The organism is Streptomyces mangrovisoli (assembly GCF_000974985.2).
GTDB classification, from domain to species: Bacteria; Actinomycetota; Actinomycetes; order Streptomycetales; family Streptomycetaceae; genus Streptomyces; species Streptomyces mangrovisoli.
In genome coordinates this window covers 1-115343 of record NZ_LAVA02000020.1, presented here as the reverse complement: position 1 = coordinate 115343, position 115343 = coordinate 1, and the positions used below count along the sequence as shown (strand labels likewise).

The window sequence follows — 115343 nt, the reverse complement described above, 5'->3', positions numbered from 1 at the left end:
TGGAGCCGGGAGGGGCGGCTCGGCGCGGCCGGTTCGGCTGCGCCGGGCCAGGGGCCCCAGCGGTCCGCGACGCCCTGAACCAGCCAGACGCCGGCGCAGGCCACGGCGCCGATCAGGGCCGACCAGGCCCAGTTCAGCAGCCGGTCGCCGGCCTCCGGCGGCAGCGCGGGGCCGGGGACCACGAGCAGCGCGACGAGCGGCAGCGTCAACAGGGTGCCCGCCTTCGTGGCGACGGGGCCGTAGCGGCGGATCCAGATGGCGAACGCGAGGACCGCGGTGAAGACCGCCGCTCCGGCCGCGTAGTGCGTCGCGATCAGCCGGCCGAGCAGTTGCGCGAGGCCCGCGGCGACGGGCAGCAGGGCCAGCGCGGTCAGCCTGCGGCGGGTGTCGGCGGTGCGCTGGGTGGAGGAGAGGGTGAGGGTCAGGGCGACCGCGAGGACCAGTGAGTCCGTGTGCAGTCCCGCGGTGGTCTCCAGGATGAGGGCGATGCCCCAGGAGAGCAGTACGGCGGTCATGGTCAACGCCGCTTCGTACGCGTTGCGTATTAGTTTGGCGGTCACGGGGCAAGGATAAAGGGATTCTCAGCCTCACCACCCCGCACAATAGTAAGCCGATGCGTATGATTCCGTCATGGATCAGCTCCCCGTCGCGCCCGCCGCCCATGAGTCGGAGGCCGAGGCCTCGCGTCTCGCCGAGGCGGCCCGGATCCGCCGGGGGCTGATCCGGCTCGGCCGGCGGCTGCGGCAGGAGCGCGGCGAGGGCAGCCTCAGCGCGAACCAGCTCGGCGTGCTGGGCCATCTGCACCGCGACGGCCCGGCGACGCCCGGCGAGATCGCGGCGGCGGAGCGGCAGCGCCCGCAGTCGCTCACCCGGGTCTTCGCCGAACTGGAGGCGGAGGGGCTGATCGCGCGCGAGCAGGCCACGGGCGACCGACGCCGGTCGCTGCTGCGGCTCACCGAGGCGGGCCGGCGGGAGCTGGAACGGGACATGGCCGAACGGGACGCCTGGCTGGCGGCTGCGCTGCGGTCGCTGGGCGAGACCGAACGGGGGGTGCTGGCGCTGGCCTCGACCATCATGGAACGCCTGGCGGAAGCGCCTCCGGCGCGGGGTTGACCACGACAGTCGACGCATCGGCCCGTCGTGGCCACCCGTCGAGCTTGGTGCCCCCGTGCGGGCGCGTCGTGGCCGGTCGCGCAGTTCCCCGCGCCCCTCAAGGGGCACAGCCCCAACCCCCCAGGGGCGCGAGGAACTGCGCGACCAAGCCCCACCGGGCCGCGACCGCACAACCCACCCAGTGGCCCCCCGCGGGCCCGTCGTGGCCGAGCGCGCAGTTCCCCGCGCCCCCAAACGGGCACAGCCCCACCCCCCCAGGGGCGCGGGGAACTGCGCGAACGAGCCCCACCGGCCCGCGGCCGCACGACCAACCCAGTCGCCCCCCGCGGGCCCGTCGTGGCCGAGCGCGCAGTTCCCCGCGCCCTAAACGGGCACAGCCCCACCCCCCCCAGGGGCGCGAGGAACTGCGCGAACAAGACCCACCGGGCCGCGGCCGCGCGGGGCGCTCAGAAGCCGCCGCCGAAGTCTCCGCCGCCGCCTCCTCCCCCGAAGTCCCCGCCGTCGCCGAAGCCGCCGCTGAAGTCGCCTGGGTCGAAGTCCGCTCCGGAGAGGTCGCCGCCCTGGTGGGGGCCGCCGAAGTCGGCGGGGCCGTCGCCCGCCGCGTAGGCCGGCGTGGCCAGCATGCCGCCGAGGACCGTGCCGACCAGCAGACCCGGCAGCAGGCCGTCGCCGAAGTAGCCCCCCGCCCACGGGCCGTAGGCCGGACCCGCGTCCCAGTAGGGGCGACGGCCCCGCGCGGTGTCGACCTCGCGGACCGCCGGGTCCTGGCCGTCCGCGAGCCGCGCCGCGTCGGCCGCGCAGACCGGCACCTGACGCGTCGCCCCGCCCGGCGGCGTCCACCCCGCGTCGGTGACCGACGGCCCGTGCCGCGGGTCGAAGAAGCACGGCGGACGCCGCTCCGGCAGCGGCCGCCCCTCGCGCCGGGCCGCGAGTTGCGCCAGGCAGAACCGGCCGTCCTCCAGCGCCTGGGTGACCGCGCGCACGTCCTCCGGGCCGCGCGCCTCGGCCATCAGCTGCTTCGCGCGCTCGTAGGCGTCGAGGGCGCGCTCGTAGTCCGCGCGCATGGCGTCGTCCGCGCCCTGTTCGGCCGGATGGAAGTCGAGGCGGTCGAGTTCCTCGCCGAAGGCGGTGATGTCCTCGTCGACGACCGTCCGCAGCCGTTCCAGCGCGGCCGTCCGCTCCTCCTCCCGGCGGCGCCGGCCGCGCCGCACGGCGATCACGGCGCCCGCGCCGCCCACGACCACGACGGCGCCCAGGGCGATCAGCGCGGCGGACGACGTGCCGCTGCCACCACTGCCGCCGCGGCCGCCCCACCCGGCCGGGGCCGTGCCGCCCATGTTGGTGAGGGCACGGTCGGTGAAGTCGGTGAGCTGGGTCGAGGCCGGCTCGCCCTGGACGCTGGAGGTCAGGTTGGTGACGGCGGTGCGCGACAGCACGGAGGAGTCGGCGCGGGCGTCGAAGCGGGCGCCCAGGCGGACGGCGTACAGGCCGGTGATCCCGGTGGCGGTGCGCAGCTTGGAGAAGAGGTTCTCGGTCGGGTATCCGGCCGGCAGGACGACGACGAAGAGGGGCTTGCCGGCGTCCTCGATCCGCTGGGCCAGCGCCGCGGCCTCGGGGGCCGACAGCTGTCCGGAGGCCTGCGGGTCGACGTAGACCGGACCCTGGCGCAGGGCGCGGGCGATCGTGGAGATGTCGGTGGCCTGGTCGAGCGCACCCGCCGCGCGGACCGGCGCGGCGCCGCGCCCCGCGGCGCTCGCCGCCCCCGCCGGTGCGACGGCGAGGGCGGCGAGGGCGACGAGCAGCAGCGTCAGGAGCAGCCCGGACAGGCTTCGGATGCGTACGACGGCCTTCATGGTTCGAAGCTACCCGAAGCCCCACAGATGCGTTCAGACCTGTGGATAACGGCTGTACGGCGTCATGCGGCCCGGTATGCCTGCGTCAGCGCGCGCACCGCCTCCCCGTAACGTCCGGTCAGCAGCAGGTGGTCGGCGTCGGCGAACGGCTTGGAGACCGCCTCGGTGAGATGGCCGCCTGTCTTCTGCTGGACGATCAGCCGGGCCTTGTCGACGAGGGCACGGCCGGTCGCGTCCGCGCCCCGGCGCTCCGCCGCGGAGGCGGCGGCCCCGAGGGCGGCGAGGGTGGCGGTGCCGCCCGAGGGCACGTCGGTGAGCGTGGTCAGGCCCCAGCCGTACGGGAACTGCGGGTCGTACGACGCGTCGCCGACGTTGATCGGCAGCTGGGACTCGGACCTGGGCCAGGTGACGGGGAGCTGTCCGGTGAAGGCCCGCTTGCCGTAGAGCACGTCGGCCACGCCGTCGCCCTCGGTGCCGGGCAGCCAGGACGCGACGAGCGAGTCGATCTCGCCGAGCCGGTCGCCGATCAGCTGGGGGCGTCCGGAGACGATCAGCACGGCGCACTTCATGGCCGCGCAGACCTTGTCGACGGCCGCCTGGTCGGCTGCGGTGAGTTCGAGGTCGTTGCCGTTGCCGACGTCGCCGACGCCCTCGGCGTAGGGGGTCTCGCCGACGACGACCACGCCCACGTCGTAGCCGCTGGTCGAGGCGGAGGCGTCCTTGGAGTAGGTGACGTTCCCGCCGGCGTCGCGCATCCCCTGGAGGATGGTGGTGCCGGTGGTGTGGGTGCCGGACTCGCCCTGCCAGGTGATGGTCCAGCCGCCGGTCTGGTTGCCCAGGTCGTCGGCGTTGGAGCCGGCGACGTAGACCTTCTGGCCCTTCTTCAGGGGCAGTACGCCGCCGTCGTTCTTCAGCAGCACCTGGGACTCGGCGGCCGCCTTGCGGGCCACGGCCCGGTGCGCGGTGGAGCCGATCTGCGAGGCGTTCGCGGTGTCCGTGTAGGGGTTCTCGAACAGGCCCAGCTGGAACTTCTGGGTCAGGATGCGGGAGACGGCGTCGTCGATCCGCTTCTCGCTGACGTGGCCCGCCTTCACCTCGGCCGTCAGGGTGGAGGTGAAGCTCTGGTAGCTGTACGGCACCATCATCATGTCCAGGCCCGCGTTGACGGCGGTGTCCACCTCGGTGGCGTAGTCGCCGGGGAGCTGGTCGATGGCGTTCCAGTCGCTGATCACGAAGCCCTTGAAGCCGAGCTGGTTCTTGAGCACGCCGGTGATCATGTCGGCGCGTGCGTGCATCTTCACCGCGCCCTTGCCGTCGCCGACGATCTCCAGCGACGAGTACGACGGCATGACCGAGCCGATGCCCCGGTCGACGGCGGTGCGGTACGGGTCGAGGTGGATGGCGTCGAGCTGCTGCCGGGTGACCGTGGTGACGCCCTGGTCGGTGGTGTAGGTGCCGGTGGTGGAGGAGCCGTAGGCGGTGCCGCCGTCGCCGACGAAGTGCTTGGCGGTGGCCAGGACCTTGTCGTCGCGGTGCAGGTCGGAGCCGTCGGCGCGGCCCTGGAGGCCCTGGATCACGGTCTCCATGGTCTTCACGAGCGCCGGGTCCTCGCCGAAGGACTCGTAGGAGCGGCCCCAGCGCTCGTCGCGGGTGACGCACAGGCAGGGCGCGAAGTCCCAGGTGACGCCGGTGGAGCGGGTCTCGGCCGCGGTCACCTCGGCGGTCTGCTGGGCCAGTTGGGGGTCACGGCTCGCGCCGATGCCGATGTTGTGCGGCATCACGGTGGCGCCCTGGAGGTTGTTGTCGCCGTGCACCGCGTCGACGCCGTAGATCAGCGGGATCTGGTAGCGGGTGGCCTGCGCCTGGATCTGGAAGGAGTCGATCATCTGCGCCCAGGCGGCGGGGGTGTTGGGCGTGGGCGTGGAGCCGCCGCCGGAGAGCAGCGAGCCGAGGCCGTAGGCGGCGACGTCGCCGCCGGTGCCGACGGCGCCGCGCTCGGCCTGGGTCATCTGGCCGGTCTTCTCCTCCAGGGACATCCGGCCGAGCAGGTCGGCGACGCGCTTCTTCACCGGCAGCCGGCTGTCGAGGTAGGGCAGGTCGTGGGCGTTGACGACCACCTGGGGGTTCGTGGCGGGCGCCTTGGCGCCGGTGACGGTGAGCTTGACGGGCACGGTCTCGGCGGGCTCGCCCGATCCGCTCTTCCCGCTCTTCCCGCTCTTCAGGGTGCGCACCTTGATGACCTGGGCGGCGCCGGAGACGGTGCCGGCGGGGAAGGTGAGGGTGCCGGAGACGGGGGTGTAGTCGCTGCCCGCGGTGGCGGTGCCGCCGGAGGTCTCGTAGGCGACGGTGACCGGCTCGTCGAGGGGCGCGGAGCCGGTGGTGGCGACGGTGACCTTCACCGACGCGGTGCCGCCCTCGTCGACCGGGTAGACGCTCTGGTCGGTGGTCACCGAGGCGCGCAGCGACTGGTCGGCCTTGCCGTACAGCTCGACGTCGTCCATGGCGAACTGCGCCTTGACCCCGACGGGCAGGGTGACGGCGTAGCCCCACATCGAGGTCAGGTTGAGGATGTGGTCGATGCCGCCGACGGGCTGGTAGTCGGTGCGGTAGACGAAGTCGGTGAAGGGGATCTCGATCTGTTTCCAGCCGCTGAAGTCGTCGGTGAACGAGGTCGTCCACAGCTCGGAGGCCTCGCCGTTCGCGCCGCCGTCCTTGATCTCGAAGTTGGTCTTCTTGCCGTTGTCCTGGCCGTCCCACCAGAACCGGATGCCCTTGTGGGCGGACCAGTCGTGGCCGGGTTCGCCGGCGGCGAAGTCGTGGCTGAAGCCGCCGTACCCGCTGATGTCGTAGGTGCCGGAGAGCACCTTGGCGCCCTCGGGGGCGTCGGAGCGGTCGGCGAACTGGAGGGTGGGCGGATCGTCGGAGTCGCTGCCCCAGGTGAAGATGCCGTCGGCGGGCTGGGACGCGAAGGGCACCTCGCCCTCGAAGCGGTCGACGGGTACGGGGGCGGGGTCGTCGGCCGCGTGGGAGACGGCGGCCGGTGACACGAGCGCGGCGAGCAGGGCAGTGGTGGTGCAGACGAGCAGGGCGGTTCTTGGCATGGACCTTCCCTCGGCTCTCTGGTTCACTCTGGCTCGAGCAGTTCACTCATGACTTAGATCACAACGTGAGTTAACTGTCGGCCCGCACACCCGTCAAGACGTCCCGTCAGGAAGGGCGAGGCACACCATGAGGAGAACCCCCCACACCGTCCGGCTGTTACTGGCCGGGCTGCTCTCCGCGGCAGGCCTGACGATCGCCGTGCCGCCCGCGCACGCGGCCGGCGAACAGGTCACCGCCTATCTGACCACCACCGACGACGCCGCCGGACGGCATGTCGTCCGCGGTCTCCAGGCGCAGACGCCGTTCGCCTTCCAGTCCGGGGCGGGCGGTGGCGGCGAGAACATCACCGTCGACGAGAACACCCGGTACCAGACCTTCACGGGCGGTGGCGCGTCCTTCACGGACACGGCGGCCTATCTGCTGAACAGCAGCGGCGCGCTGTCCTCGGCCACCCGGGACGCGACCATGCGCAAGCTGTTCTCGCCCACGGACGGCATCGGCCTGTCGTTCCTGCGCAACCCGATGGGCGCCTCGGACCTCGCGCGCTACGGCTACACGTACGACGACGTGCCGTCCGGACAGACCGACCCGAACCTCACGAGCTTCTCCATCGCCCACGACCTCACGGACGTCCTGCCGCTGACCAAGCAGGCGGTCACCCTCAACCCCTCCTTGACTGTCATGGCCTCGCCATGGACGGCGCCCGCGTGGATGAAGGACAGCGGCTCGCTCAACGGCGGCTGGCTGAAGGCGGAGGACTACGGGGCCTACGCCTCCTACTTCGTGAAGTACCTCCAGGCGTACAAGAACCAGGGCGTGAACGTCTCCTACGTCACCCCGCAGAACGAGCCGACCTGCTGCTCCGGCTATCCGTCGATGAGCTGGAACGCCTCGGGCCTGCAGTACTTCGTGGGCAGCGAGCTGCTGCCGAAGCTCCAGGCGGCGGGCCTGTCCACCAAGGTCCTGGTGCACGACTGGAACTGGGACGTCTACGACTCCTACGCGGCCGCGCTCGTGAACGACGCGACGATCCGCAACTCCCCCAACTTCGGCGGCATCGCCTGGCACGGCTACGGCGGCGACGTCACGAAGCAGACCACCGTCCACAACCAGTACCCGGCTGTGGACGCGTTCGGCACCGAGCACTCGGGCGGCACCTGGATCGCCGACCAGCAGCGCGAGGACATGTCCAACATCATCGACTACACCCGCAACTGGGCGAAGTCGGTGACCAAGTGGTCCCTCGCGGTGGACCAGAACATGGGCCCGCACAACGGCGGCTGCGGTACCTGCACGGGTCTGATCACCGTGCACAACGGCGACGGCCAGAGCGGGACCGTGGACTACACCGTCGAGTACTACGACATGGGCCAGCTCACCAAGTTCGTCCGGCCCGGCGCGCAGCGGATCGCCTCGACCGCGTCGACCGCCGTGCCGAACGTCGCCTGGCGCAACCCCGACGGCTCCAAGGCGCTGATCGCCTACAACGACTCCACCAGCGCGAAGACCGTGACGATCAACTGGGGCTCGGAACACGCCACCTACTCCCTGCCCGGCTCCACCTCCGCCACCTTCACCTGGTCCGGCACCCAGTCCGGCACCACGACCCGCACGGGGTCGTTCGTCGGACTCGCGGGCAAGTGCCTCGACGTGGCGGGCGGTTCGAGCACCAACGGCACCGCGGTGCAGCTCTACGACTGCAACGGCAGCACCGCCCAGCAGTGGACCGTGGCGGCCGACGGTTCCGTCCAGGCGCTCGGCAAGTGCCTCGACGTGACATCGGGTTCGACCGCGGACGGGGCCAAGGTGCAGTTGTACGACTGCAACGGAACCGGTGCGCAGCAGTGGTCGTACAACTCCTCCACCGGTGATGTCGTGAACACGGCGGCGAACAAGTGCCTCGACGTCACGGACAACTCGTCGGCGAACGGGGCACGGGCGCAGATCTGGTCGTGCACGGGCGCGGCCAACCAGAAATGGACGTTGCAGTAGGGCGGGCCATGCCCCGTCCGTGAGGGGGTGGGGCATGAGACGCGCGAGCGCCGCGGCGGCGGGGGTCGTCGCCGCGGCGATGCTGCTCACCGGGTGCGCGGCGGTCGACCTGCCGCTCGCGGGGGTGTGGATGGGCGCGGACCGGGTGCCCCGCGCGCTGATCCGGCCCTGCGGGGACGACTCGTACCGCAGGCCGTCGCTCGACGGACGGGCCGCGGGGGCTCAGGAGGGCCCGGTCACCACGGGGTGGGACGTACGGCTGGAGAAGCTGAGCGGGGACGCCTGGTTCCCGCTCTTCTCCCCGCCGGCCGACTGGCGGGCCCGGCACCGGGGCGCACAGCGGCTCCTCCCGGACCACCGCTACACGCTGTCCTTCGGGCACTACGTCACCGGTGACTCGTACAACGGCGTCGTCGAGTTCACCACCGAGGAGATCGGCAGGCTGAAGTCCGGCCAGGTCTGGGCCGACGGCCGGGTGATGAGCCTCGGCGAGTTCGAGAAGCTCGCCGAGGACTCGTGCTGAGGGCCGGCTACGCGGCCGGGGTCACTCCTGCGCGGAGGAGGCCGTAGGTGTAGGCGTCCTCCAGGGCCTGCCAGGAGGCGGCGATGACGTTCTCGGCGACGCCGACCGTGGACCACTCGCCCGTGCCGTCCGAGGTGGAGATCAGCACCCGGGTCGTGGACTGCGTGCCGTGGACGCCTTCGAGGATGCGGACCTTGTAGTCGACCAGTTCGAGGTTGGCCAACTGGGGATAGATCTTCTCCAGCGCCACGCGGAGGGCGCGGTCCAGCGCGTTGACCGGGCCGTTGCCCTCCGCCGTGGCGACGATGCGCTCGCTCTTGGCCCACAGCTTGACGGTGGCCTCGTTGGCGTGGGTGCCGTCGGGGCGGTCCTCGACGATCGCGCGCCAGGACTCGACCTCGAAGTACTTCAGCGGGCGGCCCTCGACCTCGGCGCGCAGCAGCAGTTCGAAGCTCGCGTCGGCGGCCTCGTACGTGTAGCCCTTGAGTTCGCGCTCCTTGACCCGCTCCACCACGCGGCCGACCACCTCGCGGTCGCCGCCGAGGTCGATGCCGAGCTCCTTGCCCTTGAGCTCGACGGAGGCGCGGCCGGCCATGTCGGAGACCAGCATCCGCATGGTGTTGCCGACCTGTTCGGGGTCGATGTGCTGGTAGAGGTCCGGGTCGACCTTGATCGCGGAGGCGTGCAGGCCCGCCTTGTGCGCGAACGCGGAGACGCCGACGTACGGCTGGTGGGTGGAGGGCGTGAGGTTCACGACCTCGGCGATGGCGTGCGAGATGCGGGTCATCTCGCGCAGCGCGCCCTCGGGCAGGACGCTCTTGCCGTACTTCAGCTCCAGGGCCGCGACCACCGGGAAGAGGTTCGCGTTGCCGACCCGCTCGCCGTAGCCGTTGGCCGTGCACTGGACGTGGGTGGCGCCCGCGTCGACGGCGGCGAGGGTGTTGGCGACCGCGCAGCCGGTGTCGTCCTGGGCGTGGATGCCGAGCCGGGCGCCGGTGTCGGCGAGGACGGTCGACACGACGGCCTGGACCTGCGCCGGGAGCATTCCGCCGTTGGTGTCGCAGAGGATCACGACGGAGGCGCCGGCCTCGGCCGCGGCCCGTACGACGGACTTGGCGTACTCGGGGTTGGCGCGGTAGCCGTCGAAGAAGTGCTCGCAGTCGACGAAGACGCGGCGGCCCTGCTCCCGCAGGAAGGAGACGGTGTCCCGGACCATCTCCAGGTTCTCCTCCAGTGTGGTGCGCAGCGCCAGCTCCACATGCCGGTCGTGCGACTTGGCGACCAGCGTGATCACCGGGGCACCGGAGTCGAGCAGCGCGCGGACCTGCGGGTCGGACGCAGCGGAGGCCCCCGCACGGCGGGTGGCGCCGAACGCCACCAGCTGGGCGTGCTTGAAGTCGATCTCCTTTTGGGCGCGGGCGAAGAACTCGGTGTCCCGCGGGTTGGCGCCCGGCCAGCCGCCCTCGATGAAGCCCACGCCGAAGTCGTCCAGGTGCCGTGCGATGGCGAGCTTGTCGGCGACGGTGAGGTTGATGCCCTCCCGCTGGGCGCCGTCGCGCAGGGTGGTGTCGAAGACGTGGAACGAGTCGTCGAGCTCGCTGGTTGCCGTCTCGGTCATGGTCTCAAGGCTCCTGTTGTGGATCTCGGTCTTACCGGAAAACCCGGCTCCACCGTCCCCTCCTGGTCCCTCGCGCCCCCTTCCCGGCTGCGGGTGGGCCGGGAAAAAAGAAAACCTCTCGCGGGTGCGAGAGGTCTGCGCGCGGGTCGAGGACGACGGTGGCCGCCCGTACCTGGTCGTACAAGGGCGGTCACTGCGGACCGGCGCGCCTGCTGCCAATAATCATGGCGAACGAGAGCACGGGGGCAGTCTGGCACAGGGGCGCTCCGCTCTCACGCCCCGTCTCAGAATGCGGGCGTTCGTCACCGTTGCGCGAGATTGGCCTGCGGCCCGCACCACGTATCCGGAGGCAGGTGTCCGTCTGCGGGCGGTGGTGGGTCGCTCGCGCAGTTCCCCGCGCCCCTTGGTGGGCAGGCCCGAGCCCCGTAAGGGGCGCGGGGAACTGCGCGACCAGCCGACGACGGCCGTCAGCCGAAGACCGACCGCCCCGTCACCGCCCTCACAGCGGCAGCGTCAACGTCGAATCGAGAAACTCGCGGACATGGTCCAGGACCTGTCCGCGGTCCGTGCCGCGCAGGCCGATCGCCACGTGGATCGAGAAGCCGTCGAGCAGCGCCCGCAGCCGCGCCGCGTACCGGTCCGGGTCGACGGGCCGGAACTCCCCGCGGGAGACGCCCTCGGCGAGCAGCGCGACGAGGTCGCGGTGCCAGACGCCCTCGATGGCGGCCTGCCGCTCCCGCGCGTCGTCGCCGGCGTTCTGCGACCGGTTCCAGACCTCCAGCCACAGCGACCAGTGCGGGTCGCGGTGGCCGTCGGGGACATAGAGGTCGACGTAGCCGTCCAGGCGCGCGCGGGCGTGCGCGTCACGGGCCAGCAGCCGCCCGCGTTCGGCGCCGAGGCCGCGCTCGCTCCACTCCAGGGTCTGGAGCAGCAGCTCGTCCTTGGAGTGGAAGTAGTAGAGCAGGTGGCCGCTGCTCATGCCGACCTCACGCCCGAGCGCGGCCATGGTCAGCTGCTCCAGGCCGCGCTCGGCGATCATCTCCATGGCGGCGGCGAGGACGTCCTCGCGAGGCGGGGCCTGTCTGCGCGCGCCGGCCATGTGGTGGTCTCCTAGATCCTCGGCTGCTGCTGGGTGATGCAGTGGATGCCTCCGCCGCCCGCGAAGATCGTACGGGCGTCCACCAGGGTCACCGTCCGCTCCGGGAAGAGCTTCCGGAAGATGCCGGCGGCGGTCTCGTCGCGCGGGTCGTCGAAGCCGCACAGCACGACGCCGTCGTTGCAGAGGTAGTGGTTGATGTAGGAGTAGTCGGCCCAGTGGCCGTCGGCCTCCAGGACGGTCGGGGCGGGCACCTCGACGACCTCCAGGGCGCGGCCGAGGGCGTCGGTCTGCGAGCGCAGGATGCCGATGACCTCCTCGGTGACCGCGTGGTCGGGGTGGGCCGGGTCGGGCTGGGAGTGGGCGACGACGACGCCGGGGCGGGCGAAGGCCGCGACGATGTCGACGTGGCCGAGGGTGCCGTAGCCGAACGGGGGGTAGTCGCCGGTCAGGCCGCGCGGCAGCCAGATCGCCTTGCGGGTGCCGAGCTGGGCGTGGATCTCCGCCTCGACCTCCTCGCGGCTCCAGCCGGGGTTGCGCTCCGGGCCGAGCTGGACGGTCTCGGTGAGCAGGACGGTGCCCTCGCCGTCGACGTGGATCGCGCCGCCCTCGTTGACCAGCCGCGAGGCGTACGTCTTCGCGCCCGCCAGGCCGGCGACGAAGGACGCTATCTTCGCGTCGTGCTCCCAGCGGGCCCAGTCCTGCGCGCCCCAGCCGTTGAACGTCCAGTCGACGGCGGCCAGTTCGCGGCCGTTGGTGAGGAAGGTGGGGCCGATGTCGCGCATCCAGGCGTCGTCGAGGTCGCGCTCGACGGTGTCGACGTCCGGGCCGAGCAGGGCGCGGGCCTCGGCGGACTGACCGGGGCCGCAGACCACGGTGACCGGCTCGAAGCGGCGCACGGCGCGGGCGACGGAGGCCCAGGCGGCCCGGGAGGCCGCGAGGTCCTCGGGGTCGTCGAAGGTCGGGTTGGGGCCCGGCCACGCCATCCAGGTGCGCTCGTGCGGCATCCATTCGGCGGGCATGCGGAAACCGTCTGCGGCGGCCTTGGTCATCTGGGGGGTCCTCACAGGAAGTACAGGCGGTTGAGGGAGACGGACTCGGCCGGCTCGGAGCGGATCGGCTCACCGTCGAGGGTGACCAGGCCGGTGCGCTGGTCCACGTCGACGGCCCCGGTACGGGAGTTCAGGCGCAGGTCGGCGGGGCCGATGCCGCGGGTGCCGCGGACCGCGACCCGGCGGCGGCGGGTCGGCATCAGGTCGTGGCCCTGGTCGAGGGCGGCCTGCGCGACGAACGCGACGGAGATCTCCGCCGGGGTGGCGCCGTGCGCCCCGAACTGCGGCCCCAGTACCAGGGGTTCGCAGGTGTCGGTGGCCGCGTTCGGGTCGCCGACGACGCCGTACGCGGGGAACCCGGCCTTGAGCACGAGCTGCGGCTTGGCGCCGAAGTACTCCGGCCGCCACAGCACGATGTCGGCGAGCTTGCCGACCTCGATGGAGCCGACCTCGTGCGAGAGGCCGTGCGCGATGGCGGGGTTGATGGTCAGCTTCGCCATGTAGCGCAGGACGCGCTCGTTGTCGTGGTCGTCGTCGGGGGCGCCGAACTCGGCCTTCATCTTCCCGGCCATGGCGAAGGTGCGGCGCACGGTCTCGCCGGCCCGGCCCATGCCCTGCGCGTCCGAGGAGGTGATCCCGATGGCGCCGAGGTCGTGCAGCACGTCCTCGGCGCCCATGGTCCCGGCGCGGATGCGGTCGCGGGCCATGGCGGCGTCGCCGGGCAGGTCCGTCTTGAGGTCGTGGACGGAGACGATCATGCCGTAGTGCTCGGCGACGGCGTCCCGGCCGAACGGCAGCGTGGGGTTGGTGGAGGAGCCGATGACGTTGGCGACGCCCGCCATCTTGAGCACGTTGGGCACGTGTCCGCCGCCGCAGCCCTCGATGTGGAAGGCGTGGATGGTCCGGCCCTCCAGCACCCTGAGGGTGTCCTCGACGGAGAGGCACTCGTTCAACCCGTCGCTGTGCAGGGCCACTTGGACGTCGTGTTCCTCGGCGACCCGCAGCGCGGTGTCGAGGGCGCGGGTGTGGGCGCCCATGTCCTCGTGCACCTTGAAGCCGGACGCGCCGCCCTCGGCGAGCGCCTCGATCAGCGGGGCGTCGTGCGAGGACGAACCGCGGCCCAGGAAGCCGATGTTGACCGGCCAGGCGTCGAAGGCGCCGAACGCGTGTCCCAGTGCCCAGGGGGAGTTGACGCCGACGCCCCACACCGGCCCGAACTCCTGGCCGATGATCGTGGTCACGCCGGAGGCGAGCGAGGCCTCCATGATGCGCGGCGACAGCAGGTGGACATGGGTGTCGACGGCGCCGGCGGTGGCGATCAGGCCCTCGCCGGAGACGATGGAGGTGCCGGTGCCGACGACGACGTCCACGCCGTCGAGGGTGTCGGGGTTGCCGGCCCGCCCGATCGCGCAGATGCGCCCCTCACGGATGCCGATGGACACCTTGCGGATGCCCTGGACCGCGTCGATCACCACGACGTTGCTGATCACGACGTCGCAGGTGTCGCGGACGGCCGCGGCCTTCAGGTGCAGCCCGTCGCGGGCGGTCTTGCCGAACCCGGCGAGGAACTCGTCGCCGTAGGCCTGCGCGTCGGACTCGACCTTGATCGTCAGCCCGGAGTCGCCGAGGCGGACGCGGTCGCCGGCGCGGGGGCCGTGGGTGGCGGCGTACTCAAGCGGGGTGAGGCGTCGGGCCTCGGCGGGGTGGCCTCCGGGGCGGCTCATCGCTCGGCCTCCTGGTCGGGGTTCTCGGACACGCCGTCCGGGTTCTCGCGTAGGGCTTCGGGGCTCTCCGGTACGCCGAGATAGCCGCAGGCGGCCGCGCGGCGCAGCGCCTCTTCGCGGGCGCCGGGGGCGTCCAGCGGTCCGTCGACCAGACCGGCGAAGCCGATGGCGACGCGGGCGCCGCCGATCGGCAGCAGGCCGATCTCCAGCGACTCGCCGGGCCCGAACCTGACCGAGGAGCCGGCGGGCACGGCCAGCCGCATCCCGTAGGCGGCGGGGCGGTCGAAGTCGAGCCGCGGGTTGGTCTCGAAGAAGTGGAAGTGGGAGGTGACGGAGACCGGGACCGGGGCGGTGTTGGTGACGGTCAGCCGGAGGACGGCCTCGGGGTCGGCATGCTCGGGGCCGGGCAGCAGCGCGCCGGGGGCCTCCTCGCCGAGTCCGCCGCCGATCGGGTCGCTGACGACCGCGAGCCGCGAGCCGTCGTCGAAGACGGCCTCGACGTGCACCTCGGTGACGACGTCCGCGACGCCGGGCAGCACGTCGTCGGGGCCGAGCACGGAGCGGGCCCGTTCGATGGCCTCGGCGAGCCGGGCGCCGTCCCGGGCGGCCTCGCACACGGTGTCCGCGATCAGCGCGGTGGCCTCCGGCACGTTCAGCCTCAGGCCGCGGGCGCGGCGGGCACGGGCCAGCTCGGCGGCCCCGAACAGCAGCAGCCGGTCGCGTTCCGTGGGGGTCAGTCGCACGGCACGGCACCTCCTGTCATCCATCCGTTTAGAGCAACACTCTAAACACAGAAGAAGAGAAAGAGAAGGATTGACGAACGGCCTGGGTGGGCGTCACATTGAGCGTCGCTCAAAAAACCGGGCGGAGACACCAGGCGGCCGTCGAAGGAGACCAGCCATGCCGATCGAACAGCGCGGGGTAGACACCATCCCGGACGTGGAACGCACCAGCGGTCCGCGGGATCTCGTCTCGATCCTGCTGGGCTCCAATCTCTGCCTCGGTGTGATCATCTTCGGCTGGCTGCCGCCGTCCTTCGGTCTCGGCTGGTGGGCCTCGGTCAGCTCCATCGTGGCGGGCACCCTCGTCGGCACGGTGCTCACCGCGCCGCTCGCGCTGATCTCGCTGCGCACGGCGACCAACCTGTCGACCTCGTCCGGCGCCCAGTTCGGCGTCCGCGGCCGGCTGGTCGGCTCGGTCGTCGGCCTGCTGCTGGCGCTCGGCTACACCGCGCTGACCGTGTGGATCGGCGGCGACGTGATGGTCGGCGTGCTCGGCCGGCTGTTCGGCCTGGAGGCCGACGGGGTGTCGTACGCCCTGGTCTACGGGCTGCTCGCGGCGGCGACCGTCGCGGGCGCCGTGTACGGCTACAAGGTGCTGCTCACCATGTCCCGGGTCCTCGCGATCGGCATGACGGCGCTGCTGGTGCTCGGCGTGGTCGCCTACGCGCCGCACTTCACCACCTCCGCGCTGCCGGAGGCCGGCGGCTACCTGCTCGGCGGCTTCTGGCCGACCTGGTGTCTCGCCGCGGTGGCCGCGGGCCTGTCCGGTCCGATCGCCTTCATCACCCTGCTCGGCGACTACACCCGCTACATCTCCCCCGCCCGGCACACCAACCGCCGTGTCCTGCACGCCACCTGGCTCGGCCTGATGCTCGGCCTGCTGGTCCCGCAGCTGTTCGGCACCTTCACGGCCTACGGCGCCCACGCGGCGCTCGACTACGCGGGCCCGCTGGTCGACGCCTCCCCCACCTGGTACCTGGTCCCGCTGCTGCTGTCCGCCTCGGCCGGCTCGGTCGGCAACGCGGGCCTGATGCTGTACTCCATGGGCCTGGACCTGGACGCGATCCTGCCGCGCGCCTCCCGTGCCCGGGCCACCTACACGGTCGCCGTCGTCGCCACGGTCTGCGTCTTCGTCGGCCACTACGCCTGGAACGCGCAGTCCGCGATGACCTCCTTCGTGCTGCTGCTGACCGCGATCGGCACGCCGTGGGCGGTCATCACCCTCATCGGCTTCGCCCGCTCCCGCGGCCGCTACGACGCCGACGCCCTCCAGGTCTTCAACCGCCGCTCGCGGGGCGGGATCTACTGGTACAAGGCCGGCTGGAACGTGCCCGCCACGGTGTCCTGGGCGATCGGCGCGGGCGTCGGCCTGCTCGCCGTCTCGCTGCCGTCGTACGAGGGCCCGCTGCTGCACCTGACCGGTGGGGTGGACTGCTCCTTCCTGCTCTCCGGCCTGGTGGGCGGCGTCGCGTACCTGCTGCTGGCGCCGCGGGGGGCCGTCGTACCGGAGGAGACCGCGGCGGAGCCGGTCCCCGCGGAGAGCGGCGCCTGAACCGGGGCTCCGGGGCCGGTCCCGGAGCGCACCGGAAAGCCTGCCCCTGCGGTGCCTGAAGCCGCAGGGACACATGACGGAAGGGCCCGCCGCGCGTCGTGCGCGGCGGGCCCTTCCGTCATGCGTCCGCCGGGGGTCAGCCCACGCGGTGCATCCAGCCGTGGGCGTCCTCGGTGGCGCCGCGCTGGATGCCGAGCAGGGCCTCGCGCAGGCGCATCGTGACCGGGCCCGGCGTGCCGTCGCCGTGGGTCCACTCGCCGGACTTGGTGCGCGCGGCGCCGATCGGGGTGACGACGGCGGCCGTGCCGCAGGCGAAGACCTCGGTCAGCGCGCCGGAGGCGGCGTCGGCGCGCCACTGCTCCAGCGTGATCACGCCCTCCTCGGCGGCGTAGCCGAGGTCGCGGGCGACCTGGAGGAGGGAGTCGCGGGTGATGCCCTCCAGGATGGAGCCGGTGAGCTCCGGGGTGACGATGCGGTCGCCGTAGACGAAGGCGACGTTCATGCTGCCGCTCTCCTCGACCTTGGTGCGGGTGACCGCGTCGAGGTAGACGACCTGCTGGCAGCCGTGCGCCGCCGCCTCGGCCTGCGGGAGCAGGGAGGCCGCGTAGTTGCCGCCGGTCTTGGCGTCGCCCGTGCCGCCGGGGACCGCGCGGACGTGGTCCTCGGCGATCCAGATGGTGACCGGGGCGACGCCGCCCGGGAAGTAGGCCCCGGACGGGGAGGCGATCAGCATGAAGAGGTACTCGTTGGCCGGGTGGACGCCGAGCGCGGCCTCCGTGGCGAACATGAACGGGCGCAGGTAGAGGGACTCCTCGCCGCCGTGCGGCGGGACCCAGTCGGCGTCCTGGCCGAGCAGCGCGTCGAGGGCCGCGATGAACAGCTCCTCGGGCAGCTCCGCCATGGCCATGCGGCGGGCGGAGTTGCGGAAGCGGCGGGCGTTCGCCTCGGGTCGGAAGACGGCGACGGAGCCGTCGGGCTGCCGGTAGGCCTTCAGCCCCTCGAAGATCTCCTGGCCGTAGTGCAGGACATGGGTGGAGGGGTCGAGGGAGATCGGCCCGTACGGAACGAGCTGCGCGTCGTGCCAGCCGCGCCCCTCGGTCCACTTGATCGTCACCATGTGGTCGGTGAAGTGGCGGCCGAACCCGGGGCTGGACAGGATCGCCTCGCGCTCGGCGGCGGCGAGCGGAGTGGCGGAGGGCTTGAGCTCGATCGTGGGCGTCGTCATGAGTGGTTGTCCTTCACCGGTTGTAGTGACGGGCCGCGCTCACGTCCCCACCGGCCGGTGGCCGGTGCTAGGACGTCCGAGCTTTCCCTCATTCCGCGGCTCCGCGTCCGATTATCGCGCGCGGGGCCCTCGGTGGAGGAAACGGGGTGAAGGCGGCCCAGGGAAGATGGTGGCACCCGGTGGCGGACAGAGGAAAGCCGCCGGGTGCGGATGCGACCCGGCGGCTTCGAGGGTGTCGAGTGACCGGGGCGTCAGCCGGCTACTCGTGCGGCCAGCGCGTCGCCGATCTGCGACGTCGAGCGGGCGGGCTTGCCGGTGCGCTCCGCGAGGTCGGCGGAGACGGCGTCCTCGATGCGGGCGGCCTCGGCGTCGTGACCGAGGTGACGCAGCAGCAGGGCGACGGACAGGACCGTGGCGCTGGGGTCGGCCTTGCCCTGGCCGGCGATGTCCGGGGCCGAGCCGTGGACCGGCTCGAACATGGACGGGAACGCGCCGGTGGGGTTGATGTTGCCGGACGCGGCCACGCCGATGCCGCCGGAGACGGCCGCGGCGAGGTCGGTGATGATGTCGCCGAAGAGGTTGTCGGTGACGATCACGTCGAAGCGCTCGGGCTGGGTGACCAGGTAGATCGTGGCCGCGTCGACGTGGATGTAGTCGGTGGTGACCTCGGGGTACTCCGCCGCCACCTTGTTGAAGACGTTCGTCCACAGGTGACCCGCGAAGGTCAGCACGTTGTTCTTGTGGACCAGCGTGAGCTTCTTGCGCGGGCGGGCCTGGGCGCGGGCGAAGGCGTCGCGCACGACACGCTCGACACCGAAGGCCGTGTTGACCGAGACCTCGGTGGCGACCTCGTGCTCGGTGCCCTTGCGGATGGTGCCGCCGTTGCCGGTGTACGGGCCCTCGGTGCCCTCGCGGACGACCACGAAGTCGATCTGCGGCTCGCCGGCCAGCGGGGTCGCGACACCCGGAAGCAGCTTCGACGGACGCAGGTTGACGTGGTGGTCGAAGGCGAAGCGGAGCTTCAGCAGGAAGCCGCGCTCCAGGACGCCGGAGGGCACGCTCGGGTCGCCGATCGCGCCGAGCAGGATGGCGTCGTGCTGCTTGAGCGCGTCCAGGTCGGCGTCGGTGAGGGTCTCACCCGTCGCGTGGTAGCGCTTGGCGCCGAAGTCGTACTCCTTGGTCTCCAGCTTCACATCCTGCGGAAGGACGGCGGAGAGGACCTTGAGGCCTTCGGCCACGACCTCCTGGCCGATGCCGTCACCCGGGATCACTGCGAGATTGAGGCTGCGAGACATGTCGGCACCCTACTCCTCGTCCCATCTCATGACACGGGGTGTCCGCCATACGGACATCAGCGCCACCCGAAGGGCGGTCCGGCGTCATCCTGTCGGCCGCCGTTCACCCGTATGTGGGCCTGGTGTCGGGGTGCGCTGGGAACTTCTCGGACATGGAGACCCCCGACTTCGGCATTCCGGTGCATCTCGCCGAACGCATGACCATGGCCGAGCAGTACGAGTACCTGCGCACGAGGATGACCCGGCGCCGCACGCTGGTGACGGCCGGCGCGGTGGCGGGCGGACTGCTGACCGGCTGCGCGGGCCAGGGCGGTCACGGCGGCGCGGCCGGGGCCCCGATCCCGTCGCCGGCCACCTCGAAGGTGAGCGGTTCCGCCGTCACCCCCTTCGGCCGCCATCTCGCCTTCGGGGCCGACCCGAAGACACAGATGCGGATCTCCTGGCAGGTGCCGTTCGCCGTGCGCAGGCCCTATGTCCGGATCGGGCTGCGACCCGACGCCCTGGACCGGAGGATCAGCGCCGACCTGCGCCACCTGCACACCCCTGGGGTCAGCGGGGTCCGGCTCGCGGTCGAGCAGTACTACGTCCACGCGGCCGTGGACGGGCTGCGCCCCGGCACCACGTACTACTACGGCGTCGGCCACGACGGCTTCGACCCCACGTCCTCGGCGCACCGCGCGGGCATCACGTCCTTCCGCACCGCACCCGCCCACGCGGAGACGTTCGCTTTCTCGGCCTTCGGGGACCAGGGCGTCAGCACCGGCGCGGCGGGCAACGACAAGCTGCTGCTGAAGGTGAAGCCCGCCTTCCATCTGCACGCGGGCGACATCTGCTACGCGGACGTGAACGGCCAGGGCAAGAAGTCCGACGGCTACGACCCCACGTTCTGGGACCAGTTCCTGAAGCAGACGGAGCCGGTGGCGCGGTCGGTGCCGTGGATGGTGACGACCGGAAACCACGACATGGAGGCCTGGTACTCCCCCGACGGCTACGGCGGCCAGCTCGCCCGCTGGTCGCTGCCGGACAGCGGCTTCGACGCCCGCACGGCGCCGGGCGTGTACTCGTTCGTCTACGGCAACGTCGGCTTCGTCGCCCTCGACGCGAACGACGTGTCGTACGAGATCAAGGCCAACTTCGGCGTCAGCGACGGCCGGCAGACGAAGTGGCTGGACAAGCGGCTCGGCGAGCTGCGCGCCACCCAGGGCGTGGACTTCGTCGTGGTCTTCTTCCACCACTGCGCCTACTCCACCTCGGCGCACGCCTCGGACGGCGGGGTGCGCGAGGCATGGCTGCCGCTGTTCACCAGGCACCAGGTGGACCTGGTGATCAACGGGCACAACCATGTCTACGAGCGCACCGACGCGATCCGCGACGGCAAGGTGGGCCGCACGGTGCCGGTCGGCGGCTCCACCGACCCGACGCGGGACGGCATCGTGTACGTCACCGCGGGCGGCGGCGGCCGGGACCTGTACTCCTTCCCCACGGAGGCGAAGGAGAGCTACGAGGGCCATGTGCACAAGGTGGAGTCCGTGTCCACGTTCCACTGGACCAAGTCGGGCAACGCCCACCAGGAGACGGTGGAGTGGTCCCGGGTCCGCTACCGCGGTTTCTCGCTGCTGTCGGTGGAGGCCGTCGCGGGGTCGAGCCCGCGGCTGAAGGTGTCCGCGCTCGCCGAGAACGGCACGCGGATCGACCACTTCGAGGTGCGGCGCGGGAGCTGAGGCGGGCGGGGCACGGCACGGAAGCCGGGCGGCCGGCCGGGGCACGGCACGGAAGCCGGACGGCCGGCCAGGGCACGGCACGGAAGCCGGACGGCCGGTGGAGGTACGGCGCGGCGTCGGGCGCGAAGGCCCGGCCGCGCCGCACCTCCTCGGGTGCGGCTCCCGGTCAGTGGGTTCTACCCCGCGGGGCGGGGCAGTCCACGTCGGATCAGTGGCCGGTCTCGCCGCCGTTGTCACGGCGGTCCAGGGCCCGCTGGAGGGCGGCGGCGGCGTTCTTGCGGTCGGACTCGCTCGTGCGGGGCACGTGACGGACTCGGCGGCGGACGGTCGTCTCGGGCATGAGGGATCGACTCCTTCGTACATCCGGGAGTTCGGAAAGGGGGATGCGAGACGCCGGAGGGGCGGGGAGCGGTGCCACAGGGGTTGCCTGCACGGGGCCCGGCTCACGACCGCCATTCGCTGGATCGAGCGAGACGTTCGGCTCCTACAAAACTAAGGGAGGACCGCGCTTCTGTCTCTACAATTACTCGGACTTCCTACTATCTGAGACGGCGTCGTCGCCCACCTGGGGTTTCGCCATCGCTCGACCGGCGCGCCGCGGCCACCGGGTCGTCAGAGCACGTCGCCGTCGCGCCAGTCGAAGAGCAGTCCGTGGGCCGGGTCGAGCGGGCCCGCGAGGGCCGGCCGCAGGTAGGTGCCACCGTCCTCGTCGGGCAGCGGCACGATCCCGCGGGGGCCGAGCGCGCTCATCCGGCCGGGCCAGCGCTGCCAGCCGCGGGCCGTGTAGAGGCGGGCGCCGTCATCGGTGGCGGAGAGCATCCCGGCGTCGTAGGCGCGGTCCACGATCCGTTCCAGGGCGCCCATCACGCGGCCGCCATGGCCCCGGCGGCGGGCGTCGGGCCGGACGCCCACGGCCTCGACGTAGCCGACGCGCAGCCAGCGGTCCCGGTGACACACGCGCCGCATGACCACCGAGCCGTGCGCGAGAAGTCCGGAGCCGTCCTCGACGAGGGCGTGCATCCCGCCGAGCCCGTGCTCGAAGTCCTGGTCGTCGAGGTCGCCGTCGAACGCGGCGTCGAGCAGGGACCGGACCGCGCGGAGTTCGGCGGGGGCGAGGTCGGCGGTGTGGGCGGTGCGCAGAGAGGCGGCGGTCACCTGCCCAGTATCCGGCCGGGCGGGGAGCCGGGCATGGAAGCGGGCATGGAAACGGGCCTGGAAGCCGGTACAGGGGGGGTCAGGCTTCCAGGCCCGTGCTCGGGGTGGGGCGCGGTGGCGCCCCGGGGGGCGTCAGCCCATGTGCGGGTAGGTGTAGTCGGTCGGCGCGACCAGCGTCTCCTTGATGGCGCGGGTCAGCGTCCAGCGCATCAGGTTCTGCGGGGCGCCGGCCTTGTCGTTGGTGCCGGAGGAACGGCCGCCGCCGAAGGGCTGCTGGCCGACGACGGCGCCGGTCGACTTGTCGTTGATGTAGAAGTTGCCCGCGGCGTAGCGGAGCTTCTCCATCGTGTACGCGGCCGCCGCGCGGTCGTTGGAGACGACCGAGCCGGTGAGCGCGTAGTCGGACACCGACTCCATCTGGGTCAGCATCTCGTCGTACGTGTCGTCCTCGTAGACGTGCACGGCGAGGAACGGGCCGAAGTACTCGGTGCGGAAGACCTCGTTCTCCGGGTCCGAGCACTCGACGACGGTCGGGCGCACGAAGTAGCCCACCGAGTCGTCGTAGGAGCCGCCCGCGACGATCGTGCAGGTGGGGTCCTCCTTGGCACGGTCGATCGCGGCCTTGTTCTTGGCGAAGGCACGGTCGTCGATCACGGCGCCGAGGAAGTTCGACAGGTCGGTGACGTCACCCATGGTCAGGTAGTCGACCTCGGCCGCGAACTCCTCCTTGAAACCGGAGTTCCAGATGGAGGCCGGGATGTACGCGCGGGAGGTGGCCGAGCACTTCTGGCCCTGGTACTCGAAGGCACCGCGGGTCAGGGCGGTCTTCAGCACGGCCCGGTCGGCGCTCGGGTGGGCGACCAGGAAGTCCTTGCCGCCGGTCTCGCCGACCAGGCGCGGGTAGGCGCGGTACTTCTCGATGTTGTTGCCGACCGTCTTCCACAGGTGCTGGAAGGTCTTGGTCGAGCCGGTGAAGTGGATGCCCGCGAGGTCCCGGTGCTCCAGGACGACCGCGGAGACGTCGATGCCGTCGCCGGTGACGAGGTTGATGACGCCCTTGGGCAGACCGGCCTCCTCCAGGAGCTGCATCAGCAGCACGGCGGCGTGGGTCTGCGTCGGGGACGGCTTCCACACGACCACGTTGCCCATGAGGGCGGGGGCGGTCGGCAGGTTGGCCGCGATGGCGCTGAAGTTGAAGGGCGTGATCGCGTAGACGAAGCCCTCCAGCGGGCGGTGGTCCATGCGGTTCCACACGCCCGGGGAGTTCGCCGGCGGCTGCTCGGCGAGGATCTGGCGGGCGTAGTGGACGTTGAAGCGCCAGAAGTCGACGAGCTCGCAGGGGCTGTCGATCTCGGCCTGCTGGGCGGTCTTCGACTGGCCGAGCATGGTCGAGGCGGCGATGGTCTCGCGCCACGGGCCCGACAGCAGCTCGGCGGCGCGCAGGATGATCGCCGCGCGGTCGTCGAAGGACATCGCGCGCCAGGCCGGGGCGGCGGCCAGGGCGGCGTCGACGGCGTCCTGGGCGTCCTGACGGGTGGCGCCGCGCAGGGTGCCGATGACGGCCTTGTGGTTGTGCGGCTGGACGACCTGGAACGGCTCGCCGCCGCCCATCCGCTTCTCGCCGCCGATGGTCATCGGCAGGTCGATCGGGTTCTCGGCCAGCTCCTTGAGCTTGGCCTCCAGGCGGACCCGCTCGGGCGAACCGGGGGCGTAGCCGTGCACCGGCTCGTTGACGGGGGTGGGGACCTGGGTCACAGCGTCCATGAGATCCGTAACTCCTTGACGTGAGCGGGTGGTTCGGGCTCAGCCCTTGGTGATCATGCTGCGCACGAAGAAGCGCAGGTTCGCCGGCTTCTCCGCGAGGCGGCGCATGAAGTAGCCGTACCAGTCGGTGCCGTAGGCCGTGTAGACGCGCATGCGGTGGCCCTCGGCGGCGAGGCGCAGGTGCTCGTCGCCGCGGATGCCGTAGAGCATCTGGAACTCGTACTCGTCCAGCTTGCGCCCCGCCTGGTGGGCGAGCTCCTGCGCGATGGAGATCAGGCGCGGGTCGTGGCTGCCCACCATCGGGTAGCCCTCGCCCTCCATGAGGGTGCGCAGGACGCGGACGTACGCCTTGTCGATCTCGTGCTTCTGCTGGTAGGCGACCTCGGCGGGCTCCTTGTAGGCGCCCTTCACCAGGCGCACCCGGCTGCCGTTCTCGGCGAGGCGGCGGGCGTCGGCCTCGGTGCGGAAGAGGTAGGCCTGGATGACGCAGCCGGTCTGCGGGAAGTCCTTCCGCAGCTCGTCGTGGATCGCGAACATCGAGTCGAGGGTGGTGTGGTCCTCGGCGTCCAGGGTGACCGTGGTGCCGATCGCGGCGGCGGCCTCGACGACCGGGCGCACGTTGGCGAGCGCGAGCTCGTGGCCGCCGGGGAGGGCCTGGCCGAACATGGAGAGCTTGACCGACATCTCGACGCGGGTGCCGAGACCCAGGTCCTTGATGCGCTCGACGAGCAGGAGGTAGGCGTCCCGGGCGGCCGTCGCCTGCTCCGGGGTCGTGATGTCCTCGCCGACGACGTCCATCGTGAGTTCGAGGCCCTTGGCCGTCAGGTCCTCGATGATCGGGACGATCTCGTCCACGGTCTCGCCGGGGATGAAGCGGTCGACGACCTGCTTGGTCACCGGCGCGGCCGACACCAGACGGCGCATCCGGTCGCTGCGCGACGCGGCGAGAATCACGGGACCCAGCACGGGGCACCTCCACTACACATGCTTGAACGGCCGCTACCCGAACGCTTCGGGTCCGGCACGGAGAACCACCGTGAAACCTAGAGATCTCTTCGATCGTGAGCCATCGACAGCTGTCACGCATCCCTGCCGACGTTCTCAGACATATGTATGAAGGGGCCGTCGGAGTGCGGAAGAATGGCGGTCGTGACGTCCGAACACAGGGGTGACTACCAGGAGCTCGTGGACGAGATCTCCGAGCTGCTCGGCGCTCCGGCCACGCTGGAGAACCGGGACTTCGAGCTGATCGCCTTCGGGGCCTACGACAGCGAGGGCGACCTCGACCCGAGCGCGCTGGACCCGGTCCGCACCCGCTCGATCCTGACCCGGCGCTCGACCGCCGCGGTGCGCTCCTGGTTCGAGGGGTTCGGCATCACCCGGGCGACGGGGCCGGTGCGCATCCCGCCCACCCCGGAGGCCGGCGTGCACCGCGGCCGGGTCTGCCTGCCGGTGCGCCACCGCGGCGTCGTCCTCGGCTACGTCTGGCTGCTCGACTACGACCCCGGGCCGACCGATGCCCAGCTGGCCGCCGCCATGGACGTCACCGTGCGCATCGGCGCACTGCTCGCCGACGAGGCGCAGCACGGCGCCGACCTCACCCGGGAGCTGCGCGCGGTGCTGACCGCGGAGCACGACTGGCAGCGGGACATGGCGGTGGCGGAGCTGCGCACGGCCCTCGGGGCGCGCGCGGACGGCCCGCACACGGTGGTGTGCGTGGCGCCGTGGCCGTCCGCCGATCCGGAGGACGCGCCGTCGGTGCGCGCGCTGGCGGGCGCCACGGCGCTGTGCACGGTGCCGTGGGGCGCGGCGGGGCACTCGCTCGCGGTGCTGGTGCGGCTGCGCTCGACGGACACGCTGACGCCCGCCACCACGGCGGCCGCCCGGCTGCTGGAGCGCGCCGGGGCGGCGGCCGCCGGGGTCGCCGCCCCGCGCTCCGGGCTCGCGGAGCTGGGCACGGCGTGGCGGGAGGCGTCGGCGGCGGCTCGCGCGGCGGGCGCGGAGCCGCGGCTCGGGCCGGTGGCGGAGTGGACGGCGCTCGGGCCGTTCCGGCTGCTCACCGCGCTGCCTCCGGAGGCCGCGCAGGATCCCGTCGTACGGTCGCTGCTCACGCCCGCGCACCGGGAGCTGGCGCGCACGGCCGAGGTGTATCTGGACCGGGCGGGTCAGGCGGGCCGCGCGGCGGCGGAACTGGGCATCCACCGGCAGACCCTGTACTACCGGCTGTCCCGGGTGGAGCAGCTGACCGGCCTGGACCTGGCGGACGGCGAGGACCGCCTGCTGCTGCACATGGCGATCAAGGGCGCGCGGCTGCGGCCGGGTCCGTGAGACCGTCGGCCCGGAGCGACCGCTCCGCGGGGCCCGCCCGTCCCGGCCGGACCCGCGCGGCCCACCGTCCCGGCCGGACCCGCGCGGCCGACGGACCCGGGCGGGCCCGCGAAGCCCGCCGACCCTGCCTGGACCGTGCGGCCACTGCCCCCGCCTAGACCGTGCGGCCCGCCGTCCCCGCCGGATCGCCGAGGCCCGCGGCCCCGGGCGGATTCGTGGGATAGGCCGTCCAGCCCGCCGGTGCCGGTCGGTCGTGCCAGAGGGCAAGGAGGGTCTCGCTCGCCGGGTAGAGCGGTCGTGGCGGGTTCGCCGGGTCGGCCCAGCGCCACTCGGCGAAGACGTCGGGCTCGGTGAGCCGTGCCTCGGCGGGCTCCCGCAGCCGGGCCGCCACGCAGGCGGTGACCGCGACGGCGGGCGCGTCGGTGCGCAGGGTGACGGCGAAGGCGCGCACGTCGTGCAGGGCGTCGGCCGCGATGCCCGTCTCCTCCGCGGTCTCGCGCACCGCCGCCTCCTCGAAGGTCTCCCCCGGCTCGACATGGCCGCCGGGCAGGCACCACGTCTCGGGTTCGCCCGGCTTCACGCGGCGGCCGATCAGGATGCGTCCCGCCGGGTCGAGGAGCAGGGCGCCGACGCCCACGACCCCGTTCACGCCCGCTCCGCCGCGGCCAGCACCCTGCGCAGCCCCTCCGTCAACTGGTCGGCGTCCGTCGCCGATTCGGCGTCGAAGACCCACTGGAGCATCAGCCCCTGGAGAAGCGTCTGGTAGAGGCGGCCCTCACTCGCGATCGTCTCCTGGTCCAGCTCGTCCTCCGGGACGTCGGAGAAGAGCGGGATGAGCCCCGAGCGGCCCTGCACCTGCGCCTCGGCGAGCAGCCGGCGGATCTCCGGGAGCCGGTCGCCGTCGACGAGGAGGAGTTCGAAGCTGAGCATCCACACCGCACGGGACTCGGGGAACGAGCGGATGATGCTCGACCACACCTCGCGGAAGCGCTCCAGCGAGCCGGCCGGGGCGCCGGAGCGGACGGCCGCACCGGGGTCGAAGCCCTCCCCCATCTCCTCGATGAGCGACACGTAGGCCTGCACGAGCAGGGCGTCCTTCGAGCCGTAGTGGTAGCCGATCGAGGCCAGGTTGGTGCCCGACTCCTTGACGATGTCGCGGGCCGTGGTGCGCACGAAGCCCTTCTCCAGCAGGCAGCGCTTGGCGCCTTCGAGCAGATCCTCACGGTGTCCCATGCGAGCAGCCTACCCCGGTCTATACAACCGTCCTAGACGCATGACTTATACAATCGTTCTAGACAAGCGTTTAAGACGCCCGTACATTCGCTGACATGACGAATCCGACGAGCACGACCCCCGCCTCGCTCGGCGCCGACGGCGCCCCGGTCCGCGCCGGCCGCCGTGAATGGACCGCGCTCGGCGTGCTGATGCTGCCGCTGCTGCTGGTCTCGATGGACGTCTCCGTCCTGTACTTCGCGATCCCCTCGATCAGCGCGGACCTGCGCCCCAGCGGCACCCAGCAGCTGTGGATCTTCGACATCTACGGCTTCGTGCTGGCGGGGCTGCTGATGACCATGGGCTCGCTCGGCGACCGCATCGGCCGCCGCAGGCTCCTGCTGATCGGCGCCGCCGCCTTCGGTGCCGCCTCCCTCGTCGCCGCCTACGCCGACAGCGCGGCCACCCTGATCGCCGCCCGCGCCGTCCTCGGGATCGGCGGCGCGACCCTGATGCCCTCGACGATGGCGCTGCTGCGCACGATGTTCACCGACCCCGCGCAGCGCGCGAAGGCGATCGGGCTGTGGTCCGGGGTGATGACCGCGGGCATCGCGCTCGGCTCCGTGCTGAGCGGGGTGCTGGTGCAGTGGTTCTGGTGGGGCTCGGTGTTCCTGGTCAACCTGCCCGCCATGGCGCTGCTGCTGGTCCTCGGCCCGTTCCTGCTCCCCGAGTCCAGGGACCCCGCGCCGGGCCGCTTCGACTGGCCGAGCGTCCCGCTGTCGATGGCCGCGGTGCTGCCGGTGGTCTACGGCCTCAAGGAGATCCCGTCCGAGGGCTGGCACGTGCAGTACGTCGTCTCCGTCACCGTCGGCCTCTGCTTCGGCGCCCTGTTCGTCCACCGTCAGCGCACCGCCCGCTCACCGATGATCTCCCCCGCGCTGTTCGCGGGCCGCGGCTTCGCCCCCGCGGTGGTGCTGAACCTCGTCTCCTCGTTCGGGATGATGGGCTCGGCGTTCTTCACCACGCAGTACCTGCAGTCGGTGCTCGGCAGGAGCGCGCTGGAGGCGTCCCTGTGGGCGCTGCTGCCCTCGGTGCCGATCGGGATGGCCGCGCCGCTCGCCACGGCCGCGGTCCAGAAGGGCGTCGACCGCGCCTACGTCGTCACCGCGGGGTTCGCCGTCGCCGCGGCCGGTTACGGACTGCTCGGCCTCGCCGGCACCGACTCCCTGTGGCTGGTGCTCGTCGCCGCCGGTGTCCTCGCGTCGGGGATCGTCGTGGTCATCTCCCAGATGACGGACCTGGCGATCGGCGCCGCCCCCGCCGAGCGGGCGGGCTCCGCGTCCTCGCTGCTGGAGACCGGGGCGGAGTTCGGCGGCGCGCTCGGGATGGCCGTCCTCGGCTCCGTCGGCACGGCGCTCTACCGCCACCAGATGCCGGACTCCGCGCCCGACGCGGCCCGCGAGACCCTCGGCGGCGCGCTGGCGGTCGCGGCCCGGCTGCCGGGCGGCGCGGGCGAGGCGCTCACGGCGGCGGCCCGGGAGGCGTTCACCGACGGGATGCGCGGGGCGGCGCTCGCGGGGGCGCTGGTCCTCGCGGGGGCCGCAGTCGCGGCCGCCACGACCCTGCGGAGGATCAAGGCCGACGGCACCGCGGACAGCGCCGCCGAGTGAGGCGCACAGCGCGACGGGGCGGGTCGGGCCACCGGTTGGTGGCCCGACCCGCCCCGTTCGTCGTACGCGCCGGCTGTCGGCCGCCGGCCGTCAGACCAGGTTCACCGAGCGGGCCGACGTGGCGCCGATCTCCTCGGCGAGCTCGGCGAGCACCGCGGCCGGGACCGTGTCGTCGACGGTCAGCACGGCGAGCGCCTCGCCGCCCGCGACCGCGCGGGAGACCTGCATGCCGGCGATGTTGATGCCCGCCTCGCCGAGGATGCGGCCGACGGTGCCGACCACGCCCGGACGGTCCTCGTAGCGCAGCACGGCCATGTGGTCGGCGAGCGCGAGGTCGACGTCGTACTCACCGACGGCGACGATCTTCTGGAGGTGCTTGGGGCCGGCCAGGGTGCCGGAGACCGAGACCTCCTCGCCGCCGCCGAGCGTGCCGCGCACGGTGACGACGTTGCGGTGGTCGGGCGACTCGGAGCTGGTGGTCAGGCGCACCTCGACACCGCGCTCCTGCGCGAACAGCGGGGCGTTGACGTAGGACACCGTCTCGTCGACGACGTCCTCGAAGACGCCCTTGAGCGCGGAGAGTTCGAGGACCTTCACGTCGTGCTGGGTGATCTCGCCGTAGACCTCGACGTCGAGGCGGACCGCGACCTCGCCCGCGAGGGCGGTGAAGATGCGGCCGAGGCGCTCGGCGAGCGGCAGACCCGGCTTGACGTCCTCGGCGATCACGCCGCCCTGGACGTTCACCGCGTCCGGCACCAGCTCACCGGCGAGGGCGAGGCGCACCGAGCGGGCCACGGCGATGCCGGCCTTCTCCTGCGCCTCGTCGGTGGAGGCGCCCAGGTGCGGGGTGCACACGACCTGGTCGAGCTCGAACAGCGGGGAGTCGGTGCACGGCTCCTTCGCGTACACGTCGAGGCCGGCGCCGGCGACGCGGCCCTCCTTGAGCGCCGCGTACAGCGCCGCCTCGTCGACGATGCCGCCGCGCGCGGCGTTGACGATGCGGACGGTCGGCTTGACCTTGCGCAGCGCCTCCTCGCCGATCAAGCCGAGGGTCTCGGGGGTCTTCGGCAGGTGCACGGTGATGAAGTCGGAGACCTCGAGCAGCTCGTCGAGGGTCAGCACCTTCACGCCCATCTGCGCGGCGCGCGCGGGCTGCACGTAGGGGTCGTAGGCGACGACCTTCATGCCGAAGGCGGACATGCGCTGCGCGACCAGCGCGCCGATGCGGCCGAGGCCGACGACGCCGAGGGTCTTCTCCGCGAGCTCCACGCCCGTGTACTTGTTCCGCTTCCACTCGCCGTTCTTGAGGGCGGAGTTGGCCTGCGGGATGTTGCGGGCCGAGGCGAGCAGGAGGCCGCAGGCCAGCTCGGCGGCGGTCACGATGTTCGACGTGGGGGCGTTGACCACCATCACGCCGGCCTTGGTGGCGGCGGAGACGTCGACGTTGTCCAGGCCGACACCGGCGCGGGCGACGACCTTCAGCTTGCGCGCGGCGGCGATGGCCTCGGCGTCGACCTTGGTGGCGGAGCGGATGAGGATCGCGTCCACATCGGCGATGGCGGGCAGCAGCTCGGCCCGGTCGGCCCCGTTGGCGTGCCGGATCTCGAAGTCCGGGCCCAGCGCGTCCACGGTGGCGGGCGACAGCTCTTCAGCGATGAGTACGACAGGTTTCGAGCTCACGTGAGTCCTCACAAGTCCAATGCGGACGGCCGTCCCGACGGCCGCAGGCGGTGGAGGGGGAGCGGCACCGAGAGGGCGTGCCGCGGTTTCCTCGGTGTCGCTAAGCCGCGTGGAAGACGCACGACGCTGTGGGCCTGACGCGTATTAGTACGGCAGTGTAGTGGCGCCGCCGAGGGCGGCTTGCGCCTCTGCGGAAGGATCACCCGTCCGTGATTCGACGGGGTGGACAACGCAGGTGACGGGCTGGACGGCGAAGGCCGGAGCGGATCGCCCCGGCCCCCGCCGCACGAGGCTTACGCCTCCTCGTCGACCCAGCTCATCAGCTTGCGCAGCTTCTTGCCGGTGGTCTCCAGCAGGTGCTCGGAGTCCGCCTGCTTGTACTCGTTGTACTTCTTCAGACCGCCGTGGTACTCGTCCATCCAGTTACGGGCGAAGGTGCCGTCCTGGATCTCGGCGAGGACCTGCTTCATCTCGGCCTTGGTGGCGTCGGTGATGATCCGCGGGCCGGTGACGTAGTCGCCCCACTCGGCGGTCTCGGAGATCGACCAGCGCATCTTCTCCAGGCCGCCCTCGTACATGAGGTCCACGATCAGCTTCAGCTCGTGCAGGCACTCGAAGTACGCGATCTCCGGCTGGTAGCCGGCCTCGGTCAGCGTCTCGAAACCGGCCTTGACCAGGGCGGCGGTGCCACCGCAGAGGACGGCCTGCTCACCGAACAGGTCGGTCTCGGTCTCCTCGGTGAAGGTCGTCTTGATGACACCGGCGCGGGTGCCGCCGATGCCCGCGGCGTACGACAGCGCGAGCGCGAAGGCGGTGCCCGTGGCGTCCTGCTCGACGGCGGCGATGCAGGGCACGCCCCGGCCGTCGCTGTACTGGCGGCGCACCAGGTGGCCCGGGCCCTTGGGGGCGACCATGCAGACGTCCACGCCGGCCGGGGGCTTGATGAAGCCGAAGCGGATGTTGAAGCCGTGGCCGAAGAACAGCGCGTCGCCGTCCTTCAGGTTCGCGGCGATGGACTCCTCGTAGACCTGGGCCTGGATCGGGTCCGGGACGAGGATCATGATGACGTCGGCCTCGGCCGCGGCCTCGGCGGGGGTGACCACGCGCAGGCCCTCCTCCTCGGCCTTCGCCTTGGACTTGGAGCCCTCGTGCAGACCGACCCGCACGTCGACACCCGAGTCGCGCAGCGACAGGGCGTGGGCGTGGCCCTGGCTGCCGTATCCGATGACCGCGACCTTGCGGCCCTGGATGATCGACAGGTCGGCGTCGGCTTCGTAGAACAGCTCGGCCACTTTGGGTTCTCTCCTTGTGTGCAGGTGTTGCGGTCCACCGTATGACGGCGGGCGTAAGGGACGTTTCGGGGTCTCGCGATGCGAGCGGCGGACGGACGGGCGGCCGGGGGTGTGCCGGCCGCCCGGATCCGCCTAGGCCGACCGGTCGAGGGCGCGCAGCGACCGGTCCGTGATCGAACGGGCGCCACGCCCGATCGCGATGGTGCCGGACTGGACGAGTTCCTTGATGCCGAACGGCTCCAGCATCTTCAGCATGGCGGACAGCTTGTCGCTCGATCCGGTGGCCTCGATGGTGACGGCCTCCGGGGAGACGTCGACCGTCTTGGCGCGGAACAGCTGGACGATCTCGACGATCTGGGAGCGCGTCTCGTTGTCCGCGCGCACCTTCACCAGGACCAGTTCGCGCTGGACGGCCTGCGCGGGCTCCAGCTCGACGATCTTCAGGACGTTGACCAGCTTGTTGAGCTGCTTCGTCACCTGCTCCAGGGGCAGGTCCTCGACATTGACCACGATGGTGATGCGGGAGATGTCGGGGTGCTCGGTGACGCCGACCGCGAGGGAGTCGATGTTGAAGCCGCGGCGGGAGAACAGCGCGGCGATCCGCGCGAGGATGCCGGGGGTGTTCTCCACCAGGACGGAGAGCGTGTGCTTGGACATGTTCGTTACTCGGCTCTCTGTCAGTCGTCTTCGTTGTCACCGAAGTCCGGGCGGACGTCCCGGGCGGCCATGATCTCGTCGTTGGAGGTGCCGGCGGCGACCATCGGCCACACCATCGCGTCCTCGTGGACGATGAAGTCCACGACGACCGGGCGGTCGTTGATCGCGTTCGCCTCCTCGATGACCTTGTCGAGGTCCTCCGGGGACTCGCAGCGCAGCCCCACGCAGCCCATCGCCTCGGCCAGCTTGACGAAGTCCGGCACCCGCGTGCCCTTGGCCTGCGGGTTGACGTCGTCCGGGCCGCTGTGCAGGACCGTGTTGGAGTAGCGCTGGTTGTAGAACAGGGTCTGCCACTGGCGGACCATCCCGAGGGCGCCGTTGTTGATGATGGCGACCTTGATCGGGATGTTGTTCAGGGCGCAGGTGGTGAGTTCCTGGTTGGTCATCTGGAAGCAGCCGTCGCCGTCGACCGCCCAGACCGTGCGCTCCGGTGCGCCGGCCTTGGCGCCCATCGCGGCCGGGACCGCGTAGCCCATCGTTCCGGCGCCGCCGGAGTTCAGCCAGCTGGCGGGCTTGTCGTACTGGATGAAGTGCGCCGCCCACATCTGGTGCTGGCCGACGCCCGCCGCGAAGATCGTGTTCTCGGGGGCGAGGGCGCCGATCCGCTCGATGACCTGCTGCGGGGAGAGCGAGCCGTCGTCGGGCAGGTCGTAGCCGAGCGGGTAGGTCTCGCGCCAGCGGCTGAGGTCCTTCCACCAGGCGGTGTAGTCGCCCTTGTGGCCCTCGGCGTGCTCCTTCTGGACGGCCTGGACCAGGTCGGCGATGACCTCGCGGGCGTCACCCACGATCGGCACGTCCGCGACGCGGTTCTTGCCGATCTCGGCCGGGTCGATGTCGGCGTGGACGATCTTGGCGTGCGGGGCGAAGCTGTCCAGCTTGCCGGTGACGCGGTCGTCGAAGCGGGCTCCGAGGGCGACGATCAGGTCGGCCTTCTGCAGCGCGGTGACGGCGGTGACCGAACCGTGCATGCCCGGCATTCCCACGTGCAGCGGGTGGCTGTCGGGGAATGCGCCGAGCGCCATCAGGGTGGTGGTGACGGGCGCTCCGGTGAGTTCCGCGAGGACCTTCAGCTCGGCCGTGGCGCCGGACTTCTGCACGCCGCCGCCGACATAGAGGACGGGCCGCTTCGCGGAGGTGATCAGCTTGGCCGCCTCGCGGATCTGCTTGGCGTGCGGCTTGGTGACGGGCCGGTAGCCGGGCAGGTCCAGGACAGGCGGCCAGGAGAAGGTGGTCTTCTTCTGGAGGATGTCCTTGGGGATGTCCACCAGGACCGGACCCGGGCGGCCGGTCGAGGCGATGTGGAACGCCTCGGCGATCACCCGTGGGATGTCCTCGCCCTTGGTGACCAGGAAGCTGTGCTTGGTGATCGGCATGGTGATGCCGACGATGTCCGCCTCCTGGAAGGCGTCCGTGCCGATCGCGGCGGAGACCACCTGGCCGGTGATCGCGACCAGCGGCACCGAGTCCATGTTGGCGTCGGCGATCGGGGTGACCAGGTTGGTGGCGCCGGGACCCGAAGTCGCCATGCAGACGCCCACCTTGCCGGTGGCCTGCGCGTAGCCGGTCGCGGCGTGACCGGCGCCCTGCTCGTGCCGGACCAGGACGTGGCGCACCCGGGTGGAGTCCATCAGCGGGTCGTACGCCGGAAGGATCGTGCCGCCGGGGATGCCGAATACGGTGTCGGCGCCGACCTCCTCGAGAGAGCGGATGAGGGACTGCGCACCCGTCACGGTCTCGGGCGCGGACTGGTGTCCTCCGGATCGGGGCCGCGGCTGCGGATGGTGGGCCCCGGTGGCCTGCTCGGTCATCGGCATTCTCTTCTCGATGCTGAGGGTTTTGCTGGGGGGTCGTGCCGGGTGCTGCTGGATCGTGCCGGGTACTGCTGGGTCCTACTGGGTCGTACAGGGTCTTACGGGGTCGTACGGGGCCTTCGCCGGCAGCGGTCCGACGGTCCGCTGGCAACAAAAAACCCCTCGTGCCGGGAGGCAAGCGAGGGGAGCGCGCCGGTGTGGTCGCTGGGGGGTCCGGATCGTTTCCGGTCGTTCCCAGTTCAGCCGACGCGCTTGCCAAGTACGAGAATTCGGGTGCGCATGGCACTGACCCTCCCCCCGCCGCACATCCACTGTCAAGTGGGTGGGACGGGAGTCTCAGCATGTGAGCGGAGGGTGGTTCCACCCAGTGCCCCGCCGCCCAGCACCACCGGCACACCACTGGTGTACACCCCCGGGCGCCCGCCCGCGAACGCGGGCTCGGCCGGGCCGTGCGGAACCGGAAAACGGCCGGATGTGAGCGCCCGGCGCAGCCGCACCTCGTCCAGCGGCCCGGAGAAGGCCATGCCCTGCCCGTGGGTGCAGCCCATCGCGCGCAGGGTCACGACCTGTTCCGGCAGATCCACCCCGTCGGCCACGGACTGGAGCCCGAGGTCGCCCGCGATGCGCAGCAGCCCGCTGGTGATCTTGTGCAGCCGGGCCGACTCCACCACGCCCTCGACCAGACTGCGGTCGAGCTTCAGCACGTCGACGGGGAGCTTGCGCAGCGCCGTGATCGCCGCGTAGCCGCTGCCGAAGCCGTCCAGGGCGATCCGCACGCCGAGCCTTCTGAGCGCGCCGAGGCGGCGCTCCAGCTCGTCCAGGGAGACCCTGGGGTCGGTGTCGGCCAGTTCGATCAGCAGCGCGCCGGAGGGCAGCCCGTGCCGGGTGAGCAGGGCCTCCACCGAACCCAGCGGCAGTGACCGGTCGAGCAGCCGGCGGGCGCTCATCCGCACCGCGACCGGGACCGACAGGCCGTGCGCGGTGCGCTCGGCGGCCCGCTCGACGGCCTCCTCCAGCATCCACCGGCCGAGTTCGGCGGTGCGGTCGCCGTCCTCGGCGACCCTGAGGAACTCGGCGGGGGTGAAGAGCACGCCCTGCGAGGACCGCCAGCGCGCCTGGGCGGTGACCGACGTGATCCGGCCGTCCGCCAGGGACACCACCGGCTGGTGCAGCAGCGTGAACTCGCCGTCGTGCAGTGCGGCCCGCAGCCGCGTGGCCAGCTCCGCCTTGCGTACGACGTCCTGCTGCATCTGCGGCTTGTACAGCTCGACCCGGCCCTTGCCCGCGGCCTTGGCCCGGTACATCGCCAGGTCCGCGTTGCGCAGCAACTCCCCCGCTCCGAGCCCCGGTTCGGCGAAGGCGACGCCGATGGAGGCGGCCACCCGGACATCGTTGCCGTCGATGAGGTAGGGCTGGGAGAGGGTGATCCTGAGGCGGTCGGCGAGCTCCAGGATGTGCCGCTCCCGGGCGGTCCGGTCACGGGTGCCGTCCCCCACGATCAGGGCCGCGAACTCGTCGCCGCCGAGCCGGGACGCGGTGTCGCCGTGCCGGACCGCGTCCTGGAGTCTGCGGGCGGCCTGGACGAGCAGTTCGTCCCCGGCCTGGTGCCCGATCGTGTCGTTGACGGCCTTGAAGCCGTCGAGGTCGATGAAGAGCACGGCGGTGCCGCGCAGCCGGTCACCCCGGTCGGAGGCCCGGCGGCCGGACAGCGCCTGCTGCACGCGCCGGGTGAACAGGGCGCGGTTGGGCAGGTCGGTGAGCGGGTCGTGCTCGGCGTTGTGCTGGAGCTGCGCCTGGAGGCGCACCCGCTCGGTCACGTCCCGGCTGTTGAAGATCAGGCCGCCGTGGTGCCGGTTGACGGTGGACTCCACGTTGAGCCAGCCGCCCCCGCCGGAGCGGAAGCGGCACTCGATGCGGGTGGTGGGTTCCTCGGCGGGGCTGGTGGCGAGGAAGCGGCGCACCTCGTGCACCACGCAGCCCAGGTCCTCGGGGTGGATCAGGCCGGCCAGCTCGGTGCCCACCAGGTCCTCGGCCGGGCGGCCGTAGACCCCGGCCGCGGCCGGGGAGACGTAGCGCAGGACACCGTTGGGCGCGGCGATCATGATGACGTCGCTGGAGCCCTGCACCAGGGAGCGGAAGTGGTTCTCCTTCTGCGCCAGTTCCTGGGTGAGGGTGATGTTGTCGAGCAGCATGATGCCCTGGCGGACCACGAGGGCGAGCACGACGGCGCCCGCGGTCATCAGCACCACGCGGTCGGGGCTGCGGCCGTTGAGGACGTTGTAGAGGATGCCCAGGGTGCAGACGGCCGCGGCGAGGTACGGCGTGAGCGCGGCCAGGGATCCGGCGATGGGCCGGCCGGCCGGATACCGGCTGTGATCACCCCCCGGTACGGGCGGCCGCGGGCGACGGGGGTCGCGCGGGGCGGGGAGCTGCTCGCGGAGCTGATCCCGGAGCGCGTAGCCGTGCTCCTCGCCGGGGTCCTGCGGTTCCCCGGCCGGGTCCGCGCGGCCGTCGCCGTGGTCGGGGCGGTTCTCGCCGTGGTCGGGGTGCTGCTGGCGGTGGTCGGGGTGCTGCTCGGCGTGGTCGGGGTACTGCTCGGCCTGATCCGCGAGCTTCTCGGCCCGGTCCGCGAGCTGCTCGGCCCGGTCCGCGCGGTCCTTGCCGGATTCCCCGCGCTCCCCTCGTTCCCCTGGCTCCGCGCGCTCCTTGCCGAGGTCCGGGCCGACGGATTCCGGCTGACCGTGCCGGGGGCCGACCCAGGGGGCCGCGGCGAGCAGCAGCGAACCGGCGAACCAGCCCGCGTCGAGCAGCTGCCCGGAGTGGTAACTGCTGTGCAGCAGCGGCGAGGTGAACAGCGCGTCGCACATCACGGTGAGGGCGAGCGCGCCGACCGCGGTGTTGACCGCGGAGCGGTTGACCGCCGTCCGCCGGAAGTGCAGCACGAGCACCATGCTGACCAGGGCGATGTCCAGCAGCGGATACGCCAGCGAGAGCGCGGTGTGGGCCACGCTCGGCCCGTCGAACTTGGCCGCCTGGGCGAGCGCCAGACTCCACGACAGGGTGAGCAGCGAGCCGCCGATCAGCCAGGCGTCGAGCGCCAGGCAGACCCAGCCGGCCTTGGTCACCGGCCGCTTGGCGAGGACCAGCAGGCCCACGATCGCCGGCGGGGCGAAGCACAGGAAGAACAGGTCGGCGCAGCTGGGGCTGGGCACGGGCTGGTCGAGCACCACCTCGTACCACCCCCAGACACCGTTGCCGAGGGCCGCCATCGCCGAGGAGAGGGCGAACAGCAGCCAGGCGGGCCGAAAGCGGACCCGGGGTCCGCGGGCGTAGACGAAACAGGAGACCGCGGCGGTGCCGGCCGCGGCGCTCAGCCCGAAGTCCCCCATGATCAGCGCGAGTTCGGTGGAGCCCCAGTCGAGCGCGGAACCGACGGCGTATCCCGCGCACACCAGGGCCAGTGCGAGCTGGTGGACCAGGCTCGTCCCGTCCGGTCCGCCGGACGGCGACCGGGGCAGCAGCACCCTCGGGGAGGGCTGCGGCCGCAGCCTTCCGTGGAGGGCGGTCGTGGGCGACGGGAGCGCGGTCACCGGGTTCCCCCGGTCCGCAACGCCCCAGGGTCCCGGGGCTCCGGGTGTCCCGGCTGCGCGTGCCGCCTGCGGCCGCTGTGCCTGCGGTGGTGGTGTGGACCGTGATGGCCGCCGTGGTGGCCATGGTGACTGCCGTGACGGCCGCGTCTGCGCGCGACCGTGTGCCAGGGTCGCCGTCGGCGGCTTCGCCGCGTCGGATCGTTCGTCCATAGGCCGTGCATCGCCCGTCGCCCCCCTCACAAGTCTGCAATGTCCATCCCCGGCGCCGAACGGTGCGCGGCGCAGCCCCTGTCGGGACGATACACCAGTCTCGTCACTCAGGGACATAGTTCCTCTACGCTCCGTGACGACCAGCGGGAACGCGCGCACGCACCGCGTTCGGGGAACTGCGGAGGGTGCCCGAAGCGGATCAGATGCGCGCGCGGCCCCGGGTCATGCGCCGGCCGAGCCCGTCACCAGGATCACGTGGCCGAGCGGCCGATGGTTCACGAAACGCCCCAACTGGTCCACCAGAAGCCTTTTCGCGCGCGGCAGATAGGCGGAGGTGGGGCCGCCGACGTGCGGGCTGATGAGCACGCCCGGCGCGCTCCACAACGGGTGCTCCGGGGGCAGGGGTTCGGGGTCGACGACGTCCAGGGCGGCGCAGATCCGGCCGGTCGTCACCTCCGCGAGCAGGGCCTCGGTGTCCACCACGGCGCCGCGCGCGACGTTGACGAGCAGCGCGCCGTCCTTCATCCGGGCGAGGAACTCGGGTCCGGCCAGGCCGCGGGTGGCGTCGTTGAGCGGCGTCGAGAGGATGACGACGTCGGCCTCGGGCAGCAGGGCGGGCAGGGCGGCGATCGGATGCACCGGGCCGCGCGCCGCCGTGCGCTCCGAGCGCGCGACACGTGTCACCCGCGCCACCTCGAACGGGACGAGCCGGTCCTCGACGGCCTCGCCGATGGCGCCGTACCCGACGATGAGCACGTTCTTGTCGGCGAGCGCCGGGTGGAAGCCGCTCTGCCAGCGCCCCCGGTCCTGGGCCCGCACGAACCCGGGGACGCCGCGCAGGGACGCGAGCGTGAGGGTGACGGCGAGTTCGGCGGTGCTGGCGTCGTGGACGCCGCGCGCGTTGCACAGCGTCACGCCCGGCGCGACGAGGTCGAGCACCGAGGTGATGTCGTCCACGCCCGCGGTCAGCGTCTGGATCAGCCGGAGGTTGGTCATCCGCGCCAGCGGACGCACCTTGACGGGCTGCCGCTTCATGTACGGCACCACGTACACCGCGCAGTCGGCGGGGTCCGCGGGGAACTCCTGGCGGCCGTCGTCGCCGCCGTCCCAGAACCGGTAGACGGGGCCCTCGGGGAGCCCTGGGATCTCGTCCGGCGGAATGGGCAGCCATACGTCAGTACTCATGGTCAGGAGGCTATGTCAGCTCCGGTGGCGGCAGAGGTTAGGTTGGGTGTGCCAACAGGGAGGTTCACGAGCAGGTGGAGCGCAGGACGATCGGCGCGGGGGCGCTCGCGGTGGGGGCAGTCGGCCTCGGGTGCATGCCGATGAGCTGGGCCTACAGCGGTTCCCGGCAACGCGGCGAGGAGTCGGTCAGGGCCGTGCACGCGGCACTTGACCTGGGTGCCACGCTGCTCGACACCGCGGACATGTACGGCCCCTTCACCAACGAGCTGCTGCTGGGGCGGGTGTTGAAGGAGCGGCGGGCGGACGCGTTCGTGTCGACCAAGGTCGGCCTGCTGGTGGGCGAGCAGCACATCGTGGCCAACGGCCGCCCCGGGTACGTGAGACGGGCCTGCGACGCGTCGCTGCGACGGCTCCAGACCGACGTGATCGACCTCTACCAGCTGCACCGCGCCGACCCCGAGGTCCCGGTGGAGGAGACCTGGGGCGCGATGGCGGAGCTCGTACAGGCCGGAAAAGTAAGGACGTTGGGGCTGTGCGCGGTCGGGGCGCGCGGCGGCCGGCGCTCGGGTTCCGGGCTGCACGACGCGACGATCCGTCAACTGGAGCGTGTGCAGCAGGTGTTCCCGGTGAGCGCGGTCGAGGCCGAGTTGTCGCTGTGGTCGGCGGAGGCGCTGGACGCGCTGCTGCCGTGGTGCGAGGCGCGCGGGGTGGGCTTCCTCGCCGCGATGCCGCTCGGCAACGGCTTCCTGACCGGCACGCTCACCCCGGGCGAGGGGTTCGAGCCGGACGACCTGCGCGCCCGGCACCCCCGCTTCACGGCGGAGATGATGGCCGCGAACCAGCCGATCGTGGCCGGTCTGCGCCGCATCGCCCGGCGCCACGGCGAGCAGGTCACCGCGGCCCAGGTGGCGCTCGCCTGGGTGCTGGGCCAGGGCCGGCACGTGATCGCGGTGCCGGGCGCCAAGCGGGAGCGCTGGGTGCGGGAGAACGCGGCGGCACCGGCGCTGCGGCTGACCGAGCACGATCTCAGGACGCTGACCGGCCTGCCGACGGCCCAGGGCTCCTGGGACTGAGCGGGGGCGTCGGACCGCCTTCGCCGGGCACGCGTATCGCCTTCGCCGGGCACTGGGATCGCTTTCGCCGGGCACGCGGGATCGCTTTCGCCTTGCACTCGTATCGCCTTCGCCGGGAACTCGTGGGGCGCGAGCGGTGTAATGCAGGGTGAGGCCGTTCGTGCGGAAGTGGGGAAGGGGTCGAGATCGTGGGACGTCGAGGTGGCTCCGCCGTGTTGTCCGCGACCGTGCTGCTGCTGGTGGCCGGCTGCTCGTCGGGCGGGGGCGGTGCGTCCACGGGCGAGGGCGCGAGCGCGTCCGCGACCTCCGCCGCGCCGTCGACGGCCGCGGGCACGAGCGCGTCGGTGCCGCCCGCCAAGGGCTCGGTCACCGTGTTGCGCACGCTCACCACCGGTCTGAAGACGCCCTGGGGCGTGGCCGTGCTGCCCGGCGGGGATCTGCTGGTGGCCTCGCGCGACGACGGCACGATCACCCGGGTCGACGCCACGACCGGGAAGAAGGCGGAGCTGGGCTCGGTCTCCGGGGTGTCGGCGGCGGGCGAGGGCGGGCTGCTGGGCCTCGCGCTCTCCCCCGACTACGCCTCCGACCACATGGTCTACGCCTACTTCACCTCGGCCTCCGACAACCGCATCGTGCGGATGCGGTACGACGAGAAGAAGCCCGCGGGCGAGCGGCTGGGCGCGCCCGACACGATATTCAAGGGCATACCCAAGGGTTACATCCACAACGGCGGCCGGATCGCGTTCGGCCCGGACGGGATGCTGTACGCGGGCACGGGCGAGAGCGGGCAGCGGGGCCTCGCGCAGGACAAGAAGTCGCTCGGCGGCAAGATCCTGCGGATGACCCCGGAGGGCGAGCCGGCGCCCGGCAACCCGTTCCACGACTCCCCCGTCTACACCTATGGCCACCGCAATGTGCAGGGCCTGGCCTGGGACGACAAACAGCGGCTGTTCGCCTCGGAGTTCGGGCAGGACACCTGGGACGAGCTGAACGCGATCAAGCCCGGCGGCAACTACGGCTGGCCGGACGCGGAGGGCCTCTCGAAGGACCCGGCGTACCAGAACCCGATCGCCGAGTGGCACACCGACGACGCCTCCCCGAGCGGGATCGCCTATGTCGACGGCGTGATCTGGATGGCCGCGCTCAAGGGTCAGCGGCTGTGGCGCATCCCGCTGGACGGCACGAAGGCGTCGGCGGCCCCGCAGGCGTTCCTCACGGGGAAGTACGGCCGGCTGCGCACGGTCGTGGCCGCGGGCGACGGCAAGGTGTGGCTGACCACCAGCAACACCGACGGCCGCGGCGACCCGAAGCCGGGCGACGACCGGATCCTGGAGCTGAAGGTGTCGTAGCGCGTCACTCGCCCTCGGGCGCGGGCGGGCGTACGACGACCGTGCCGGAGTCGAGGTCTATCGGGCCCCGGCCCGGGTCGCTGTCGCCTATGTCCTCGCGGCTGAGCTCCAGCCGCTTCTGCTCGTCGTGCGTGTGCTTGCGGCCGGGTGCGAACAGTTCCTCGAAGGCACCGAACATGTTTCTTCCTCCCCCGCGGCAGGTGCGTCGTGCATCGTCCCTACGACCGTACGTCCACCGGCACGCGAGGCGGTAGCTCGGACCCCCGCCGGGGCGGCCGCCCGGCGGCCCGCTCAGCCCGTTTTGGCCCGGTCCCCCTCACCCGGCGGGAACAGACCCATGCGGTGGGCCACCGCCGCCGCCTCGCCGCGGCCCCCGACGCCGAGCTTGGCCAGGATGTTCGACACGTGCACGCTGGCCGTCTTGGGCGAGATGAACAGCTCCTCGGCGATCTGCCGGTTGCTGCGGCCCGCGGACACCAGCCGCAGCACGTCCCGCTCCCGGCTGGTGAGGCCGAGCGCCTCGGCCGGGTCGGTGGCGGCGGGCGGCCGCGAGAGGTGCCGGGCGAGGACCAGGCGGCCGCGCTGGGCGAGCAGGGCGGCCGCGTCGGCGAGCGGCCGGGCGCCGAGATGCTCCGCGACCGCGCCGGCCAGCCGGAGCAGCTCGGCGGCCCGGTCCCGTTCGTCGTCCCCGCCGGCCGCGAGCAGCGCCTGCGCGAGCCGGAGCCGTACCCGGGCGAGGTCGTAGGGCCGCTGGAGCTGTTCGAAGGCGCCGACCACCTCCGCCCAGGCGTCGGCGGTGTCCGCGCCGTCGGCGCGGGCGAGCTCGGCACGGACCCACAGCTCGTGGGCGAGCCAGAGGGGCGCGCCGGTGGTGAGCCGCTTGGCGGCGGCGCGGATGCGGTCCAGGGCGTCGCTCCGGCCGGGCTCGGCGGCGGCCGCGCCCCGGGCGTCGGCCTCGGCCGTGGCGGCGGCCAGCAGCAGCGGCCAGCCCTCGTACTGGGTGCCGGGCGGCGCTCCTGCGTCGAGGGCGGCGGCCAGCTCCGCGCGGGCGTCCGCCGTGCGGCCCCCGGCGGCGGCGATGCCGACGCCGATCCGGGCGAGCGGCAGCCACTGCTGGGGCATCGGGTCGTGGCTGCCGAAGTGGCCGCGGGCGGCGGCGAGCCGGCGGGCCGCCTCCGCGCCCTCCCCTCGGGCGAGGGCCAGGGCGGCCAGGGTCAGGGCGGCCAGGCCCTGCGGCTTGGCGCCGGGGCGGCGCAGCGCCTGTGCGGCGGCCTGCTCGGCCTCGTCCCAGCGGCCGAGGGAGTACAGCGACTCGCCGAGGTTGCCCCACACCCAGTCCTCGCTGTGCAGCAGGCCGAGCCGCTGCACGAAGGCGACGCCCTCGCGCAGGACGGGGACGGCCTCCTGGGAGCGGCCCACCGACTCCAGCTGGGCCGGCAGATTGACGTAGGCGCGGCCCGCGACGTCGTGCACGCCCTCGTCCAGCGCCTGGCGCATGACCTCGCGCATCTGGGTGAGTCCGGCCTCGGTGGCGCCCGCGTCGACCCTGAGGCCGGCCAGGGTGAGGCGCGCGTTCAGCTCGATCTCGCGGGCGCCGACCATGCGGGCGTACTCCACCGCCCGCTCGGCGGCGGACAGCGCCTCGGGCCCGGGTTCGTGCACCATCGCCCAGGAGGCGATCAGGCTGAGCACCTCGGCGTGCACCTCGGACGGGGGCAGCCCGCGCACCAGCTCCTCGGCGGTGGCGAGCTCCGCGCGGCCGTCGCCCCGGCCCTGGGCGCTGACCAGCCGGGAGCGCTGGACCCAGAACCAGGCGGCGCGCTGCGGGTTCCCGCCGCTCGCGCACGCCCGGCCGCTCGCGTGCGGGTCGTGGTCGTCCTCCAGCAGCCGCAGCGCCCGCTTGGTGATCTTCAGCGCGCGTTCGCGCTCGCCGCTGAAGCGGCCCGCGAACGTGGCCTCCGCGAGCAGGTCGAGGAAGCGCAGCGGGGTGGAGTCCGGGTCGCAGCCGCAGGGCGGGAAGGCGCCGACGCTCGCGGCGGGGCGCAGCCCGGCCCGCACGGCCTCGGGGGCCGCGTCCCACAGCTCCATCGCCCGTTCCAGGAGCCGCAGCTGCTCGCTGTAGGCGTGCCTGCGGCGGGCGGTGACGGAGGCGTCGAGGACGGCGGGGAGCGCCTTGGCGGGGTCGTGCGCGTGGTACCAGTAGCTGGCCAGGCGGGTGGCGCGCTGGTCGGCGGGGACCAGCGTCGGGTCGGCCTCCAGGGCTTCGGCGTAGCGGCGGTTGAGGCGGGAGCGCTCGCCGGGCAGCAGGTCGTCGCTGACGGCCTCGCGGACCAGGGAGTGGCGGAAGCGGTAGCCGTCGCCGGTGGGCGCGGCGAGCAGGATGTTGGCGCCGACGGCGGCCCGCAGCGCCTCGATGAGGTCGTCCTCGGCGAACCGGGCGACGGCGGCGAGCAGCCGGTACTCGACGGTGGAGCCGCCCTCGGCGACGATCCGGGCGACCCGCTGGGCGCTCTCCGGCAGCGCCTCGACGCGCACGAGCAGCAGGTCGCGCAGCGAGTCCGACAGTCCGGTGCAGCAGCCCTCGCCGGCGGCGACGGCGAGCTCCTCGACGAAGAAGGCGTTGCCGTCGGAGCGTTCGAAGATGTCGTCGACCTGGGCGGGGTCGGGTTCGGCGGCGAGGATGCCGGCGATCTGGCGGCCGACCTCCTCGCGGGTGAAGCGGGCGAGTTCGACGCGGCGGACGGTGCGCAGCCGGTCGAGTTCGGCGAGCAGCGGGCGCAGGGGGTGGCGGCGGTGGATGTCGTCGGCGCGGTAGCTGGCCAGGACGAGGAGGCGGCCGGTGCGCAGGGTGCGGAAGAGGTAGGCGAGGAGGTGGCGGGTGGAGGCGTCGCCCCAGTGCAGGTCCTCCAGGACGAGGACGACGGTGCGGCCGGTGGCGACGCGTTCCAGGACGCGCGCGGTGAGTTCGTAGAGGCGGGCGGTGCCCTCCTCGTCGTGCCGGCCCTGGCCGGTCTCGCCCCACTCGGGGAGCAGCCGGGCCAGTTCCTCCTCCTGGCCGGCGGCCGCGGCGGCGAGTTCGTCGGGCAGCGCCCGGTGCAGGGCGCGCAGCGCGGTGGAGAAGGGGGCGAACGGCAGCCCGTCGGCGCCGATCTCGACACAGCCGCCGAGCGCGACGACGGCGCCGCGGCGGCAGGCGGCGGTCGCGAACTCCTCGATGAGGCGGGTCTTGCCGACCCCGGCCTCGCCGCCGACCAGCAACGCCTGCGGCTCGCCCGCGTCCGCGCGGGCGAGCGCGAGGTCGAGCGTCTTCAACTCGTCGACGCGGCCGACGAAACGCGGGCTGAGCGGCTTGGTCTCCACGAGGCCGAGCATCGCACGCGGGTACGACCCACCGGCACCGGTTTTGCCACCGGCTGCGCCCGGCAGGGCTGCGGTGCCGCCAGGCAGCACGGCACCGGCCGCAGCGGACACGGCTTCGGCGCCGCCGAGCAGCACGGCACCCGCCGTCCCGGGAGCAGCTCCGGAGCCACCTGGCACGACCACGCCGGTCGTGCCAGGCAGGGCTCCCGGGGCCGGGGTGGCCCGCGTCGGGGTTTCGGGGGTGGTCCCCGTGGGCGGGTTCACGCGGCCCGGGGGGCGCGGAACCAGCGGGGGCGGCGGCTATGTGCCTCGTCGTCGGCGGCGCGCCGGGCCGCTTCCTCGCGGCGGGCGGCGCGGCGGCTCTGGACGGCCGCGCGGACCAGGCGCTGCCGGTCGGCCTCGCGGCGCAGTTCGGCGGAGCGCAGGTGGTGCAGTTCGTACTCGTAGCCGGACATCTGTGTCTCCCTGGTGGCTGCGGTGCCCCGGGCCGGTCGGCCGGTGCGTGTTCCACTGTCGTCCGCCAGGGGGGTGCGCCACATCGGGAGAGTTCCGCATCTTCGGCCGCCGCGGGGGCCTTAGACACGACCGAGGGGTCCTACGGCGTCCGTAAGGTGCTTACGGACGTCCCTAGGACCCCTCGTGAACTGCGGGGAGGGTTCAGCTGGCCGACGGCAGCGAGAGCAGCGCGTCGGAGTACTTGAGCACGGCCAGCAGCAGGCCGATGACGCCGAGGGCGACACCCGCCCAGGCGACCGACTTGATCCACGGGGCCTGCGGGCGGCGGGCGCCGAACGCGGGGATGGCGAGGGTGACGACACCGGTGACCAGGCCGAGCAGGGCGAAGATGCCCGCCCAGATGGCGGTGGTGTGCCAGGCGTCGCCGTAGACGGCCTTGATCTGCGTGGCGACGCTCGCGGTCGACGAGGTGTGGAGCTGGCCGACGAGGGTCTGGCGGGCGGCGGCGATGGAGCCGATCCAGCCGCCGTTGAGCGACACCAGGCCCAGCACCGTGGAGACGACGGCGGCGGCGCCCTGGCCGACACCGGAGCCGCGCTGGGCCTCGTCCGCGGCGATCAGGGCGGCGAGCTCGGCCTCGACGGCCTCGTCGTCCTCGTCGATGTCCGCCTCGCCCTGGGCGTCCTCGTCCGTCTCCGCGGAGGCGTCGTCCGCCTCGGTCGCGGCGGCGTCCGCCTCGGTGGTCACGCCCGCCTCGGCGGCCTTCTCGGCGGCCTGGTCGCGCTGTTCCTCGGTGGCCTCGGCGCCCGCTTCGGCACCGGCCTCGTCAACTGTCTTGGTTTCCATGCCTCGCACCGTACGGACGCTCTCTGAGAGGTGTCTTAATGATCGTCTTACTTTTCGCGGGCCACTTCCTCGCGGACCGCCCGCCACTCGGGCACGAGCAGGGACCGGACCTCGGTGTCCTGCCGTACACCCTTGTGAAGACGGCGCTCGCGGAGCACCCTCTCACGGGTCATCCCCGGCCGCCGGGCCACGTTGACGCTCGGCTGGTCGGCGGATGCCGCGCCCCACTCCACACGGTGCAGGCCCCGCTCGTCAAACGCCCATTCGAGCAGCACCCGCACGGCCCGGGTGGCCGGGCCCCGTCCGGCCGCGGCGGGCTCCAGCCGGCAGCCGACCTCGCGGACGCCCTGGGCGGCGTCGAAGGGGCCGCGGCTCGGCGCCGTCGTCACCCGGCGACATCGCGTACGTCTTCCTGCTGCTCCTCGGCGAGGACGTCGGCCACCTCCGCGTCGGTGACCGCGGCCGGCCTCTCATGGGCGGCACGGCACTCGGGGGGCTCGATGCTGATGCGTGGCAGGCGGCGGTCCAGCCAGCGCGGCAGCCACCAGTTGGCGCCGCCGAGCATGTGCATCAGGGCGGGCACCAGCAGGGTGCGCAGGACGAACGCGTCGATGGCGACGGCGGCGGCGAGCGCGATGCCGAACATCGCGATCACCCGGTCGCCGCTGAGCACGAAGGCGAGGAACACCGAGATCATGATGACGGCGGCGGAGTTGATGACCCGGCTGGTCTCGGCGAGGCCGACGCGGACCGCGCGCCGGTTGTCGCCGTACTCCAGCCACTCCTCGTACATCCGGCTGACGAGGAACACCTGGTAGTCCATGGAGAGGCCGAACAGCACCGACACCATGATCACGGGCAGGAAGGGCTCGATCGGGCCGGCCCGGCCGAGGCCGAGCAGCTCGCTGCCCCAGCCCCACTGGAAGACGGCGACGACGACGCCGAACGCGGCGGCGACGGCGGCGATGTTCATCAGGGCGGCCTTGACCGGGATGCCGATCGACCGGAAGGCCAGGAGCAGCAGCAGGCAGCCGAGCGCGATGACGGCGCCGACGAACAGCGGCAGCTTGCCGATGATGACCTGGGCGAAGTCGTCGTAGCTGGCGGTGACGCCGCCGACCTGCACGTCCAGCGAGGTGCCGGCCTCGGCGCGCGGCAGCACCTCGGTGCGCAGCCGGTCGACGAGGTCGCTGGTGTGCTGCGACTGCGGGGCGGAGTCGGGGACGACGGTGAGGTACGCGGTCTCGCCCGAGGTGTCGTAGGTGACGGCGCTGACGGAGGCGACGCCCTCGGTGCCGCGCAGCGTGACGTCGAGGTTGTCCAGGGCGAGCCGGTCGGCGGCGCGGTCGACCTTGGTGACCAGGGTGAGCGGGCCGTTGACGCCGGGCCCGAAGCCTTCGGCGAGACGGTCGTACGCCTGCCGGGTGGTGGAGTGCTGGGGGTCGTTGCCCTGGTCGGAGGTGCCGAGGCGGAGCGAGAACGTCGGCAGCGCGAGCACCGCGATGACGAGCACGGCGATCCCGCCGAGCAGCTTGGGGTGGCGTTCGACGAAGGCGGACCAGCGGGCGGCGAGACCGGTGGGCAGTTCGGGTTCGGGGCCGCGTTCGGCGAGCCGGCGGCGTTCGCGGCGGCTGAGGGCGCGCATCCCGATGAAGGAGAGCAGGGCGGGCAGCAGGGTGACGGAGGCGGCGACGGTCAGCACCACGGTGAGCGAGGCCGCGACGGCGACCCCGTTGAGGAAGTTGAGCCGCAGGATCAGCATCCCGAGCAGCGCGATGCAAACGGTGGCACCCGCGAACACGACGGCCCGTCCGGTGGTGGCGACGGCGTTGGCCGCGGCCTCGTCGACCGGGAGACCGCGTTTCAGTCCCCTCCGGTGCCGGGTCACGATGAAGAGCGCGTAGTCGATGCCGACGCCGAGTCCGACCAGCATGCCGAGCATGGGGGCGAAGTCGGCGACGGTCATGGCGTGCCCGAGCAGCTCGACGCCCATGTAGGCGGTGCCGACGCCGATCAGGGCGGTGCCGATGGGCAGCAGGGAGGCGGCGAGCGAGCCGAAGGCGAGGAAGAGCACGACGGCCGCGACGGCCACGCCGACGATCTCGGCCGTGTGCCCGCCGGAGGACTCGGTGAGCGCGATGGCGCTGCCCCCGAGTTCGACCTCCAGGCCGTCGGTCTCGGCCGACTTGGCGGTGTCGACCACGGCCTGCGCCTCGGAGGTGCCCACGTCCTCGGCCTGCTGGTCGAACGTGACGGTGGCGTACGCGGTGTGGCCGTCGGCGCTGATGCGGCCCGCGCCCTGCCCTTCGTAGGGGCTGGTCACGGTGGCCACCCCGGGCAGATCGGCGATCTTGTCCAGGGTGGCGGTCATGGTCTGTTCGACGTCCGAGGCGCGGACGGTACCCGAGGCGGTGTGCCATACGACGGTGTCGCTGTCGCCGCCGAGGCCGGGGAAGCCCTCCTGGAGCAGTTGGGTCGCGCGGCCCGACTCGGTGCCGGGGGCCTCGTAGTCGTTGGAGTACGCGGAGCCGGTGACGGCCGCGGCGGCCGTGACCCCGCCGAACGCGAGAAGCCAGAGCAGGACCGCCATCAGGCGGTGCCGCACACACCAGCGTGCCAAGGCTGCCACGACTTGCTCCCAGGGGTTTTGTGCATCTTTGTCCGGGAACAGTGGTTCATGGCATGAACAGCCCGCAAAGAACGCATGAGCAATGCGAAGACCACTCTTGCAGGCGAAAGTGATCCTTTAAGCGGTTCATGGGCCTAATCACATGAGTGGGAGCCAGATCACAGGCGGATAACGATCACGTAAGCGCCTCAGTCGAACTGGTCTCCGAGCGCCATCACCATCGCCCCCAGGACGAGCAGCCACAGGGCCCTTCGGGTGTGCCCGCGGGCGCCGAGGAACACGGCGGGGGCGCAGACGACCGCCCCCACGGCGTAGGCCACCGGGACGCGCGCGGGGACCCCGCCACCGAGCCGCATGAGCGCCGCGGCGACCCCGGCCAGGGTCAGCAGCGATCCGGCGGCGACAGCGGTCCAGCGGGCCCGCCGGGCGTCCTCCAGGGGGTCGTGGCCGGGGTCGTCGGCGGGGGCGGCGGTCCCGGGGCTGTGGTCGTGGGCGTCCTCGCCCGGTGCCTGCGCACCGGTTGTCTCCTCGTCCCGGTCGTCGGGCCGGCCCTCCGCCGCCTCGGCTATCGGGATCTGCGTATCGGAATCGGCACGTCCACTCATGGCGCGGGAGCCTAGTGCCTCCCGCCGGGAAATCCGGCTGCGGGCCCGCTCCCCGCGTTGCTACGGTCCGCGGGTCAGCCGTCCCCGGCCGAGCGCCGATGTCCCGGGCAGGTGCGCAGAGTGAACGACGACCGCCTCGCCGACCGTGTGTGTCTCCCCCACTACCCGCGCAGCGGCCGCTACGACGCCCGCTGGACCGTCGACAACGAGATGGGCCCGCACGCGCTGTGGCTGCTGGAGTGGCTCGCGCCCGCGCTGGGCCTCGCGGACCTGCCGCCCGGCGCGCGCGTGCTCGACCTCGGCTGCGGCCGCGCCATGACCTCCGTCTTCCTCGCCCGGGAGTACGGCGTCCAGGTGGTCGCCGCCGATCTGTGGATCGACGCCGACGACAACGCCGTACGGATCGCCGAGGCGGGCGTCGGGGACCTCGTGCTCCCGATGCGGGTCGAGGCGCACGCCCTGCCGTTCGCGGCGGGCACCTTCGACGCGATCGTCTCCGTCGACGCGTACCAGTACTTCGGCACCGCCGACCTGTATCTGCCGACCCTGGCCCGGCTGCTGAAGCCGGGCGGGCGGATCGGGGTGGTGATGCCGGCCCTGCGCGAGGAACTGGCGGACGGCGAGGTGCCGGAACATCTGCGGCAGTGGTGGGAGCCGGACTTCGCGTGCTTCCACACGGCGGGCTGGTGGCGCCGGCACTGGAGCCGCAGCGGCGCCGTCGAGGTCGAGGCGGCCGACTGGCAGCCGGACGGCTGGCGGGACTGGCTGCTCTGGTCGGAGGTGGTCGCCGAGGCGAGCACGGACGACTTCCACGTCGGCATGGCGGCCCGCAACGCCGCACTGGTCCGCGCCGACCAGGGGCGCACGCTGGGCTTCGTACGGGTGGTGGGGCGGCGCGCCTGAGGCCCGGCGCCTCGCGGAGCACCCCGGACATGGCGAAGGGGGGACACACCGGCAGCCGGTGTGTCCCCCCTCGCCGGGGGTCGCCTGGGATCAGCCCTCGGTGACGCCGAGCTTCTCCAGGATCAGCTCCTTGACGCGGGCCGCGTCCGCCTGGCCGCGCGTCGCCTTCATGACCGCGCCGACCAGGGCGCCGGCCGCGGCCACCTTGCCGCCGCGGATCTTGTCCGCGACGCCCGGGTTGCCGGCGATGGCCTCCTCGACGGCCGCGGTGAGCGCGCCCTCGTCGGAGACGACCTTCAGACCGCGCTTGTCGACGACCTCGTCCGGCGTGCCCTCGCCCGCGAGGACACCCTCGATGACCTGGCGCGCCAGCTTGTCGTTCAGGTCGCCGGAGTTCACCAGCTCGGTGACCCGGGCGACCTGCTGCGGGGTGATGGCCAGCTCGTCGAGCGAGGTGCCCGACTCGTTGGCGCTGCGGGCCAGCTCGCCCATCCACCACTTGCGGCTGGAGGCCGCGTCCGCGCCGGCGTCGATCGTCGCGACGATCAGGTCGAGCGCGCCGGCGTTGGTGATGGACTGCATGTCGGTGGCGGAGATGCCCCACTCGGCGAGCAGCCGGGTGCGGCGGGCCAGCGGCAGCTCGGGCAGCGCCGCGCGGATCTCCTCGACCCATTCGCGGGACGGCGCGACCGGCACCAGGTCGGGCTCCGGGAAGTACCGGTAGTCCTCGGCCTCCTCCTTCACGCGGCCCGAGGTCGTGGACCCGGTGTCCTCGTGGAAGTGGCGGGTCTCCTGGATGATCGTGCCGCCGGAGGAGAGCACGGCCGCGTGGCGCATGACCTCGAACCGGGCGGCGCGCTCGACGGACCGCAGCGAGTTGACGTTCTTCGTCTCGGAGCGGGTGCCGAACTTCTCGGTGCCGTTCGGGCGCAGCGAGAGGTTCACGTCGCAGCGCATCTGGCCCATCTCCATGCGGGCCTCGGAGACACCGAGGGCACGGATCAGCTCGCGCAGCTCGCGGACGTAGGCCCGCGCGACCTCGGGGGCCCGCTCGCCCGCGCCCTCGATCGGCTTGGTGACGATCTCGATGAGCGGGATGCCGGCGCGGTTGTAGTCCAGCAGGGAGTGGGACGCGCCGTGGATACGGCCGGTGGCGCCGCCGACGTGCGTCGACTTGCCGGTGTCCTCCTCCATGTGGGCGCGCTCGATCTGCACCCGGAAGGTCTCCCCGTCCTCCAGCTGCACGTCGAGGTAGCCGTCGAAGGCGATCGGCTCGTCGTACTGGGAGGTCTGGAAGTTCTTCGGCATGTCCGGATAGAAGTAGTTCTTCCGGGCGAAGCGGCACCATTCGGCGATCTCGCAGTTCAGCGCGAGGCCGATCTTGATCGCGGACTCGACGCCGGTCGCGTTGACGACCGGGAGCGCGCCGGGCAGACCGAGGCAGGTCGGGCAGGTCTGCGTGTTCGCGTCCTGTCCGAGCTCGGTCGAGCAGCCGCAGAACATCTTGGTCTTGGTGCCGAGTTCGACATGGACCTCGAGGCCCATGACGGGGTCGTACGAGGCCAGGGCGTCCTCGTACGACACCAGGTCGGTCGTGGTGGTCACGGTGAAACTTCCCTCTCAGCCCAGCAGGACGTCGTCGTCGCCCAGCCGCTTCAGCTCGCGGTACAGGATGGCGAGGCCGGTGACGATCGCGACCGCGGAGACGGTGGCGTCGATGAGCCGCAGCGTGTCGTGCTCGGCGCGGGCCTTCTTGATGCGCTTGGCGACACCGACCGCGCCGAACGCGGTGGTGGCGATGGACACGTACGTTCCGGACTTGGACTTCTTGAAGCCCTTGGCCTTGGACAGTGCGTTGCTCACAGCGACGGAGCCTCCTCCAGGAGCGGGTGTCCCCACTTTTCCACGAAGGCGGCTTCGACGGCGGCACCGACCTTGTACAGGCGGTCGTCCTTGAGCGCGGGCGCGATGATCTGGAGGCCGACGGGGAGGTTGTCCTCGGGGGCCAGACCGCACGGCAGCGACATGGCCGCGTTGCCCGCCAGGTTGGTCGGGATGGTGCACAGGTCCGCGAGGTACATCGCCATCGGGTCGTCGGTGCGCTCGCCGATCGCGAAGGCCGTGGTCGGGGTCGTCGGGGAGACGATCACGTCGACCTGCTCGAAGGCCTTCTCGAAGTCCCGCGTGATCAGCGTGCGGACCTTCTGCGCGGAGCCGTAGTAGGCGTCGTAGTAGCCGCTGGAGAGGGCGTACGTGCCGAGCATGATGCGGCGCTTGACCTCGGGGCCGAAGCCCGCCTCACGGGTGAGGGAAGTGACCTCCTCGGCCGAGTGGGTGCCGTCGTCGCCCGTGCGGCGGCCGTAGCGCAGGCCGTCGAAGCGGGCGAGGTTGGAGGAGCACTCGGACGGCGCGATCAGGTAGTACGCCGACAGGGCGAGGTCGAAGGACGGGCAGTCCAGCTCGACGATCTCGGCGCCCAGGTCCTTCAGCAGGGCGACGGACTCGTCGAAGCGCTGGATGACGCCGGCCTGGTAGCCCTCGCCGCGGAACTGCTTGACGACGCCGACCCGCATGCCCTGGACGCTGCCGTTGCGCGCGGCCTCGACGACCGGCGGGACCGGGGCGTCGATGGAGGTGGAGTCGAGCGGGTCGTGCCCGGCGATCACCTCGTGCAGCAGCGCCGCGTCCAGGACCGTACGGGCGCAGGGGCCGCCCTGGTCGAGGGAGCTGGAGAACGCCACCATGCCGTAACGGGAGACCGCGCCGTACGTCGGCTTGACGCCGACCGTGCCGGTGACGGCGGCCGGCTGGCGGATGGAGCCGCCGGTGTCGGTGCCGATGGCGAGCGGCGCCTGGTAGGACGCGAGCGCGGCGGAGGAACCGCCGCCGGAGCCGCCGGGGATCTTGGTGAGGTCCCAGGGGTTGCCGGTCGGGCCGTAGGCGCTGTTCTCGGTGGAGGACCCCATGGCGAACTCGTCCATGTTGGTCTTGCCGAGGATGACCACGTCGGCGGCCTTGAGCCGCTTGGTGAGCGTCGCGTCGTACGGCGGGATCCAGCCCTCGAGGATCTTCGAGCCGACCGTGGTCGGGATGCCCTCGGTGGTGAAGATGTCCTTCAGCGCGAGCGGGACGCCGGCCAGCGGGCCGAGCTTCTCGCCCTTCGCGCGCTTCTCGTCGACGGCGCGGGCCTGCGCGAGCGCGCCCTCACGGTCGACGTGCAGGAAGGCGTGCACCTTCTCGTCGACGGCCTCGATCCGGGCGAGGTGCGCCTCGGTGACCTCGACGGCCGTGAGCTCGCCCGAAGCGATCTTCGCGGCGGTCTCGGCGGCGGTGAGCTTGATGATGTCCGTCATGGCGTTTACTCCTCCCCCAGGATCTGCGGCACCTTGAAACGCTGCTGCTCCTGGGCCGGGGCGCCGGACAGCGCCTGCTCGGGGGTGAGCGACGGACGGACCTCGTCCGCCCGCATGACGTTCGTCAGCGGGAGCGGGTGCGAGGTCGGCGGTACGTCTTGGTCGGCGACCTCGCTGACGCGGGCGACCGCGCCGATGATGTCGTCCAGCTGTCCCGCGAAGTGGTCGAGCTCTTCGGGCTTCAGCTCCAGACGCGCCAGCCGGGCGAGGTGGGCGACCTCCTCGCGCGTGATGCCAGGCATGCAGCGTTCCTCTGGGGTGAGTGTGAGTGCTTTGGCCCAATCCTAGGGGGCGGGGCCCCTCGTCCGTTAAACGGTTTGCCGGTGCGGGGGCCGAGTCGAGGGACGCGTCCGGGGCGAAGGGTGTCCGCGCCGGCTCCGGCGACGTCGCTGAAAGAGCGTCGACAGATTGGCTAGCGATGCTAGAATCGAGGTCATGTCGATCCAGACGCGCCGGGAGCGCGAACGAGCGGACCGCGAGCGGCTGATCGTCACCGCCGCGCGGGAACTGGCGGAGTCCGAGGGCTGGGACGCGGTCACCACGCGCCGGCTGGCCGCGGAGATCGAGTACAGCCAGCCGGTCCTCTACAGCCACTTCAAGGGCAAGGACGCGATCATGGCGGCCGTCGCCGTGCAGGGCTGCGCGGACCTGGCGGTGGAGCTGCGGACGGCGCGCGAGGGCGCCTCGGGGCCGCGCGCGCACCTGGCGGCGGTGGGCCGGGCGTACACGGCCTTCGCGCTGCGCAGGCCCGCGGTGTACGACGCGATCTTCACCCTCCCCGTGGACCTGCCGTTCGCCACGCCGGAGGCGCCGGAGCCGCTGCAGGCGGCGTTCGGGGAACTGCTCCGGGCCGTGACGCCGATCGCCGAACCGGGCGACGAACCGGGCCTGCTGACGGAGACCTACTGGGCGGGCCTGCACGGGCTGATCACCCTGATGCGCAGCGGCCGCCTCCCGGCGCGGGAGCACGAGCGGCGGCTGTCCCTGCTGATCGCCCACTTCACGGCGGGACACGGCTGACCCGCCCGCCCGGCTCGCCCCGGCGCGGGACCGGGCCCGCCCGGCACGGCGCGCCCGCCCGAGAGGGTCAGTCCGCGGCGGGCAGGGCGGCCCGGGGGCGCTGCCAGCCGCGCGGGCCGCGGGCCCTGAGCCACGCGGTCGTCTCCTCCGGCGGCATCGCCGCGGCGACCAGCCAGCCCTGTACGGCGTCGCAGCGCAGGTCGCGCAGCCGCTCCCACGTCTCGTCGTCCTCGACGCCCTCGGCGACGACGAGCAGCCCGAGCGAGTGCGCGAGGTCGACGGTGCACCGCACGATCTCGGCGTCCTCGTTGTCCACCGCGAGCCGTGCCACGAACGACCGGTCGATCTTCAGCTCGCTGACCGGCAGCCGCCGCAGGTGGACCAGCGAGGAGTACCCGGTGCCGAAGTCGTCCAGGGACATCTTCACGCCGTGCCCGGTGAGCGCGGCGAGGGTGTCGGCGGCCCGCTGCGGGTCCTCCAGGAGCACGTGCTCGGTGATCTCCAGTTGCAGCGCGCCCGCCGGGACCCCGTGCCGGGCCAGCCGCGCGGCCACCGAGCCCGCGAACCCGGGCGTGTGCACGTCCCGCGGGGAGACGTTGACGGCGACCGGGACGTAGAGCCCCTGCGCCCGCCACGCGGCGACCTGGCCGAGCGCGGTCTCCAGCACGTACTCCGTCAGATGGGGCATCAGCCCCGAGGACTCCGCTATCGCTATGAACTCGTCCGGCGGAACCTTCCCGCGCTCCGGGTGCACCCAGCGCACCAGCGCCTCCAGGCCGGCCACCTGCCCGTCGAAGCGGACCTTCGGCTGGTAGTGCAGCTGCACCTCGTGCGCGTCGAGCGCCCGGCGCAGATCGCCCAGCAGGCCGAGCCGGTCGGGGGTGTTGGAGTCGCGCTTGGACTCGTACACCTCCACGCCCGTGCGGTCCCGCTTGGCCTGGTACATCGCCACGTCGGCCCGCCGCAGCAGGCCCTCGGCGTCGAGGGCGTGGTCGGGGAAGACCGCGACGCCCGCGCTGGCCTCCAGGACGAGCGTGAGCCCGTCCAGGTCGAGCGGGGAGCTGAGCGCGGCGACCAGGCCGCGCGCCACCCGGGTCGCGGACGTCGTGGAGTCGGCGACCGGCAGTAACACGGCGAACTCGTCGCCGCCGAGCCGCGCGGCCTCCGCCCCGCGCGGCAGCGCGACGCGCAGCCGGTCGGCGATCTGGAGCAGCAGCCGGTCGCCGGCCAGATGCCCCAGGGTGTCGTTGACGGACCGGAACCGGTCCAGGTCGATGAGCATCAGGGCGGCCCGCGCGCCGATGCGTTCGGCGTCGTCCAGGGCGGTCCAGATACGTTCCAGCAGCCACTGCCGGTTGGGCAGGCCGGTGAGCGGGTCGCGCAGTTGCTCCTCGGCGCGGGCGCGGGCGATCCACAGGGTGGAGTCGAGCGCGACGAGGGGTATCGCGAACAGCGGCAGCAGCACCGGCTGGGCGACGGCGACCACGCAGATCAGCGGCGCGATGCCGAGCAGGGCGACCGCGACCAGACCCTGTCTGACCAGGGCGGTGCGGGCGACCGTGGGCAGTCCGCCGCCGCGCGGCGCGTGCAGATACCAGAGCAGGGCGCGGGTGACCGTGAGATAGGCCGCGGCGACCAGCAGCACCTGGGGCACCGCGGACATGGTCCAACTGCCCGGGTCCCACGGGTTCTCGACGGACGGCACCCGGCCGAAGGCGCCCAGCACCAGGGCCCCGGCGCCGATGCCGAGGATGTCCACCGATCCGTGCAGCACGCCGGGGCGCCAGCGGTTGCGGCGGGCGATGCCGACCAGGACCACCACGGTGAGGCTGACCATGCCGGCCGGCACCCAGCCGTAGAGCAGCAGGACGGCGAGGGTGAGGGCGGCGCCGGAGCCCGTGCCGCCCCACCAGCGGGAGCGGCCGAGCATCACCAGGTGACCGACGATGATGCCGGTGAGCAGGGCCAGCGACCAGCCGACCGTGCCGCACGGGAAGAGCGCGTGGTGGTCGGTGAAGGCCCGGTAGAAACCGGCGCCGAGCACCAGCGCGGCGGCGGCGGTGACCACGGCGGGCAGCGCGGGCCAGGCCGGACGGCGGTCGTGGTCGGGGCCGGGTATGCCGAGGGCCCGCTCGGCGGCGGCCCGCGCGGAGGCGGCCTCGGCGGCGGCGGTGCGATGCCCGGTGACGGGTACCGGCGTGCCCGGACGGCCCGTGGCGGAGTCCGCGGACCATGTGGCCCACCGGCTCCCCCGCCACGCGCCCGCCACGCGGCGCAGATGCGTCCGCGCGGCCGAGGCGGCGCTCTCGGTCGGTTCCATTCCCGTCCCTCTCACAGCCGGCGGCGCACGCGCCACGCGACCAGATGCCCGACATCCATCAACGGCTCCGCGCTGGAAAACCCTTCCCCTTGCCCACCAAGAGCACAGGGATGCCCCAACCGCAGCTGGGCACGGCAGCCGCACATCTCAACAGTAGGCCGCAGAAGGCGTCCTCGGGCAGCGGTCGACAACGGTTGCCCGAATGCGCCCCGCCCACCCGTATGCATCTGGTATGCGCCGATCGTCTGCACTTCAACCGCTATTCCTCGACCGGAAGTGCGGCACCGGCCGCCGCCTCCGGTCCCTGCTCCAACAGGACGGCGAATCCCTGCTCGTTCAGGACCGGGACCTTCAGCTGCATCGCCTTGTCGTACTTGGAGCCGGGGTTGTCGCCGACGACCACGAACGACGTCTTCTTGGAGACGGATCCGGTCACCTTGGCCCCGCGGCTCTGGAGCGCCTCCTTGGCGCCGTCGCGGGTGAACCGCTCCAGAGTGCCGGTGACGACGACGGTCAGGCCCTCCAGCGGGCGCGGGCCCTCGTCCTCGCCGGCGCCCTCCTCCTCCATGCGGACGCCCGCGGCCTTCCACTTGCGCAGGATCTCCTGGTGCCACTCCTCGGCGAACCACTCCCCCAGCGAGGCCGCGATGATCGGACCGACCCCGTCGGTGTTCGCCAGCTCCTCCTCGGTGGCCTGCTCGATGCGCTCCACGGAGCGGAACTCGCGGGCCAGCGCCTCGGCCGCGACCGGGCCGACATGGCGGATCGACAGGCCGGTCAGCACCCGCGCGAGCGGCCGCTCCTTGGCCGCGGCGATGTTCTCCAGCATGGCAAGCGCGTTCTTCCTCGGCTCGCCCTGCTGGTTCGCGAAGACCGTGGCGACCTTCTCCTCGCCGGTCTTCGGGTCGCGCTTGGGCAGGCCGGTGTCCTGGTCGAGGACGTACGCCTTGATGGGCAGCAACTGCTCCACGGTGAGGTCGAACAGGTCGCCCTCGTCCGTCAGGACGGGCTCTGCGGGCTCCAGCGGCTTGGTCAGCGCGGCCGCCGCCACATAGCCGAAGCTCTCGATGTCCAGCGCCTTGCGGCCCCCGAGGTAGAACAGCCGCTCGCGCAGCTGGGCGGGGCAGGCGCGGGCGTTGGGGCAGCGCAGGTCGACGTCGCCCTCCTTCATGGGCCGCAGCGGGGTGCCGCACTCGGGGCACTCGGCGGGCATCACGAACGCGCGCTCGGTGCCGTCGCGCAGGTCGGCCACCGGCCCGAGGATCTCGGGGATGACGTCACCGGCCTTGCGCAGCACCACGGTGTCACCGATCAGGACGCCCTTGGCCTTGACCACGTCCTGGTTGTGCAGGGTGGCGAACTCGACCTCGGATCCGGCCACGGTCACCGGCTCGACCTGCGCGTACGGCGTGACACGGCCGGTACGGCCCACGCCCACGCGGATGTTGACGAGCTTGGTGTTGACCTCCTCCGGCGCGTACTTGTACGCGATGGCCCAGCGCGGGGCGCGGGAGGTGGAGCCGAGGCGGCCCTGGAGCGGGATCTCGTCGAGCTTGACGACCACGCCGTCGATCTCGTGCTCCACGGAGTGGCGGTTCTCGCCGTAGTACGCGATGAACTCCCGTACGCCGTCGAGGTCGTCGACCACCCTGTTGTGCCGGGAGGTGGGCAGGCCCCAGGTCGCCAGCAGGTCGTACGCCTCGGAGAGCCGGTTGAGCCCCTCGAAGCCCTCCAGGGCGCCGATGCCGTGGACGACCATGTGCAGCGGGCGGCTCGCGGTGACCCGGGGGTCCTTCTGGCGCAGCGAACCGGCCGCCGCGTTGCGGGGGTTGGCGAACGGCTTGTCCCCGGCCGCCACCAGCCGGGCGTTCAGCTCCTCGAAGCTCTCCATCGGGAAGTAGACCTCGCCGCGGATCTCCACGAGGCCCGGCACCGAGGCGCCGGTGAGCCGGTCCGGGATCTCGGCGATGGTGCGCACGTTGGGCGTGATGTCCTCGCCGGTGCGCCCGTCGCCGCGGGTGGCCGCCCGGGTCAGGCGGCCGTTCTCGTAGGTGAGGTTGACGGCGAGGCCGTCCACCTTGAGCTCGCACAGGAAGTGGTGGCCGGGGGTGCCGACGTCCTTGGCGACGCGCTCCGCCCAGGCGGCCAGCTCCTCGTCGCTGAAGGCGTTGTCCAGCGACAGCATCCGCGAGCGGTGCTGGACCGCCGTGAACTCCGTCTCGTACGCCCCCGCGACCTTCTGCGTCGGCGAGTCCGGCGTGCGCAGCTCCGGGTGCTCGTCCTCCAGCGCCTCCAGGGCGCGCAGCAGGCGGTCGAACTCCGCGTCGCTGACGACGGGGGCGTCCTTCACGTAGTACCGGAAGCGGTGCTCCTCGATCTGCTCGGCGAGCTGCGCGTGCTGCTCCCGTGCCTCGGCGGGCACCGTCGTCTCCGCTTGCTTGTCGCCGGCCACCGTGTTGTCCTCCCGTTACTCTGGGTTGTCCGCGAGGGATCTCGCCGCCTTGACGCAGTGGGCGAGCGCCGCGCGGGCGTACGCGGGAGAGGCCCCCGCGAGTCCGCACGCCGGGGTCACCGTGACCGCGTCCGCGAGCAGCTCCGGTCGCAGCCCCAGCCTGCGCCACAACGTCCTGACACCCATGACGCTACCGGCCGGGTCCGACAATGGGCCGTCCACTCCCGGCACGACACCGGTGAAGAGCCGGGTACCGCCCTCCACCGCCTCGCCGATCGCGTCGTCGTCACGCTCGGTGAGAAGGCCGAAGTCGAAGGAGACGGCGGCGACGCCGGAGCGGCGCAGCAGGGCGAACGGCACGTCGGGCGCGCAGGAGTGGACCACGACGGGCCCGTCGGTGTGCAGGGCGACCAGGTCGCGCAGGGCGGCCTCGACGATCTGCCGGTCCACGGCGCGGTGGGTGCGGTAGCCGCTGGCCGTCCTCACCTGGCCGCGCAGCACGGCGGTGAGGGAGGGTTCGTCGAGCTGGAGCACGATGCGGGCGCCGGGGACGCGGCGGGCGACCTCCGCCAGGTGCAGCCGCAGGCCCTCCGCGAGGGAGCCGGCGAGGTCGCGGCAGGCGCCGGGGTCGGAGAGGGCCGACTCGCCGTTGCGCAGTTCCAGGGCGGCCGCGAGCGTCCAGGGGCCGACGGCCTGGACCTTGAGCGGGCCCTCGTAGCCCTGGGTGTACTCCTCCAGCGCGTCGAGGTCCTCGCCGAGCCAGGAGCGGGCGCGCCGGGTGTCCCGGCCGGGCCGGTCGCCGAGCCGCCAGCCGCTGGGCTCCACGCGCGCGTACAGCTCGACGAGCATCCCGGCGGTGCGTCCGATCATGTCGGCGCCGGGTCCCCGGGCCGGGAGTTCGGGCAGGAACGGGAAGTCCTCGAAGCTGCCGGTCGCGGTCTTCGCGGCCTCGCGGGCGTCGCCGCCGGGCAGGGAGCCGACGCCGGTGGCCGGGCCGAAGGCGGCCGCGGGCCCGTCGGGGGTGTCTCCTGCGGGGTGGTCCCCCGCGGGGGCGGCGGTCATCGTCCCGGCCTCACCGTCAGGTCGTTGACCTCGGCGTCGCGGGGCAGGTCGAGGGCCATGAGGACGGTCGTCGCGACGGACTCCGGGTCGATCCACGCGGCGGCGTCGTACTCCTTGCCCTCCTGCTGGTGGACCTTGGCCTGCATGGGGCTCGCGGTGCGGCCGGGGTAGACGGAGGTGACGCGGACCCCGTTGCCGTGCTCCTCGTCGCGCAGCGCGTCGGCGAGCGCCTTCAGGCCGTGCTTGGAGGCGGCGTAGGCCGACCAGTCGGCGTTCGCGCGCAGGCCCGCGCCGGAGTTGACGAAGACGACGTGCCCGCGCGCGACGCGCAGCGTGGGCAGGAAGTGCCGGGTCAGCTCGGCCGGGGCGATCAGGTTGACGTTCAGCTGGTGGCGCCAGGACTTCGGGGTGAGCTCGCCGACCGGCCCGAGGTCGACGACCCCGGCGACGTGCAGCAGCGAGTCCACCCGGTCCGGGAGGCTCTGGTGGGAGAACGCCCAGGACAGCTTGTCCGGGTCGGCGAGGTCGCCGACCAGAGTGCGCGCGCCGGGGAACCGTGCCGCGAGCTCCTTGGCCCGGCCCGCGTCGCGGGCGAGCAGCACGAGGTCGTCCCCGCGCTCGTGGAGCCGCCGCGTCACGGCGGCCCCGATGCCGGAGCCGGCCCCGGTGATCACATGTGTAGCCATGACGGCCATGCTCGCATCATCGGGCACCGGTCCGGCGCCCCGGCTCTCCCCGGGACCCCGCTCAGACGATGCCCTGGCTCTCCTCCAGGTACGCCAGCGCGCCCACCGGCTCCTCCGCGAAGAAGACCAGCTCGGTCAGCGGGCGGGGCAGGAAGCCCTCGGCGTCCATCCGGCGGAACTGCTCCTTGAGGCCGTCGTAGAAGCCCGCGGTGTTCAGCAGGACGACCGGCTTCTCGGTGTGGCCGTGCTTCTTCAGCTCCAGGATCTCGGTGGCCTCGTCGAGGGTGCCGGTGCCGCCGACCATGACGACCACGGCGTCGGCCTTCTCCAGGAGCAGCCGCTTGCGCTCGGCGAGGTCCTTGGCGACCACCATCTCGTCGGCGCCCGCGCGGGCCTTCGCGGAGAGGAAGTCCACGGACACCCCGCACAGCCGCCCGCCGGCCTCCTGCACGCCGTCCGCGACGACCTTCATCAGCCCGACGTCGGAGCCGCCCCACACGAGCGTGTGGCCGCCCTTGCCGAGCAGTTCGGCGAACTGCCGGGCGGGAACGGTGTAGCGGTCGTCGAGGTCGGCGGCGGAGAGGAAGACACAGATACGCATGCGACCACCGTACGCGGGAAGAACCGCGGGCCCGCGCGTGCTTCCCCTGCATGACCCAAGGCCACACGATCACCATCGAGCAGGGCGACCGGCACGTGCGCGTGGTGCACGGCGAGCAGGTCCTCGCGGAGAGCGACCGCGCCCTGGTGCTGCGCGAGACGGGCTGTCCGCCGCGCTACTACCTCCCGGCCGAGGACGTGCGCCTCGACCTCCTCACCCCCTCCGACACCCACACGTACTGCCCGTTCAAGGGCACCGCGTCCTACTGGTCGGCGCCCGGCGCGCCGGATCTGGTGTGGAGCTATCCCGACCCGAAGCCGGACGTCGCGGCCATCAAGGACCACCTGTGCTTCTACGAACCGGACGTGTCGTGAGGCGATGACCTCCCTGCCCGGTGGCAGTCTCCAGGGGCATGGAGAAGAAGACGATTTCGCGCGACGGCACCTCGCTCGCGTACGGCGTCACGGGGCAGGGCCCCGCGGTCGTCCTGGTGAGCGGCGCCATGTCCACCGGCGGCACGGTGGCGCCCCTCGCCGGGCCCCTGTCGGAGCGGTTCACGGTCGTGGTGCACGACCGCAGGGGCCGCGGCGAGAGCGGTGACACGGCGCCCTACGCGGTCGAGCGGGAGGTCGAGGACCTCGCGGCGCTGATCGAGGCGGTGGGCGGCGAGGCGTCCCTGTACGGCATGTCGTCCGGCGGGGCGCTCGTCCTGGAGGCGGCGGCGAGCGGGCTGCCGGTGCGTCAGGTGGCGGTGTACGAGCCGCCGTTCGCGGTCACCGAGGAGGCGGCCCGGGAACGCGCCGTCTACACCGGGCGGCTGACCGCCGCGCTCGCGGAGGGGCGGCGCGGGGACGCGGTCGAGCTGTTCCTGCGCTCCACGGGGATGGCCGAGGAGATGATCCAGGGCGCACGCACCTCCCCGATGTGGGAGGGCATGGAGGCGGTCGCGCCCACCTTGGCCTACGACGACGCCGTGATGGCCGGCGGGCGGGTGCCCGGCGACCGGCTGGCGGCCGTGGACGTGCCGGTCCTGGCGGTCGCGGGCGGCGCGAGCCCCGCGTGGATGCGAGAGGCCGCGCGGCTGGTCGCCGAGGCGGTGCCGCGGGGCACCCTGCGCACCCTGGAGGGGCAGACCCACCGGGTCGACCCGAGCGTGCTGGCGCCGGTCCTGGCGGAGTTCTTCGGGTCGTAGCGGGGGCGGGCGCGCGCCGGGTCAGGCGTGGGCGGTCGTCGCCCGGGCCGTCGTCGCGATCGTCGCCGAGCCGACCACGCGCGTGCCGTCGTACAGCACGACCGCCTGTCCGGGGGCGACCCCGCGCACCGGCTCGGTGAACGTGACCTCCAGGGTGCCGTCGACCAGTTCCGCGGTCACCTCGGTCTCGCCGCCGTGGGCGCGCAGCTGGGCGGTGTAGCGGCCGGGGCCCGCCGGAGCCGTGCCGCACCACCGGGGCCGGATGGCGGTCAGGCCGGTGACGTCGAGGGCGGCGGCCGGGCCGACCGTCACCGTGTTGGTCACCGGGGAGATGTCCAGGACGTAGCGCGGCTTGCCGTCGGCGGCGGGGGTGCCGATGCGCAGGCCCTTGCGCTGCCCGATGGTGAAGCCGTAGGCCCCCTCGTGGGAGCCGACCTTGGCGCCGGACTCGTCGACGATGTCGCCCTCGGCCTTGCCGAGGCGGGACGCGAGGAAGCCCTGGGTGTCGCCGTCGGCGATGAAGCAGATGTCGTGCGAGTCGGGCTTCTTGGCGACGGCGAGGCCGCGCCGCTCGGCCTCCGCGCGGATCTCCTCCTTGGTGGTGACCGTGTCGCCGAGCGGGAACAGCGCGTGCGCGAGCTGGCGGTCGTCGAGGACGCCGAGGACGTAGGACTGGTCCTTGGCCATGTCGGAGGCGCGGTGCAGCTCGCGGGTGCCGTCGGCGAGGGTGACGACCTTCGCGTAGTGGCCGGTGCACACCGCGTCGAAGCCGAGGGCGAGCGCCTTGTCCAGCAGCGCGGCGAACTTGATCTTCTCGTTGCAGCGCAGGCAGGGGTTGGGGGTGCGGCCGGCCTCGTACTCGGCGACGAAGTCCTCGACCACGTCCTCGCGGAAGCGGTCGGCGAGGTCCCAGACGTAGAACGGGATGCCGATGACGTCGGCGGCGCGGCGCGCGTCGCGGGAGTCCTCGATGGTGCAACAGCCCCGGGCGCCCGTGCGGAAGGACTGGGGGTTCGCGGAGAGCGCGAGGTGGACGCCGGTCACGTCGTGACCGGCCTCGGCCGCGCGCGCGGCGGCGACGGCGGAGTCGACGCCGCCCGACATGGCGGCGAGGACGCGGAGGGGGCGGGTGCGCTGCGGGGTGTCAGTCATAGCCCTTCCAGGGTACGGGGGCGCGGGAACCGGGTCCCCCGGATATGCGTTGACGATCACATGGGGGCGACACAGGCGGGTGCGGCGGGCGGTGGGCAGACGCGGCGGGCGGTGCTGATCGGCGGCGCCGTGCTGGCCGGGGCCGGCCTCGCGCACGAGGCGCTGACGCGGCTGCGCGGGCGCCCGTCGGTGGCGGAGAAGCCGCGGGTGCCGGGCGCGGTGGACTTCCCGGGCGCGCGGTGGATACCGGCCTCGCCGGCCAACTACCGGCACGCGAACCGGCCGGCCGACTACGCGGTGGACCGGGTCGTCGTCCACGTCACGCAGGGCGGCTACGGCGGCACGGTCGAGGTGTTCCAGGACCCGGCGCACCAGGCCGCGGCGCACTACGTGGTGCGCGCGGACGGCGGGGTGACGCAGATGGTGCGCGAGCTGGACGTGGCCTTCCACACGGGCAACCGCTCCTGGAACGAGCGGAGCGTGGGCGTCGAGCACGTGGGCTTCGTGGACCGGGCGTCGTCCTTCACGGACGCGATGTACGCGGCGTCGGCGCGGCTGACGGCCACGGTCTGCCGGCGCTACGGCATACCCGTGGACCGTGAGCACGTCGTCGGCCACGCGGAGGTGCCGGGCACGGACCACACCGACCCGGGGCGCTACTGGGACTGGGACCGCTACCTGAAGCTGACCCGCCGGGCCCACGGCTGACCGGCCGCGGGGGGCGGCGGAGGGCCTGCGCACAGGACCGTACGGAGTCCCGAACAAGCCCCGTACGGAGTGACCCGGATCACACCCCGAATTGCCTATGAGCCGCGCCCGCGCCCCCCGTGTCCGATGTGCTCCGACCCCGGCAGGCAACCTGCGGCGCTTTAACTCGCCTTTATCTCTCGGGAGTTGACGCCCTCGCGCGGGTCACGGCGGCTTCACAGCGCGCCGGGCCCGCTCCCATCTCCGGCCCAGTTCCCGCACAGACCCCGCGCCGAGCATCCCGGGCCATGGCTGACACCACAGGGCCCGGTTCGACTCCGGGCGCAAGCGGCGAGCACGAGAACGCGAAGGCCCGCGGCGGCGGGCGCGGCAAGGGTCTGCACCGGCGCAGGTTCCTCGGCGGCACGATCGGACTGGGCCTGGCCGCGGTAGGGGCGGCCGGCACGGCCTTCACCGTGCTCGGCGGCGGAGGCGGCAAGGCGTCCGCGGCCACCGGCACGCTCCCCGTGCCCGACCTCCTGGAGGGCACCGCCTCCGACGGCACCACCACCTTCACCCTGGAGGCGCGGACCGGCACGAGCGAGGTGGTCAGCGGCGTGACCAGCTCCACCATGGGCTACAACCAGGCGTTCCTCGGCCCGACGATGAAATGGACCAGCGGGGACACCGTCCTGCTCAACATCACCAACAGCCTCGGCGCGGACACCACCGTCCACTTCCACGGGGCGCATGTCCCGGCCGCGTCGGACGGCGGCCCCCAGCTGGCCTTCGCCGACGGCACGACCTGGGCCCCCACCTTCGAGGTGAAGGACGAGGCCAAGACGCTCTGGTACCACCCGCACGCCCTCGGCACCACGGCCGAGCAGGCCGTGCACGGCCTCGCGGGAATGATCATCGTCGAGGACGACACGGACACGTCGGCGGCGCTGCCCGGCGACTACGGCGTCGACGACATCCCGGTCATCCTCCAGTGCCTGGCGTCCGACACCGCGGGCGACATCAAGTACGACCTCACCGGATATCTGGGCAACGGGCTCGTCTACCCGGTGCTGTGCAACGGCGCGAACGTCGACGACACCACGCTCACCTTCGCGGCCACGAAGACCCGCAACCGGTTCCGGCTGCTGAACGCGTCGCCGTCCGACATCATCACCGTCCAGCGCAGCGACGGCGGCACGATGACACAGATCGCCTCCGACCAGGGCTATCTCGCCGAACCCGCCGAGGTGACCACCGTGCGGCTGGTGGCCGGCGCCCGCGCCGAGGTGGTCATGGACCTCACCGACGACGTGACCCTCCAGGCGGTGATCACCACCGGCTGGGTGCGCGGCGGCAGCGGCACCTACGACTTCCTGACCGTCACCGCGGGCGGCTCGGACACCCCGGACGACCTGCCGGGCACGCTCAGGACGATCGACCGGTACGACACCTCCGACTTCACCGCCCGGACGATCACGCTCGGCCAGAGCGGCACGACGATGCTGATCGACGGCAAGGCGGGGACGAGCATGTCCGCCATGGAGATGATCAGCACCACGCTCGGGTCCAAGGAGATCTGGACGGTCAAGAACGGCACGCAGCTGGAGCACTCCTTCCACCTGCACGACGTGCCGTTCCAGCTGATCTCCGTCAACGGCGACGATCCCAGCGGGGTGCAGCTCGGCTGGTACGACACCTACGAGGTGGTCGGCGGCGGTTCGATCGAGATCGCGATGGAGTTCACCGACTTCGCCGACGACACCTACATGTACATGCTCCACTGCCATCTGCTGCAGCACGAGGACGAAGGGATGATGGCCTCCCTCATGGTGACGGAGGGTTAGGCGTCCTCAGGTGAGCCCCGCGGCTCGGGCGCGCTCGACCGCGGGGCCGATGGCCTTGGCGAGCGCGTCGACGTCGGCCTCGGTGGAGGTGTGACCGAGGGAGAAGCGGAGCGTGCCGCGGGCCAGGTCCGGATCGGTGCCGGTGGCGAGCAGCACATGGCTGGGCTGGGCCACCCCGGCGGTGCAGGCGGACCCGGTGGAGCACTCGATGCCCTGCGCGTCGAGGAGCAGCAGCAGGGAGTCGCCCTCGCAGCCGGGGAAGGTGAAGTGCGCGTTCGCCGGGAGGCGGTCGACCGGGTCGCCGCCGAGGATCGCGTCCGGTACGGCCGTACGGACGGCGTCGACGAGCGCGTCGCGCAGGGCGCCGATCTCACGGGCGAACCACGCGCGCTGCTCGGCGGCGAGGCGGCCGGCGACGGCGAAGGAGGCGATCGCGGGCACGTCGAGGGTGCCGGAGCGCACGTGCCGCTCCTGGCCTCCGCCGTGCAGCACGGGCACCGGGGTGTAAGCGCGGCCCAGCAGCAGGGCGCCGATGCCGTACGGGCCGCCGATCTTGTGGCCGGAGACGGTCATCGCGGCGAGCCCCGAGGTGCCGAAGTCGACCGGCACCTGGCCGAACGCCTGGACCGCGTCGGAGTGCAGCGGGATCTCGAACTCGGCGGCCGCTTCGGCGAGTTCGCGGACCGGGAGGACGGTGCCGATCTCGTTGTTCGCCCACATGACGGTGGCGAGCGCGACCGATCCGGGGTCGCGGGCGATCGCCTCGCGCAGCGCGTCGGGGTGGACGCGGCCGTGGGAGTCGACGGGCAGGTACTCGACGGTGGCGCCCTCGTGTTCGCCGAGCCAGTGCACGGCGTCGAGCACGGCGTGGTGCTCGACGGGGCTGGCGAGGACGCGGGTGCGGCGCGGGTCGGCGTCCCGGCGGGACCAGTACAGGCCCTTGACGGCGAGGTTGTCGGCCTCGGTGCCGCCCGAGGTGAACACCACCTCGCTGGGGCGGGCCCCGAGCGCTTCGGCGAGCGCCTCGCGGGACTCCTCGACCCTGCGGCGGGCCGCGCGGCCGGCTGCGTGGAGGGAGGAGGCGTTGCCGGTGACGCTCAGCGCGGCGGTCAGCGCCTCTGCCGCCTCCGGGAGCATCGGGGTGGTCGCGGCGTGGTCGAGGTAAGCCATGGTGCGCCCGATTCTACGGGGCTGTCCGGCGCGGCCCGTCGGTGCGTGCGGACCTGGGCGGCGGCCGTGCCCCGTCGTCCTCGGGGCGTCAGCCGTCGGCGCTCGTCCGCGCTCATCCGCGGCGGCGGCTCACAGGCTCCACGACACGGAGTGGGACACCTGCATGGCGATCAGCAGGACGGCCAGGTCGGCGACGCCGAGGCCCAGGCCCAGCAGGGCGCGGCCGCGGCGTCCGGTGCCGCGCCAGAGCGCCACGCCGGCCAGCGCGATGGCGATCGGGCCGAGGAAGACGTTCAGGACCAGCAGGCCGACAAGGCCGAGGATGAAGGAGGCGACGGCCATGCCGTCGGCGTCCCGGGGGCGGGTGACGGCGGTGCGGCCGTCGGCGGGTGCGGTGAGGTGCATCGTGCTCAGCTCCTGTGTGTCGTGACGGACTGGGTCGGGCCGGGCGGCGAGGCGGCCGGCGCCGGCGACGAACGGGCCGTGGCGGGCGCTCAGTTCGCCGGGGTGCGGCGACGACGGGCGTGCCGCTCGCGGAGGGCGAAGACGGCGAGCCACACGGCGATGACGGCGGCGAAGGCGGCCGTGACGGGCAGCGGCGCGTGCGCCACGGTGCCCAGCACGACGCCGAACAGCATCAGCGCGGCGACGAGGAACAGCATGGGATGGATCCCCCTCCATAAGTTTCGGTGAACGCTTGTAGTAACAGTTGTTCACTGACTTTGGAGTCTAGCGCGCCCCATGGCTTTTCAATTCCGGAGAACAGTTGTTAACTGGATGACATGAGTCACACCCTCGGGATCCGGCAGGCCCAGAAGCAGAAGACCCGGCAGGCGCTGCTGGACGCGGCCCTCGCCCTGCTGGAGGAGCAGAGCCTCAGCAGCCTGGGCCTGCGCGAGGTCACGCGCGCCGTCGGGGTCGCCCCGACCGCCTTCTACCGGCACTTCCGTTCGACCGCGGACCTCGGTGTCGCGCTGGTCGACGAGGCGCTCGGCAGCCTGCACCCGATGGTGCGCACGACGGTGTCCTCGGCGGGCGACACCGACGAACGGATCGCCCGCGCCATCGAGTTGATCGCCGGTCACGTCGACGCGTACCCCGCGCACGTCCGCTTCATCGCCCGTGAGCGCAGTGGCGGGGTCCAGCCGGTCCGGGAGGCGATTCGCAGCCAGCTCGTGCGGTTCGCCGAGGAGGTGAAGACCGAGCTGGCCAAGGACCCCGAGGCCGAGGGGTGGAGCGACGACGACCTGCTGATGCTGGCCCATCTCTTCGTGGACCAGATGCTGATCACCGCCTCGCTGTTCCTGGAGGCCCGGGAGTCCTCGGCGGGCCCCGAGGAGCGGCAGCGGGTGGCCCGGCTGGCGGCCCTCCAGCTGCGGCTGATCAGCATCGGCCGCCGGCACTGGCTGGACTGATCAGGGGACGGGCAGGGCAAGAGGGGCGGCGCGCCGGGAACGCGCGCCGCCCCTCTTGCCCTGCCCGGAGGGCTAGTTGCCCGAGTCGCCCTGGGCGCCGCCCGGCATCCCGCCGCCGCAGCCGCCGCCGGGGCCGCCGCCGTTGCCGCCGCCGGGACCGCCGCTGGGCATGCCGCTCGGCATCCCCGAGGGCATTCCGCTCGGCCGGCCCGAGGCGCCCGACGGGAAGCCGGACGGGAAGCCGGAGGCGCCGCCGCGGGGCCGCCCGGAGGCGTTGCCCGTGGGGAAGCCGGACGGCGCCTGGCACGACTGCTGGCCGCCGGAGGTGCCGCTGCCGGACGACGAGTCGTCGGAGCCGCAGGCCGCGAGGAGCGGTGACAGCGCCAGCAGGGCCGCGGCGGGAAGGAGGCGGGCACGCTTCATGAGGGACAGCTCCAAGGCGGATTCGGGGTCCTGAGGTGCAGCGCACTCAATCAGCGGGAGATAAGCCGTCCTTGGGGCCACCCTGTCCCTGGCCTGTCAATCGGGCAAAGCGCTCCCCAAAGCGGGCCCTTTTGCGGCCATTTCACCCGGCTCACCGGCCGGGGACCGGTACAGAGCCGTGACCGAGGCGGCCGCCGCGGCGAGTTCGTCGCGCACCTGGGGCGGCGACAGCACCTCCACCCGGTCGGCGAAGGGCAGCAGTTGGCGCGCCTCGCGGACGGAGCCGTAGTGCAGCCGGGCCGTCACCCAGTCGCCCGCGCCGTCGCCGTCGTCCTCGGCCTCGTCCTCGGCCGGCTCGGCCAGTTGGGCCGCGTTGAGGCGGCGGAACATGTCCAGCCGGTCGCGGTGCACCCGGACCACGACCTCCAGACCGCCCGGCCGCTCCTCCACCTCGCGGCGCAGCACCTCCCAGGCGTCCGCGAGTTCGACGCCCGGCCGGCGTCGCACGGGGTCGTCGAGCAGCCGGGCGGAGCGCACCCGGTCGGCCCGGAAGAGCTGCGGGCGGCCGCGCCGGTCGGCGACCAGGTACCAGACGCCCGCCTTGGCGACGAGTCCGTACGGGTCGACGGTGTACGTCCGTGGCTCGCGCTGTCCGCCGTGCCGGTAGCGCAGCCGGAGCCGCCGGTCGGCGAAGACGGCGTCCTGGAGGGCGGCGAGGTCGGCGGAGTGGCGCGGCCCGCCGCGCCAGCGGGTGGCGTCGACCAGGATGCGGCGGCTGGTCGCCTCCGCAGCCGGGCGGTGCGGCGCGGGCAGCGCGGCCATCACCTTGCGCAGGGCCGAGCCGAACGCCGCGTCCAGGCCGAGGGCGGCGTGCGTGCACTGGGCGCCGAGGACGAACAGGGCGCGCGACTCGTCGGCGGTCAGGCCGGTGACGTCGGTGCGGAAACCGGCGAGGAGTTCGATGCCGCCGTGGCGTCCGCGCTCGGCGTAGACCGGCACGCCGGAGGCGGACAGCGCCTCGATGTCGCGGTAGACGGTGCGCACCGACACCTCCAGCCGGCCGGCGAGTTCACGTGCGGGCACCCGGCCCCGGGTCTGGAGCAGCAGCAGGATCGACAGCAGGCGGTCGGACTTCACGGCACCAGATTCCTCCGGCCCGCGGGCCCCGCGCAAATGTTGACGGAAACTGTCAGGTTATGGGTCCAGCCTGTGGTGCAGGAACCGCGGCGCCCGCCGCGGCCGGAACCCGAGACGGGAAGGCCCGCCATGGAGACCATCGACCCCCGCCCGCTGTACGCCCGTGCCACCGAGCAGGCGGCGGCGCTGATCGCGACCGTGCGGCCGGAGCAGCTGGCCGGGCCCACGCCCTGCGCCGAGTTCGACGTGCGCACGCTGCTGAGCCATGTCGTCGGCGGCACCCTGCGCATCGCGGTGGTCGGCGAGGGCGGCGACGGGCTCGCGGTACGGCCGTTCGCCGACGGGGTCGCGGACGACGGCTGGAGCGACGCGTACGAGGAGGTCCGGGAGAGGGTGCTCGCGGCCTGGGCGTCGGACGCGCGGCTGGCCGAGCCGGTGAAGGTGCCCTGGGGCGAGGTGCCGGGAGGCCAGGCGCTGGCGGGCTATGTGATGGAACTGGTCACGCACACCTGGGATCTGGCCGAGGCGCTCGGCCGGCCGACGGAACTCGACCCGGAACCGGCCGAGTTCGCGCTCGCGGTGGCCCGGCGGGTGCTGCCGGAGCCGGAACGGGACGCGGACACCCCGTTCGACACGGCCCGCCCCGCCCCCGAAGGCGCCGACGCCCACGGCCGGCTGGCGGCCTGGCTGGGCCGCAGCCCCCTGCCCCACGACTGAACGGGTCCGAGAAGCCCCCCGGGGCGCGGAGAACTGCGCGAACGGGCCCACCGGCCCGCAGCCGGACACACCGCACAGTCCGCGCGGGCGCGAGCCCGTCGTGGCTGATCGCGCAGTTCCCCGCGCCCCAAAAACGGGCGCGCCCTCAGCCCCCGAACCCGGCGGACGCGACCCGCGCCAGCTGGCGGGACTGGGCGACCAGGCGGTCCGTGCTGTCCCAGACCTCCGCGTCCTCCTCCAGGAAACCGCCGGCCAGGTTGCGGGTGGTGATCGACACCCGGAGCGGGCCGGGGGCGGGGCGGCAGCGGACGTGGACGGTCAGCTCGACCGTGGGGACCCAGCCGGACACGCCGAGCTCGAAGGCGGTGGGCGGCAGCGCGTCCACCGCGAGCAGCAGCGACAGCGGGTCCGGGTCCCGGCCGTCCGCGAGGCCGAACCAGGCCCGCATCTCGCCCTTGCCGGAGGGTGCGCCGAGCGCCCAGCCGAGGGTGGCGGGGTCCAGCTTCAGCATCAGCCGGCCGGCGATGGCGGAGGTGTCGTCGGGCGCCGGGCCGTCCTCGGGCCCCAGGCAGCGCTCCATCGGCGGGAAGGCGGGCGGCTTCGCCGTCGTACGGACGTCGTCGGAGAGGGCGCCGAGGTCGCCGTAGGAGGCGAGGACGCGGATGCGCTCGACCTCGCGGCCCTCGTCGTCGTACTGGAAGAGGGACGCCTGGCCGGTGGAGAGGGTGCGGCCGGCGCGTACGGTCTGGGTGCGCACGACGGCGGGTCCGGGCCGGGAGGCCGTCAGATAGTGCGCCGAGACGGTGAACGGGTCGGGGTGCGGCAGCGCGTCACCGAGGGCCCGGCCGAGCACGGCGAGCAGGAAGCCGCCGTTGACGGCGCCGAAGATCGTCCAGCCCGCGGGGAGGTCGATGTCGTATACACCGGTCTCGCGCGGGACGAGCGCGCTGTCGCGGTCGAACTCACTGTCGCCGATCGTGGCCCGTCCGGCCGGCGGCGCGGTAACTGCATCTGCCATGAATGAACCGTACAACATTGCATTACTAAGCGGTAGCTTTGGCCGAATGCGGACGCCGACACCGCCTCCTGGGTGAGATCACGGCAATTTCTCGGTAAGTGTCCGGACTCGTCCACAACCGGGGCCCCCTCGTCACCCTCTATGGGGACATGAGCCTCACCGGGACTCCGTTCCTCTTCACCCTGATCGTGCTGTCCGCGGTCGCGCTGCTGTTTCCGCTCGTGTCGTGGTCGCGGGTGCGCGGGCCCCGGGCGGTGCGGCTCGTCGCGCGGACGCTGATGCTGCTGTTCGCCCAGGGCACCGCGGTCGCCCTGGTCTTCGCTCTCGTCAACGACCAGAACAACCTCTACGACAACTGGGCGGACCTGCTCGGCACCGGTGACCATGTGCAGCAGGCCGCGGACCTCGGCGCCGACGGCACCGGCGGCATAGCGCTCCAGCGGCTTCCCCGGGTGCGCCAGACCTTCACGCCGGCCGCCGGCCCGGGGATGCGCGACGCGGGCGGGGTCCAGGTCACCCAGGTCAAGGGGCGGGTCTCGGGCGTGAACGCCGAGGTCTACGTCTGGCTGCCGCCGCAGTACCGCGAGCCCCGCTACCGCCACCACCGCTTCCCGGTCGTCGAGCTGCTGTCGGGCTACCCGGGCTCCGCCAAGGCGTGGTTCGGCGCGCTGCGGGCGCACGAGCAGCTGGCGGCCCTGATGCGCGACGGCCGGATCGCGCCGTTCGTCCTGGTGGCGCCGCGCACCAATCTGCTGGCCGGGGTCGACACCGGCTGCGCCAACATCCCCGGCACGGTGAACGCCGACACCTGGCTCAGCGTGGACGTCCCCAAGATGGTGACGGACAACTTCCGGGTCCAGACCGCCCCCAGGGGCTGGGCGGTGGCCGGCTACTCGGCGGGCGCGCACTGTGCCGTCAAGCTCGCCGTCGCCCACCCCAACCGCTACCGGGCCGCCGTCGGCATGTCCGGCTACAACGACCCGATCGCCGAACGGACCTCGCTCGCCGCGCAGAGCCCCGCGCTGCGCGCCGCGAACAACCCGCTGACCCTGCTGCGGCGGGCCACCGCTCCCCCGCAGCTCGCGCTCTACGTCTCCGGCCAGCCGCACGACGGCTACGAGGCCGGGGTGGCCCTGGAGCGGTTCGCCAAGGCCCCGACCACCGTGCACGTGGTGTTCGTGCCGACCAGCGCCGGCGGCCACACCATGGCGCTGTGGCGGCCGCAGTTCGTGCCGGTGTTCCACTGGCTCACCGTGCAGATGGGACTCAGCCGGGCGCCGGGCGCGAACCCCGAGGCCGCGCGTCCGGAGACGGCGGGCCTCGACCGGGCCCGGCCCGGAAGCGGGGCCGGCTCCTCGGCTACTCCTCCCGCACCGTCGAACGGCGGTTCCAGGCACGCGGCGCTCGCCAGTGGAACCGCATCGCGAGCAGCCGCAGCACAAAGGCGGTGATCACGGCGAAGCCGCTGGTGAGCGGGGTCAGGGCGTCGTAGCGGATGCACAGCACCACCATCGTGGCGCCGACGATCGCCGGGACCGCGTACAGATCGCGGTCCCAGCGCAGCAGCGAGGGAGTCTCGTTGGCGAGCACGTCCCGCAGCACGCCGCCGCCGACCGCGGTGGCGAGGCCGAGACACGCCGACGCGGTGAGGCCGAGCCCGTAGTCGTACGCTTTCGTCGTGCCGGTGACGCAGAACAGGCCGAGGCCGGCCGCGTCGAAGACGTTGACCCCGACCTGGATCCGCTCCACGTGCGGGTGCAGGAAGAACACCAGCAGCGCGGCGAGGAGCGGGGTGACGAAGTACCCGAGGTCGGTGAAGGCGGCCGGCGGGACGGCCCCGATGATCACGTCGCGGATCAGCCCTCCGCCCAGCGCGGTGACCTCGGCGAGCACGGCGATGCCGAACACGTCGAAGTTCTTGCGGACGGCCAGCAGCGCGCCGGAGATGGCGAACACGAAGATGCCGACGACATCGAGCGTGTGCTGGACGGAGGGACTGAAGAACTGATGGAACTGCACCCTGACATTCTTACTCAGAAACTGGCGTGCACCTTGCAATGCAAGGGTTGATCCTGGGGGAAGACCCTAGATGGCGGGTTTCCCCGGGGTGAACAGCCAGGTGGTGAACAGGTCGTCCAGCTGCTGCCCGCTGACCTTCTCCGCGAGCTTGACGAAGTCGGCGGTGTCCGCGTTGCCGTAGCGGTGCAGCTTGGTCCAGGCCGGCAGCAGCTTGAAGAACGCCGTGTCGCCGATCCGCTCGCGCAGCATCTGGAGCGTCATCGCCCCGCGCTGGTAGACGGCGGAGGCGAACATGGTGTCGCGCTGCGGGTCGCCGGGCTCGGTCTGCCAGAAGGAGTTGTCGGCGGCCCGGGCGTTGTAGGCGGCGAGGAACGAGTCGTGCGCGCTGCGGGTGCCCTGGTGCTCGGCCCACAGCCACTGGGCGTAGGTCGCGAAGCCCTCGTTGAGCCAGATGTCCTTCCAGTGCGCGACCGACACCGAGTCCCCGAACCACTGGTGGGCGAGCTCGTGCACGATCGTGGACTCGCTGCGCACGGCCGAGTAGGCGGGCTTGGACTGCACTTCGAGGGAGAAGCCGGCCTCGGGCATGTCGTCGACGATCGCGCCGGTCTCCTCGAACGGGTACGGCCCGAAGACCTGCGACCAGTAGTCGGTGGCGGCGGCGGTGACGGCGTACACGTCGACGGCGTTGCTGTTCGCGAGCGTCGGGTCGATCGCGACGTAGATCGGGGTGCCACCGGGGGTGGTCCCGGTCTTCACGTCGAACGTGCCGATGGTGGCGGTGGCGAGATACGTGGCCATCGGCCGGCTCTCGCGCCAGTGGGTGTACGTAGAGCCGCCGTGGTCCCGGGTGGAGACGAGCCGGCCGTTGGAGACGGCGGTCAGCCCCGCGGGCGCCTTGATCCGGATGTCGTACGTGGCCTTGTCCGACGGGTGGTCGCTGGAGGGGAACCAGGTGGAGGCCGCGTTGGGCTCGCAGGCCACGAAGACGCCGTCGTCGGTCTTCATCCAGCCGTACTGGGAGCCGAAGACGATCGGCCCGGAGAGCGGTTCGGGTACGCCGCCGTAGGTCACGGAGACGGTGAAGTCGCGGCCCTTGGCCAGGGCGCCGCGGGGGGTGATGCGCAGTTCGTCGCCGCTGCGGGTGAACGCGGCCGCTCTGCCGTTCACCTCGACCCGGGTGACCTCCAGCTTCTGGAGGTCCAGATCGAACGACGACAGGCTCTGGGTGGCGCGGGCGGTCAGGGTGGTGCGGCCGTCGAGCCGGCCCGTGGTGGGGTCGTAGGCGACGGAGAGGTCGTAATGGCGGGCGTCGAAGCCGCCGTTGCCCAGTTGCGGGAAATAGCTGTCACCGATGCCGTCGGCGCCCGGGGTGGGGGCGGAGGCCGCGGCTATGGCGAAGAAGGACGCCGCCGCGGTGGCGACGGCGCCCAGACGTGCCGAACGGGAGAGTGCCATGAGTCGTCCCTTCGAGCGTGTTCGCATTGACCGGATCGATCAGACGGACACGGGGGACTCTGCGCTCTCCCGTTACGGCATGTTCATGACTTTACCAAGTCGTCATGACCTACTTGTCGGTTGACTCCTGGTTTTCGGCCACGGTCTCCTCGGCGGACACCGTCTCCTCAGCGGACACCGTCTCCTCGGCAGTCACCGTCTCCTCGGCGGCCGCGGCCGGCTCCTCGGAGGCGGTCTCGGCCGCGGCGGACGCCTGGGCCTGCTTCGCCTCCTCGGCGAGGACGGCCGAACCCACCAGATCCACCGCCTCCTTCGCCGCGGACAGCAGGACGACGTCCTGCGGCGCCTGGTCGGCGAAGTTCTCCGGGTGGTGGCAGGCCACGCGCTGACCGGGACGCAGCTCGAGGAGCGGCGGCTCGGTCGTCTTGCAGATCTGCGTCGCCTTCCAGCACCGGGTGTGGAACCGGCAGCCGGACGGCGGGGCGATCGGCGAGGGCACGTCGCCGCGGAGCAGGATGCGCTCGTTCTTCTGGCCACGGCGCTTGGGGTCCGGCACCGGCACGGCCGACATCAGGGCCTTGGTGTACGGGTGCATCGGGCTCTCGTACAGCTTGGAGCTGTCCGCGAACTCGACGATCTTGCCCAGGTACATCACCGCGACCCGGTCCGACACGTGACGGACGACCGAGAGGTCGTGCGCGATGATCACGTAGGTCAGGCCGAGTTCCTGCTGGAGGTCGTCCATCAGGTTCACGACCTGCGCCTGGATCGACACGTCCAGCGCGGAGACCGGCTCGTCCGCCACGACCAGCTTCGGCTTCAGGGCGAGCGCGCGGGCGATGCCGATGCGCTGGCGCTGACCGCCGGAGAACTCGTGCGGGTAGCGGTTGTAGTGCTCGGGGCTCAGGCCGACGAGCTCCAGCAGCCGCTGGACCTCCTTCTTGACCCCGCCCTCGGGCTCCACGCCCTGGAGCCGGAAGGGCGCCGAGACGATCGAGCCGATGGTGTGACGGGGGTTCAGGGAGCCGTACGGGTCCTGGAAGATCATCTGGATGTCCCGCCGGAGCGGGCGCATCTTCCCGGTGGACAGCTTGGTGATGTCCTGGCCCTCGAAGTGGATCGAGCCGCCCGTCGGGTCCTGGAGGCGGGTGATGACCCGGCCCATGGTCGACTTGCCGCAGCCCGACTCGCCGACGACGCCGAGGGTCTCGCCCTTGCGCACCTCGAAGTCGATGCCGTCGACGGCCTTCACGGCCGCGACCTGGCGCTGCAGGATGCCCTTCTTGATCGGGAAGTGCTTCTGCAGGCCTTCGACCTTCAGCAGCACCTCACGCTCGCCGGGGGCCGACGCCTGGTGCGGGATCGCGGCCTCGGGGGCGCTTTCCGTCTTGTTGGTCTCACTCACAGCTTCGGCGCAATCTCTTCGGTCCAGATCCGCGTACGGTCCTCGGGCGAGAGGTGGCAGGCGGAGAAGTGCCCGCCGTCGACCTGCTGCAGCTCGGGGCGCACCGTGCGGGTGACGTTCCCCTTGGGAAGGTCCGCGTACGGGCAGCGCGGGTGGAAGGCACAGCCCGAAGGGACGTTGATGAGGCTGGGCGGCGAGCCCTTGACCGGGATGAGCCGTTCCGAGGTCTCACGGTCGATCCGCGGCATCGAGCCGAGCAGACCCCAGGTGTAGGGGTGCTGCGGCTGCTCGAAGACCTCGTCCGCCGGACCGCGCTCCACGCAGCGGCCGCCGTACATCACGAGGACGTCGTCGGCGATCTCGGCGACCACGCCGAGGTCGTGCGTGATCATGATGACCGCGGAGCCGAACTCCTTCTGGAGGTCACGGATCAGGTCGAGGATCTGCGCCTGCACGGTCACGTCGAGCGCGGTGGTCGGCTCGTCCGCGATGAGCAGCTCGGGGTTGTTCACCAGCGCCATGGCGATCATGGCGCGCTGGCGCATACCGCCGGAGAACTCGTGCGGGTAGCCGTCGACACGCTTGGCGGGCTCGGGGATGCCGACCCGGTCGAGCATCTCGATGGCGCGCTTGCGGGCGACCTTCTTGCTGACGTTGTTGTGGACCCGGTACGCCTCGACGATCTGGTCGCCGATCTTGTAGTACGGGTGCATCGCGGACAGCGGGTCCTGGAAGATCATCGCCATCTCGCGGCCACGGAGCCGGCGCACCTCGTCGGGCGAGGCGTTCACGAGCTCCTTGCCGTCCAGCCAGATCTCACCGCCCATGCGCACGTTCTTGCCGCGCGCGCCGAGCCGGTGCAGACCCATGACGGCCAGCGAGGTGACGGACTTGCCGGAGCCGGACTCACCCACGATGGCGAGGGTCTTGCCCTTCTCCAGCGAGAAGCTGAGGCCGTCCACCGACTTGACGATGCCGTCGTCGGTCGGGAAGTGCACCTTGAGGTCGCGGACCTCGAGGAAGGCTTCGGGCCGGTGGGCGGCGGTGGGCTCGCCCACGGCCGCGCCGGTCTTGTTGAGTTCGGTCACGAGAGCCTCACCCGCGGGTCGGCGGCCGCGTAGAGCAGGTCCACCAGGAGATTTGCGATCACGACGAAGAAGGCGGCGAGCAGGGTCACGCCGAGGATCGGGGGCAGGTCGTTGTCGTCGATGGCCTGCACCGCGTACTGGCCTACACCGTGCAGCGAGAACACCGTCTCGGTGATGACGGCACCGCCGAGCAGCAGACCGAGGTCCATGCCGAAGACGGTGATGATCGGGGTGAGCGCGGCGCGCAGTCCGTGCCGGACCACGACCTTGCTCTCCCGCAGACCCTTGGCGCGGGCCGTGCGGATGTAGTCCTCGTTCATGGTCTCCAGCATGCCCGAGCGGGTGAGCCGCGCGTAGATGGCGGAGTACAGCAGGGCGAGGGAGCACCAGGCGGGGAAGAGGGTGTTGGCCCACTGCGCCGGGTTCTCGGTGAGCGGCACGTAGGTGCGGCCGAAGACCGGCCACGTGTACGTGAAGAGGAGGATCGCCAGGTTGCCCGTGAAGAACATGGGCAGCGAGACGCCGGCGAGCGCGACGCCCATGAAGGTGCGGTCGAAGACCGAGCGCGGCTTCAGGGCGGAGATCACGCCGATGACCACACCGGAGACCAGCCACAGCACGGCGGCACCCGCGGCCAGCGACAGGGTCACCGGCATCCGGGAGGTCAGCTGCGGCCAGACGGCCTGGTGGGTCTTGAAGGAGTAACCGAAGCACGGCGCGGAGCAGTGCGCCGTGGTGGGGCCGAGGTCGTAGGTGGCGCCGGTGACGATCCCCTTGATGAAGTGCCAGTACTGGACGTAGACGGGCTGGTCCAGACCGAGGTTGTGCTTGACCGCGGCGATGTCTGCCTTCGACGGGCTCTTGCCGATGTACTGCTGTGCCAGCTGGTCGGCGGTCTGGCCGGCCAACCGGGGAAGCACGAAGAAGATCGCGAAGGTGACCGCGGAGACGACGAGCAGCAGGATCACCGCTGCAAGCGTCCGACGGAGGATGTACGAGATCACGGGGATCGGCGCTGGCGCCCGCGGGCCGTGAGACCCGCGGGCACCAATGCCTTCACCTGCCTTCCGGGGCTGCTACTTCGACGCGACGCCGATGTTGAGGTAGTCGTACTCGCCGCTGAAGGCCGCCGTGGACACCAGGTTGGTGGCCTTCGGGCGGGCCAGCAGAACCTTGAAGTAGGTGAGCGGCACGATGACCGCGTCGTCCATGGTCTGCTTGTCGATCTGGGCGTAGATGCTGTTACGAGCGTCGTCGCCGGAGGTGGCGATCGAGGTCGACAGCATGTCGTTGACCTTCGAGTTGTTGTACTGCGACAGGTTGGTGTTACCCGAGGCGCCGATGGCCTTGCCGTTCAGGATCTGCTGCAGGAAGCCGTAGCCGGAGGGCCAGTCGGCACCCCACTGCATCATGATCAGGCCGACGTTCTGCTTCTCGGTGAACTTCGGGACACCCGCGTAGTCGGTGAAGTACTTGCCCGACGGGTACTGCTTGAGGGTCGCGTTGATGCCGACCTTCTTGAGCGAGTTGATGATCGCCGTGGCGGCGTCGACCTCGGTGGGACGGTCGCTGCGCGCGGTGATGTTGGTGTTGATCGTCGTCTTGCCGCAGGCCTTCAGCTGGTCCTTGGCCTTGGTGACGTCACCCTTGTTGCCGTCGGTCGCGTAGACGTCCGACTTCTCGTAGCCCGTGATGTCCGGGGGCAGCACCGTGGAGGCGACGTCACCGCGGATCGGGCCGCCCTCGGCGGTCTGCACCGAGACCTTGTCGATCGCGTACTCGACGGCCTTGCGGCAGGCCACGTTGTTGAACGGCTTCACCTTGGTGTTGATCGCCATGTAGACGAGACGGCCACCGTAGGTGTTGTCCGTGTTGGCCTTCTTCGAGGCGTCGGTGAGGACCTGGGCCTGCGTGGCGGCCTGGACACCCGAGCCGGCGAGGTCGATCGCGTCGCCCGCGAGGACGTCCTTGTCGATCGTGTCCGGGTTGACCTTCAGGTTGACGACGATCTTGTCCGGCAGCTGCTTGCGCAGCGGGTCCGTGCTCGCGTCCCAGTTCTTGTTGCGCACGAGGACGGCCTGCTTGCCCTCGGAGTAGCTCTGGAACTGGTACGAGCCCGAGGACACGATGTTCTTGACGTAGTCGACGCCGTTGTCCTTGGACTGCGGGACCGGGGCCGTCTGCGGGGCGGCGACCAGGTAGTCGAACTCCTGGAAGGCCTGCTTCAGGTGGAAGACGATCGTGGTCGCGTCCGGGGTCTCGATCGAGTCGAGGCCCTTCTTGTCCTTGTACGGGCCCTTGTACTTGTCGCCGCCGACGAGCAGCTGCTGGAAGTAGTTGGGACCGAGCGACAGGACGTCACGCGAGAAGTTCGAGCGCTCCACGGCGTACTTGACGTCCGCCGAGGTGATCGACGAGCCGTCCTGGTACTTCAGGCCCGAACGCAGCTTGTACGTCCAGGTCTTGCCGCCGTCGCTGGAGACACCCTTGCTCGCGGCGAGGTCCGGGACGAGGGTGTTGCCCTTCGTGCCGGCGCCGGGCTCGAACGTCATCAGCGGGCGGGCGTACAGCCGGCTGAAGTTGTACATGTACGCGTAGTACGTGTTGCCGGGGTCGAACGAGTCCGGCACGTCGGACAGCTCGTAGGTGAGCGTGCCGCCCTTCTTGTCGGAGGCGTTGACGATGCCCTTGGTCGCGGCGTTGGCACCGGCGGACTTGGTGCCGGTGTCGTCCTTGCTGTCATCTGCCTTGCTGCAGCCTGCGACCAGCAGACTCGCACTTCCGATGGCCGCTATTACGGCCAGCGCTGACCTACGCATGATGGGCGGGTTCCCCTCCATTGTCGGAAACTTTTCGGGCTCTCGGTGAGGTGTGAGCAGACGTCAACGGCTGCGCGGGTCGAGAGCATCGCGGAGACCGTCGCCCAGCAGGTTGAACGCCAGGACGGTCACGAAGATGGCGAGGCCGGGCACGATCATGTACTGGGGGTCGACCTGGTAGTACGTGACCGCTTCCCGGAGCATGCCGCCCCAGGAGGCCTGCGGGGGCTGGATGCCGACGCCGAGGAAGCTCAGCGAGGCCTCGAAGAGGATGTTGGTCGGGATCAGCAGCGTCGAGTAGACGATGATCGGACCGACCAGGTTGGGCATGAGCTCCCGGAACAGGATGTACGGGGCCTTGGCGCCCATGCCGCGCGAGGCGTCGACGAACTCGCGCTCTCGCAGGGCGAGCGTCTGGCCTCGCACGATACGGCCCAGGTAGGGCCAGTTGAAGAAGCCGATGACGAAGATCAGCACGCTCAGGTGCAGCGGCAGGCCGTTGAGGCCGAACGCGCCGCCCTGGAGGGTGGCCGAGATGGCGATCGCGAACAGCAGCAGCGGGAACGCCAGGAAGGTGTCCATCAGCCGGCTGATGACCGAGTCGACCCGGCCGCCGTAGTAGCCCGCGACGACGCCGAGGATGGCGCCGATCACGTTCGACAGCACCGTGGCACCGAAGGCGACCACCAGGGAGACCCAGGAGCCCTCGAGGATGCGGGTGGCGATGTCACGGCCGAACTTCGGGTCCACACCGAGCGGGTGGGACCAGCTCATGCCGCCCCAGGAACCCTTCGGCAGCGAGGTGTTGGCGTCGATCAGGTCCTGGTGGAAAGCGTTCGGGTCCAGGCCCAGGAGGGACTGGATCGGACGGGACAGCACCGCGACCAGGATCAGCAGGATGACGATGACGGCGCCGGCGACGGCGACTCGGTCCTTCTTGAATCGGGTCCAGGCGATCTGTCCAAGGGAACGACCCTCGATCTGCCCCTTGCCGGCGCCCTCCAGCACAGCCTCCGGCTGCGCATCGGATGCGGCTCCGGTGGTCTCGATCGGTGCGGTCACGTTGACCCGACCCCTCTCGCCGGTGGTGACCGGCTTGCAACTGCCGCTGTGTGCGGGTTTGTCGACTTACCTAGATCACGGAACGCAGAGTCCGTGTCTGAGTGGGGAGTCTTCAGTGCGCTTGTGATCAGCCGCCAGTGCTGACGGGGAATGGATGCGCAACCGTGATGCACTCAGGGGGATTCCGTTATCCGAACAGTGGGTAACGGCCCTCGGACGGGAAGCAATTCGGACACACCGGAAATTGATCTCCGATCGGGCTCTCTGCCCGAAATCTACGCGCGCAGAAGTGCTCTCGGTGTGCGGATCCTGCGGGAATCCGGGGATGGGGTACCGATGTACGCCCCACCGTGGTATGCGCTCAGTAATTGCCGCGGGCCGGTGGGTAACCGTAACCGGCCGCCGGAGCGGGGGCCGCGTGGGCCTCGCGGTCGTAGAACGGGCGCGCGTTCGCGCGCAGCCACATCACCACGGGGTCGTACTCGTCGGACATCGCGACGGTCGACACCGGCAGCCCGTCCGGCACCGCGCCGATCGACTGCTGCATCATCGCGCGCACCGAGTCGACGGCCGGCGGCGAGGTGTCGTACACGTCGAGACCGATGGCGAGGTACGGCGCCCCGAGGGCCGGCTGCACCCAGGCCCGGCGCAGCGCCCTGACCGCCGGGGTGCGGTGCGCGTTCTGCGTGAGCAGGGCGTAGAACTGCGGGATCTCGATGCCCGGCTCGGAGAGCCGCAGCGGTCCGGCGGGCTGACGGTCCAGGCCGGTGGCGATGCGGCGCAGATCGAGCCAGGGGATGCCCACGCCGCCGCCCGGGGCGTGCGGGTTGAGCCAGAGGCCGAAGTGGTCGGGGTAGAGGGTGCGGGCGACGTCGAGGCCGTCCACCACCTCGTACGAGCGGTTCCAGCCGCTGGCCGACAGCTCCTGCGCCGAGGTCACGCACGGGGCGTAGCCGTGGCCCGCGACCTCCATGTTCCCGTACTGGGCGTCGGGGGAGCCGGACTGTCCGTGCCAGAGCAGCATCCAGACCTGGCCGGAGGCGGGCGTCGCGAGGGCGCGCAGCAACGCCTCGTAGGCGTCGTAGCGCCCGGGGGTCACCTGGCGCAGCATGTGCTCGACCTGTCCGGTCGCGGTGCCGCTGGCGCTCACCTGTACCGCCCCTTCTTGGAGTTGCCCCGGTTATGGAACCACTTTAAGCGCCTGGGGGGTCGGGGCCTCTCGCGTGTCCGCCACTGGGCGCGGGTTCGTCTCCGGCCGAGCCGATTGGCCCGGAAACGTCCCTCGGGGCGGACCTGGGCGAGGGCTCGCCCCGCGCCCGGGCCCCTCAGGGGCGCGGGGAACTGCGCGCCCAGCCCCCACACGGCCGCGGACGGCCACCGAACGGATGCGACACCCACCGGGCCCGCGGGACGCCGGGGCCCCGGACCCATGGGCGCCCGGGGTTCAGGCCGCCCTTCGGAAGCACGCGTCGAGCCCCACACCCTCAGGGGCGCGGGGAACTGCGCGCCCAGCCCCCACACGGCCGCGGACGGCCACCGACGAACCGATCCGGCACCCACCGGGCCCGCGGGGCGAGCGACCCCGGGCTCACAGGCCCCCGGGGGGACGACCCGATGGGCCCGGGGTGGGCCCGGGACCGGGGTCGCCCAGGCCCGGGGTTCAGGCCCCGTACTGGTAGAAGGGCCGCACGTGTTCGCGCATCCACTCGCCCACCGGATCCTGCGCCACGTCCAGCAGCACCAGGTTGACCCGCCAGGGCACCGGGACCTGGCCCAGCGCCCGGCCCAGCGCGTCGAGCGGCTGCTCGCGCAACTCGCCCTCCCACTGGGTGAGTTCGACGCCGATGAACATCACCGGATCGGCGGTCTCGATCGCGGCCAGGCAGCGCCGCGCGGTGAGCACCACGCCGGTCGCCGCGAACTCCGCGGCGGCCACGGCGAGGAAGTCGACCGGGTCGTCCTGCCAGTCCGGCTCGAACAGGCGCACCCGGCCACCGGCGGCCGGCCCGTCGAGGACGGTGCGACCGGCCCGCGCGACCTCCGCGACCGCCTCCGGCGGCAGCGGTACGCCGACCACGCCGTCCGGATTGATCGCGAGCCCCACCTGGGCGGGCAGCCCGCGCGCGAACTCCACCGCGGGCGCGATGGTGAACGACATGTGGGAGCCGACGACCTGCCGGAACTGCTCCTCCGAGCTGAACACCGGCACGAACGCCTGGCCGGCGATCTCCAGGGTGGGCAGGTCGAGCGGGCCGCTGTGCGGACCGCCGCCGCCGGGCAGCGGGATCCACAGGAAGCTGCGGCCGAGGACCTCGACGATCCTGGCGCCGGCCGTGGGGATGCCGAGGGAGGCGGAGAGCACCTCCTCCAGTTCGTTGCCTGGCCAACCGCTGTGCGGGTGGGGGTGCGTCTGCGCCGGGTACTCCGCGGGAAAGTCCGCCGCCGGGAAGTCCATCTGCTCTACCGCCTGCTGGGAACCACTGCTGAGACCGAAAGGCTAGCGGGTGCCTGTGACACGGCGCCCCCGCAGGTGAAGCCCACCCGGCCGAGCGCGTCGGCCGCGGCCCGGTCGAGCAGCACCGCGGAGCCGCAGCCGCGCGGCGGGCCGCCCCGCTCCACGGCGCTCAGCAGCCGGGCCGTACAGCGGCGGTGGCGGCGGAAGGCGTACCGCGACACGCCCCGGCCACGGGAGCGCTGGCCCGCGAGCGCGGTGTCCGGGGCGACGTCGAGCAGCAGCAGATGGAGCGCGCCGCCGCGGCGCCGGGCCGCGCGGGACAGCCAGGCGCGCACCCAGCTGCGCGTACCGCAGTCGTGCACGACCAGGCCCGCGCCGGTACGCAGCGCGCGGGCCAGCGCGGCGTAGTGCGCGAGGCGGACCAGGGGGCGGTAGAGGGCGTACGGCAGCGAGCGGGGCAGGCGGCGGCGCCAGCGGTCCCGGGCGTCCTGGGAGTCGACGCGGGGGCCGCGGACCGCGCGGCGCATGAGGGTCGACTTGCCGCTGCCGGGCAGGCCGGTGACCACGACGAGATCGCGGGGGCCGAACAGGAGGGCGCGGGGGCGGTCGGCGGCGTGGGCGTCCGCTTCGGCGTCCGGTCGGGCGCGCAGGTCGCGGACGCCTCCCGCGGGAACCTCCCGCGTCACGTCCGCCGTCTCCCCCGTCCCGGCCGCCGCCTCACGCCTCCCGGCCGCCGCCTCGCACGGCTCGTACCGCCCGCACCGCTCGTCCGGCCCGCACCGCTCGTACCGCTCGTACCGCCCGCACCGCTCGTCCGGTGTGATGGTGTCGTCCATCTTCACCGCCCCCTCCCCTTGGCCATCCCATGGGTGTTCCTTGGCCATGGAGGTCTTATCCCCATGAAAAGTAAAGAGAAGGTAATCTCGACCGGTGCGGCCGGTCCGGGCCGACGGCCGCACCCACCCGCCCCCATCCCCCGACCCGGCGTGCAATGATGTGCGCGCCAACTGCATACCGGCCGCTTGAATCCGCGCGGGAGAGTTCCCAGCGGCGCTTTGTGAAGCGCTCGCGGGACGCCGAAGGAGCAAGTCCCTCCCTTGAATCTCTCAGGCCCCGTTACCGCGCGGGCGAGGCACATCTGAAAAGCGGGCCGCCCCGGCGGCCCCACCCAAGGTGCAAGCCATGACCTGCGACTCGTCCGGAGTCCGGTGGTCATGGCGAACCTCTCAGGTTCCGATGACAGATGGGGAGGAACGACCTCGCCCGCTGTCATGCCTGGGAGACAAAGCCGATGAGCAGTACCGAACCCGCCGAGCAGCGCCGTACCGCGCTCGATGCGCTGCATCGCTCGCTGGGCGCCACCATGACCGACTTCGCCGGCTGGGACATGCCGCTGCGCTACGGCTCCGAGCGCGACGAGCACAACGCCGTCCGCACGAAGGCCGGTCTCTTCGACCTCTCGCACATGGGCGAGATCACCGTCACCGGCCCCGACGCCGCCGCGCTGCTCAACCACGCCCTCGTCGGCGACATCGCGTCCGTGGGCGTCGGCCGGGCCCGCTACACCATGATCTGCCGCGCCGACGGCGGCATCCTCGACGACCTGATCGTCTACCGGCTCGCGGAGACCGAGTACATGGTCGTCGCCAACGCCTCCAACGCGCAGGTCGTCCTCGACGCGCTGACCGGGCGCGCCGCCGGCTTCGACGCCGAGGTCCGCGACGACCGCGACGCGTACGCCCTGCTCGCGATCCAGGGCCCCGCCTCCCCCGGCATCCTCGCCTCCCTCACCGACGCCGACCTCGACGGCCTGAAGTACTACGCGGGCCTGCCCGGCACGGTGGCCGGGGTGAGCGCGCTCATCGCCCGCACCGGCTACACCGGCGAGGACGGCTTCGAGCTGTTCGTCGCCCCCGCCGACGCGGAGAAGCTCTGGCAGGCGCTGACCGACGCGGGCCACGAGGCCGGCCTCGTCCCCTGCGGGCTGTCCTGCCGCGACACCCTGCGCCTGGAGGCGGGGATGCCGCTGTACGGGCACGAGCTGACGACGGAGCTGACCCCGTTCGACGCCGGGCTCGGCCGGGTCGTGAAGTTCGCCAAGGAGGGCGACTTCGTGGGGCGCGAGGCGCTCACCGAGGCCGCCGCGCGCGCCGAGCAGAACCCCCCGCGGGTGCTCGTCGGCCTGATCGCCGAGGGCCGCCGCGTCCCGCGCGCCGGCTACCCGGTCGTGGCCGGCGGCGCGGTGATCGGCGAGGTCACCTCCGGCGCCCCCTCCCCCACCCTGGGCAAGCCGATCGCGATGGCGTACGTCGACGCGGCCCACGCGGCCCCGGGCACGGCGGGCGTCGGCGTGGACATCCGCGGCAGCCACGAGCCGTACGAGGTCGTGGCGCTGCCCTTCTACAAGCGGCAGAAGTAGCCGCCCGCGCCGCGCGCCGGCGTCCCCGAAGCGCCCCGCCGGACCAGTGCGCGGGCGCCACGGGCGGACCTGCGCGCAAGCCCCGCAAGCCACCGCCGAGGACCAGATCGCCGCTGCTCGGACGTCCGCGTCACCACTGATCAACGGCGTTCCCGGCGCTCCCCCTTCATGACCACCTCCCCGCGTACAGGAGAATTCACGACATGAGCAACCCCCAGCACCTGCGCTACAGCAAGGAACACGAGTGGCTGACGGCCGGCGAGGACGGCGTCTCCACGGTCGGCATCACCGAGCACGCGGCCAACGCGCTCGGCGACGTGGTCTTCGTCCAGCTCCCGGAGGTCGGTGACAGCGTGACCGCGGGCGAGTCCTGCGGCGAGCTGGAGTCCACCAAGTCGGTCTCCGACCTGTACGCCCCCGTCGACGGCGAGGTCACCGAGGTGAACGAGGACGTCGTCAACGACCCGTCCCTCGTCAACTCGGCCCCGTTCGAGGGCGGTTGGCTGTTCAAGGTGCGGGTCTCGGCCGAGCCGGGCGACCTGCTCTCCGCCGACGAGTACACCGCCTTCATCGCGGGCTGAGGAGTCGTACCCGAATGTCGCTTCTGAACACGCCGCTGCACGAGCTCGACCCCGACATCGCCGCCGCGGTCGACGCCGAGCTGGAGCGCCAGCAGTCCACCCTGGAGATGATCGCCTCGGAGAACTTCGCTCCGGTCGCGGTCATGGAGGCCCAGGGCACCGTCCTCACCAACAAGTACGCCGAGGGCTACCCCGGGCGCCGCTACTACGGCGGCTGCGAGCACGTCGACGTGGCCGAGCGGATCGCGATCGAGCGGGTCAAGGAGCTGTTCGGCGCCGAGTACGCCAACGTGCAGCCGCACTCCGGCGCCTCCGCCAACCAGGCCGCGCTGTTCGCGCTGGCCCAGCCCGGCGACACCATCCTGGGCCTGGACCTCGCGCACGGCGGCCACCTCACCCACGGGATGCGGCTGAACTTCTCGGGCAAGCAGTTCCAGGTCGTCCCGTACCACGTCGACACCGAGACCGGCCTGGTCGACATGGCCGAGGTCGAGCGGCTCGCCAAGGAGCACCGCCCCAAGGTGATCATCGCGGGCTGGTCGGCGTACCCCCGCCGGCTCGACTTCGCCGAGTTCCGCCGGATCGCCGACGAGGTCGAGGCGTACCTGTGGGTCGACATGGCCCACTTCGCGGGCCTGGTCGCGGCCGGGCTGCACCCCAACCCGGTGCCGTACGCCGATGTCGTCACCTCGACCACCCACAAGACGCTGGGCGGCCCCCGCGGCGGCATCATCCTGGCCAAGCAGGCCTTCGCGAAGAAGCTGAACTCGTCGGTCTTCCCGGGCTTCCAGGGCGGCCCCCTGGAGCACGTGATCGCGGCCAAGGCGGTCTCCTTCAAGGTCGCCGCCTCGGCGGAGTTCAAGGAGCGCCAGCAGCGCACGCTGGACGGCGCCCGCATCCTCGCCGAGCGGCTCACCGCGCCCGACGCCCGCGAGGCCGGCGTGAACGTGCTGTCCGGCGGCACGGACGTGCACCTGATCCTGGTCGACCTGCGCGAGTCCGCGCTCGACGGCCAGCAGGCCGAGGACCGCCTCCACGAGGTCGGCATCACGGTCAACCGCAACGCCGTCCCGAACGACCCGCGCCCGCCGATGGTCACCTCGGGTCTGCGCATCGGCACGCCCGCCCTCGCCACCCGCGGCTTCACCGCCGAGGACTTCGCCGAGGTCGCGGACGTCATCGCCGAGACGCTGAAGCCGTCGTACGAGGCCGAGGCGCTGAAGGCCCGGGTCAAGGCCCTGGCCGACAAGCACCCGCTCTACCCCGGCCTGGGCAAGTAGCAGGCCGGTGCCGCGGGGGTCCGCCCGGACCCCCGCGGCGCCACCCCCGTCCGGACGGCACCTGCGCCCGGACGGCACCCCGTCCGGGCGGCACCACTCCCCGCCCGGACGGCATCGCGCACCCCGCCCGACCGGCACCGCGCACACTGGAAGACGGGCGAGGTGCCCGCGTCCGCGTCACCCCGCGGCAACCGCGGCACCCCGCACCACCCTCATCTCGCCCCTCAGGAGTCACCGTGGCCATCTCGGTCTTCGACCTGTTCTCGATCGGCATCGGCCCGTCCAGCTCCCACACGGTCGGCCCGATGCGCGCGGCGCGCATGTTCGCCCGCCGGCTGCGCAACGAGGGCCTGCTCTCCTCCGTCGCCTCCGTGCGCACGGAGCTGTACGGCTCGCTCGGCGCCACCGGCCACGGCCACGGCACGCCCAAGGCGGTGCTGCTCGGCCTGGAGGGCGAGTCGCCGCGCACGGTGGACGTGGAGAACGCCGACGAGCGCGTGGAGACGATCCGGCAGTCGGGCCGCCTGCGCCTGCTCGGCGAACACGGCATCGCCTTCTCCTACGACACCCACCTGAAGCTGCACCGCCGCAAGGCGCTGCCGTACCACGCCAACGGCATGACCCTGTGGGCGTACGACGCCACGGGCGCGGAGCTGCTGTCGAAGACGTACTACTCGGTGGGCGGCGGCTTCGTCGTCGACGAGGACGCGGTCGGCGCGGACCGCATCAAGCTGGACGACACCGTGCTGAAGTACCCCTTCCGCACCGGTGACGAGTTGCTGCGGCTGACCAAGGACACCGGCCTGTCCATCTCCTCCCTGATGCTGGAGAACGAGCGGGCCTGGCGCACCGAGGAGGAGATCCGCTCCGGCCTGCTGGACATCTGGCGCGTGATGCAGGCGTGCGTCTCGCGCGGCCTGTCCCGCGAGGGCATCCTGCCGGGCGGCCTCCGGGTGCGCCGACGCGCGGCGATGACCGCGCGGCAGCTGCGCGCCGAGGGCGATCCGCTGGCGCACGCGATGGAGTGGATCACGCTCTACGCCATGGCGGTCAACGAGGAGAACGCGGCGGGCGGCCGCGTGGTCACCGCCCCGACCAACGGCGCGGCCGGGATCATCCCCGCGGTCCTGCACTACTACATGGACTTCGTGCCGGGCGCCGACGAGGACGGCGTGGTCCGCTTCCTGCTGGCCGCGGGCGCGATCGGCATGCTGTTCAAGGAGAACGCCTCCATCTCCGGCGCCGAGGTCGGCTGCCAGGGCGAGGTCGGCTCCGCCTGCTCGATGGCGGCGGGCGCCCTCGCGGAGGTGTTCGGTGGCACGCCGGAGCAGGTGGAGAACGCCGCCGAGATCGGCATGGAGCACAACCTGGGCCTGACCTGCGACCCGGTCGGCGGCCTGGTCCAGATCCCGTGCATCGAGCGCAACGGCATGGCGGCGGTGAAGGCCGTCACGGCCGCCAGGATGGCGATGCGCGGCGACGGTTCCCACATGGTCTCCCTCGACAAGGTCATCAAGACGATGAAGGAGACCGGCGCGGACATGTCGGTCAAGTACAAGGAGACGGCCCGGGGCGGGCTGGCCGTGAACATCATCGAGTGCTGACGACCGTCCGGCGCGGGCCCGCCCCGCGATCCGGCCGGTGACGGCGACGGCGACGGGTCGCACGACGGCCGGTGACGGCGACGGCGACGGGTCGCACGACGGCCGGTGACGGCGACAGGACGCACCAGCGCCGGTGACGGCCGCGGACCACCGCCTTCACCTGGGTCCAGTCCTCCAGGTAGTCCGGGCCCATCGAACGGCCGAAGCCACTGTGCCGGTAGCCGCCGAAGGGGGCGCCACCCGGTCGAAGATCGTCGGCTCCACGAAGAAGCCGCGATCGTACGCCTCCCCGCTGAGCTTTCCGCCGCCGGTCACGATCTCGGCGCCCTCCTCCCGGCCGATCCGCAGGTAGTCGAGGACCCGGGCCTGCTGGCGGGCGTTGATCAGCGGGCCCATGTCGACGGGCTCGTCCCACCGGCCGACGCGGACCGCGCGGAAGGCGTCGGCGAGGGCGGACACCAGGCGGTCGTGCAGCGAGGAGTGGACGAGGACCCGGGAGCCCGCGGCGCAGACCTGGCCGCTGTTGAGGATGATGCTCCGCACGATCGCCGGGACCGCCTTCGCGAGGTCGGCGTCGGGCAGCACGATCTGCGGGGACTTGCCGCCGAGTTCCAGCTGGAGCGGGATCAGGTTGCGGGCGCACGCCTCCATCACGGCGGTGCCGGTGGCCGGTGAGCCGGTGAACGTCATCTTGCGGATGCCGGGGTGCGCGGGCAGCGCCGCGCCGGCCTCGGCACCGAGACCGGTGACGACGTTGAGGACCCCCCGGCGGCAGGCCCGCCTCCAGGCCGAGGCGGGCCAGGTAGAGGGCGGTCAGCGGGGCGTCCTCTGCGGGCTTGAGGACGACCGTGTTGCCGGCGGCGATCGGCGCGGCGGTGTTGAAGACGGTCATCGGTCCGGGCGCGTTCCACGGGATGATCGCGCCGACCACGCCGAACGGTTCGCGCAGGGTCAGGCCCAGCGCGTCGGGCGAGCGGGTGGGCAGGACGTCGCCGGTGCCGGGCGATGACCGGCCGCGGGCACGGCGGAGGGCGCGGCCGCCCCCGTCGGGGTGTCAGCCGGCGGTCGCGCCCGCGAGCTCGTCGTAGCGGTGGCAGGCCACGGACACGCCGCCGTGGTCGGTGAGTTCGGGGCGGGCCGTGTCCGGCTGGGTCCATGGCCCACTCGCTCGCGCGTTCCGTTACGTGACACGTCAGACCGCGTTGCGATATGGAGTCGCCCAAAGCTATCCCCCGCACCGGCGCGACGACAGCCCCCGTCCGGAATGTGACCACGGGCCGGAACCCCCCGCACGAGACACGGATCCCCGCTCCGGTGACTCCTGTTCCTCCTGGGGCTACCGAAGAGTAATCACCATCTCCTACGCTGCCGCCAACTCGGCGACAACAAAGGGGAATTGACCATGCGCATGATTCGTGCGGCCAGACGGCTGGGGGCGCTGCTCGGCGCCGCCGCGATGCTGCTGGCCTTACCCGGCAGCGCCCACGCGGATGCGACCGCCTATGCGGGGACGACGGCGATCGGCACCCACAACGCGTACGACAAGTCCAAGTACACGTACTTCGCCCAGGCGTTGGACTCCGGCGCCTCGCTGCTGGAACTGGACGTGTACGTGGACAGCCTGACCAAGCGGTGGCGGGTGAGCCACAGCAACCCGCTCGGCAACGACAACAACTGCGAGCACGCGAACACCCCTTCGCAGCTCTACAGCCAGAGCCGCGACCAGGACCTGGGCAGTTGCCTGGACAACATCGCGGCCTGGAACCAGCTGCACCCGGACCACGCGCCGATCGTCTTCAAGGTCGAGATGAAGGTCGGCTTCAACAACAACGCGGGCCTCGGACCGGACGAGTTGGACACGCTGATCGCCTCGAAGCTGGGCAGCAGCGTCTACAAGCCGTCCGACCTGCTCGGCTCCACGTACTCCTCGCTCGACGCGGCCGCCAAGGCGAACGCCTGGCCCGCGCGGGACTCCCTCAAGGGCAAGTTCCTCTTCGAGCTGATCCCCGGCACGGTGGAGGAGGCGAACCCCTTCGACCACTACTGGACCGACCAGGAGTACGGCGAGCACCTGCGCGATCTGTACGCGGCGGGCAGCATCTCGTCCGCCGAGGCCTTCCCGGCGGTGCTCGGCGCCGCGAACGGCGATCCGCGCACCAGCCGCTACGACGCCTCGATCCGCCCGTGGTTCGTCTTCTTCGACGGTGACGCGGCGACGTACGTCAACAACGGCTACGACACGTCGTTCTACTCCACGAACCACTACATCCTGATCATGACGGACGCGGCGTCCGTCTCCCCGGCGATCTCCTCGACCGCACCGACGGACGCCGAGGTCGCCGCGCGCCTGTCCCTGCTGGCCGGCGACCATGCCAGCCTCATCACCTCGGACTGGTCCACCAAGTCGGCGTCCGTGCTGAGTTCGGTGGTCACGCGCGGCTAGGGGCTCGCCGTCCGGATCGGCGCGCGGGCCCCGGCACCCGCCGGACCTGCGGCAGGTTCCGGCCGGGGGACTCGGGGGCACAAGTCCCCCATGCTGCACGGCATCGACGTAAGCGCGTACCAGTCCTCGGCCTACGACACGGACGGCCTCTCCTTCGTCTTCATCAAGGCGACGGAGGGCCGTTCGTACGTCAACCCGAAGCTGACCGCCCAGACGAAGCACGGCCGCGACGCCGGCCTGGTCGTCGGCTTCTACCACTTCCTGTGGCCGGGCAACCTCACGGACCAGGCGGACTACTTCCTCTCCAAGGCCCCCGACAAGGCGGGCGACCTCCTCGCGGTCGACTGGGAGACCACCAGCGACGGCACCCACGCGAGCAACGCGGAGAAGGACGCCTTCATCCGTCTCCTGAAGAAGAAGCGCCCGGACAACCGCGTCGTCCTCTACTGCAACCGCACCTACTGGCTCGACATCGACAAGACGTCCTACGCGGGCGACGGCCTCTGGATCGCCGACTACACGACCGCGGGCAAGCCCCGCATCCAGGCGGACTGGACGTTCCACCAGTACAGCTCCGACCCCCACGACAAGGACGTCGCCGACTTCAAGACGAAGGCCGCCCTGAAGTCCTGGGCCGCCGTCGACTGACGGGCCCGCCGGCCACACCTGCCCCCCGACCGCTCACGCCCCCGGTCCGTCGGCCCGTTCGGCGTGCCGCCGTACCGCCGCGAGCAACCGGCGCAGACCGGCCGCGTGCGCACCCGTGCCCAGCACGAGGATCCGGTACCCCCGGCCGTGGACGCCGGGGAAGGTCGCGTGGGACTCCGCCGTCAGGGAGCAGCCGTCCGGGGCGCTGGACCCCAGGAAGAAGGCCAACTGGTAGGTCGAGAAGCGGTGGGTGCCGCGGAGGACGAGTTCGTGGGGCGGGACGGCCCTCGCCACGTGGAAGCCCGGCAGTACGGAGCCCTCGGCCGGCGGGCGGGGGCCCGCCTCGGCGCGGTCGGTGCAGCCGACCAGGCGGGCGTAGGCCGCGGCGCCCCGGCCCGAGAAGGACGTGGCGACCGTGGCCGTCAGGGCCCGCCAGGTCGTCTCCCGCGAGGCGGCGACGTGCGTGGCGTGCTGGTCGATGTACGGCAGCGGGTCTCTGCCCATCCTGGCCTCCCCGGGTCCGCGGGCCGCCCCGCCCGGCACCAGCGCCCCCGGTCCGCGGGCCGCGCCCCCGGAACCACCGTAGCGGCGCGGTCCGCGCGTGGGGGTCAGCCGCGGAAGTCCGGGGTGCGGTTCGGGGAGGCTTCCTGGATGGCCTTCGTCACGGCGTCCGTGCCGGCGCGCAGGCCGTAGACCGGGGTGCCCGGCTGCTGGCGCCAGGAGTCGTCGATGCCGCCGGCGTCGACCGTGTCGAAGCCGAGCGCGTCGATCAGGGCGCGGACCGTGGCCTTGGCCGTCCCGTCGTCGCCCGCGACCGGGAGCGCGATGCGGTCGGCAGCGCCGGCCGGGCGCGGGAGGTCGAGGATGTCCTGCGCGTACGTGCCGTTGAACGCCTTGATCACCGGGTGCCCGATCTGCCGCTCGGTCCAGCGGCTCTCGGTGAGGCCCTCGTCCTCGATGGCGTCGATGCGCCCGTCGCGCTGCTGCGGGTAGTAGTTGCCGGTGTCGATCACGGCGACGTTCCCGGCGGCGCCGTCCAGCAGGCCCTCGGGCAGGTCGGGCAGGGCCTTCACCGGGACGGTCACCACGACCACCGCGGCCCCGCGGGCCGCCTCCTCGACCGGGACCGGGGTGGCGCCGGTCTCCTTGGCCAGGTCGGTGAGGGTGTGCGGGCCGCGGGAGTTGGCGACGGACACGTCGTGGCCGAGGGCGGTGAGCCGCCGGGTGAGGTTGCCGCCGATGTTGCCCGCGCCGATGATGCCGATCTTCATGACATGCCCCTTCGGATTCGATGCACATGCATGCATCTGCTGCGGGGGCGACAACCCCCGGCGGGCACCGCCTATTCCGCGGGCGTGCCGAACGGGTGACGGCGTCCCCCGAGGTGCCGGTGTCCCCTAGGGGCCGGTGTCCCCTAGGGGCCGGTGCCGCCCGAGGCACGGAACGCCGGTCCTAGCCCGCGAACGGGTCCGCCAGTTCCGCCTCCAGGACCCGTACCGCCGTCGCCGCGTCGCCCTCGCGCACCGCGCGGACCAGCGCCTCGTGCGCCTCGTCGCCGGTGTCCGGGTCGTCGGCGCGCAGTCCGGTCAGCGCCAGCAGTTCGATCAGGCCCTCCCGCAGCACCGGCCGGAACTGGGCGAACAGGTCGGCCAGCACGGGGTTGTGGGCGGCGGCGACCACGGCGGCGTGGAAGGCGATGTCCGCGTCGACGAAGGCCGGGTCGTCCGCGGTCCCCGCGGCCCGGCGGCCGGCCAGCGCCGCCTCGATCGCGGCGACGTCCTCGGGCGTACGGCGGTGCGCGGCGAGCCGGGCCGCGTGCACCTCGACCGCCGTCCGCACCTCGTACACGTCCGTCACCGCGGCCCGGCGCAACCGGGTGGGCCAGTCCTCGGCCGGTTCGGTCGCGACGACGAAGACGCCGGCCCCCTGCCGGGCCCGCACCAGGCCCGCCCCGGCGAGCGCGCGCAGCGCCTCGCGGACGGTGGAGCGGCCGACGCCCAGCTCCCTGGCCAGCGTGGTCTCGCCCGGCAGTCGGGCGCCGACCGGCCAGGTGCCGTCGGTGATCTGCTCGCGCAGCCGGACGGTGGCCTGTTCGACCAGGAGGCTCGGGCGGACCGGTCCGAGGGGCATGGGTGTCACCAACTCGTCGCAGGGGCAGCGTGCTTCGCGGGCGCGTCGTGAGCGCCGCACAGGAATTCTCACTTGTCTGAGGACCTGAGGTGTCGCTAGCGTACTGCTCATGTCGTTCAGCGGTCTCCTTCTCGGCTGCCGCGGCGGGGTCTGACGCGACCGGCACCCCGCCGCGGGGCGCCGCGCTGCCGGTCACCGCCGAACGAGCCGAGAGGCAGCAGCCATGACCCTGCTGTGGAACCCGCAGCGCCCGAGCCCCATGCCGTACCACCGCTACCGCCCCTTCCACGACCGCGTACGGGTCCCGGTGACCGGCCGCGACTGGCCCGCCGCCCGGCTGGAGCGCGCGCCCCTGTGGGTGCCGGTCGACCTGCGCGACGGCAACCAGGCGCTCGCCGAGCCGATGGACACCCCGCGCAAGCGCCGCCTCTTCGATCTGCTGGTCCGGCTGGGCTTCAAGGAGATCGAGGTCGGCTACCCGTCCGCGAGCCGGACCGACTTCGACTTCGTACGGCACCTGGTGACGAGCGGCGCGGTGCCGCGGGACGTGACCCCGGTGGTGTTCACCCCGGCCCGCCCGGACCTGATCGACCGCACCTTCGAGTCGATCGAGGGGATGGAGCGGGCGGTGGTCCATCTGTACGTCGCCACCTCGCCGGTGTGGCGCGAGGTGGTGCTGCGCCGGGACCGGGCCGAGATCGCGCGGACCGTGCGCGAGGCGGCCGAGCTGATGGCGCGCCGGGCCGGGGACGCGCCGGGGGTGCGGTTCCAGTTCTCGCCGGAGACCTTCAACCTCACCGAGCCGGACTTCGTGCTCGAACTGTGCGACGGGCTGACCGGGTTGTGGGACGCGAGCCCGGACCGGCCGGTCACCCACAACCTGCCCGCCACGGTGGAGATCGCCACCCCGAACGTCTACGCCGACCAGATCGAGTACATGCACCGGCACCTGGCCCGCCGGGACTCGGTGATCCTGTCCGTGCATCCGCACAACGACCGCGGCACCGGCGTCGCCTGCGCGGAGCTGGCCGTGCTCGCGGGCGCCCAGCGCGTGGAGGGCTGTCTGTTCGGCAACGGGGAGCGCACCGGCAATGTCGACCTGGTCACCCTCGCGCTGAACCTGTTCGCCCAAGGGGTCGATCCCATGGTCGACTTCGGCGACATCGACGCCGTGCGGGAGACGGTCGAGCACTGCAACCGGATCCCGGTGCCCGTACGGCATCCGTACGCCGGCGACCTCGTGCACACCGCGTTCTCCGGCACCCACCAGGACGCCATCAGCAAGGGGCTCGCCGAACACGCGCGCCGGGCCGCCGAGTCGGGGGTGCCCGAGCGCGAGGCACCGTGGGCGGTGCCGTACCTGCCGGTCGACCCGGCCGATCTGGGCCGCACGTACGAGGCGGTGATCCGGGTCAACTCGCAGTCCGGCAAGGGTGGTTCGGCCTATCTGCTGCGCGCCCGGCACGGCGTGGACCTGCCGGAGCCGATGCGGCCCGAATTCGCCGTCGCCGTACAGGAGATGACGGACGCGAGCGGCCGGGAGGCGACCGCCGACGAGCTGTACGACCTGTTCGCCGCCGCGTATCTGGCCGAGGGGGAGGTCGCGCTGGACGACTGGTCCGTCCACGAGGAGTCCCCCGGTCTGCACCGCTTCGTGTGCACCCTGCGGGTCGGCGAGCGCACCGGCGACCACGAGGGCGCCGGCCCGGGACCGCTGACCGCCTTCGCCGACGCGCTGACCGGCGCCGGGGTGAAGACCGAGGTCCTGGAGCTGGTCGAGGACGGCCCGGTGACCTTCGCCAGGTGCCGCGTCGACGGCCGTGCGGTGTGGGGCGCGGGCCGGGCCGACGGGTCACCGCTGACCGGCTCGGTGCGGGCGGTGCTGTCCGCGGCGAACCGGGCGGCGCGATGACCGTGGTGCTGCACGCGGACGACGTGCACGTGGTGCGGGACGGGCGGGCGATCCTCCAGGAGGTCTCGCTGACCGTGCGGGAGGGCGAGCACTGGGCCCTGCTCGGGGCGAACGGCGCCGGGAAGTCCACCCTGCTCGGTCTGTTGGGGGCGCGGATCCATCCGACGCGGGGCGCCGTGGAGGTGCTCGGCGCCCGGCTCGGCCGGGTGGACGTCCGGGAGCTGAGGGCGCATGTCGGGCACGTGGACCCGCGTCATCCGCTGTCCGAGCCGCTGCGGGTGCGGGACGTCGTGCTGACCGGGCTCACCAACTCCGTCGCGCTGCTGCCGCGTTGGCGTCCCACGCAGGAGCAGCGCGCGCAGGCCGACCGGCTCATCGACACCCTCGGGCTGACCGCGCACCGCGAGGCCCGCTGGCCCACGCTCTCCCAGGGCCAGCGCGGCCGGACCCTGATCGCCCGCGCGCTGATGCCGAGGCCGCGGCTGCTGCTCCTGGACGAGCCGGCCACCGGGCTCGACCTGCCCGGCCGCGAGCAGCTGCTCGGCTCGCTGGACGCGCTGCGCGAGGCGCATCCGAGGCTGGCGACGGTGCTGGTCACCCACCATCTGGAGGAGCTCCCGGCGGGCACCACGCACGCGCTGCTGCTGCGCGACGGGCGCGCGCTCGCGCGGGGCCCGGCGGCCGAGGTGCTCACGAGCGACCAGGTCGGCAAGTGCTTCGACCTGCCGCTCACCCTGGAGCGGCACGGCGGCCGCTGGACGGTCCGGGTCGACCGAACGGCCGGCCCACCGGCGTGAGCGCACGGAAAAGGGGGACCCGTGCCGGGTCCCCCTGCCCGGCGGGACCCGTGCCGGGTCCCGCCTCCCCGCGTCACTTGTTCAGGTACGTCCAGAACTCGTCGAACGACAGGACCTTGTCGTTGTTGAGGTCGCGGGCGGCGATGATGGCCTCGGCGACCGTGTCGGTGACGTTCCAGTCGCCACCCTGGGCCAGCGCGCTCTTGAACTCGGACGCGGTGATGAACCCGTCGCCGTCCGCGTCTATCCGCTGGAACTCCTTGCGTGCTGCCTCGATGTCAGCCACCGATCCGCCCCTTTTTGTCGCGTTTTTTCGTGCCGTGCAGAGGTACTGCCGCAGGTCAGACTAACGGCCCGGCCAAGCCCGGAGCGCCTCGACCACCCAGCCGAACTCCTCCTGGTGCCGGGGCGGCATCGACTCGCCGCGGATCGCCATCGACAGCTCCCGGTAACGGGCCACCTCGGGACCGGGGTTCATCCGGCGCAGCACCGCCGACCGGTCGGCGTGCTCCCCGAACACCTCCCTCAGCACGGCGTCGGCCTCCGGGGAGTCCGGCGCCACCCCCCGTTCGCGGGCGTCACCCGCCCGCTCGATCAGCCTGCGCAGGAACATCGCCGACGCGCCGGCCGGGGTGTCCGGGCCGCGGTCGGCGGCGTTGAACTCGATCACTCCCCGCATCGCCGCCCGGAACTCCGGGTTCTGGAGCAGTTCGGCCAGCTCCACCCACGCGTCGACCTGCTCCGGGGTGGGGTCGTCGGGCAGCCCCACGCCGAGGGTCCGCACCCGCTCGCGCACCCAGGGGTCCGCCGTGTCCAGGCCGTGGAAGATCTCTTCCACGAACTCGTCGACGATGCGCTGCCGTTCGGCCGCCGACAGCCGGGCCAGTCTGTTCATCAGGGTCGTCTCCTCCGCGCTCGATCCGCGCCGTGCCACGGTCGACAGCACCGCCCGGGTCACCTTCAGCGACCTGATCTGCGCGTCCAGCGCCACCACATGGGCCGCCGCGACCTCCGCGACCGTCCGCTCGCCGGCCAGCACCCGGCGTACGTCGTCCAGGCCGAGGCCCAGCTCGCGCAGGGTGCGGATCAGCTCCAGGCGGGCGACGCAGGCGGCGTCGTAGAGCCGGTAGCCGCCCCCCGAGCGGGTCACGGGGGCGAGCACGCCCTCGTCGGACCAGTAGCGGATGGTGCGCACGGTCAGCCCGGTGGCGCGGGCGAGCTCGCCGATGGTGAGCAGTCCGGTGCCGTCGTCGATCATGTCTGCGAGTCTGGGCCTTCCAGTGGGTGGAGACTCAAGGAGCGCGCGATGGAGACCTTGCGGGACATTCTCGACGCGGCCGCGCGGGGTGTCTTCCCGCCGGACGACGGCACCACGGCGATCGTGCCGCAGCCCTCGCGCCGGGACGCCGGGGTGCTCGCCCTGACCGCGTACTCGGTCGTCTTCACGGACGAGGATCCGCGCTGGGTGCGGGCCGCGCTGCGCTCGGCGGGCTGCGACGCGCTGGCCGCGCCGCTCAACCCCCGCTTTCTCGCGGCCCTGCTGGAGCGCACCGGGCGCGCGAACGACACGGTGGACGCGCTGCTGGTGGGGACCCCGCTGCCGGGCCCCGCACCCCTGGACCTGGTGGAGCTCGCGGACTCGGCCCACCCGCGCGTGGCCTACGCGCGCCGGCGGCGCGACGAGGTGCGCGCCTGGGCCGCGGACGGCGGTGTGGTGGTGCTGGGACGCGGGGTCGCGGGCCGCCTGGAGGTGGCGGTCGAGGTGACGGACGGGGTACGGCACCGGGGCCTCGGCCGGCTGCTGGTGACGGCGGCCCGGCACCTCGCCGACGAACCCGTGTGGGCGCAGGTCTCGCCGGGCAACGCCCGCAGTGCGCGGGCGTTCCAGGCGGCGGGCTACCGGCCGGTGGGCGCGGAGGCGCTGCTGCTCCCGGCCGGTTGAGCGGGTCCGCGGGCGGCCCGGCGGGGAGGGATCGCCGGCCCGGCGGGCGGGCGCGGGCGGGTCAGCGGAAGATGCCGGTGTGGCCGAGCGAGTAGCGGCCGGGCTGCGGGTAGACGGCGAGGCCGTGCGGGCCGCTGCCGACCTTGATGCGGGCGATCTGCTCGCCGGTGCTCGTGTCGATCGCGTACACCTCGGAGTTGTACCGGCCGGACAGCCACAGCACCTTGCCGTCCGCGGAGACGCCGCCCATGTCGGGGCTGCCGCCGCCGGGCAGATGCCACTTCTTCGTCAGCTTGTTCTGCGCGAAGTCGAAGACGGAGACGCTGCCCTCGCCGCGGTTGGAGATGTACATCTCGCGGGAGTCGCGGCTGATGTACAGGCCGTGCGCACCCTTGCCGGTGGGCAGGAGGGACGGGGTGGCGAAGGTGTCGCCGTCGAGCACCCACACCCCGTTCGCCTTCATGTCGGCGATGTAGAAGCGCTTGCCGTCGGGCGAGATCTTCACGTCCTGCGGCATGGCCCCGTCGTACGGGAGCTTCTGCTGGGCGATCACCTTCATCCCCTCGGTGTCGACCTTGAGCAGGTCGCCGCTGAACTCGCAGGAGACGATGAAGTAGCGGCCGTCCGCGGAGAAGTCCGCGTGGTTGACGCCGTAACAGCTGACCGGCACGGTCTTGACCCGCTTCATGGAGTGCGCGTCGCGGAAGACCAGTTCGCGGTCCATGGAGGCCATGACGATGGCGTACTTGCCGTTGGGCGTGAAGTACAGGTTGTAGGGGTCGTGCACGTCGACGGGCTTGCCCGCCTTGCCGGTGCGCGGGTCGATCGGGGTGAGGCTGTTGCCCAGGTCGTCGTTGACCCACAGGGTCTTCAGGTCCCACGACGGCACGACGTGCTGCGGCTGGTGGCCGACCGGGATGGTCTCGATGACCTTGTACGTCGCCGGGTCGATCACGGAGACCGTGTCGGAGTTGGTGTTGGGGACGTAGACGCGGGAGGGGAAGTCCTTGACCACCGGCGAGAGGCGGCCCGCCCGGTCGGCGGCGTAGACGTCGTGCGCGTCGAGCACCGGGGGCATTCCGGGCAGCCCCTGGACGGCCTGCCTCTGGGCCCGGGGCTGAACCGTCGCCCTGGGCGTGGGCTTGGCGGCGGGGTGCCCGTCCGAGCCGCAGGCGGTCAGGGTGGTGAGGGCGGCCAGGGCGGCGCCGGTGAGGAGCAGGCGGGCGGTGGGGGAAGGGTGCATCAGCTCAGCAACTCCGTGGTGGTGACCGCGTGCAGGCCGCGGCGGGCGAGTTCCTCGAGGACGCCGGGGAGCGCGGTGGCGGTGTCCGGGTAGCCGAAGTGCAGGCTGACCACGGATCCGGCGCGCGCCTCGGCGAGGATCTTGGCGGTGATGGCGGGGGCGCCCGGCGAGGTGTAGTCGAGGGAGTCGACGTCGTACGACAGCACGTGCGGGTAACCGGCCTCGTGGGCCAGCCGGACGACGAGCGCGGAGGCGACCGGGGCGCGGGAGGGCCGGAACCAGGTGCCGACGGAGCCGGTGAGCCGCTTGAGCCGGGTGGCGCACGCGGTGATCTCGGCGCGGGCGTCGGCCTCGGACATGTCGTTGACGGCGAGGTGACGCTGTGTGTGGTTGCCGAGGTCGTGGCCGCCGTCGAGGATGCGGCGGGCCATGTCGGGGTGCTCGTCGAGCCAGCTGCCGACGGCGAGGACGGTGACGCGGGCGCCGCCCCGTTCGGCCTCGGTGAGCAGGGTGCGGGCGAGGGCCGGGTCGCCCTGCCCGTGGAAGGTGAGAGCGACGCGGGGGCGGTCGCGGGGGCCGTGGGTGATCTGGACGGGCGCTCCCGCGAAGGCCCGCGGCGCGGGCGCGGGGCCGCCGGAGGGACGGGCGCCGGACGGCACGGAGTGGCCGGCGGCGCGCGCCGGGGCGGACGCGGAGGGCGAGGTCGCGGAGGGCGCGCTCGCGGGGTGGGTGACGGGGCCGGTGGCGGAGCATCCGGCGGCGAGGGCGCCGCCGGCGACGAGTCCGGCACCGGCGCGCAGGGCCCCGCGGCGATCGGTCGTGGTCACCCGACCCATTTAAGGGGCGATGGGTAAGAAAACCGGCTATTGCCCTGTGTGGGCGAATCCGGCGGGTCGGCGGCGGCCCCGCGGCCCTCGTCCGGCGCCTTGTCCTGCCCTCGTCCGGCGCCTCGTCGTGTGCCTGGCCGGGCGACCGGCGCCGAGCGGCGCACGTCCCGTCGGCCCGTCAGCAGCCTGCGGCACAGGTCCCGTCAGCGGCCGCGGCACGCGTCCCCGTCAGCGGTCCGCGACCCGCATCTCGAACCAGGTCGTCTTGCCCCGGGGCAGCAGGTCGACGCCCCAGCGGTCGGAGAGCTTGTCGACGAGGAACAGACCCCGGCCGCTGATGTCCAGCTCCTGGACCGGCATCAGACAGGGCAGCCCGCGCGAGGGGTCGCGGACCTCGATGCGGATCCAGCCGCGGCGGCGGCGCATCCGGAGGCCGAACACCCGGGCGCCGGTGTGCCGTACGGCGTTTCCCACCAGTTCCGAGACGAGCAGGACCGCGTCCTCGGTCATCTTCGGGGTGAGCCCCCACTGCCGCAGGACCACGACCTGGGCGAGCCGGCGCGCGGTGGCGGCGGATTCGGGGCGGGACGGCAGGGGGACCTCGGCCTCGGTGGGATTGCCGAACAACTCAAGTGCCTTGAGCGCTCGTTCGTCCTCGACCGCGGGCGTCCAACGCGCCGCCGTCGCACGGCCGTCTCCCCGCGGCTGTTCGATGCCCTCCAGCCCCGCCATGCCCCCATCATGGCCGCCCGAAGGGGCGTTGGGGGCCGTTCCTGAGGAATACACCCCCCGGAAGGCGTCGTTCCGCGACATCTGATCGGCATATGCCCATGGCATTTCGGAGCCGGTCAAATCGTCACTGACCTGCGAGAAGGGCTCGTTTCCGGGCAAGGGACGGGCCTCCTCGACAAGGCAGGCTTAAGGGCTGCTTAAGGCTCCCATAAACCGCACCGCCGAGGAGGCCGGATCAGACATCGCGTCAATTGCAAGGGGTACGGGGGTGATTCATCCCTTGATGCGCGCGCGAGTTCAGAGGAACTTGGCCTTCCCCGGACCCTCCTCCACGAAGCTGCGCATGCCCCGCTCGCGGTCCTCCGTGGCGAACAGACCCGCGAACCAGGTGCGTTCGACGGCGAGGCCGGTCTCGATGTCCGTCTCCAGACCGGTGTCGATCGACTCCTTCGCGGCGCGCAGCGCGAGCGCCGGCCCCTGCGCCAGCTTCGCCGCCCACGCGTGCGCCTGCTCGTAGACCTCGGCGGCCGGGACGACCCGGTCGACCAGGCCCAGGGTCAGCGCCTCGTCTGCCTTGACCATGCGGCCGGTGAAGATGAGGTCCTTGGCCTTGGACGGGCCGACCAGCCGGGACAGCCGCTGGGTGCCGCCCGCGCCGGGGATCAGGCCGAGCAGGATCTCGGGCTGGCCCAGCTTGGCGTTGTCGGCGGCGATGCGGAAGTCCGCGCACAGGGCCAGCTCGCAGCCGCCGCCCAGCGCGTAGCCGGTGACGGCCGCGACGACCGGCTTGGGGATGCGGGCCACGGCGGTGAAGGACTCCTGGAGGGCGCGGGAGCGCAGGACCATGGCCGTGTGGTCCATGTTCTGCATCTCCTTGATGTCCGCGCCCGCCGCGAACACCTTCTCGCCGCCGTAGATCACCACGGCGCGTACGTCCTCGCGGCGCGTGGCCTCCTCGGCGAGCTCCTTGAGCCGGTCCTGGGTGGCGACGTCCAGCGCGTTCATCGGCGGACGGTCCAGACGGAGGGTGCCGACACCCTCGGCGACTTCGAGATTCACGGTCATGGAGGCAGGTTAACGGCCACTAACGACAGCGGGCCCGGTGCTGTCGGTCACAGCACCGGGCCCGCGCGTCGCGCCAGGCGGCCGGATCAGGCCGCCGCACCGAAGGCCTGCGGGATCAGGCCTTCCACTTGTCCCACGACATGTTCCAGCCGTTGAGCCCGTTGGCCGGGTCGACCGTGCGGTCGTTGGAGTGCTTCACCACCACGACGTCACCGATCATCGAGTGGTCGTAGAACCAGCCGGCCGGCAGCGAGCGGTCGCCGCCGCCGCGGACGTCCTGGAGGCCGACGCAGCCGTGGCTCGCGTTGTAGTTGCCGAACGCGCCGCCGCCCCAGTAGTTGCCGTGGATGAAGGTGCCGGAGGAGGTCAGCCGCATGGCGTCCGGCACGTCCTTGATGTCGTACTCGCCGCCGTAGCCGACCGTCTCGCCGTTCATGCGGGTCACCCGGAGCTTCTCGCTGATGACCATCTGGCCGTTCCAGGTGTCGTAGCCGGGCTTGCCGGTGGTGACGGGGATCGTCTTGACGACCTTGCCGTCGTGCATGACCTTCATCGTGTGCTTCTTGGCGTCGACCACGGAGACCTGGTTGCGCCCGATGGTGAAGGAGATCGTCTTCGACTGCTTGCCGTAGACGCCGGAGCGGCCCTCGACGCCGTCGAGGTCGAGCTTCACCGTCACCTTGGTGCCAGCCGCCCAGTAGTTCTCGGGGCGGAAGTCCAGGCGGTCGTTGCCGAACCAGTGGCCCTCGACGTCGACCGAGGGCGAGGTCGTGATGTGGATCGCCTTCTTCACGGCGTCCGGGTGCGTGATGCCCCGGGTGAAGTTGACGGAGAACGGCATCCCGACGCCGACCGTGGAACCGTCCTCGGGGGTGAAGTAGCCGAGGAAGGTGTTCTGCGGGGTCAGCGTCGTGAAGCTGGAGTCCTCGGCGGACTCGCGGCCCTCGGAGTCCTTGGCGACCGCGTGCACCGTGTACTTGGTGGACGCGGCCAGATGCGTCGACGGCGTCCAGCCCGCGCCGTCGGCGGTGATGGAGCCGGCCACCTCGGCGCCCTTGGCGTTCTTGACCTGAACCTGCGTCAGCTTGCCCTTGGCGGCGCTGATCTTCAGCGCGCCGCTGGTGTCGACCGACTTGGCGCCGTCCTTGGGCGCGATGGTGACAACGGCCTCCGACTGCTTGCTCTGCTGTGCGGCTGCACCCTTCGTGGCCTTGTCCTTGCCGTCACCGGAACCGGTGGCGGAGGTCGTCCCCCCGCCGCCGCACGCCGTGACGGCGAGAAGCAGGACACCGGATATCAGGGCCAGCCGCCCCGTGCGTCCCCGTCGCCGCGCGTCGAGCGACGCCCCCGATATCGGTCGCACCTTCACTTGTTCTCCCCTCGCGGGGCCTGATCAGGCCCGCACCCCAGCGTGACCTGTGCACGCATTGGCGCATATTAACCGCAGGGTTTTGAGCTCCGGGTCAGGTGATTGTCACTGTTGCGTCGCAACTTCAACCAAGTCGGCTACCCGCGCCGCCCGCCTTCCACGCCTTCCACGTCATGTTCCATCCGCCGAGGCCGTTGTCGGGGGCGACCTGCTTGTCGTCGCTGTGCACGACCTCGATGACGTCGCCGACGAGACTGCGGTCGAAGAACCAGCCCGCCGGGGTGTCGGAGCCGCCGCCCTTCACGTCCCGCAGACCGACGCAGCCGTGGCTGACGTTGACATGGCCGGGGGCGTCCGGGGCCCAGTAGTTGCCGTGCACGAAGGTGCCGGAATCGGTCAGGCGCATGGCGTGCGGGACGTCCGGGATGTCGTACTCCCCGCCGAAGCCGACCGTGCGGCTGTTCATGCGGGTCATCTCCAGCATCTCCATCACGACCATCTTGCCGTTGTACGTCGTGGTCTTCGGCGCGCCCGCGGTGATCGGGACGGTGGCCACCAGGGCGCCGTCCCGGCGGACCTCCATGGTGTGCCGGGCCGCGTCGACGAGGGAGACCTGGCTGCGGCCCACGGTGAAGGAGTACGTCCGCTCCTGGAGGCCGTACACCCCCGGCGCCCCCTCGACGTCGCGCAGATGGAGCGCGACCGTGACCTGGGTGCCGGGCTTCCAGTAGTGCTCGGGGCGGAAGTCGAGGCGGCCGCCGCCGAACCAGTGGGGGCGGATCTCCACGGCGGGGCGGGCGGTCACCTCGACGGCCCGCTCGACCGCGGCCCGGTCGGTGACGACCCGGTTGAAGTCCAGGGAGACGATCATCCCGGTGCCGACCGTGGACCGGTCCTCCGGGGTGACGTACCCGATGAACCGTTTCCCGGGGACGTACGTCGTGAAGGTGGTGTGCCGCGCGGAGCGGCGGCCGTGGCCGTCCAGCGCCACGGCGTCGACGGTGTAGCGGGCCGCGAGCGCGAGCCGCGACCGGTCCGGCTGCCAGCTCAGCCCGTCGGCGCTGATCCGGCCGGGCACCGGGGTGCGCTGCGCGTCCTGCTCCCGGACCACCGAGACGGACTCCAGCCGCCCGCCCCCGATCCGCACCCGCAGCCGGGTGCCGGGCCTGACGGCCCGGCTGCCGTCGTCCGGGGTGACGCGGATGACGTCCGCGGGTGCCGGTCCCTTGCCGAGGACCTCGTCCACGGACGACCCCGCGGAGCCGTCCCCGCTGCAGCCGGCCGCTCCGGCCAGCAGTCCTGCCCATGTCAGTACGGCGGCCAGCGCGGCCCCCGCGCGCCGAACGCGCCCAGTTGCATAGCTCACGACGTACTCAACGACCATGCCCGCCCTGGGGAAACGTGAGTGCGACGCAAGGTCTGGGCAGAACAGTGGGAGGACGACATACAGGAAGCCGCGGCGCGCGGGCCGAAGGTGCGCGCCGGTGGCGGTGCAGGCGAGCGCGCGCGGACCCGCGGGTCCCGGCACGCTCGCCTCCCCGGCATCGGCGAAACCGCCCCCGAGGTGCGCGCATTCGGTACCGGGGGCCGCCGCCGCACGGCCTCTGCCACGCCGTTCCACGAGCCGCGGGAGGCCGGACAGTGACCAGCGCAGCCGAGAAAGAGGCAGTGGAGGAGGAGCGCCCGGCCGTCGCGGCGGACGGGCCGGTGCCGCACCCCTCGCCGCCCGCCGTGCCCGTCTGGCCGGGCGCGCCCACCCCGCTCGGCGCCCGTTTCCGGACCGGTCCCGACGGTGTGGCGGGCACCAACTTCGCGCTGTGGGCGGCCGGCGCGGAGGCCGTCCAGCTCTGTCTGTTCGACGAGCGGGGCCGCGAGACGCGGGTGCGGCTGACCGAGCTGACGCACGAGATCTGGCACGGCTTCGTGCCGGGGGTGCGGCCGGGACAGCGCTACGGCTACCGGGTGGAGGGCCGCTGGGACCCGTGGATCGGCGCCCGCTGGAACCCGGCCAAGCTTCTCCTCGACCCGTACGCGCGCGCCGTCGACGGGGAGTTCAGCCTGCCGCCCGAGGTGTACGGGCATGTCCGGGACTGGCCGGACCAGCAGGTCGCGGACACCGTGCGGGACGACCGGGACTCGGCGCCGTTCGTGCCCAAGGGTGTCGTCGTGGACGATGACGACGACTGGGAGGACGACCGGCGCCCGAAGACGCCGTGGGCCGACTCGGTCATCTACGAGCTGCACGTGCGCGGCTTCACCAAGCTGCACCCGGGCATCCCCGAGGAGCTGCGCGGCACGTACGCCGGGCTCGCGCACCCGGCGGCGATCGAGCATCTGACACGGCTCGGCGTGACGGCCGTGGAGCTGCTGCCCGTGCACCAGTTCGCGCACGAGGACCATCTGCTGCGCCGGGGCCTGAAGAACTACTGGGGCTACAACTCGATCGGCTACTTCGCCCCGCACGCCGGCTACGCGGCCTCCGGCACCACCGGCCAGCAGGTCGGCGAGTTCAAGCGGATGGTCCGCGCGCTGCACGCGGCGGGCATCGAGGTCATCCTCGACGTGGTCTACAACCACACCGCGGAGGCGGGCGAGCTGGGCCCCACGCTGTCCCTGAAGGGCATCGACAACCGGGGCTACTACCGCCTCCAGGACGACGCCCGCCGCTACGCCGACTACACCGGCTGCGGCAACACCCTGCACGTGGTGCAGCCGCAGGTGCTGCGGCTGATCACCGACTCGCTGCGGTACTGGGTGACGGAGATGGGCGTCGACGGTTTCCGCTTCGACCTCGCCGCGGCGCTCGCCCGCTCGATGCACGACGTCGACATGCTCTCCCCGTTCCTCGCCGTCATCGCGCAGGACCCGGTGCTGCGCCGGGTCAAGCTGATCGCCGAGCCGTGGGACGTCGGTTCGGGCGGCTACCAGGTGGGCGCGTTCCCGCCGCTGTGGACCGAGTGGAACGACCGCTACCGGGGCGCCGTACGGGACTTCTGGCGCGGCGCGCTGCCGGACGTGCGCGACCTCGGCTACCGCCTGTCGGGCTCCAGCGACCTGTACGCGTGGGGCGGCCGGCGCCCGTACGCCTCGGTCAACTTCATCACCGCGCACGACGGTTTCACCCTGCGCGACCTGGTGACCTACCACGGCAAGCACAACGAGGCCAACGGCGAGAACAACCGGGACGGCTCGGACGACAACCGCTCGTGGAACTGCGGGGCCGAGGGCGAGACCGACGACGAGGGGGTACGGGCGCTGCGCCGCCGCCAGTTGCGCAACCTGCTGACCACGCTGCTGCTGTCGACGGGCGTGCCGATGCTGGTCGCGGGCGACGAGCTGGGCCGCACCCAGCGCGGCAACAACAACGCCTACTGCCAGGACAACGAGATCAGCTGGCTGGACTGGGAGCTGCTCGACGACCCCGGCTGCCGGGCGCTCGCCGACCTCACCGCCCGGCTGATCGAGCTGCGCCACCGCCACCCGGTGCTGCGCCGCCGCGCGTTCTTCTCCGGGCGGGCGCACTCGGCGGACGGGCTGCGCGACCTCGCCTGGTTCACCGCGCACGGCGTGGAGATGACCGAGGGCGACTGGTACGCCCCGGCCGCGACGCTCGGCATGTACCTCTCGGGCCGGGACATCCCGGGCCGCGACGAGCGGGGCGCGGCGGTCCTCGACGACAGCTTCCTCGCGGTGCTGCACGCCGGGGCGGCGCCGGCCCGCTTCGTGCTGCCGGGCCCGCCGTGGGCCGAGCGGTACGAGGTGGTCGTGGACACCTCGCGGGAGGAGCAGGCGGCGGCGCCGGCGACGGTCCACACGGCGGGCACGGAGATCACGGTGCCGGGGCGGTCGGTGCTGTTCCTGAAGGCGGGCTGAGCCAGGTCCTCGAGGCGGGCCCGGCCGGGTCCTCAACACGGGCCGGGCCACGCCTTCAGACACGCCCCCCAGTCTGTACGGCGGCTCGAACACGCAGGTCGTAGGACTATCGGCGGAGCCAGGTACGGCTAAAACTCGGTGGGCGATGTCAGTGGCGAACCGTAGGCTCGCTCCTGATGCCGACCTCACATGCCACCGCCCCGGAAGACGTCCGCCCCGACCCCGCCGAGCGCCCCGACCGCTCCGCCGTACGCATCCTGCTGCGGCTGTGGCCGTATGTGCGGCCCGTGCGCGCCCGCCTGGGCACGGCCGCGTTCGTCGCGGTCGTCGCCTCCCTGGTGGGCCTGGTGATCCCGCTGGTCCTGAAGTGGATGGTCGACGGACCGGTCGCGGACCGGGACCCCGCGGGCGTCTGGCTCGGCGCGCTCTACCTGCTGCTGCTCGGCGTCGCGGAGGCGCTGCTGTTCGGGCTGCGGCGCTGGCTGGTGGCGCGGCCGCTGTCGCATGTCGAGGCGGAGATGCGCGCGGACCTCTACGGGCGTCTCCAACGGCTGCCCGTCGCCTTCCACGACCGGTGGGCCTCGGGCCAGTTGCTCTCCCGTGCCACGACCGACCTGATGCTGCTGCGCATGTTCCTCGCGTTCCCGCTGACGTTCCTGCTGGTCAACGGGGTGACGATCCTGGTGGGCGTGGTCATCATGCTGCTCCAGGACTGGACGCTCGGGCTGGTGATCCTCGGCCCGGCGCTGCCCGTGGTCGTCACCTGCGTGGTCTTCGAGAAGAAGTACGCCGACGTGGCGCGGCTCGCGCAGGACCAGGTGGGCGACCTGACGACGGTCGTCGAGGAGAGCGTGCTCGGCATCCGCATCATCAAGGGCTTCGGCCGGCACCGCAGCCAGGCGCGGGCGTTCCACGAGCTGTCGGGGCAGCTGCGCGGCACGGAGCTGCACAAGGCGCGGCTGCTGGCGGCCATCTGGGCGGTGATCGTGACGCTGCCGGAGGTGACCATCGGCGCGGCGCTGGTCATGGGCACCGTGCAGGTCGCGAACGGTGACCTGTCGGCGGGCACGCTGGTGGCGTTCCTGTCCACGGCGCTGGCGCTGCGCTGGCCGGTGGAGTCGATCGGGTTCCTGCTCGCGATGAGCCAGGAGGCGGCGACGGCCACGGAACGCTATTTCGAGGTGATGGACGAGGGCCTGGAGGAGGAACTGGCGGGCCCGACGCAGACGCCCCAAAGGGGCGCGGGCAACGGCGCGACCGGCCACGACGAACCCGAGGCCGATCGACGACCGGTCACGGCCCCCGCGGGCCGGCCGACCGCCGAGGTCACAACCCCCGCGGGCCCGCCGACCACCGAGGTCACAGCCCCCGCGGCCCAGCGGACCGGCGGCCTCCGGTTCCACGACGTCCGCTTCCGCTACCCCGACGCCCCGCCGGACTCCCCGCCCCTCCTCGACCGCATCGACCTGCACATCCGCTCCGGCGAGTCCATGGCGCTGGTCGGGGCGACCGGCAGCGGCAAGACGACGCTCACCGCACTGATCCCCCGGCTGCACGAGGTGACGGCCGGGCGGATCACGCTCGACGGGCAGGACATCACCGCGATGAGCCGGGCGGAGCTGCGCGCGAGCGTCGCGATGGCCTTCGAGGAGCCCACCCTGTTCTCCGCGAGCGTCGGGGAGAACGTGCTGATGGGCGCCGGACCCGAGGCGGGCGCCGCGGAGCTGGACCGCGCGCTGGGCGTGGCCCAGGCCGACTTCGCGCACGCGCTGCCGCAGGGCACCGAGACCCAGGTCGGCGAGCAGGGCCTCAGCCTCTCCGGCGGCCAGCGCCAGCGCCTCGCGCTGGCGCGGGCCGTGGTGGGCCGGCCGCGGTTCCTCGTGCTCGACGACCCGCTGTCCGCGCTCGACGTGCACACGGAGGCCGCCGTCGAGGCCGCCCTGCGCCGGGTCCTCGCGGACACCACCGCGCTGATCGTGGCGCACCGCCCCTCGACGGTGCTGCTCGCCGACCGGGTGGCCCTGCTCTCCGGAGGCCGTATCGCCGCCGTGGGCACCCACCAGGAACTGCTGCGCACCAACGCCGAGTACGCCCATCTGATGTCGGGCGAGGAGTCCCGGGAAGTGGAGGCCCGCCGATGACGGCGACGACAGGGACGGCGGCGGCGACGTCCGCCCCGGCCGGCGGCGACGAGGACGACGTCCGGCGCGCGGACGGCCCGGGGGACCCCTTCGACCAGGACGTCCTGCCCACCCGGCCGGGCGCCACGGCGGAGCTGCTGCGCTCGCTGCTGGCCCCGCTCAGGGCCCGGGTGGCCACGGCCGTGGTCCTGCTGCTGCTCCAGCAGGCGGCCGTGCAGGCGGGCCCCCTGCTGGTGGCGTACGCCATCGACCGGGCGGTGCCGGCGCTGCGCGACCACGACGACCGGGGGCCGCTGATCGCGGTGGGCGTGGCCTATCTGCTCTGCTCGGTGCTCTCCGGCGGCCTGCAGTACGCGTTCGTCCGTGCCTCGGGGCGGGTCAGTCAGGACGGGCTGCTCGATCTGCGCGGCCGGATCTTCCGCCACGCGCAGGCGCTGAGCGTCGACTTCCACGAGCGCTACACCTCGGGCCGGCTGATCTCCCGCTCCACCACGGACGTCGAGTCGCTGCGCGAGCTGCTCAGCGAGGGTCTCCAGGAACTGATCACGGTCATCCTGTCGTTCGTCTACATCTCGGTGATGCTGCTCTGGCTGGACCTCGGGCTCGGCGCGGTGGCGGTGGCGTCGTTCGTGCCGCTGTATCTGCTGGTGCGGGTCTATCAGCGGCGCGCGGGGCGGGTGTACACGGCGCGGTCCACCGCGATCGCCCGGGTGATCGTGAAGTTCGTGGAGACGATGAACGGCATCCGGCCGGTGCGCGCCTTCCGCCGCGAGGCCGAGAACGACGACGCCTTCCGGGTGCTGAACCGGCGCCATGAACGCACCAACGGGGACGCGCTGCTGGAGATGGCGCGCTATGTCGTGGGGTCGCGGCTGGTCGCCAACACGGCCGTCGCGGTGATCGTGCTGTGGGGCGCCTACCGGGTGGCCGGCGGCACGCTGGAGCTGGGTGTGCTGGCGGCCGCGGTGCTGTATCTGCGGCGGCTGTACGACCCGATCGACCGGCTGGGGATGTTCCTCAACTCCTATCAGTCGGCGGCGGCTTCACTGGAGAAGATCGCGGGCCTGCTGGCCCAGACGCCGTCCGTGCCGGAGCCGTCGTCACCGCGCCCGCTGCCGGAGCCCGCGTCCGAGCTGCCGGGCCGCGGGGTCGTCTTCGACGGTGTGCGCTTCGCCTACCGCACCGGCGGCGAGGTGCTGCCCGTCTTCGACCTCACGCTGCCCGCCGGACAGACGGTCGCGGTCGTCGGCTCGACCGGCGCGGGCAAGTCGACGCTGGCCAAGCTGCTCGCCCGGTTCTACGACCCCACCGACGGGCGGGTGCTGCTCGACGGGGTCGATCTGCGCGAGCTGTCCGTGGCCGACCTGCGGCGCGGGGTGGTCATGGTGACGCAGGAGGCGTTCCTGTTCTCCGGGACGGTCGCCGACAACATCGCCATCGGGCGTCCGGACGCGAGCCGCGAGGAGATCGAGCGGGCGGCGAAGGCGATCGGCGCGCACGACTTCATCAGCGCCCTGCCCGACGGCTACGACACCGACGTGCGCAAGCGGGGCGGCCGCATCTCCGCAGGCCAGCGTCAACTCGTCGCGTTCGCGCGGGCGTTGCTGGCCGATCCGGCGGTGCTGATCCTGGACGAGGCGACCAGCTCGCTGGACGTGCCCGGGGAGCGGGCGGTGCAGCGCGCGATGGCGACGGTCCTGAAGGGGCGTACGGCCGTGGTGATCGCGCACCGGCTGTCGACCGTGGAGATCGCCGACCGGGTGCTGGTCATGGAGCACGGCCGGATCGTGGAGGACGGCGGACCGGCCGAACTCATCGCCGGTACGGGCCGGTTCGCGGACCTGCACCGCGCGTGGCGGGACAGCCTGGCCTAGGCCGCCCGGTCCGTCCAGCCTCCCAGGGGTGCCCGGGGCCCTCGCGGCCCCAGCCGACCCCTCGAACACCGTGTCCGTATACCGGATTCGAGCATCCGGACAACGAACGATTTCCGGCCAACTTCCCGTCACAGACCTGGCAGATGCACCGATCTGCTGCCACTCTGCCCACAGCCCGCTCACAGCGACCCCACAGATCACGTCGGCTGTCCCCGGGCCCGCACTTCTCGCACCTGGCACCAGGCAACGCCCTGTTCTGCCCGGACGGCACGCCAGTCGCCCGGATCTCCCCTGGCCGCGCGATCCCGGCGGCCACGCAGAAGGAGTCAGTGTTGAGCAGCAGCTTCTCGCGCAGACGCACCCCCCACACCGGCGCGTCCCCGATATCGCACGGCACCACCGCCCGCGACAACTCCCCCCACGACACCGCCCCCGGCGCCCGTTCCTCCCGTACCGCCCGCCGCCGCGCGGCCGTCGTCGCCGTGGCCGGCGTGACAGTCCTGCTGGCCGCGGCGGTCCAGTCGGGCGCCGCGTCCGCCGCCCCGGACCGGTCCCCCGCGGACCGCGCGTCCGCCGCCCACCGGTCCCTGGACCTCTCCCCCTCCCAGCGCGCCGAGCTGATCCGCGACGCGGACGGCGCCCGTGCCCGTACGGCGAAGGACCTCGGCCTCGGCGCCGAGGAGAAGCTGGTCGTCAAGGACGTCGTCAAGGACGCCGACGGCACCGTCCACACCCGCTACGAACGCACCTACGCGGGCCTGCCCGTGCTCGGCGGTGACCTGATCGTCGACACCGCCGCGTCGGGCCGCACCGAGCGGGTCGTCCGGGCGACGAAGGCCACGATCGCCGTCGCCGACCTCACCCCGGACGTCTCCACGGCGACGGCACGGCAGCAGGCCGTACGGCGCGCCGAGGCGCTCGGCGCGGACCGGCCGTCCGCCGCGGCCCCGCGCAAGGTGGTCTGGGCGGCCTCGGGCACCCCCGTGCTCGCCTACGAGACCGTCGTCGGCGGCTTCCAGGACGACGGCACGCCCAACCAGCTGCACGTCGTCACCGACGCCACCACCGGCAAGGAGCTCTACCGGTACCAGGGCATCGAGACCGGCGTCGGCAACACCCAGTACAGCGGCCAGGTCACGCTGACCACCACGCAGTCGGGGTCCAACTACACCCTCACCGACGGCGCGCGCGGCGGCCACAAGACGTACAACCTCAACCACGGCACGTCGGGCACCGGCACGCTGTTCTCCCAGACCAGCGACACCTGGGGCAACAGCACCACCTCGAACGCGGCCACCGCGGGCGCGGACGCGCACTACGGCGCCGCCGTGACGTGGGACTTCTACAAGAACACCTTCGGCCGCA

General features: G+C 72.4%; 95 protein-coding genes, 4 pseudogenes and 2 riboswitches (1 of these 101 running past the window's edge). Of the genes and pseudogenes, 31 read left to right on the top strand and 68 right to left on the bottom strand.

Going from position 1 to position 115343, the window contains the following annotated elements; genetic code table 11:
- Positions 1-560, bottom strand: partial view of an FUSC family protein gene (locus tag WN71_RS10640; RefSeq protein ID WP_143074826.1) — the 5' portion only. It extends 493 nt beyond the left edge of the window; only the first 560 of its 1053 coding nucleotides appear in the window; its start codon is at positions 558-560; the stop codon falls past the left edge of the window.
- Between the two features lie 70 nt (positions 561-630).
- On the opposite strand from WN71_RS10640, the gene WN71_RS10635 reads away from it, so the two are divergent.
- Positions 631-1113, top strand: a complete 483-nt coding sequence (locus tag WN71_RS10635) for a MarR family winged helix-turn-helix transcriptional regulator (RefSeq protein ID WP_079177789.1) — start codon at positions 631-633, stop codon at positions 1111-1113.
- A 446-nt stretch (positions 1114-1559) separates the two neighbouring features.
- Here WN71_RS10635 and WN71_RS10630 read toward each other — a convergent pair whose 3' ends face one another.
- Both WN71_RS10630 and WN71_RS10625 read right to left on the bottom strand, forming a co-directional pair.
- Positions 1560-2966: a hypothetical protein gene (locus WN71_RS10630; RefSeq protein WP_046587860.1), complete on the bottom strand. Its 1407-nt coding sequence runs from the start codon at positions 2964-2966 to the stop codon at positions 1560-1562.
- 62 nt (positions 2967-3028) lie between these two features.
- Positions 3029-6067, bottom strand: a complete 3039-nt coding sequence (locus tag WN71_RS10625; protein ID WP_046587858.1) for a glycoside hydrolase family 3 protein — start codon at positions 6065-6067, stop codon at positions 3029-3031.
- A 127-nt stretch (positions 6068-6194) separates the two neighbouring features.
- On the opposite strand from WN71_RS10625, the gene WN71_RS10620 reads away from it, so the two are divergent.
- Together WN71_RS10620 and WN71_RS10615 are read left to right on the top strand one after the other, a co-directional pair.
- Positions 6195-8060, top strand: coding sequence for a ricin-type beta-trefoil lectin domain protein (locus WN71_RS10620; RefSeq protein WP_167382915.1), 1866 nt, complete (start codon positions 6195-6197; stop codon positions 8058-8060).
- A 34-nt stretch (positions 8061-8094) separates the two neighbouring features.
- On the top strand, positions 8095-8583 hold the full coding sequence (locus WN71_RS10615; protein WP_206300055.1) for a hypothetical protein: 489 nt from the start codon (positions 8095-8097) through the stop codon (positions 8581-8583).
- Positions 8584-8590: 7 nt separating this feature from the next.
- Here the strand turns inward: WN71_RS10615 and cimA are convergent, their stop codons facing one another.
- The 5 genes from cimA to ureA form a co-directional block, all read right to left on the bottom strand.
- On the bottom strand, positions 8591-10201 hold the full coding sequence (cimA, locus tag WN71_RS10610) for a citramalate synthase (protein ID WP_046587855.1): 1611 nt from the start codon (positions 10199-10201) through the stop codon (positions 8591-8593).
- A gap of 499 nt (positions 10202-10700) precedes the next feature.
- Entirely contained in the window at positions 10701-11300 is a 600-nt protein-coding gene (locus WN71_RS10605) for a TetR/AcrR family transcriptional regulator (protein ID WP_046587853.1), read from the bottom strand.
- Positions 11301-11311: 11 nt separating this feature from the next.
- Positions 11312-12349 (bottom strand): agmatine deiminase family protein, encoded by a 1038-nt coding sequence (locus tag WN71_RS10600; protein WP_046587851.1) that lies wholly within the window; start codon positions 12347-12349, stop codon positions 11312-11314.
- Positions 12350-12360: 11 nt separating this feature from the next.
- Positions 12361-14073, bottom strand: a complete 1713-nt coding sequence (locus WN71_RS10595; RefSeq protein WP_046587848.1) for an urease subunit alpha — start codon at positions 14071-14073, stop codon at positions 12361-12363.
- A complete protein-coding gene (gene ureA, locus WN71_RS10590) occupies positions 14070-14816 on the bottom strand; it encodes an urease subunit gamma (RefSeq protein WP_046587845.1) in 747 nt (248 codons plus the stop codon). Before ureA ends, WN71_RS10595 begins: the two co-directional genes overlap by 4 nt.
- Positions 14817-14973: 157 nt before the next feature.
- On the opposite strand from ureA, the gene WN71_RS10585 reads away from it, so the two are divergent.
- The gene (locus WN71_RS10585) at positions 14974-16407 is read left to right on the top strand and encodes a cytosine permease (RefSeq protein WP_046587843.1); all 1434 of its coding nucleotides are present in this window, start codon (positions 14974-14976) and stop codon (positions 16405-16407) included.
- A gap of 136 nt (positions 16408-16543) precedes the next feature.
- Here WN71_RS10585 and WN71_RS10580 read toward each other — a convergent pair whose 3' ends face one another.
- Complete coding sequence (locus tag WN71_RS10580; protein WP_046587841.1) at positions 16544-17632, bottom strand: branched-chain amino acid aminotransferase; 1089 nt, start codon at positions 17630-17632, stop codon at positions 16544-16546.
- A gap of 251 nt (positions 17633-17883) precedes the next feature.
- Positions 17884-18927: a 3-isopropylmalate dehydrogenase gene (locus WN71_RS10575; RefSeq protein ID WP_046587839.1), complete on the bottom strand. Its 1044-nt coding sequence runs from the start codon at positions 18925-18927 to the stop codon at positions 17884-17886.
- 152 nt (positions 18928-19079) lie between these two features.
- Here WN71_RS10575 and WN71_RS10570 point away from each other — a divergent pair, with 152 nt between their 5' ends.
- Complete coding sequence (locus WN71_RS10570) at positions 19080-20648, top strand: purple acid phosphatase family protein (RefSeq protein WP_046587837.1); 1569 nt, start codon at positions 19080-19082, stop codon at positions 20646-20648.
- Between the two features lie 208 nt (positions 20649-20856).
- Here the strand turns inward: WN71_RS10570 and WN71_RS43225 are convergent, their stop codons facing one another.
- The 4 genes from WN71_RS43225 to WN71_RS10555 all read right to left on the bottom strand — a co-directional run bounded on the left by WN71_RS43225 (position 20857) and on the right by WN71_RS10555 (position 24533).
- Entirely contained in the window at positions 20857-20988 is a 132-nt protein-coding gene (locus tag WN71_RS43225; protein WP_107469616.1) for a hypothetical protein, read from the bottom strand.
- A 272-nt stretch (positions 20989-21260) separates the two neighbouring features.
- Positions 21261-21803: a GNAT family N-acetyltransferase gene (locus WN71_RS10565; RefSeq protein WP_046587835.1), complete on the bottom strand. Its 543-nt coding sequence runs from the start codon at positions 21801-21803 to the stop codon at positions 21261-21263.
- 132 nt (positions 21804-21935) lie between these two features.
- Positions 21936-23567: an L-glutamate gamma-semialdehyde dehydrogenase gene (gene pruA / locus WN71_RS10560; RefSeq protein WP_046587833.1), complete on the bottom strand. Its 1632-nt coding sequence runs from the start codon at positions 23565-23567 to the stop codon at positions 21936-21938.
- 39 nt (positions 23568-23606) lie between these two features.
- Positions 23607-24533: a proline dehydrogenase family protein gene (locus WN71_RS10555; protein WP_046587827.1), complete on the bottom strand. Its 927-nt coding sequence runs from the start codon at positions 24531-24533 to the stop codon at positions 23607-23609.
- A gap of 174 nt (positions 24534-24707) precedes the next feature.
- On the opposite strand from WN71_RS10555, the gene WN71_RS10550 reads away from it, so the two are divergent.
- A complete protein-coding gene (locus tag WN71_RS10550) occupies positions 24708-25895 on the top strand; it encodes a PucR family transcriptional regulator (protein WP_206300054.1) in 1188 nt (395 codons plus the stop codon).
- A 154-nt stretch (positions 25896-26049) separates the two neighbouring features.
- On the opposite strand, the gene WN71_RS10545 is transcribed toward WN71_RS10550, so the two are convergent.
- Positions 26050-26544 carry a nucleotide triphosphate diphosphatase NUDT15 gene (locus WN71_RS10545; RefSeq protein ID WP_052743085.1) on the bottom strand — a complete coding sequence of 165 codons (495 nt, stop codon included), beginning with the start codon at positions 26542-26544 and terminating at the stop codon, positions 26050-26052.
- Entirely contained in the window at positions 26541-27128 is a 588-nt protein-coding gene (locus WN71_RS10540) for a TetR/AcrR family transcriptional regulator (protein WP_046587823.1), read from the bottom strand. The genes WN71_RS10545 and WN71_RS10540 overlap by 4 nt, the downstream gene beginning before the upstream one ends.
- A gap of 95 nt (positions 27129-27223) precedes the next feature.
- On the opposite strand from WN71_RS10540, the gene WN71_RS10535 reads away from it, so the two are divergent.
- The gene (locus WN71_RS10535; protein WP_046587821.1) at positions 27224-28777 is read left to right on the top strand and encodes an MFS transporter; all 1554 of its coding nucleotides are present in this window, start codon (positions 27224-27226) and stop codon (positions 28775-28777) included.
- Between the two features lie 90 nt (positions 28778-28867).
- Here the strand turns inward: WN71_RS10535 and serA are convergent, their stop codons facing one another.
- The 6 genes from serA to WN71_RS10505 form a co-directional block, all read right to left on the bottom strand.
- Positions 28868-30457 (bottom strand): phosphoglycerate dehydrogenase, encoded by a 1590-nt coding sequence (gene serA / locus WN71_RS10530; RefSeq protein WP_046582650.1) that lies wholly within the window; start codon positions 30455-30457, stop codon positions 28868-28870.
- Positions 30458-30750: 293 nt separating this feature from the next.
- Complete coding sequence (gene ilvC / locus WN71_RS10525) at positions 30751-31749, bottom strand: ketol-acid reductoisomerase (RefSeq protein WP_046582648.1); 999 nt, start codon at positions 31747-31749, stop codon at positions 30751-30753.
- Between the two features lie 132 nt (positions 31750-31881).
- Positions 31882-32406 carry an acetolactate synthase small subunit gene (ilvN, locus tag WN71_RS10520; RefSeq protein ID WP_046582646.1) on the bottom strand — a complete coding sequence of 175 codons (525 nt, stop codon included), beginning with the start codon at positions 32404-32406 and terminating at the stop codon, positions 31882-31884.
- A 20-nt stretch (positions 32407-32426) separates the two neighbouring features.
- A complete protein-coding gene (locus WN71_RS10515) occupies positions 32427-34274 on the bottom strand; it encodes an acetolactate synthase large subunit (protein ID WP_107469617.1) in 1848 nt (615 codons plus the stop codon).
- A gap of 317 nt (positions 34275-34591) precedes the next feature.
- Entirely contained in the window at positions 34592-38077 is a 3486-nt protein-coding gene (locus WN71_RS41865) for an EAL domain-containing protein (protein WP_420856485.1), read from the bottom strand.
- Positions 38078-38299: 222 nt separating this feature from the next.
- Complete coding sequence (locus WN71_RS10505) at positions 38300-39262, bottom strand: 2-hydroxyacid dehydrogenase (RefSeq protein WP_046582641.1); 963 nt, start codon at positions 39260-39262, stop codon at positions 38300-38302.
- Between the two features lie 74 nt (positions 39263-39336).
- Here WN71_RS10505 and WN71_RS10500 point away from each other — a divergent pair, with 74 nt between their 5' ends.
- Together WN71_RS10500 and WN71_RS10495 are read left to right on the top strand one after the other, a co-directional pair.
- On the top strand, positions 39337-40335 hold the full coding sequence (locus WN71_RS10500) for an aldo/keto reductase (RefSeq protein ID WP_046582639.1): 999 nt from the start codon (positions 39337-39339) through the stop codon (positions 40333-40335).
- A 185-nt stretch (positions 40336-40520) separates the two neighbouring features.
- Entirely contained in the window at positions 40521-41684 is a 1164-nt protein-coding gene (locus WN71_RS10495) for a PQQ-dependent sugar dehydrogenase (protein WP_420856488.1), read from the top strand.
- A 4-nt stretch (positions 41685-41688) separates the two neighbouring features.
- Here WN71_RS10495 and WN71_RS41855 read toward each other — a convergent pair whose 3' ends face one another.
- The 7 genes and pseudogenes from WN71_RS41855 to WN71_RS42650 all read right to left on the bottom strand — a co-directional run bounded on the left by WN71_RS41855 (position 41689) and on the right by WN71_RS42650 (position 49580).
- A complete protein-coding gene (locus tag WN71_RS41855) occupies positions 41689-41862 on the bottom strand; it encodes a DUF6191 domain-containing protein (RefSeq protein ID WP_167382914.1) in 174 nt (57 codons plus the stop codon).
- A gap of 113 nt (positions 41863-41975) precedes the next feature.
- A complete protein-coding gene (locus WN71_RS10490; RefSeq protein WP_046582636.1) occupies positions 41976-45056 on the bottom strand; it encodes a helix-turn-helix transcriptional regulator in 3081 nt (1026 codons plus the stop codon).
- A 248-nt stretch (positions 45057-45304) separates the two neighbouring features.
- A complete protein-coding gene (locus WN71_RS10485) occupies positions 45305-45499 on the bottom strand; it encodes a hypothetical protein (protein WP_046582634.1) in 195 nt (64 codons plus the stop codon).
- Between the two features lie 202 nt (positions 45500-45701).
- Entirely contained in the window at positions 45702-46346 is a 645-nt protein-coding gene (locus WN71_RS10480) for a hypothetical protein (protein ID WP_046582632.1), read from the bottom strand.
- A 47-nt stretch (positions 46347-46393) separates the two neighbouring features.
- Positions 46394-46708, bottom strand: a pseudogene (locus WN71_RS10475) (GNAT family N-acetyltransferase); the annotation flags it as partial.
- Positions 46709-46731: 23 nt separating this feature from the next.
- A complete protein-coding gene (locus WN71_RS10470; protein WP_046582630.1) occupies positions 46732-48975 on the bottom strand; it encodes an MMPL family transporter in 2244 nt (747 codons plus the stop codon).
- Positions 48976-49163: 188 nt separating this feature from the next.
- Complete coding sequence (locus WN71_RS42650; protein WP_046582629.1) at positions 49164-49580, bottom strand: hypothetical protein; 417 nt, start codon at positions 49578-49580, stop codon at positions 49164-49166.
- A gap of 120 nt (positions 49581-49700) precedes the next feature.
- Here WN71_RS42650 and WN71_RS10460 point away from each other — a divergent pair, with 120 nt between their 5' ends.
- Entirely contained in the window at positions 49701-50483 is a 783-nt protein-coding gene (locus WN71_RS10460) for an SAM-dependent methyltransferase (RefSeq protein WP_420856484.1), read from the top strand.
- Between the two features lie 90 nt (positions 50484-50573).
- Here the strand turns inward: WN71_RS10460 and gatB are convergent, their stop codons facing one another.
- Genes gatB through gatC form a run of 4 tightly spaced genes read right to left on the bottom strand, consistent with a single transcriptional unit; the run spans position 50574 to position 54138 of the window.
- Positions 50574-52088 carry an Asp-tRNA(Asn)/Glu-tRNA(Gln) amidotransferase subunit GatB gene (gene gatB / locus WN71_RS10455; protein WP_046582625.1) on the bottom strand — a complete coding sequence of 505 codons (1515 nt, stop codon included), beginning with the start codon at positions 52086-52088 and terminating at the stop codon, positions 50574-50576.
- A 15-nt stretch (positions 52089-52103) separates the two neighbouring features.
- Positions 52104-52346, bottom strand: a complete 243-nt coding sequence (locus WN71_RS10450; RefSeq protein ID WP_046582623.1) for a hypothetical protein — start codon at positions 52344-52346, stop codon at positions 52104-52106.
- The gene (gene gatA / locus WN71_RS10445; protein ID WP_046582622.1) at positions 52343-53836 is read right to left on the bottom strand and encodes an Asp-tRNA(Asn)/Glu-tRNA(Gln) amidotransferase subunit GatA; all 1494 of its coding nucleotides are present in this window, start codon (positions 53834-53836) and stop codon (positions 52343-52345) included. The genes WN71_RS10450 and gatA overlap by 4 nt, the downstream gene beginning before the upstream one ends.
- A gap of 5 nt (positions 53837-53841) precedes the next feature.
- Positions 53842-54138: an Asp-tRNA(Asn)/Glu-tRNA(Gln) amidotransferase subunit GatC gene (gatC, locus tag WN71_RS10440; RefSeq protein WP_006130840.1), complete on the bottom strand. Its 297-nt coding sequence runs from the start codon at positions 54136-54138 to the stop codon at positions 53842-53844.
- A 193-nt stretch (positions 54139-54331) separates the two neighbouring features.
- Here gatC and WN71_RS10435 point away from each other — a divergent pair, with 193 nt between their 5' ends.
- On the top strand, positions 54332-54916 hold the full coding sequence (locus WN71_RS10435) for a TetR/AcrR family transcriptional regulator (RefSeq protein WP_046582618.1): 585 nt from the start codon (positions 54332-54334) through the stop codon (positions 54914-54916).
- Between the two features lie 67 nt (positions 54917-54983).
- Here WN71_RS10435 and WN71_RS10430 read toward each other — a convergent pair whose 3' ends face one another.
- From WN71_RS10430 to WN71_RS10410, 5 genes are all read right to left on the bottom strand, one after another.
- Positions 54984-57236, bottom strand: a complete 2253-nt coding sequence (locus tag WN71_RS10430; protein ID WP_046582617.1) for a putative bifunctional diguanylate cyclase/phosphodiesterase — start codon at positions 57234-57236, stop codon at positions 54984-54986.
- 259 nt (positions 57237-57495) lie between these two features.
- On the bottom strand, positions 57496-59688 hold the full coding sequence (ligA, locus tag WN71_RS10425; RefSeq protein WP_046582616.1) for an NAD-dependent DNA ligase LigA: 2193 nt from the start codon (positions 59686-59688) through the stop codon (positions 57496-57498).
- A 15-nt stretch (positions 59689-59703) separates the two neighbouring features.
- On the bottom strand, positions 59704-60750 hold the full coding sequence (locus WN71_RS10420; protein ID WP_079177787.1) for a methionine synthase: 1047 nt from the start codon (positions 60748-60750) through the stop codon (positions 59704-59706).
- Positions 60747-61436 carry an SDR family oxidoreductase gene (locus WN71_RS10415; protein ID WP_079177792.1) on the bottom strand — a complete coding sequence of 230 codons (690 nt, stop codon included), beginning with the start codon at positions 61434-61436 and terminating at the stop codon, positions 60747-60749. Before WN71_RS10415 ends, WN71_RS10420 begins: the two co-directional genes overlap by 4 nt.
- A gap of 61 nt (positions 61437-61497) precedes the next feature.
- Complete coding sequence (locus WN71_RS10410; protein ID WP_046582613.1) at positions 61498-62037, bottom strand: LOG family protein; 540 nt, start codon at positions 62035-62037, stop codon at positions 61498-61500.
- 50 nt (positions 62038-62087) lie between these two features.
- On the opposite strand from WN71_RS10410, the gene WN71_RS10405 reads away from it, so the two are divergent.
- Positions 62088-62411, top strand: a complete 324-nt coding sequence (locus WN71_RS10405; protein WP_046582611.1) for a DUF427 domain-containing protein — start codon at positions 62088-62090, stop codon at positions 62409-62411.
- 38 nt (positions 62412-62449) lie between these two features.
- The gene (locus WN71_RS10400) at positions 62450-63229 is read left to right on the top strand and encodes an alpha/beta fold hydrolase (RefSeq protein ID WP_046582610.1); all 780 of its coding nucleotides are present in this window, start codon (positions 62450-62452) and stop codon (positions 63227-63229) included.
- A 21-nt stretch (positions 63230-63250) separates the two neighbouring features.
- Here the strand turns inward: WN71_RS10400 and mnmA are convergent, their stop codons facing one another.
- Positions 63251-64381, bottom strand: a complete 1131-nt coding sequence (mnmA, locus tag WN71_RS10395) for a tRNA 2-thiouridine(34) synthase MnmA (protein ID WP_046582608.1) — start codon at positions 64379-64381, stop codon at positions 63251-63253.
- Positions 64382-64441: 60 nt separating this feature from the next.
- On the opposite strand from mnmA, the gene WN71_RS10390 reads away from it, so the two are divergent.
- Entirely contained in the window at positions 64442-65089 is a 648-nt protein-coding gene (locus WN71_RS10390) for an N-acetylmuramoyl-L-alanine amidase (RefSeq protein WP_046582606.1), read from the top strand.
- Positions 65090-65376: 287 nt separating this feature from the next.
- Positions 65377-66912: a multicopper oxidase family protein gene (locus tag WN71_RS10385; RefSeq protein ID WP_079177786.1), complete on the top strand. Its 1536-nt coding sequence runs from the start codon at positions 65377-65379 to the stop codon at positions 66910-66912.
- 6 nt (positions 66913-66918) lie between these two features.
- Here the strand turns inward: WN71_RS10385 and WN71_RS10380 are convergent, their stop codons facing one another.
- The 3 genes from WN71_RS10380 to WN71_RS41850 all read right to left on the bottom strand — a co-directional run bounded on the left by WN71_RS10380 (position 66919) and on the right by WN71_RS41850 (position 68744).
- Positions 66919-68082, bottom strand: coding sequence for a cysteine desulfurase family protein (locus WN71_RS10380; RefSeq protein ID WP_046582605.1), 1164 nt, complete (start codon positions 68080-68082; stop codon positions 66919-66921).
- 129 nt (positions 68083-68211) lie between these two features.
- Positions 68212-68487, bottom strand: a complete 276-nt coding sequence (locus tag WN71_RS10375) for a hypothetical protein (RefSeq protein ID WP_046582603.1) — start codon at positions 68485-68487, stop codon at positions 68212-68214.
- Between the two features lie 89 nt (positions 68488-68576).
- Positions 68577-68744 (bottom strand): hypothetical protein, encoded by a 168-nt coding sequence (locus WN71_RS41850; protein WP_046582601.1) that lies wholly within the window; start codon positions 68742-68744, stop codon positions 68577-68579.
- A gap of 120 nt (positions 68745-68864) precedes the next feature.
- On the opposite strand from WN71_RS41850, the gene WN71_RS10370 reads away from it, so the two are divergent.
- Complete coding sequence (locus WN71_RS10370) at positions 68865-69497, top strand: TetR family transcriptional regulator (protein ID WP_046582599.1); 633 nt, start codon at positions 68865-68867, stop codon at positions 69495-69497.
- Positions 69498-69569: 72 nt separating this feature from the next.
- On the opposite strand, the gene WN71_RS10365 is transcribed toward WN71_RS10370, so the two are convergent.
- Positions 69570-69920, bottom strand: coding sequence for a hypothetical protein (locus WN71_RS10365; RefSeq protein ID WP_046582669.1), 351 nt, complete (start codon positions 69918-69920; stop codon positions 69570-69572).
- Between the two features lie 96 nt (positions 69921-70016).
- Positions 70017-71057 (bottom strand): helix-turn-helix transcriptional regulator, encoded by a 1041-nt coding sequence (locus WN71_RS10360; protein ID WP_046582597.1) that lies wholly within the window; start codon positions 71055-71057, stop codon positions 70017-70019.
- Between the two features lie 129 nt (positions 71058-71186).
- Here WN71_RS10360 and WN71_RS10355 point away from each other — a divergent pair, with 129 nt between their 5' ends.
- On the top strand, positions 71187-71774 hold the full coding sequence (locus WN71_RS10355) for a TIGR03086 family metal-binding protein (protein WP_046582595.1): 588 nt from the start codon (positions 71187-71189) through the stop codon (positions 71772-71774).
- A gap of 145 nt (positions 71775-71919) precedes the next feature.
- Here WN71_RS10355 and WN71_RS10350 read toward each other — a convergent pair whose 3' ends face one another.
- Positions 71920-72792: a thioesterase family protein gene (locus WN71_RS10350; RefSeq protein WP_046582592.1), complete on the bottom strand. Its 873-nt coding sequence runs from the start codon at positions 72790-72792 to the stop codon at positions 71920-71922.
- Between the two features lie 149 nt (positions 72793-72941).
- Here WN71_RS10350 and WN71_RS10345 point away from each other — a divergent pair, with 149 nt between their 5' ends.
- Positions 72942-74243, top strand: a complete 1302-nt coding sequence (locus WN71_RS10345; RefSeq protein WP_046582667.1) for an alpha/beta hydrolase — start codon at positions 72942-72944, stop codon at positions 74241-74243.
- On the opposite strand, the gene WN71_RS10340 is transcribed toward WN71_RS10345, so the two are convergent.
- The 10 genes from WN71_RS10340 to WN71_RS10295 all read right to left on the bottom strand — a co-directional run bounded on the left by WN71_RS10340 (position 74152) and on the right by WN71_RS10295 (position 85934).
- Entirely contained in the window at positions 74152-74811 is a 660-nt protein-coding gene (locus tag WN71_RS10340; protein ID WP_046582590.1) for a trimeric intracellular cation channel family protein, read from the bottom strand. The genes WN71_RS10345 and WN71_RS10340 overlap by 92 nt on opposite strands.
- 66 nt (positions 74812-74877) lie before the next feature.
- Positions 74878-76269 (bottom strand): M1 family metallopeptidase, encoded by a 1392-nt coding sequence (locus WN71_RS10335; RefSeq protein ID WP_046582586.1) that lies wholly within the window; start codon positions 76267-76269, stop codon positions 74878-74880.
- A gap of 109 nt (positions 76270-76378) precedes the next feature.
- Positions 76379-77674: an ABC transporter ATP-binding protein gene (locus tag WN71_RS10330; protein WP_046582584.1), complete on the bottom strand. Its 1296-nt coding sequence runs from the start codon at positions 77672-77674 to the stop codon at positions 76379-76381.
- Entirely contained in the window at positions 77671-78762 is a 1092-nt protein-coding gene (locus WN71_RS10325) for an ABC transporter ATP-binding protein (protein ID WP_046582582.1), read from the bottom strand. Before WN71_RS10325 ends, WN71_RS10330 begins: the two co-directional genes overlap by 4 nt.
- Positions 78759-79766: an ABC transporter permease gene (locus tag WN71_RS10320; RefSeq protein ID WP_046582580.1), complete on the bottom strand. Its 1008-nt coding sequence runs from the start codon at positions 79764-79766 to the stop codon at positions 78759-78761. Before WN71_RS10320 ends, WN71_RS10325 begins: the two co-directional genes overlap by 4 nt.
- Before the next feature lie 72 nt (positions 79767-79838).
- Positions 79839-81581, bottom strand: coding sequence for an ABC transporter substrate-binding protein (locus WN71_RS10315; protein WP_240529624.1), 1743 nt, complete (start codon positions 81579-81581; stop codon positions 79839-79841).
- 63 nt (positions 81582-81644) lie between these two features.
- Positions 81645-82643, bottom strand: a complete 999-nt coding sequence (locus WN71_RS10310) for an ABC transporter permease (protein WP_046582576.1) — start codon at positions 82641-82643, stop codon at positions 81645-81647.
- 361 nt (positions 82644-83004) lie between these two features.
- A complete protein-coding gene (locus WN71_RS10305) occupies positions 83005-83793 on the bottom strand; it encodes an enhanced serine sensitivity protein SseB C-terminal domain-containing protein (protein WP_046582574.1) in 789 nt (262 codons plus the stop codon).
- A 510-nt stretch (positions 83794-84303) separates the two neighbouring features.
- Positions 84304-85098 carry an enhanced serine sensitivity protein SseB gene (locus WN71_RS10300; RefSeq protein WP_046582572.1) on the bottom strand — a complete coding sequence of 265 codons (795 nt, stop codon included), beginning with the start codon at positions 85096-85098 and terminating at the stop codon, positions 84304-84306.
- Between the two features lie 5 nt (positions 85099-85103).
- Positions 85104-85934, bottom strand: a complete 831-nt coding sequence (locus tag WN71_RS10295) for an AAA family ATPase (RefSeq protein ID WP_240529623.1) — start codon at positions 85932-85934, stop codon at positions 85104-85106.
- Between the two features lie 187 nt (positions 85935-86121).
- Positions 86122-86230: riboswitch (glycine riboswitch) on the top strand.
- Positions 86231-86351, top strand: a riboswitch (glycine riboswitch). It abuts the riboswitch before it with no gap.
- Between the two features lie 38 nt (positions 86352-86389).
- On the opposite strand from WN71_RS10295, the gene gcvT reads away from it, so the two are divergent.
- From gcvT to WN71_RS10275, 4 genes are all read left to right on the top strand, one after another.
- On the top strand, positions 86390-87517 hold the full coding sequence (gene gcvT, locus WN71_RS10290) for a glycine cleavage system aminomethyltransferase GcvT (protein ID WP_046582570.1): 1128 nt from the start codon (positions 86390-86392) through the stop codon (positions 87515-87517).
- A gap of 203 nt (positions 87518-87720) precedes the next feature.
- Positions 87721-88098: a glycine cleavage system protein GcvH gene (gcvH, locus tag WN71_RS10285; RefSeq protein ID WP_046582569.1), complete on the top strand. Its 378-nt coding sequence runs from the start codon at positions 87721-87723 to the stop codon at positions 88096-88098.
- A 14-nt stretch (positions 88099-88112) separates the two neighbouring features.
- Entirely contained in the window at positions 88113-89378 is a 1266-nt protein-coding gene (glyA, locus tag WN71_RS10280; protein WP_046582567.1) for a serine hydroxymethyltransferase, read from the top strand.
- A gap of 236 nt (positions 89379-89614) precedes the next feature.
- Positions 89615-90982 (top strand): L-serine ammonia-lyase, encoded by a 1368-nt coding sequence (locus tag WN71_RS10275; protein ID WP_046582565.1) that lies wholly within the window; start codon positions 89615-89617, stop codon positions 90980-90982.
- 156 nt (positions 90983-91138) lie between these two features.
- On the opposite strand, the pseudogene WN71_RS39685 reads toward WN71_RS10275, so the two are convergent.
- Both WN71_RS39685 and WN71_RS43430 read right to left on the bottom strand, forming a co-directional pair.
- Positions 91139-91738: pseudogene (locus WN71_RS39685) on the bottom strand (aldehyde dehydrogenase family protein); the annotation flags it as partial.
- A 25-nt stretch (positions 91739-91763) separates the two neighbouring features.
- Positions 91764-91970, bottom strand: a pseudogene (locus tag WN71_RS43430) (aldehyde dehydrogenase family protein); the annotation flags it as partial.
- Between the two features lie 423 nt (positions 91971-92393).
- Here WN71_RS43430 and WN71_RS10265 point away from each other — a divergent pair.
- Both WN71_RS10265 and WN71_RS10260 read left to right on the top strand, forming a co-directional pair.
- A complete protein-coding gene (locus WN71_RS10265) occupies positions 92394-93425 on the top strand; it encodes a phosphatidylinositol-specific phospholipase C domain-containing protein (RefSeq protein ID WP_420856487.1) in 1032 nt (343 codons plus the stop codon).
- A 90-nt stretch (positions 93426-93515) separates the two neighbouring features.
- A complete protein-coding gene (locus WN71_RS10260) occupies positions 93516-94073 on the top strand; it encodes a GH25 family lysozyme (RefSeq protein WP_046582562.1) in 558 nt (185 codons plus the stop codon).
- Between the two features lie 33 nt (positions 94074-94106).
- On the opposite strand, the gene WN71_RS10255 is transcribed toward WN71_RS10260, so the two are convergent.
- The 3 genes from WN71_RS10255 to WN71_RS10245 all read right to left on the bottom strand — a co-directional run bounded on the left by WN71_RS10255 (position 94107) and on the right by WN71_RS10245 (position 96203).
- Complete coding sequence (locus tag WN71_RS10255; RefSeq protein ID WP_046582560.1) at positions 94107-94577, bottom strand: hypothetical protein; 471 nt, start codon at positions 94575-94577, stop codon at positions 94107-94109.
- Between the two features lie 104 nt (positions 94578-94681).
- Entirely contained in the window at positions 94682-95344 is a 663-nt protein-coding gene (locus tag WN71_RS10250; RefSeq protein WP_046582558.1) for an NADPH-dependent F420 reductase, read from the bottom strand.
- Positions 95345-95525: 181 nt separating this feature from the next.
- A complete protein-coding gene (locus WN71_RS10245) occupies positions 95526-96203 on the bottom strand; it encodes a FadR/GntR family transcriptional regulator (protein ID WP_046582556.1) in 678 nt (225 codons plus the stop codon).
- A 223-nt stretch (positions 96204-96426) separates the two neighbouring features.
- Here WN71_RS10245 and WN71_RS10240 point away from each other — a divergent pair, with 223 nt between their 5' ends.
- Complete coding sequence (locus WN71_RS10240; RefSeq protein ID WP_046582554.1) at positions 96427-98115, top strand: 2-isopropylmalate synthase; 1689 nt, start codon at positions 96427-96429, stop codon at positions 98113-98115.
- Entirely contained in the window at positions 98112-98912 is an 801-nt protein-coding gene (locus tag WN71_RS10235) for an ABC transporter ATP-binding protein (protein ID WP_046582662.1), read from the top strand. Before WN71_RS10240 ends, WN71_RS10235 begins: the two co-directional genes overlap by 4 nt.
- Positions 98913-98985: 73 nt before the next feature.
- On the opposite strand, the gene WN71_RS10230 is transcribed toward WN71_RS10235, so the two are convergent.
- Both WN71_RS10230 and WN71_RS10225 read right to left on the bottom strand, forming a co-directional pair.
- On the bottom strand, positions 98986-99198 hold the full coding sequence (locus tag WN71_RS10230; protein ID WP_046582552.1) for an EF-hand domain-containing protein: 213 nt from the start codon (positions 99196-99198) through the stop codon (positions 98986-98988).
- A 60-nt stretch (positions 99199-99258) separates the two neighbouring features.
- A complete protein-coding gene (locus WN71_RS10225) occupies positions 99259-100170 on the bottom strand; it encodes a MerR family transcriptional regulator (protein ID WP_046582551.1) in 912 nt (303 codons plus the stop codon).
- A gap of 48 nt (positions 100171-100218) precedes the next feature.
- On the opposite strand from WN71_RS10225, the gene WN71_RS10220 reads away from it, so the two are divergent.
- Positions 100219-100854, top strand: a complete 636-nt coding sequence (locus WN71_RS10220; RefSeq protein ID WP_046582549.1) for a GNAT family N-acetyltransferase — start codon at positions 100219-100221, stop codon at positions 100852-100854.
- A gap of 61 nt (positions 100855-100915) precedes the next feature.
- Here the strand turns inward: WN71_RS10220 and WN71_RS10215 are convergent, their stop codons facing one another.
- The 6 genes from WN71_RS10215 to WN71_RS10190 form a co-directional block, all read right to left on the bottom strand.
- Entirely contained in the window at positions 100916-102097 is a 1182-nt protein-coding gene (locus tag WN71_RS10215; protein ID WP_046582547.1) for a YncE family protein, read from the bottom strand.
- Complete coding sequence (locus tag WN71_RS10210; RefSeq protein ID WP_046582546.1) at positions 102097-102933, bottom strand: polysaccharide deacetylase family protein; 837 nt, start codon at positions 102931-102933, stop codon at positions 102097-102099. Before WN71_RS10210 ends, WN71_RS10215 begins: the two co-directional genes overlap by 1 nt.
- A 219-nt stretch (positions 102934-103152) precedes the next feature.
- Positions 103153-103656: an ATP-binding protein gene (locus WN71_RS10205; RefSeq protein WP_046582545.1), complete on the bottom strand. Its 504-nt coding sequence runs from the start codon at positions 103654-103656 to the stop codon at positions 103153-103155.
- 297 nt (positions 103657-103953) lie between these two features.
- Entirely contained in the window at positions 103954-104721 is a 768-nt protein-coding gene (locus WN71_RS10200; RefSeq protein ID WP_046582542.1) for an enoyl-CoA hydratase/isomerase family protein, read from the bottom strand.
- A 115-nt stretch (positions 104722-104836) separates the two neighbouring features.
- Positions 104837-106090 carry a L,D-transpeptidase gene (locus WN71_RS10195; RefSeq protein ID WP_107469614.1) on the bottom strand — a complete coding sequence of 418 codons (1254 nt, stop codon included), beginning with the start codon at positions 106088-106090 and terminating at the stop codon, positions 104837-104839.
- Between the two features lie 124 nt (positions 106091-106214).
- The gene (locus WN71_RS10190) at positions 106215-107474 is read right to left on the bottom strand and encodes a L,D-transpeptidase (protein WP_420856483.1); all 1260 of its coding nucleotides are present in this window, start codon (positions 107472-107474) and stop codon (positions 106215-106217) included.
- Between the two features lie 257 nt (positions 107475-107731).
- On the opposite strand from WN71_RS10190, the gene glgX reads away from it, so the two are divergent.
- The 4 genes and pseudogenes from glgX to WN71_RS10170 all read left to right on the top strand — a co-directional run.
- Positions 107732-109963 carry a glycogen debranching protein GlgX gene (gene glgX / locus WN71_RS10185; protein WP_206300053.1) on the top strand — a complete coding sequence of 744 codons (2232 nt, stop codon included), beginning with the start codon at positions 107732-107734 and terminating at the stop codon, positions 109961-109963.
- 176 nt (positions 109964-110139) lie between these two features.
- Positions 110140-112104, top strand: a complete 1965-nt coding sequence (locus WN71_RS10180) for an ABC transporter ATP-binding protein (protein WP_046582538.1) — start codon at positions 110140-110142, stop codon at positions 112102-112104.
- Positions 112101-113978 carry an ABC transporter ATP-binding protein gene (locus tag WN71_RS10175; protein WP_046582536.1) on the top strand — a complete coding sequence of 626 codons (1878 nt, stop codon included), beginning with the start codon at positions 112101-112103 and terminating at the stop codon, positions 113976-113978. Before WN71_RS10180 ends, WN71_RS10175 begins: the two co-directional genes overlap by 4 nt.
- A gap of 332 nt (positions 113979-114310) precedes the next feature.
- Positions 114311-115343: pseudogene (locus WN71_RS10170) on the top strand (M4 family metallopeptidase); the annotation flags it as partial.

Coding starts and splice junctions, on each gene's coding strand:
- WN71_RS10635 (WP_079177789.1), top strand. CDS start 631: ATGGATCAGCTCCCCGTCGCGCCCGCCGCCCATGAGTCGGAGGCCGAG.
- WN71_RS10630 (WP_046587860.1), bottom strand. CDS start 2,966: ATGAAGGCCGTCGTACGCATCCGAAGCCTGTCCGGGCTGCTCCTGACG.
- WN71_RS10625 (WP_046587858.1), bottom strand. CDS start 6,067: ATGCCAAGAACCGCCCTGCTCGTCTGCACCACCACTGCCCTGCTCGCC.
- WN71_RS10620 (WP_167382915.1), top strand. CDS start 6,195: ATGAGGAGAACCCCCCACACCGTCCGGCTGTTACTGGCCGGGCTGCTC.
- WN71_RS10615 (WP_206300055.1), top strand. CDS start 8,095: ATGAGACGCGCGAGCGCCGCGGCGGCGGGGGTCGTCGCCGCGGCGATG.
- cimA (WP_046587855.1), bottom strand. CDS start 10,201: ATGACCGAGACGGCAACCAGCGAGCTCGACGACTCGTTCCACGTCTTC.
- WN71_RS10605 (WP_046587853.1), bottom strand. CDS start 11,300: ATGGCCGGCGCGCGCAGACAGGCCCCGCCTCGCGAGGACGTCCTCGCC.
- WN71_RS10600 (WP_046587851.1), bottom strand. CDS start 12,349: ATGACCAAGGCCGCCGCAGACGGTTTCCGCATGCCCGCCGAATGGATG.
- WN71_RS10595 (WP_046587848.1), bottom strand. CDS start 14,073: ATGAGCCGCCCCGGAGGCCACCCCGCCGAGGCCCGACGCCTCACCCCG.
- WN71_RS10585 (WP_046587843.1), top strand. CDS start 14,974: ATGCCGATCGAACAGCGCGGGGTAGACACCATCCCGGACGTGGAACGC.
- WN71_RS10580 (WP_046587841.1), bottom strand. CDS start 17,632: ATGACGACGCCCACGATCGAGCTCAAGCCCTCCGCCACTCCGCTCGCC.
- WN71_RS10575 (WP_046587839.1), bottom strand. CDS start 18,927: ATGTCTCGCAGCCTCAATCTCGCAGTGATCCCGGGTGACGGCATCGGC.
- WN71_RS10570 (WP_046587837.1), top strand. CDS start 19,080: ATGGAGACCCCCGACTTCGGCATTCCGGTGCATCTCGCCGAACGCATG.
- WN71_RS43225 (WP_107469616.1), bottom strand. CDS start 20,988: ATGCCCGAGACGACCGTCCGCCGCCGAGTCCGTCACGTGCCCCGCACG.
- pruA (WP_046587833.1), bottom strand. CDS start 23,567: ATGGACGCTGTGACCCAGGTCCCCACCCCCGTCAACGAGCCGGTGCAC.
- WN71_RS10550 (WP_206300054.1), top strand. CDS start 24,708: ATGGCGGTCGTGACGTCCGAACACAGGGGTGACTACCAGGAGCTCGTG.
- WN71_RS10540 (WP_046587823.1), bottom strand. CDS start 27,128: ATGGGACACCGTGAGGATCTGCTCGAAGGCGCCAAGCGCTGCCTGCTG.
- WN71_RS10535 (WP_046587821.1), top strand. CDS start 27,224: ATGACGAATCCGACGAGCACGACCCCCGCCTCGCTCGGCGCCGACGGC.
- ilvN (WP_046582646.1), bottom strand. CDS start 32,406: ATGTCCAAGCACACGCTCTCCGTCCTGGTGGAGAACACCCCCGGCATC.
- WN71_RS10515 (WP_107469617.1), bottom strand. CDS start 34,274: ATGACCGAGCAGGCCACCGGGGCCCACCATCCGCAGCCGCGGCCCCGA.
- WN71_RS41865 (WP_420856485.1), bottom strand. CDS start 38,077: ATGGACGAACGATCCGACGCGGCGAAGCCGCCGACGGCGACCCTGGCA.
- WN71_RS10505 (WP_046582641.1), bottom strand. CDS start 39,262: ATGAGTACTGACGTATGGCTGCCCATTCCGCCGGACGAGATCCCAGGG.
- WN71_RS41855 (WP_167382914.1), bottom strand. CDS start 41,862: ATGTTCGGTGCCTTCGAGGAACTGTTCGCACCCGGCCGCAAGCACACG.
- WN71_RS10490 (WP_046582636.1), bottom strand. CDS start 45,056: ATGCTCGGCCTCGTGGAGACCAAGCCGCTCAGCCCGCGTTTCGTCGGC.
- WN71_RS10485 (WP_046582634.1), bottom strand. CDS start 45,499: ATGTCCGGCTACGAGTACGAACTGCACCACCTGCGCTCCGCCGAACTG.
- WN71_RS10480 (WP_046582632.1), bottom strand. CDS start 46,346: ATGGAAACCAAGACAGTTGACGAGGCCGGTGCCGAAGCGGGCGCCGAG.
- WN71_RS42650 (WP_046582629.1), bottom strand. CDS start 49,580: ATGAGTGGACGTGCCGATTCCGATACGCAGATCCCGATAGCCGAGGCG.
- gatA (WP_046582622.1), bottom strand. CDS start 53,836: ATGACGGACATCATCAAGCTCACCGCCGCCGAGACCGCCGCGAAGATC.
- gatC (WP_006130840.1), bottom strand. CDS start 54,138: ATGCCTGGCATCACGCGCGAGGAGGTCGCCCACCTCGCCCGGCTGGCG.
- WN71_RS10435 (WP_046582618.1), top strand. CDS start 54,332: ATGTCGATCCAGACGCGCCGGGAGCGCGAACGAGCGGACCGCGAGCGG.
- WN71_RS10430 (WP_046582617.1), bottom strand. CDS start 57,236: ATGGAACCGACCGAGAGCGCCGCCTCGGCCGCGCGGACGCATCTGCGC.
- WN71_RS10420 (WP_079177787.1), bottom strand. CDS start 60,750: ATGACCGCCGCCCCCGCGGGGGACCACCCCGCAGGAGACACCCCCGAC.
- WN71_RS10415 (WP_079177792.1), bottom strand. CDS start 61,436: ATGGCTACACATGTGATCACCGGGGCCGGCTCCGGCATCGGGGCCGCC.
- WN71_RS10410 (WP_046582613.1), bottom strand. CDS start 62,037: ATGCGTATCTGTGTCTTCCTCTCCGCCGCCGACCTCGACGACCGCTAC.
- WN71_RS10405 (WP_046582611.1), top strand. CDS start 62,088: ATGACCCAAGGCCACACGATCACCATCGAGCAGGGCGACCGGCACGTG.
- WN71_RS10400 (WP_046582610.1), top strand. CDS start 62,450: ATGGAGAAGAAGACGATTTCGCGCGACGGCACCTCGCTCGCGTACGGC.
- mnmA (WP_046582608.1), bottom strand. CDS start 64,381: ATGACTGACACCCCGCAGCGCACCCGCCCCCTCCGCGTCCTCGCCGCC.
- WN71_RS10390 (WP_046582606.1), top strand. CDS start 64,442: ATGGGGGCGACACAGGCGGGTGCGGCGGGCGGTGGGCAGACGCGGCGG.
- WN71_RS10385 (WP_079177786.1), top strand. CDS start 65,377: ATGGCTGACACCACAGGGCCCGGTTCGACTCCGGGCGCAAGCGGCGAG.
- WN71_RS10380 (WP_046582605.1), bottom strand. CDS start 68,082: ATGGCTTACCTCGACCACGCCGCGACCACCCCGATGCTCCCGGAGGCG.
- WN71_RS10375 (WP_046582603.1), bottom strand. CDS start 68,487: ATGCACCTCACCGCACCCGCCGACGGCCGCACCGCCGTCACCCGCCCC.
- WN71_RS41850 (WP_046582601.1), bottom strand. CDS start 68,744: ATGCTGTTCCTCGTCGCCGCGCTGATGCTGTTCGGCGTCGTGCTGGGC.
- WN71_RS10370 (WP_046582599.1), top strand. CDS start 68,865: ATGAGTCACACCCTCGGGATCCGGCAGGCCCAGAAGCAGAAGACCCGG.
- WN71_RS10365 (WP_046582669.1), bottom strand. CDS start 69,920: ATGAAGCGTGCCCGCCTCCTTCCCGCCGCGGCCCTGCTGGCGCTGTCA.
- WN71_RS10355 (WP_046582595.1), top strand. CDS start 71,187: ATGGAGACCATCGACCCCCGCCCGCTGTACGCCCGTGCCACCGAGCAG.
- WN71_RS10350 (WP_046582592.1), bottom strand. CDS start 72,792: ATGGCAGATGCAGTTACCGCGCCGCCGGCCGGACGGGCCACGATCGGC.
- WN71_RS10345 (WP_046582667.1), top strand. CDS start 72,942: ATGAGCCTCACCGGGACTCCGTTCCTCTTCACCCTGATCGTGCTGTCC.
- WN71_RS10335 (WP_046582586.1), bottom strand. CDS start 76,269: ATGGCACTCTCCCGTTCGGCACGTCTGGGCGCCGTCGCCACCGCGGCG.
- WN71_RS10315 (WP_240529624.1), bottom strand. CDS start 81,581: ATGCGTAGGTCAGCGCTGGCCGTAATAGCGGCCATCGGAAGTGCGAGT.
- WN71_RS10300 (WP_046582572.1), bottom strand. CDS start 85,098: ATGGACTTCCCGGCGGCGGACTTTCCCGCGGAGTACCCGGCGCAGACG.
- WN71_RS10295 (WP_240529623.1), bottom strand. CDS start 85,934: ATGGACGACACCATCACACCGGACGAGCGGTGCGGGCGGTACGAGCGG.
- gcvT (WP_046582570.1), top strand. CDS start 86,390: ATGAGCAGTACCGAACCCGCCGAGCAGCGCCGTACCGCGCTCGATGCG.
- gcvH (WP_046582569.1), top strand. CDS start 87,721: ATGAGCAACCCCCAGCACCTGCGCTACAGCAAGGAACACGAGTGGCTG.
- glyA (WP_046582567.1), top strand. CDS start 88,113: ATGTCGCTTCTGAACACGCCGCTGCACGAGCTCGACCCCGACATCGCC.
- WN71_RS10260 (WP_046582562.1), top strand. CDS start 93,516: ATGCTGCACGGCATCGACGTAAGCGCGTACCAGTCCTCGGCCTACGAC.
- WN71_RS10255 (WP_046582560.1), bottom strand. CDS start 94,577: ATGGGCAGAGACCCGCTGCCGTACATCGACCAGCACGCCACGCACGTC.
- WN71_RS10250 (WP_046582558.1), bottom strand. CDS start 95,344: ATGAAGATCGGCATCATCGGCGCGGGCAACATCGGCGGCAACCTCACC.
- WN71_RS10245 (WP_046582556.1), bottom strand. CDS start 96,203: ATGCCCCTCGGACCGGTCCGCCCGAGCCTCCTGGTCGAACAGGCCACC.
- WN71_RS10240 (WP_046582554.1), top strand. CDS start 96,427: ATGACCCTGCTGTGGAACCCGCAGCGCCCGAGCCCCATGCCGTACCAC.
- WN71_RS10235 (WP_046582662.1), top strand. CDS start 98,112: ATGACCGTGGTGCTGCACGCGGACGACGTGCACGTGGTGCGGGACGGG.
- WN71_RS10225 (WP_046582551.1), bottom strand. CDS start 100,170: ATGATCGACGACGGCACCGGACTGCTCACCATCGGCGAGCTCGCCCGC.
- WN71_RS10220 (WP_046582549.1), top strand. CDS start 100,219: ATGGAGACCTTGCGGGACATTCTCGACGCGGCCGCGCGGGGTGTCTTC.
- WN71_RS10215 (WP_046582547.1), bottom strand. CDS start 102,097: ATGCACCCTTCCCCCACCGCCCGCCTGCTCCTCACCGGCGCCGCCCTG.
- WN71_RS10210 (WP_046582546.1), bottom strand. CDS start 102,933: ATGGGTCGGGTGACCACGACCGATCGCCGCGGGGCCCTGCGCGCCGGT.
- WN71_RS10205 (WP_046582545.1), bottom strand. CDS start 103,656: ATGGCGGGGCTGGAGGGCATCGAACAGCCGCGGGGAGACGGCCGTGCG.
- WN71_RS10200 (WP_046582542.1), bottom strand. CDS start 104,721: ATGACCGTGAATCTCGAAGTCGCCGAGGGTGTCGGCACCCTCCGTCTG.
- WN71_RS10190 (WP_420856483.1), bottom strand. CDS start 107,474: ATGGTCGTTGAGTACGTCGTGAGCTATGCAACTGGGCGCGTTCGGCGC.
- WN71_RS10180 (WP_046582538.1), top strand. CDS start 110,140: ATGCCGACCTCACATGCCACCGCCCCGGAAGACGTCCGCCCCGACCCC.
- WN71_RS10175 (WP_046582536.1), top strand. CDS start 112,101: ATGACGGCGACGACAGGGACGGCGGCGGCGACGTCCGCCCCGGCCGGC.